This window comes from Nonomuraea roseola, assembly GCF_039535395.1.
GTDB classification, from domain to species: Bacteria; Actinomycetota; Actinomycetes; order Streptosporangiales; family Streptosporangiaceae; genus Nonomuraea; species Nonomuraea roseola.
In genome coordinates this window covers 1-113,001 of record NZ_BAAAXC010000006.1, presented here as the reverse complement: position 1 = coordinate 113,001, position 113,001 = coordinate 1, and the positions used below count along the sequence as shown (strand labels likewise).

The following is a 113,001-nucleotide window of genomic DNA, read 5'->3' as shown; positions in this document are numbered from 1 at the left end:
GCGACCGCGATGTCGCCGGCTACGCGGACGTTGCCGCGGACGGCGGCCAGGTTGGCCTCGAGGGAGGCGCCGTCGGTGCCGCGCACGAGGTACGACAGCAGGAACGGGGTGATGGCCTGCCCCGTGACGCCCTCGCGCTCTGCGGCGGCCAGCGCCTCGGCCAGCACGCGGTCGTGCAGGACGGGGTCGAGCTGCTCGGCGACGGGCACGGGATTGGCGATGATCAACGCGGTCTCCGGGCCGCCCAAGGCGTCCTGGCCGCGCATGATGGCGGCGGCCTGCTCGGGCGACTCGATCCGCCAGTCGATCGGCTCGCCGGAGCTGTGCAGGTAGAAGCCGGGGAAGGTGTCGGTGCGCAGGCCCGCGATGGTGACACCGCGGGTCTCCAGGCGCTGCAGCGTGGCGGGCACGTCGAGGATCGACTTCACACCCGCGCAGACGACGGTGATGCGGGTGCGGGCCAGCGTGTCGAGGTCGGCGGACTCGTCCTGCTCCTCGGTCCAGCCACGGTGCACGCCGCCGAGGCCGCCGGTGGCGAAGACGCGGATGCCCGCGCGAGCGGCGAGGAACGAGGTCGCCGAGACGGTGGTGGCGCCGCTGGCCTCGAGGGCGGCGGCGACGGGCAGGTCGCGCTGGCCCAGCTTGCGCAGGCCAGGCTCGGTGGCGATGCGCACCAGCTCGACCTCGTCCAGGCCGATCCTGGCCACGCCGTCCAGCACGGCGATGGTGGCGGGAACCGCGCCCGCCTTGCGGACGATCTCCTCCAGCTCCCTGGCGACCTCCAGGTTCCGCGGCTGCGGCAGCCCGTGAGAGATGATCGTGGACTCGAGGGCCACGACGGGAGCGCCCGAGGCGAGCGCCTCGGCGACCTCGGCGGACGGGCGGAGGGCGGGGTCAGTGGTGCTGGGCATGGGGTGGTTCGAGCTCCTTGGACGTGCCGGCGCTGGTCTCTTCTGGAACGGGGCAATGGCCGGGGATTGTTCCAAAAGGAGCAGGTTACCCAAGGTCAGACGAACAGTGTCACGAGGGCGAGGGAGGTCGCGCCGATCAGCGCCGTGGAGATCGCGCCGAGCAGCAGCGCCCTGCCGCCCTTGAGGAGTTTGCGGGCGTCGATGCCGGTGCCCAGGCCGAACAGGGCGGCCGCGAGCAGCAGGCCGCTGATCCTGGGCGCCACGTCGGTGACCACCTGCGGCACCAGGCCCGTGCTCCGTACGGCCACCATGAGCAGGAACCCGAGCACGAAGAGCGGGACCAGCGGGGTCGAGCGCCGGCGGGACAGGCCCGTGCGCAGCGTGGTCAGCGCGACGATCGGGGCCAGCAGCACCACCCTGGCCAGCTTCACCGTGACCGCGACCGCGAGGACGGCGCCGCCCGTGGCCGCCCCGATCGCCGCCACCTGGGCGACCTCGTGCACCGAGGCGCCCGTCCACACGCCGAGCTGCCGCGCCGACAGGCCCAGCCATGACGCGGTGAGGGGAAGCAGCACGATCAGCGCCGTGCCGTACAGCACCACCACGCTCAGCGCGCCGGCCGCGTCGTCGTCGTCGCTGACGCCGCCCTCGCCGCCCGTGGCCTCGTGCATCCCCGCCACGGCCGCCGCGCCGCAGATGGACACGCCCGTGGCGACCAGCAGCGAGGTGCCGGGGGACAGGCCGAGACGCCGGCCGATCAGCGGGGTGATCGTGAAGGTCAGCCCCGTGGCCAGCGCGATGACGGCGATGGGCTGCCAGCCGAGCGCCAGCACGTCGGGCAGCGCGATCTGCAGGCCCAGCAGGACGATCGCGGTCCGCAGCACCGTGCGGGAGACGAACCTGACGCCGGGCGCGACCGACGCGCCGATCCCCAGGGTGTTGGCGAGGGCGGCGCCCAGCGCCACGGCGACGACCGCGGGGCTGAGCACGGGCACCAGCCTGTTGACCACCAGCGCGACGGCCACCGCGGCGGCGGTGAGGGCGAGGCCCGGCAGGAGCCGTCCTGCGGCGGGGGGAGCGCTGGCGGTGAGGGTCATGGTTCCAGTGTTCGTCCCGGTGGAGACGGCCAGTAGACCGATCTTGCCTGGGAGGTCATAGCCTGAGGCTATGAGTGAACTGCCCGACCTGGAGTCCCTGCAGCTCCTGGTCGACGTGGGCGAGCTGGGCAGCCTCGGCCAGGCGGCCAGGGCCGCGGGCATCGCGCAGCCCTCGGCCAGCAAGCGCATCGCCCGCCTCGAACGCCGCCTCGGCGTGCCGCTGCTCGAGCGCACGCCGCGCGGCTCGGCGCTCACCGCCGAGGGCAGGATGGTCGCGGGCTGGGCGGCCCACGTGCTGGCCGCCGCCCGCGAGCTGATGCGCGGCGTCGAGGCCGTACGGCAGGGCGAGGCCGCGCAGCTGCACGTCGCGGCCAGCATGACGGTGGCGGAGTACCTGGTGCCGCGCTGGCTGGGCGAGCTGCAGGCACGCGAGCCCGACATCCAGGTCGGTCTCGACGTCATGAACTCCACCGACGTGGCGGCCAGGGTGCTGGGCGAGAAGGTCGAGCTGGGGTTCGTGGAGGGGCCGACGGTGCCCGACGGCCTGGCCAGCAGGGTGGTGGCCACCGACAGGCTGGTGGTCGTGGTCGCTCCCGCGCATCCGTGGGCGCGCCGCCGTACGGTGCTGAGAGTGGCGGAGCTGGCGGCCACCCCGCTGGTGGTGCGCGAGCCGGGGTCGGGCACCAGGGAGACGCTCGACCTGGCATTCGCGGGGCAGCACGTGGCCAGTCCCCGGCTGGAGCTGGGGTCGAACTCCGCGGTGAAGGGCGCGGCGCAGGCGGGCTCGGCGCCCGCGGTGCTGAGCGGGCACGCGGTGGAGGCGGAGCTGGCCACGGGACGGCTGGTCGAGGTGCCGCTGGCCGGCCTCAATCTGGTGCGCAGCCTGCGCGCGGTCTGGCGGCGCGGCAGGACGCTGACGGGGCCGGCAGCGACGCTGCTGGCGATCGCCTCCCGGCCTTGACGATTCGCCGGTCATCCAGGACAAATAGGACGTATGTCGTACGATGTCGTGATCGCAGGCGCGGGACACAACGGCCTGGTCGCAGCCGCCTACCTGGCGAGGGCGGGCCGCAGGGTGCTCGTGCTCGAACGGCAGGACCACGTCGGTGGACTGGCCATCTCCACCAGGGCCTTCCCCGGCGTGGACGCCCGCCTTTCGCGCTACTCCTACCTCGTCAGCCTGCTGCCCACGAAGGTCGTCAAGGATCTGAGGCTGCGCCTCCAGCTGCGCGGCCGCCGCTACGCCTCCTACACCCCCGTGGGGAACGGCGGCCTGCTGGTCGACAACGCCGACGAGGAGCGCACCAAGGCGTCGTTCGCCAAGGTCACCGGCGGCGAGTCCGACTACCTGGCCTGGCGGGAGTTCTACGGCATGACCGCGCGCCTGGCCGAGCGCGTCGCGCCGACGCTGCTCGAACCGCTGCGCCCCGCATGGGAGCTGCGCGAGCTGGTCGAGGACGAGGTGGCGTGGCGCGACCTGTTCGAGAGGCCGATCGGGCAGACGGTCGACGAGAGGTTCGCCGACGACACCGTGCGCGGGGTGGTGCTGACCGACGCGCTGATCGGCACCTTCGCCGACCCCTCAGAGGATCTGCTGGCCAACAGGTGCTTCCTCTACCACGTGATCGGCGACGGCACCGGCGACTGGAACGTGCCCGTCGGCGGGATGGGCGCGGTCACGCAGGCGCTGGAGTCGGCGGCCAGGGAGGCGGGGGCCGAGATCAGGACCGGCGCCGAGATCGTGGGCATCGACCCGTCGGGCGAGGTGACCTTCCGCGACGCCGGGGGTGAGCACGCGGTGAACGGCTTGCACGTCCTGGTCAACCTGCCGCCCGCCGTACTGGACCGGCTGATGGGACGGGAGCCGGCGACCCCCGAGGGGGCGCAGCTCAAGGTCAACATGGTGCTGAGCAGGCTGCCCAGGCTGAAGGACACGAGCGTGGACCCGCGCGAGGCCTTCAGCGGCACCTTCCACATCAACGAGGGACGCGACCAGCTGGCCCGCGCCTACGAGCAGGCGGCCGGCGGCGAGGTGCCCGACGTGCCGCCCGCCGAGGTCTACTGCCACTCGCTGACCGATCCGTCGATCCTGGGCCCTGGGCTGAAGGCCGAGACGATGACCCTCTTCGGCCTCCACATGCCCGCCCGACTTTTCCCCAAATATCGTGACGAAGCGGTGGCGGCGACGCTGCGGTCGATCAACTCCGTCCTGGCCGAGCCCCTGGAGGACTGCCTGCTCCTCGCGCCCGACGGCACCCCGTGCATCGAGGCCAAGACCCCCTTCGACCTGGAACGGGAGGCGGGCCTGCCCGGCGGGCACATCTTCCACCAGGACCTCAGCTGGCCGTACGGCGAGGCGGGACGGTGGGGCGTCGAGACCGAGCACCCGCGGATCCTGCTGTGCGGCGCGGGAGCGCGGCGCGGAGGAGGCGTCAGCGGTATCCCAGGACACAACGCCGCGATGGCACTTCTGACCGGACCTTCATGACGTTCTCATGAAGCCGGTCTACCGTTGGTGACCATGAGTGATGGCGCACGGTTGCTGGTGGTCGACGACGAGCCCGCGCTGAGGGAGGCGCTGCAGTCGAGCCTCGAGTTCGAGGGCTACCGGGTCGCCACCGTCTCCGACGGCCAGGCCGCGCTGGAGGAGCTGGCGCGCCAGGGCTACGACGCCGTGCTCCTCGACGTCATGATGCCCCGGCTGGACGGCCTGACCGCCTGCCGCAGGCTGCGCGCGGGCGGCAACCACGTGCCCGTCCTCATGCTCACCGCCCGCGACGCCGTCGGCGACCGGGTCTCGGGGCTCGACGCGGGCGCCGACGACTACCTCGTCAAGCCCTTCGAGCTGGACGAGCTGCTGGCCAGGGTCCGGGCCCTGCTGCGGCGCAGCTCGCTCGGCGGCGGCGGCCCCGACAGCGGCGCGCTGGCCTTCGGCGACCTGCGGATGGAGCCCGCCACCCGCGAGGTGACCAGGGGCGCGCGGCGGCTCGATCTGACCAGGACCGAGTACCTGCTGCTGGAACTGCTGCTCACCCATCCGCGCCAGGTGCTGACGAGGGAGCAGATCCTCGAGGAGGTGTGGGGGTTCGACTTCGAGCCCTCCTCCAACTCGCTGGACGTCTACGTGATGTATCTGCGGCGCAAGCTGGAGGCCGAGGGTGAGCCCCGGCTGATCCACACGGTGCGCGGGGTGGGGTACGTGCTGAGAGCCGCCGCGTGAGACGACGCACCCTGAGGTCGCGGCTGACGCTGCTGGTCACGGTGGCGGTGGCGGTGGCGATCGCGGCCTCGGCGGGATTGTGCTGGTTCATCGTCAAATGGGAGCTCTACGCCCAGCTGGACCACTCGCTGGCCGAGCCCGAGAGTCCTTCGAACAAGCGCTGGCTCGTCGACAACTGCGAGGAGAAGGGGACCTCCGACCCCTTCTCGGGCATTGCCACGGTCCTGTTCGAGGACGGCACGACCTGCTCGCTCGGCCCGCCGATCAAGGTCGACCCCCAGGACAGACGAGTGTTCGGCAACCACGGCAGGCCGGAGTTCCGCTTCGGCACCACGACCGACGGCAAGCCGGTGCGCGTGATGGCGACCTTCGAGCGGCCCCCTGACCGCGCGCCGGGCGCGCCGAGCGGCATAGTGATCCTGGAGGGCCGCTACACCTACCAGATGCAGAGCACGCTGCGGAACCTCGCCCTGATCCTGGCCGTGGTGGCGGCGATCGGGGTGCTCGGGGCGGCCTCGGCAGGGCTGCTCGTCTCGCGGACCGCTCTGCGGCCCGTCGGCAGGCTCACCAAGGCCGTCGAGCACATCGCCCAGACCGAGGATCTCAACACGACGATCCCCGTCGAGGGCACAGACGAGATCGCCCGCCTCAGCCGCTCCTTCAACGCCATGACCGCCGCCCTGGCCGGCTCCCGCGACCGCCAGCAGCAGCTGGTCGCCGACGCGGGACACGAGCTGCGCACCCCTCTGACCAGCCTGCGCACCAACATCGACCTGCTGCTGCGCAGCGAGCACACCGGCAGGGCCATCGAGCCCAAGGCCAAGGAGCGCCTGCTCGTCAACGTCAAGGCCCAGTTCGAGGAGCTGTCCACGCTCGTCGGCGACCTGCTCCAGCTCTCGCGCGGCGAGGGCGACCACGAGCCGCACGTCGAGCTGGCCCTCCACGACGTCGTCAGCGCCGCCGTCGCGCGCGCCAGGCTGCGCGGCGCGGACGTCACCACCGACCTCGCACCCTGGTACGTCGAGGGCAACCCCTCCTCGCTCGAACGCGCCGTCGTCAACCTGCTCGACAACGCCGCCAAGTTCAGCCCGGGCGGCAAGGTCGAGGTGGCGCTGCGCGAGGGCGAGCTGACGGTCCGCGACCACGGTCCAGGCATCCCCGCCGAGGAGCTGCCGCACGTCTTCGAGCGGTTCTGGCGCTCGCCGTCCGCCCGCAGCCTGCCGGGTTCGGGGCTCGGGCTGGCGATCGTGGCGCAGGCCGTCAAGGAGGCGGGGGGACAGGTGCGGCTGGACAACGCCGCAGGTGGCGGCGTTGTGGCCTGGATACGGCTGCCCGGTTCGCCGGTTCTCAGCCAGTCTTAATCGCCGGCTCAGTCAGGTCCAAGTCGCACCCGAGACCTTGGAACCATGAAGACAGCAGTCAAGACGCGCCTGGTCGAGGTGGTCGTTCCCGTCCACAACGAACAGCGGGCGCTGCGGGCGAGCATCGGGCGGCTGCACGGCTACCTCGCTGGGTCCTTTCCCTACGGCTTCCGCATCACGATCGCCGACAACGCCAGCTCCGACAACACCTGGCAGATCGCCCAGGAGCTGGCCGCGTGCTACCCGGAGGTGAACGCCGTCCACCTGGAGGAGAAGGGACGGGGACGGGCGCTGCGGCAGGTGTGGGCGGCCAGTGAGGCCGACGTGGTCAGCTACATGGACGTCGACCTGTCCACCGACCTCGACGCCTTCCTCCCGCTGGTGGCGCCGCTGCTGTCGGGCCACAGCGACCTGGCCATCGGCACCCGCCTGGTCAGGACGGCCAACGTGGTGCGGGGGCCGAAGAGGGAGTTCCTCTCGCGCACCTACAACCTGCTGCTGCGCGGCGTGATGGGGGCGGGGTTCTCCGACGCGCAGTGCGGATTCAAGGCCGCCCGCACCGAGATCGCCCAGGCGCTGCTGCCCGCTGTCGAGGACCAGGAGTGGTTCTTCGACACCGAGCTGCTGCTCCTGGCCGAGCGGCACGGCCTGCGCATCCACGAGGTGCCCGTCGACTGGGTGGACGACCCCGACAGCAGGGTCGACGTCGTCAGGACGGCCGCCGACGACCTGAGGGGCATGGCCAGGGTGGCCCGCAAGGCGCTGTCGGGCGCGGCCAACCTGCCCGTGCCCGCGCGCGTCCAGCAGGCGCGGCTGCCCAAGGGCATGGCGCGGCAGCTGCCCAGCTTCGTGGTCATCGGCATCGTCAGCACGCTGTCCTACCTGCTGCTCTACTCGCTGCTCAGGCTCGTGGCCCCCGCCTACGCCGCCAACGCGGTGGCGCTGTTCGTGACGGCCGTGGCCAACACCGCCGCCAACAGGCGCTTCACCTTCGGCGTGAAGGGGAGCGCGGGCGCGATCCGCCACCAGGTCGAGGGCCTGATCGCCTTCCTCGTGGGCCTCGCGCTGACCACCGGCGGCCTGGCCCTGCTCCCCTCGGGCGCGCCGCACTGGGTCGAGCTGGTGGCGGTGATCGTCGCCAACGGGCTGGCCACCCTGGTCCGCTTCCTGCTGCTGCGGGTGTGGGTCTTCAACCCCGACCGGAGGAGTTCCCGATGAGCGTCACCACACTGCCTCCCTCGCACGGGGCCACACCGGGAAGGGGCCGCCTGGCCCGCGCCGTCCTCGGGCCCGAGCAGGAGCCCCGCTTGGCGAGACCCGCGCTGTGGGGCGTGCTCGGCCTCGCCTTCGTGCTCTACGCGTGGGCGCTGAGCGGCATGGCCAACGAGTACTACTCGGCGGCGATCCTGTCGGGGACGAAGAGCTGGAAGGCCTTCTTCTTCGGCGCCCTGGACTCCGGCTCGTTCATCACCGTGGACAAGCCGCCTTTCGCACTGTGGGTCATGGGACTGTCCGCGCGGATCTTCGGCTTCGGCACGTGGAGCATGCTGCTGCCACAGGCGGTGGCGGGCGTGGTCACGGTCGCCCTGGTCCACTCGGCCGTACGGCGGAGCCTTCCTCTCGAAAGGCCGGGCGCCGCGCACGCGGCGGCCTTGCTCGCGGCGGTGGTGATGACGCTGACGCCGATCACGGTGGCGATCAACCGCGACAACAACCCCGACACGATCCTCGTCCTGCTCCTGGTGGCGGCGGCCTGGTTCGCCCTGGAGGCGATCAGGCGGGGCGGGCCGCGGGCGCTGCTGGTGTGCGCGCTGCTGGTCGGGCTGGGCTTCAACACCAAGATGCTGCAGGCCTACCTCGTGGTGCCCGCCCTCGCCCTGGCGTACCTCACGTGCGCGGCGGCGCCGTTCCTGCGCAGGCTGGGGCACCTCCTGGCTGCGGGGGCCGTGCTGGTGGCCTCCAGCGCCTGGTGGATGGTGATCGTCGACCTGTGGCCCGCCTCGTCGCGCCCCTACGTCGGCGGCTCCACCGACAACTCGGTGTGGGACCTGGTCATCGGCTACAACGGGCTGGGCCGGATCTTCGGCCGGGGCTTCGGGGGCAGCGGCAGGGGCGGCGGCGCCTCCTTCGGCGGGGAGTCGGGCGCGGGCAGGCTGTTCAACGACACGATGGCAGGACAGATCTCGTGGCTGCTGCCGTTCTGCGCCCTGGCGCTGCTGCTGGCGGCGGCGACCTGGCGGACCCTCGGCACGCGGGCGGTTCCTGGGGAAGAGCGCTCCTCCCTCAGCGCCATCGGAGAGCGCGGAGGGCCGCGGGTGAGCAGGGCCGCCTGGCTGGTGTGGGGCGGATGGCTGGCCGTGCACCACGTGGTGTTCAGCTTCTCCAGCGGCACCTTCCACCCGTACTACTCCACCGCCATGGCTCCCGCCGTGGCGGCCGTGACGGGGATGGGCGCGGTGCTGATGTGGCGGGCCTACCGGCGCTCCCCGTGGTGGTGGGTCCTGCCCCTCGCGGCCGCGGCGACGGGGGCGTGGTCGTTCGTGGTGCTGCGCCGTACGCCCGAGTTCGTCCCGTGGCTGGCATGGGCGGTGGCGGCCGCGGGCGTGGCCGCGGTGGCCGGGCTGGTGGTGGCGCGTCTCGGCCGCGGGAGGGCCGCGAGGGCGGCGGCCGGGGCAGGGGGAGCGGCCGGCGCGAGGGTGGCCGCGGTCGCGGTGGTGGCGGCGCTGCTCGCGGGGCTGGCGGGGCCCGCCGCGTACGCGGTGACCCCTTTGCGATCGCCGATCAACGGCACCAACCCGACGGCGGGCCCCTCGGCGGGCACGGGCTTCGGCGCCGGCTTCGGCGCGATGCGTGGCGGCCCCGGCGCCGCCGGCGGGACGCGCGAGATGGAGGCGCCACCCGGTCGGACGGGACAGGCGAGGAGCGGTCCAGGTGGCGGCGTCAGCAGCGCGCTGATCGCCTACCTGGAGCAGAACCGGGGGACGGCCACCTGGCTGGTCGCCGTCGGCAGCGCCAGGCAGGCCGCCCCGATCATCCTGCGGACCGGCGAGCCGGTCATCGCGATGGGCGGCTTCACCGGCAGCGACCCCGCGATGACCGTCCAGGGGCTCAAGGAGCTCGTCGCCTCCGGCCGCCTCAAGTACGTCATGGCGGACGACGCGCGCGGCGGTCCCGGCAGGGGCGACAGCGAGGTCACCGAGTGGGTTCGGGCCAGCTGCGCGGCGGTGGACGGCCAGGACGGCCTGTACCTGTGCGCCCCCTGACCTCCGCCGCCTCGGGCGCTGGACGTATGTCCGTATCGGCTACTCTTGGCCGGTGCGACGTGTGGACAGTGCCCGAGGCAGCAGGGCGGACCAGGCTGACCAGCGCAGGGCCGAGCTGCTGGAGGCCACGCGCAGGGTCGTGCTCGAACGCGGCCTGGCCAACACCCGGGTCGCCGACATCGCCAAGGCGGTCAACGTCAGCGGCGGGCTCATCCACTACCACTTCGCCACCAAGGACGAGCTGATCACGGCCATGCTGCGGGCCACGCTCGACATCGAGAGCGCCAGGCTCGACCAGCTCGTCACCGGCGAGGGCAGCGCCGCCGAACGGCTCGACAGGGTGCTGCGCTTCTACATCCCGCAGTCGCGCTCCGACCAGAGTTGGCTGCTCTGGATCGACGCATGGAACGCCGCGCTGCGCGAGAGCGCGGTCCGCCAGATCGTCCTGGAGCTGGAGACGACCTGGCTGCGCGCGCTCGAGCAGGTGATCTCGGCGGGGGTCGCGGAAGGCGACTTCACCTGCGAGGACCCGGCGGGCGCCGCCGAGCGCATCGACGCGATGCTCGACGGGCTGATCATCAGGTACACCCTGCACCCCTCGGTGCTGTCGAGGGGCCGGCTGCTCGAGCACGCCCACATGGCCGCCGCCCGCGAGGTCGGCATCTCACCGGACGCCTTCTCCGGTTAGCCGCCCCGCCCCTCGGCCCTGCGGGTCAGAGCGTCATGACGCCGTCGCGCATCTCGTGGACGGCGTCGCAGAGCCCGCCCAGCAGGTCGAGGTCGTGGCTGACGACCACCACGGCCGTTCCCCCCTCCGCCACCTCGCGCAGCAGGCCCGCGACCCTGCCCGCCGCCACCGTGTCCAGACCCGAGGTCGGCTCGTCGGCCACCACCAGCGCGGGACTGGCCGTCACCGCTCGCAGGATCGCCACCCGCTGGCACTGTCCCGCCGACAGCCGTCCAGGTCTGGTGCGCGGATCGAGGTCGCCGAGCCCGACCGTGGCGAGCGCCTCGACGGCCCTGGCGCGCCGCTGCGCCGCTCGCAGGCCGGTGAGCGGCTCGGTGATCGTGCGCCAGATCGGCCACAGCGGATCCAGGCTGGCTCTGGCGTCCTGGAAGACGGGCATCACCCAGCCGGGCCGCCGCTCCGGCAGGCGGAGCGTCCCCGCGTCGGGCGGCTCCAGCCCGGCCAGCAGCCGCAGCAGCGTGGACTTGCCCGACCCCGACCTGCCGTGCACACCCACCACCTGACCGGGGCCGATCGCCAGGGAGGCGTCCCTGACGGCGGCGCGGGCGCCGTAGCTCCGGGCGAGGTTACGCGCCTCCACCAGCGCGGGCCCCTGCGGGGCGGCGCGTCCGCCCGAGGTGGGGGGAAGCGCCGCCACCAGGGCCCGCGTGTGCGGATGCCGTGGATCGGCCAGCAGCCGATCGGCGGGCCCCGTCTCCACGACGCCGCCCTCGTACAGCACCGCCACCCGTGAGGCCCAGCGCGCGGCCAGCCGCAGGTCGTGAGTGATCACCAGCAGCGCTCCCGCCGACCTTCGCAGCGCCGCCATCACCTCGTCGGCCAGGTCGGCGTCGAGCGCGCTGGTCGGCTCGTCGGCGACGGTGAGAGCGGGCGACAGCGCGCCCGCCGCCGCGATCGAGGCGCGCTGCAGCATGCCGCCCGACCACTGGTGCGGATGCTCGGCCAGCGCGGCCGCATCCAGCGAGAGCGCCGCCACCGCGGACTCGGCGGCTCCCGGCGGCGGCCGCAGCCCCGCCGCCCGCCACGCCTCCCGCACGTGGTGCCCGACCGTCCGCAGCGGGTCGCACGTGGTGAAGGGGTCCTGCGCCACGTATCCAGGCCTGCCGTCGGTGCGGATCGACCCCTCGGCGCGGGCGCCGCGCGGCAGCAACCCGAGGACGGCGCGCACCAGCGTGGACTTCCCGCTCCCCGACGCTCCGACGACGGCCAGCCGCTCGCCGGCCTCCACGGTGAGAGAGACGCCGCGCAGCGCCCGCGTGCCGTCCCGATAGGTCACGGAGAGCCCTGACACCTCCAGCGCCGGGCTCACAGCCGCTCACCCAGCCAGTCGCTGAGCAGTCCCGCGGCGCTGACCGCGACCAGGATCGCCACGCCGGGCCCCGCCAGGAGCCACGGTGAGGAGGCCAGGTCGTAGCGGCTCTCGGCGAGCATCTGCCCCCACTCGGCGGTGGGCGGCTGCGCGCCGAGACCCAGGAAGGACAGGCCGGACAGGCCGATGATCGTCTCGCCGAGCCCCAGCGCGGCCACGGCGAGCACCCGCAGGAAGGCGCCGGGGAGCACGTGGCCGAGCACGACGCGACCGCGCCCGACGCCCGCCATCCTGGCGGCGACGACGTCCGGTCTGGTGGCGGCGGTGAGCACGTGCGAGCGGGTGAGCCTGGCCACGGGGGCCCACGCGGCCACCGACATGGCCAGCACCAGATGGGTCAGCCCGGGGCCGAGCGAGCCCACCACGGCGAGCGCGACCAGCGTGCTCGGCACGGCCATCAGGACGTCCACCACCCTGGAGATCGCCGCGTCGACGGACCCGCGCGCGTATCCGGCCACGCCTCCCGCGACGACGCCGATCGCCGCGCCGAGCGCGGTGACGGCCAGCGCCGCGCCCAGCGTCACCCTGGCCCCGCTCGCCAGGCGCGCGAGCACGTCCCTGCCGAGCTGGTCGGTGCCGAGGGGATGGGCGGCGCTGGGCGGCAGCAGCTTGGCCGCGTAGTCGGGCAGGTCAGGGTCGGGCAGCGCCAGGGGGCCTGCCAGCGCCAGGACGGCGAGCAGCGCGGCGGCGGCCGTACCGGCGAGCAGGGAGGCTCTCACAGGCGAGGGTCTCCTGCACGGGTGGCCAGGTCGGCGGCGACCGCGCCCGCCAGGAAGGCCAGCACGCCCGCGAGCACGCAGCCCTGGACCACCGGCAGATCCCTGGCGGTGATGGCCTCCACCAGCAGGCGCCCCACGCCCGGCCAGGTGAAGACGCTCTCGACCACGGCCGCCCCGGCCAGCAGCCCGCCGACGGTCATTCCCACGACGGCCAGCAGTGGGGGAGCGGCGTGCGGGAGGCCGTGGACCAGCAGCACGCGCAGCTCGCCCGAGCCCCGGGCGCGAGAGACGTCGGCGAAGGGCGCGCCCGCCGCGTCGATCAACGCCCCTCTGGCCACCCGCGCCCACTGCGCGACGATCCCTGCGGCGAGGGTGGCGGCAGGCAGCGGGGTGTCGGCCCACCCGCCGTCGGCCACGACCCTTCCGACGCCCCAGCGCACCACCACGATCTCCAGCAGCGCCACCCCCAGCAGGAAGGACGGCACGGCGGCGCCGGCGAACATCACGCCCCTCGACAGCGCGTCGGGCCAGCGGTGGCGGCCGAGGGCGCCGGCGAAGGCCAGGGCGAAGGCGGGCAGGATCGCCAGCGCGACCGCCGTCAGGCACAGGCGCAGCGTGGCGGGCAGCCGCTCGCCGAGCTCGGCGGTGACGGGCCTGCCCGTGCGCCAGGAGGAGCCCAGGTCGCCGGTGAGCGCGCCGCCGAGCCAGCGGGCGTACCTGACGGGCGCGGCGTCGCCGAGGCCCAGCTCGGCGCGCACCGCCTCGACCTGCGCCTCGACGGGGACGGCCACGCCCCTGGACAGCAGCACCTGTCGCGCGGGATCGCCGGGCGACAGCTCGGCCAGTCCCCAGACCAGCAGGCTGGCGGCCAGCAGCGTGCCCGCCGCCGACGCTAGGAGCCGCAGGAGTCGCCGCACGGAGCCGTGGAGGCGTCGAGGTGCAGCAGGACCGAGGAGGGCCGGTAGTCGCGGTAGCGAGGACCCGCCACGACCCTGGGCACCCTGTCCACGACGATCAGGTGGTATGCCTGCTCCTCCACCGCGATGCGCTGCGCCTCGCGCAGCAGCCTGTCGCGCTCGGCGGGCTCGAAGGCGCCCGCGAGCTCGTCGATGACCTGGTCGAGACCGGGGTCGGCGATCCCGCCGAGGTTGCGAGGGCCCTTCGTGCGCATCATCTGCGCCAGCGGCGCGACGGGGTCGAAGCCGTAGGACAGCGAGCCGTCGAAGCTCAGCCCGACGTCCCAGCCGTCGGCCGAGCGCATCGCGGCGTAGTTCTCGGGCACCTCGGCGACCTTCACCTGGAAGCCCGCCTTCGCCAGCTGCGCCTGCATGGCCACGGCCACCGGCTTGGTGTCGGGCTGCGGCGAGTAGGCGTTGATCGTGATCGCCAGGGGCCTGCCGTCCTTGGCCCTGGTGCCGTCGGCGGCCCTGCGCCATCCCGCCTCCTCCAGCAGGCGCTCGGCCGCGGGCAGGCCGGTGCGCAGGTTCTTGACGGAGTACGGCAGCGCCTCGGGGTAGACGCCGGAGGGTGTGCGGTAGAAGCCGTCCATCACCGTCTCGGCCAGCTCCTTCCTGTCCACGGCGAGCGACAGCGCCCGCCGGACCCTGGAGTCGTCGAGGGGAGCCTTGCGCACGTTGAGGAAGCCGCGTAACTGCCCCGTCGCCAGCGCCGCCTCCCTGATCGAGACCCGCGCGTCGCCCTTCAGCGTCCGCAGCGCGTCGGTCGGGGGGTAGAAGGCCAGGTCGGCCTCACCGCTGCGGACGGCGAGCGTGCGCGCCTGCCCGTCGGGCACGAAGCGCACCTCCACCCCGTCGAGGCGCGCCTTCCCTCCCCAGTAGTCAAGGTTCTTCGCCAGCACCAGCTTCTGCGAGTCGAGGCTCTTCACCTCGAAGGGCCCGGTGAAGGTTCTGCTGGCCACGTCGAAGACGGAGAACATGCTCTCGTCGGCCAGCAGGCTCGGCAGGTTGGCCACGGGCTCCCCGGTCTCCAGCCGTACGGCCAGCGGCCCCGTCACGGCGACCTTCGCGCCCTCCAGCGCCGACCTGGCAGCCGGGTTCTGCGCCAGATGCGCCTCCATCAGCTCCTTCAGCGCGACCGCGTCCAGCGCCCTGCCGCTCTGGAAGCGCACCCCCTGCCGCAACGTGAGCGTCCACGCCGACTCGCCCTGCCTGGTCAGCGAGGCCAGCAGCCACGGCTCCACCGTGCCGCGCTCCGTCGGGCGCATGAGCAGCTCGCCGTAGCCCCACTCCGAGGCCCAGAACCCCTGCTTGATCGGGTCGAGGCTCTTCACGCTGTACGGCGTGACCACCCGCAGCCGCGCCTGCGCCACGGGCTCCTGACCGCCGCACGCGGCCAGCGAGGCCAGCAGGGCGACGGCAAGGAGCGGCCGCTTCACATCAATCGACATGGACCATGACAATGCAGCCAATGAAAACCATTGTCAATGCGCCTCCGGCCGGATCGGCGGGCGCGATCGTCGAGGCGAGGTCAGGCGGGAAGGGCTGCCAGCAGGTAGGCCAAGCGGGCGGCCGCGCCGTTCACGTCGTCCACGGTGCCGAGCCGGTAGCCCCAGGAGGTGACGTAGGCGCCCTCGGGGGAGCAGGTCACGGTCTCGGTCAAGGTCAGGGAGAAGCGATTGACCACCGAGACGAACGCGGGCTCGCTGGCAAGGGCGAGATTCTGCACACGCAGGTCCGCGTGAGTTCCTGCAGCCCTGGCGAATTCCTCGAGGCACAGCATGGTGTCGAGCATCGTGCATCACCTCCGCATCAACTGATCGCTAGGGTTGCACGATCTTGCTGGGATAGGCAAGCAATTGTCGGTATTAAAGTTGCGATTGTTTCGCGTAGTCGTGATTCACGCGCATGATGACAGATCTAGCCTCTTCACCGCAGACCGCCACCTTGTGGTACTCATCGAACACGCGGGCGTAGAACTCCACGTCCTGGCGCTCGCTGGTGCGCACCTCCTTCGACCTCGTCGGCACCAGGACCTGGTCGTTGTCGAAGAGCCAGAAGCCGGTCAGCGGCACCGAAGGGTGCTGCTGCTCGAACGGGATGATCCCCAGCTCGATGGTGGGAAGCGTGGTGACCGCCAGCAGCCTGTCCATCTGGCCCTGCATCACCTGGCTCGGCGCGAGCTTCGTCCGCAGCGCGGCCTCGGGCATGATGAACCTGAACGTGCGAGAGGCGTCGTAGAGGATCTCCTGTCGCTGCATCCGCACCCGCACCGCCGCGTCGAGCTCGCCTGTCGCGCCGTACTCCCGCTTGAGGGTGAGGAAGACGTGCCGCGCGTACTCCGCGGTCTGCAGCAACCCGATGATCACGCCGGGCTCGAACACCCTGAACAGGGTCGCCCTGGCCTCCTGACCTCGTACGTCCTCCTGCGAGGCGGCCAGGCCGCTGTGCGCCCAGTGCCGCCAGTCGGAGCGCCGCAGCTCGATGGCGGCGGCCCGCTCCTTCAGCTCGGCCAGCTCCTCGGGCTCGGCCCGCACGGCGGCGGCCCAGGCGCTCACGTCGTCGTCGGTCGCGCTCTGCCTGGCGTTCTCGAGGCGGGAGACCTTGGAGGGCTGCCAGTCCAGCAACTCGGCGAGCTCCTTGCCGGACAGCCCGGCCGTCTCGCGCAACTGCCGCAACCTGATGCCCATCTCGACACGGGCCTGCTGGAATGACGTCACGCCGCCAGAGGCTAGACCCAGCGGGGACGATCATGCCAGGGGTAGTGCCGCAATTGTGACGTCAGAGCACCCTGCGTGCGATCTCCACGAGCAGTTCCCGAGGCACCTCCACGGCGCTCTCTCCGTCGAGCACGTCACGCAGATCGGCCAGGGCCTCCCTGTCGGTCACGGTCAGACCCTGGACGACGATGGTTCCGCGGTCGGTCTCGTAGAGCGTCGGGCAGGCGCCCGCCTCGGACGTGGAGCCGAGAAACCTCATGCGCATGATGCATCCTTCCCCGAAACCGCGATGGCAATTGCGCGCAATTGTACGGGGAAGATCACGCTTAAGACGAGAAAGCGTCATATTTGGTATGGGCGGCGGCGCGCTTGTCGGGCAGGAACTCGCTCGGCCACAATCCGGGGGACGGGGAGTAGCCGCGCAGCACGCGCCGCGCGATGGAGGCCTGGTGCACCTCGGTCGGCCCGTCCATGATCCCCATGAGCGGCGCCGACTGCCACAGCCTGGCCAGCGGGGTGTCGGTGGAGACGCCGAGCGCCCCGTGCAGGTGCATCGCCCGGTAGACGACGTCGTGGAAGACCCGCGCCGCCGCCACCTTGCACGCGGCGATCTGGGTGCGCGCCTCCTTGGTCGAGGACTGGTCGATGAGCCACGCGGTGTGCAGCACGAGCAGCCTGAACTGCTGGATCTGCAGGTAGGAGTCGGCGATGGCGGCCTGCACGAGCTGCTTGTCGGCCAGCACTCCGTCCACGGTCTGCCTGGACAGCGCCCGCTCGCACATCATGTCGAAGGCCCGCTTGACCGCGGCGACCGTGCGCATCGCGTGGTGGACCCTTCCGCCGCCCAGCCTGGCCTGGGCCACGGCGAACGCTCCGCCCTCCTCGCCCAGCAGCGCGTCGGCCCCCACCCTGACCTGGTCGTAGCGGATGTGCGCGTGGTGACCCCCTCGCTCGCCCATCGTGCCGATGTTGCGCAAGATCTCCACCCCCTCGGTGCCGGAGGGGACCAGGAACATCGACATCCGCTTGTACGGGTGCGCGTCGGGATCGGTGACGGCCATGACGATGAGGAAGTCGGCGTTGGCCGCGTTGGAGGTGAAGTACTTCTCCCCGTCCAGGACCCAGCCGTCCTCGGAGCGGACGGCCCGCATCGTGAACAGCCGGGGGTCGGACCCGCCCTGCGGCTCGGTCATGGAGTAGGCGGAGAAGACCTCGCCGTCGAGCAGGGGACGCAGGTAGCGCTCCTTCTGCTCGGCCGTGCCGTACATCGCGATGATCTCGGCGTTGCCCGTGTCGGGCGCCTGGCAGCCGAAGATCACCGGAGCCCAGGTGGAGCGGCCGATGAGCTCGTTCATGAGAGCGAGCTTCAGCTGGCCGTAGCCCTGGCCGCCGAGGTCGGGCCCGAGGTGGCAGGCCCACAGACCGCGCTCGCGCACCTGCTCCTTCAGCGGATCGACGATCTTGCGCAGGCGCTCGTCCAGCTTCTGGTACGCCTGGCCGGGGAAGACCAGGTCGAGCGGTTCGACCTCCTCCGTGATGAAGGCATCCATCCAGTCCAGCTTGGCCTGGAACTCCGGTTCTACCGAGAAATCCATGTCTGCGCCCTCGCGAACAGGTCGAGTGTTGTCTGGTGAAGAAGGTCACCGATGTCCTTGGGCGCCTTGCCCGCGCACGCGCGCGCGTGGGTGCCCTCCAGCACGATGCCGAGCTTGAAACAGGCCATCACGACGTACCAGTCGACCGAGGACAGGTCGCGCTCGGACAGCTCGGCGTAGCAGTCGACGAGCTCCTCGGCGGCGGGCAGGCCGGGCACCTGCAGCTGCGACGACGGCCAGGTGGCCACCAGCCAGCCCAGGTCGAGCAGCGGGTCGCCGATCGTGCACATCTCCCAGTCGACGATCGCCGCCACCCACGGGCCCGCGTGGGAGAACATCAGGTTGGCCATGTGGTAGTCGCCGTGCATGATGCCGGGCGTGAACGTCCTCGGCCTGTTGCGCTCCAGCCACTCGGCCGTCTCGCGCAGCATGGGGATCTCGGGGCCCGGATAGCCTTCGAGCCTGCCGTACGACTCGAGCTCGCTCGTCCAGCGCGGCACCTGCCGCTCGAGGAAGCCCTCAGGCCTGCCGAAGCCGGGCAGCACGTCGGGCGAGACCCTGCCGAGCGCGGCCAGCGCGACGGCGGCCTCGAGGCCCATGCGCTGCCTCATGGCGGGGTCGGAGGCGTGCGGCTCAGGCAGCCCCGTCGTCGCGTTGAAGCCGTCGACCGGCTCCATCAGGTAGAAGACCGGCTCGTCGGCGGTCTGCGCGGCCACCAGCCTGGGCGCGGGCACGCCGGTGCCGCGCAGCGCCGCCAGCACGCGCGCCTCGCGGCGCAGCACCTCGTTGCTCTTCGCGCGCACGTGCAGGGGCGGCCTTCTCAGCACGTACGGCACGCCGCCCCGCTCGAAGGCGACCATCACGTTCTGCGTGCCGCCGAGGACCGGCCGCGCGTTCTCGAACGGCCCCTCGGGCAGGCCCTCGGCGTCCATCCAGGCGCCGAGCACGTCGAAGTCGATCACGCTGACGTCGATGTGCGCGGGGGTCGTGGTCACGACAGAACCGAACCATGTTCTGGTTGCCGGGTCAACCCATGGTCGTGATCACCGGGGCGCCCGCCCGGCCCGTCGTCGTCAGCCCAGCGCCTGCATGGTGGGGGCGAACAGCTTCGACTGGTCGCCGGGCAGCGCGGCGCCTCGCACCATGGCGCTGGTGGTGAAGAAGTGGGGCACCCCGCGCTCGACCGCCCAGTCCACGAGGTCGGGACGGCTGTCGTCGAGGTCGAGACGAACCGGCAGCGTGGAGCCCGCCGCCAGGTCGGCGATGAGATCGCGCGCGGTGGTCTGGTCGTCGGCGACGACCGGCCCGATCATCAGCGTGCCGTCGTTGCGCCACGCGCCGCCGAAGCCCGTCATCCGCCCGTCGCGCTCGGCCACCCGCACCTGCTCGTGGAAGCCTGGCATCCGGCGCAGCACGGCCGACCTGTCGGCGCCGAACCGCGCGGCGTCGAAGGCCACGACGGCCTCGATGTCGTCGGCCTTGTGGGTGCGGCCCGAGGCCTGGCCGGTGAACATGCCCTTGTGTGTCACGACGGTGGCGACGGCGCGGAAGCCCGTGCGCTCGTAGAGGGGGCGGCCGTGCGCGGTGGCGTGCAGCGACACCGTCCTTTCGCCGGCCCGTGCCAGCACGTGCTCCATGAGCGCGCGGCCCATGCCCTGCCTGCCGTACCTCTCGGCGGTCAGGACCATGCTGATCACCGCGTGGTCGTCGCCGTAGAGGGTGACGATGTTGGTGGCGGCCAGGCCGTCGCCGTCGGGCGCGTCGATGCCGTACGCCTCGCCGACCTCCAGCAGGAAACGCCACTTGCGACTCTCGGCGCCCCAGTCGCGGCTGAGGGCCAGGCGGCCGCAGGCGGGCAGGTCGTCTTCGGTGAGGCGGCGGATCTGCATGCGGGCCATCCTGTCCCACCCCCCTGACCAGCTTCAAACCGTTTCCTCCGGATCTCGTCTCTCCGGGCCTCGTCCTCTCCCGGTGCGTTTCCTTGCGGAGGCCCTGGGGTCCGTCCCCCTCCTGACGTCTCCCTGGCGGGCTCCAACACAGGGCTGGGAGGATGGGGGGATGGAGTGCGTTGTCGCGGTCGATGTCGGCGGGACCTTCATGAAGGGCGGGCTCGTCCGCGACGGCGCGATCCTCTACGCCGAACGCCGCCCCACCCCGCGAACCGAGGGCCCGGCCGCGGTGATCGCCGCGATCTCCGCCTTCGTCACCGAGCTCGCGGCACCGCGGGAGGGACTGCGGCCCACATCGGTGGGGCTGGCCGTCCCCGGCCTGGTCACCCCCACGCACGCGGTCTTCTCTGCCGCGTTCGGCTGGCGGGACGTGCCCGCGGCCGCCTTCACCGACGTTTCGCTGCCCGTCGTGCTCGGTCACGACGTGCGCTCGGCGGGCGCGGCCGAGCTCGCCTACGGCGCCGCCCGCGCCGAGCCGGACGTCCTGTATCTGCCCATCGGGACCGGCATCGCGGGCGCGCTGGCGCTCGACGGCGCCCTGTACGGCGGAGCCGCCGGATGGGCGGGCCAGATCGGCCACGTGCCGGTCCACCCTGACGGCCTGCCGTGCGCCTGCGGCCAGCGCGGCTGCCTGGCCGCCTACGCCTCGGCGTCGTCGATAGCGGCGCGTTGCGGGGAGAGCTCGGCCGAGGCGGTCCTCTCGCGGACCGACGAGGTGGCCCGCCGGGTGTGGGACGAGGCGGTGGAGGCGCTCGCCCTCGCCCTGGCCACCGCCACGCTGCTGCTGGACCCCGCGCTCGTGGTGATCGGCGGCGGGCTCGCGCAGGCGGGCGAGGCCCTGGTGGGCCCGCTGAGGACGCGCCTGGCCGCCCGCCTGGCGTTCCGCCGACCGCCCAGGGTGGAGGTGTCGGCGCTCGGTCCCCAGGCGGGCCTCCTCGGCGCCGCCCTGCTCGCCACCACTGCCTGAAGCCGGACGCCGCGCCTTTGAGCGGAAGGGCGTGCCGATCTCATCGCAGGAAGGTCTCAGGCACCTCCAGCAACCGGGCCCGAAGCTCCTCGCCCAGGGCTTTCGCCTGCGGGTCCAGCCGGGGGCTGGCCGCGACCCCCCTGCCGAGCAGCCCGTGGACGACGAAGTTCAGCGCGTTGAGGTTGGGCAGCTCAAACCGCTCCACCATCAGCCCCTCCAGGGAGGGCAGCAGCTTCACCAGCCGCTCGACAGTCAGCGTCCGCGCCAGCCAGCCGTACTCCTCGGGGGTCCGCACCCACACGCCCAGGTTCGCGTTCCCTCCCTTGTCGCCCGACCTGGCCCCGGCGACCCGCCCCAGCGGCGCGGGCACCGTCGGCGCGCCGGTTCCGTCCCATCGCGGCGCCACGGGATCGACGAGCACCTCCACCGCAGGGTCCGGCTGTTCGGAAGAGGGGAGCGCGACCTCCTCGCCCCCCACGAAGACCCGAGGGCGGACGTCGGCGGCGGGGATCAGCGTCGGCCAGTAGACCCCGTACGGCGAGGCGTCCCCCGGCGGCGTCAGACCGTAGAAGCCCGGATAGCTGGCCAGGCCCGTCTCCACCACCGCCGAGGAGAAGGCGCGTCCCGCCCTGCGGGCGTCGCGGTCCATGACGGTGATCCGCAGCAGCGGCGGGTCGAAGGAGACGTCCACCGACTCGAACGACTCGCGGGGCACGCGCGCCCAGATCGCCTCCTGCGCGATCCCGGCCTTCTCCTCCAGGTCGAGGCCGGCCAGCATGAGCGTCATGGTGTTGCGGTACCCGGCGAGGTAGTTGACGGCGACCTTCAGCGTGCCGGGCGGGGGTTCGCCCTTCACCCCCGAGATCCTCACCCTGTCGGGGCCCTCCTGCGACAACTCGATGGTGTCGAAGCGGGCCACCACGTCGGGCCCGAGATAGCGAGGGGAGCCGATCTCGTACAGCAGCTGCGCGGTGACCGTGCCGACCGAGACCAGGCCGCCGGTGCCGGGGTGCTTGGTGACCACCGACGAGCCGTCCTCGTGCAGCTCGACGAGGGGGAATCCGCAGTGCGCCAGGTCGGGCACCTCGCGGAAGAAGGAGTAGTTGCCCCCGGTGGCCTGGCAGCCGCACTCGATGACGTGCCCGGCGACGACCGAGCCCGCGAGCGCGTCGAGGTCGCCTGGGCCCCAGCCGTAGCGCCAGATGCCGGGGCCCGTGACGAGGGCGGCGTCGGTGACCCTGCCGGTGACCACGACGTCGGCGCCCGCGGCCAGGGCGGCGGCGATGGGACGGGCGCCGAGGTAGGCGTTGGCCGTCAGGACGGGCTCGGCGAGCCGCTCGCCTGTGTCGAGGTTGACCAGGTCGAGGTCGTGCCCTGTGACGTCGTCCCCGGTGACGTGGGCGACCGTGGCCGACAGGCCCAGCTTCTCGATCGCCGCCGCGCACCCCTCAGGGTCGAGCCCTCCGGCGTTCGAGACGATCTTGATGCCCCGCTCCAGGCAGGTGCCGAGAACCTCCTCCATCTGCCTGACGAAGGTGACGGCGTAGCCGGGACGGCCCTTCAGCCTGTGGCCCGCCAGGATCAGCATGGTCAGCTCGGCCAGCCAGTCGCCGGTCAGCACGTCGATCGGGCCGCCCTCGACCATCTCGCGCGCGGCCGAGAGCCTGTCGCCGTAGAAGCCGCTGCAGTTGGCGATCCTCAGCACCACTTCGGCGGCCTCTTCTCCATGAAGGCGGCGATGCCCTCCTGGCCCTCCTCGGAGGTGAAGCGCTGCGCCGACAGCGCGGCCATCTGCCTGAGACCCTCCTCGAAGGAGACCGACGGCAGGTCGCGGACCAGGCGCTTGGTGATGGCCAGCGCCTCGGGGCCGCCCTTGACCAGCATGTCGGCGTAGCGGGCGACCGTGGCGTCGAGCTCCTCCATCGGCACCGCCCTGTTGATCAGGCCGATCTCCTCGGCCCTGGCCGCGTCGAACACCTCGCCGGTCATGAGGTACTCCGAGGCGGCCCTGGCCTGCAGCCGCCGCAGGACCGGCACGGAGATCATCGCGGGCACCACGCCGAGCCGTACCTCGGAGAAGGCGAACGAGGCCGTCAGCGGCGCGACCGCGAAGTCGCAGGAGGCGACCAGACCGAGGCCGCCAGCGCGGGCGGTGCCGTTCATGCGGCAGATGACCGGCTTCGGGCTCTCCCAGATCAGCGTCATGATCTCGGGGAACGAGGCGGTCACAGGGGCGTCGCTGACCCCGCGGGCGGGCTCGATGCGCTGCTCCTTCAGGTCGGCGCCCGAGCAGAAGACCGTTCCCGTGGCGGTCAGCACGATCACCCGCACCTCGGGCTCGGCCAGCGCCCAGTTCAGCCGGTCCTCCAGGTCGCCCAGCAGCCGCACCGACAGCGCGTTGCGGTTGGGCGGCGAGTCGAGGGTGATGGTGGCGATGCCACCCTCCAGCTCCTTGTGGACCAGGCGCGTCATACTTCCCCTTCCTCGATGATCGCCAGCACGGCTCCCGCCTCGACCTGGTAGCCCTTCTCGACCATGACGGCCGAGACGACTCCCGCGGCGGGCGCGGCGATCTGATGCTCCATCTTCATCGCCTCGAGCACCAGGACCACCTGTCCCTTGCTGACGGCTGCTCCCTGCTCGACCTCGACGCGCAGCACGCTACCCGGCATCGGCGCCAGCAGGGAGCCAGGCGCGTGCTCCTCGGCGGGTTCGGGCAGGCGGCAGCGGGGTCAGCCGGGTGTCCCCGACGTAGACGCAGCCGTCGTAGTGCGCGATCTCGAAGGTCTGGCGCAGGCCGTCCGTCTCCATGACCACCTGGTACGGCCCGGCGCTCACCACCCCCCGCGGCGCAGGGTCGTAGACCGCCTCCGCCTCCTCGAACCTGGCGACCTGCGGTTGCGATCTCACGTTGCGCCAGCCGCTGGGCAGGCTCGCCTGCACGGTGGCCTCGCTCCTGTGGCGGGCGGCGATGGCGAGGGCCGCCGCCAGCGTCTGCGCCTCGGTGGGCGGCTCGTGCGCCGCGGGCCGGTGCTCGTCGAGGAATCCGGTGTGGGTGTCGCCTTCGCGAAAGGCCCGGCTTCGCAGGATGTTGCGCAGCAGGACGCGGTTGGTGGTCAGCCCGTGGACGCGGGCGCCGTCGAGGGCGGTGGTCAGCTTCCTGATGGCCTCGCCCCTGCTGCGGCCGAACGAGATGATCTTCGCCAGCATCGGGTCGTAGTGGGTGGAGACGGTCGAACCCGACTCCACTCCTGAGTCCACCCGCACCGGGCCCTTCACCTCGAACAGGTCGACCGTGCCGGACTGGGGCAGGTAGCCGCCGTCCTCGGCGTAGAGCCTGACCTCGATCGCGTGCCCCGAGGGTGAGGGCCGGGCGCCGGGCAGCGGCTCGCCGTCGGCGACGCGCAGCTGCAGCTCGACCAGGTCCACACCGTAGACCAGCTCGGTGACGGGGTGCTCGACCTGAAGGCGGGTGTTCATCTCGAGGAAGGCGACCGTGTCGTCCTTGACCAGGAACTCCACCGTGCCCGCGCCGACGTACCCGATCGCCTGCGCGGCCCTGACGGCCGCCGCCTCCAGCCTGTCGCGCAGCGCGGGGGTGACGGCGGGGGAGGGGCACTCCTCCACCACCTTCTGGTGGCGGCGCTGGATGGAGCACTCCCGCTCGCCCAGCGCCCACACCGTGCCGTGGGCGTCGGCGAGGATCTGTACCTCGATGTGGCGCGCCCGCTCGAGGAGCGGTTCGACGAACACGGTCCCGTCGCCGAAGGCCGACTCGGCCTCACGTCTCGCCGAGGCGAGCGCCCCGTCGAGGTCGGCCGGGCCGTCGACGACGCGCATGCCGCGCCCGCCGCCGCCCGCCGACGCCTTGACGAGCAGCGGATAGTTCCACCCGGCTCCGGGGGCGCCTTCCGTCTCCGGGCCCACCGGCGGCCCGTCTCCTGGATCCTCGCCTTCCTGGAGGAGGCCGTCACGGGTGACGCTCTCGCTCAGGCAGGCGGGGACGGCCAGCGAGGGCAGCACGGGGACGCCCGCCTCGGCCATCAGCCGCTTCGCCTCGATCTTGGAGCCCATCGCCGCGATGGCGCCGGGCGGCGGGCCCACCCAGGTCAGCCCCGCCTCGACCACCGCGACGGCGAAGGCCGCGTTCTCCGACAGGAAGCCGTAGCCGGGATGGACCGCGTCGGCGCCCGACCGCTCGGCCGCCCTGACGATCCCCTCGATGTCCAGGTACGCCATGGGCTCGCCCAGCCGTACGGCGAGGTCGGCCTCCGACACGTGCGGGGCGTCAGCGTCGGCGTCGGAGTAGACGGCGACCGTCTCGACGCCCAGCTCACGGCAGGTGCGGAAGATCCTGCGCGCGATCTCGCCCCGGTTGGCAACCAGCAGTCTCGTGATCATGGCCTGAACACCCCGTATCCGGCCGTCTCGGGGACGGGCGCGCTGTTGATCGCCGACAGGCAGAGCCCGAGCACCGTGCGGGTATCGCGCGGGTCGATCACCCCGTCGTCGTAGAGCCGTCCCGACAGGAAGAACGGCAGCGACTCCTGTTCGATCTGCGCCTCCACCATCGCCCGCATCGCCGCGTCGGCCTCCTCGTCGTAGACCTGGCCGCGCGCCTGGGCGGCCTGCCGTCCGACGATCGACAGCACCCCCGCCAGCTGCGCGGGGCCCATCACCGCCGACTTCGCGCTCGGCCAGGCGAACAGGAAGCGCGGGTCGTAGGCGCGCCCGCACATCCCGTAGTTGCCGGCGCCGTAGGAGGCGCCCATGACCACGGTCAGGTGCGGCACCGTCGAGTTCGACACCGCGTTGATCATCATCGCGCCGTGCTTGATGATGCCGCCCTGCTCGTACTCCCTGCCGACCATGTAGCCGGTCGTGTTCTGCAGGAACAGCAGCGGCGTGCGCGACCGGTCGGCCAGCTGGATGAACTGTGTGGCCTTCTGCGATTCCTGGCTGAACAGCACGCCGCGCGCGTTGGCCAGGATCCCGATCCGATAGCCGTGCAGGTGCGCCCACCCTGTCACCAGCGACGCGCCGTAGAGGGGCTTGAACTCCTGGAACTCGCTGCCGTCGACGATCCTGGCGATCACCTCGCGCGGATCGAAGGGGATCTTGAGATCCTCGGGGACGATCCCGAGCAGCTCCTCCTGCGGGTAGCGCGGCTCGACGACAGGGCCAGGCGTCACGCCGAGCTTCCGCCACCCCAGCGACTTCACGATGGCGCGGCCGATGCGGAGGGCGTCGTGCTCGTCGGCGGCCAGGTGGTCGGCCAGCCCGCTGGTACGCGCGTGCATCTCCGCCCCGCCGAGCGACTCGTCGTCGGACTCCTCGCCGGTGGCCATCTTGACCAGCGGAGGGCCGCCGAGGAACACCTTGGCGCGCTCCTTGACCATGACGACGTGGTCGCTCATGCCGGGCACGTACGCCCCGCCGGCCGTGGAGTTGCCGAAGACCAGCGCGATCGTCGGGATCCCCGCGGCCGACAGCCGCGTCAGGTCCCTGAAGATCCGGCCTCCGGGGATGAAGATCTCCTTCTGCGTCGGCAGGTCCGCGCCACCCGACTCCACCAGGTTGATGTACGGCAGGCGGTTGCGCAGCGCGATGTCGGCCGAGCGCAGCGTCTTCCTGAGCGTCCACGGGTTGGACGCGCCACCGCGCACGGTCGGATCGCTGGCGGTGATCACGCATTCGACGCCCTCGACCACCCCGATGCCGGTCACGACGCTCGCCCCGACGGGGAAGTCGCTGCCCCATGCGGCCAGCGGCGAGAGTTCGAGGAAGGCGGAGCCCGGGTCGACGAGCAGCTCGACGCGCTCCCTTGCCAGGAGCTTGCCGCGCTCGCGGTGGCGCCGCACGTACTTCTCCCCACCGCCGGCGACCGCCTTGGCGTGCTCGGCGTCGAGGTCGGCCAGCTTGGCGAGCATGGCGTCCCTGCGGTCACGGTGGTCGGCGCTCGCCGGATCGAGTCGGCTGCTGATCACGCCTCACCCCTTTCCTCTCGGTTCTGCCCGCCGGGGCGCGCAGTTGACGCATGCGTCAGGCCGATGGCGCGGGCCCACAGGCGCGTGAGATGGTCGACGGCGGTGGCCTCGTCGGCCCGCTCGCCGAGATCCAGCCAGACATGGGCGAAGTGCTCCACCATGCCGCCGAGCATGATCGCGGTCAGCCGCGGGTCGAGGTCCCTGTCGGCCAGGCCCTGCTCCTGCAGCCTGCGCAGCCCCTCGGCGCCCCTCCTGACGAACACCTCGCGCAGTTCGAGCAGCAGCCGTCCGAAGCGGTCGTCGGTGGTCGCCGCGTGCTCCAGCATCCGCACCAGCCTGGAGTTCGCCGCCCATGCGCGCAGGTAGAGCCGGTTGGCGGCCTCGACCCGGGCGTAGGGGTCGTCGGGGACGGTGGGGCCCACCATGCTGGCGGCGAACATCTCGCCCACCACGGACCCCGCCACCTCGCCGAAGAGCGACTCCTTCGAGTCGAAGTAGGTGTAGAAGGTGCCGTGCGAGACCCCTGCCCTGGCGCAGACGTCGTCGACGCGCACGGCGTCGTACCCCTGCTCCTCGAAGGCCTCCCGCCCCGCCTCGAGCAGCGCGGCCCTGGTGCGCCGGCCTCTCGCGGTCAGCGTCTCAGACTTGACGATCACGTCAACAACGTAGGCGGGTCAGCACGTCTTCGCAAGACCCGCCGCCGACGCGATGACCTGCTGGACTCCGGCGACGGCATCTGGACTGGGCGGCCGCCACCGCTGGAGCGCTTGAGGAGCGGCTGGAGGGCCGGTGGCGAGAGGAGTACGACGCGGTCGCCGACGATCTTCGCGCAGCTCCCCTCGACGCCCGCCCGGTGGCGACGCCGTATCACGAGGATGACCGGCGCCGGCCATACGGGGTGGGCATGACATGCCGACGGCCCGCGTCTCAGGACGCGGGCCGTCGGGAGTCACAGCAGGGGGTGAGGACGGAGGGTCAGCCGCAGTGGCTCCAGCCGCTCTTCCACGTGAGCGTGCCCCAGCTGCCACCCCAGATGACGCACTTCTTGACCGCCGCCAGCCTGACAGGCCCCGAGTAGGTGGAGAACTTGCCGGGGTTGGAGCCGCTGGCGCCGCCCTTCACCTGGAGGATGGCGTTCATCGAGATCTTGGCCGGCACCACGTACTTCGACATGGTGATCACGCAGTTCTTCCCCGCGGCGGTGTTGTACAGCAGGTAGATCGTGGCCTTGGCGCCGAGCGCGTGGGAGTTGATCACCTTGTACCCCGAGCCGCAGACCGTCGTCGCCTGGTACGGGTTCGGCTTGGGCGGGGGGATGGGCTTGGGTGTCGGCTTCGGCGCGACCGTGGGCTTCACGGTCGGCTTCGGGCTCGGCTTGGACGAGTGGCCGTAGTAGTCGCCCGTCGTCGGCTCGGTCAGCCCGGTGGGCTCGGGCTCCGGGTCCACCATGTCGGTGTTCTTGGTCGGCTTGACCTTGGGCGTGGACGGCTTGGCCGTCGGCCGCACCTCGGGGGGAGCGATCGTGGTGTGCGGCACGGAGACCGCGGGCTCGTCCTCGGTCTTCTTGGACCTGCTCGCCTTGGGCGTCGGCGACTCGTCGATGAGCTCGGGCGTCAGCTCGAGGTCGCTCGGCGGGTCGACGGGCGCCTCGGTGGAGCCGGCGGCCGGATCAGTGGCCGGATCGGCCGCCGCCGAGGTGGCAGGGCCGTTGGCCGCGACCAGCGAGGCAGTGGCGCTCTTGCCCGCCTGGGCCCAGACCACGGTGCCCGCCAGCACGAGCGCGCCCGCCGCCGCGGCCGAGACCGCGATGGTCAGCGTACGGCGGCGCGTGGCCGAGCCTGGCGCCGTACCACCCGAGGGGGGACGCTGGCCGGGGACCTGAGCCCCGGGAAAGCCGTGCGGTCCCGGCACGGGCCCGCCGGGCTGGCCGGGCTGGCCGGGAACGTGCGGCCCAGGACCCCCGGGACCTCCGGGAGCACCGGGAACGGGACCGCCCTGCGGCCCGGGACCACCGGGAACGCCGGGAGCGCCCTGCGGACCGGACGCCGCACCGGGGTGCGGGAACGGCGGAGGGAGCTGGCTGCCCGTCTGGTGGACGGCGACAGGGCTCTCCCCGGTCTGCTGGCCCGTCAGGCGGGCGATGAGCTGCTCGGCGGTCGGGCGGTGCGCGGGATCCTTGGACAAGCAGGCCTCGACCAGCCCGCCCAGCACCCCTTCGAGCCCGCCGATCTCCGGCTCCTCGTGGAGGATCCTGTTCATCACCACAGGGATGGAGTCGGAGCCGAACGCGGGCTTGCCCGTGGCGGCGAACACCATCGTGACGCCCCAGGCGAACACGTCGGCCGCCTCCGAGACGGGGGCGCCGCTCAGCTGCTCGGGAGCGAGGTAGGCAGGCGTCCCCATCGCCATGCCGGTGGCCGTCGCGCCCGGCGAGTCGAGCGCCCGCGCGATGCCGAAGTCGATCACGACGGGGCCCTCGGGCCCCATCAGCACGTTCGCCGGCTTGAAGTCGCGGTGCAGGATGCCCGCGCGGTGGATGGCCGCCAGCGCGGTGGCCGTGCTGATCGCCAGGCGTTCGAGGGCCGCTCCCCTGCGCGGACCTTCCCTGTCGACCAGCTGCCGGAGCGAGGGCCCCGGCACGTAGTCCGTGACGATGTACGGCCGGCTGCCCTCGAGATCGGCGTGCAACACGGGCGCGGTGCAGAACCTGGCCACGCGTTGCGCCACCGCCACCTCGCGCAGGAACCGGGTTCTGGCGTCGGCGTCGGCCACCAGCGCGTTGTGCAGGAGCTTGACAGCCACCTGCTCGCCCGACTGCCCCTTGGCCAGGTAGACCACGCCCTGCCCGCCCTCGCCGAGCCTGGCGACGATCTCGAACGCACCCAGCCGTCGCGGGTCGTCCGCCGCCAACGGCTGGAACTGATTCACGTAGAACCCCCGGAATTCCTCATAGGTGGGGCAAAACGTTATCAGTGTGGTTCGTGTGTCGTCTCACCGGTTTGACGATTCATCCACTTTGCTATCAACTGCGCGCAGTCATCCGCCGACATGAACGACGTGTCTACCTCCATGTCGTAGACGACTCCCTCGTGCACCATGGTGGCCTGGGACCGCGCCATGCCGATCGGCCGGTCGCCGCGCTCGCCCTCCCTGCGCGCGGCCACCTCAGGGTCGCAGCGCACGCCCACCCAGAGCACGTCGAGCCCGGTGAGCGGGACGCGCCAGCGCTCCTGCGAGGCCGGGCCGCTGAGGAAGACGTCGTCGATGATCACCCGCGCGCCCGACCTGACCATCGTGGCGACGCCCGCCATCCAGGCCTCCTCCAGCTCCCCGAAGCGGGGACCGAGGTGGACCTCGCCGTCGGGGGTGAAGGCGATGCACGAGGACGGCATCGCGTCGACGAGCGTGTCCACGCTGAAGGCCAGCCACGGATCGGGCAGCAGCTCCTGGAGCGAGCGGGCCAGCGAGGACTTGCCCGAGCTGGACCCGCCGTTCAGCACGACGACTGCCGGATCGCCTCTCATATCGCCTTTCCCGGGTTGAGAATGCCGAGCGGGTCGAAGACCCTCTTGATGCCCTGCTGCACCTCGGTCGCGACCGGTCCTGACTCCAGCGCGAGCCAGCGCCGCTTGAGCAGCCCCACCCCGTGCTCGCCGGTCAGCGTGCCGCCCATCTCGAGCGCGGCCTTGAACACCTCGTCCGCCGCCGCCCACACGTTGGCGGGCGGCTCCACGGTGCCGTGGTCGAAGATGAACACCGGGTGCAGGTTGCCGTCGCCCGCGTGGGCGACCGTGCAGATCATCACGTCGTGCCTGGTGGCCGCCGCCTCGATCGCGGAGATCATGTCGGGCAGCGCGGAGCGCGGCACGCACACGTCCTCGACCAGGCAGGCGCCCAGCCGCTCCTTGGCCTGGTAGGCCATCCGCCTGATGCCGATGAGGTCCTCGGTCTCCTCGGGCGTCGATGACAGCGCCACGAAGGAGGCGCCGTTGGCCTCGCACAGCTCCTGCATCATGGCCGCCATAGCCTGGCCGTCCGAGGCGTCGGACTGGCCGATCAGCATGGCCTGGGTGGAGTCCTCCAGGCCGATGTTGCGCCAGTCGTCGATCGCCTTCAGCGTCGCCCTGTCCAGCAGCTCCATGAGGGACGGCTGGCAGCCCGCCGCGATGATCGCCGAGACGGCCGCGGCGGCGTCGCGCAGCGAGCCGAACTCCGCGGCGATCGTCGCAGGGGGCGCCAGCGGCGCGCGGCGCAGCCGTACCGTGGCCGAGGTGATGACGCCGAGCGTGCCCTCCGAGCCTACGAACAGGCCGGTCAGGTCGTAGCCCGTCACGCCCTTGACGGTGCGGCGGCCGGTGTTGAGGATCCGTCCGTCGGCCAGCACCACCTCGAGGCCGAGCGCGGAGTCGCGGGTCACGCCGTACTTCACGCAGCGCAGCCCGCCGGCGTTGGTGGCGAGGTTGCCGCCGATGGTGGAGATCTCGTAGGAGGACGGGTCGGGCGCGTACATCAGCCCGTGCTCCCTTGCCGCCCTGTCGAGGTCGGCGGTGATCACCCCGGGCTCGACCACCGCGATCTCGTCGGCGGGGTTCAGCTCGCGGATCGCGGTCATCTTCGCCAGCGACAGAACGATCGACCCCTCGCTGGCGGTCGCCGCGCCCGCGAGGCCGGTGCCCGCGCCGCGCGGCACGACCGGCACCCTGTGCTCGGTGGCCCAGCGCAGCGTCGTCACCACCTCGTCGCGGGTGGTGGCCAGGACCACGCCCAGAGCCTTGCCCGGCTCGAGGAACGTGCGGTCGCGCGCGTAGGAGTCGACCACGTCGGGATCGGTCAGCACCCTTCCCTCGGGAAGAGCCTTCACAAGTGCCTCAATCACGCTGTGGACTCTACGACCCGATTTGCGGGATCCGCACGCCAGGGCCAGACTGCCCGGATGGATCTGTCCTGTCCGGAGTGCGGCCTTGCTGACAGGGTGGCGTCGGTGCCGGGGGTCGTGGCCGACGGAACGAGCTTCCGCCTCGGGCGAGCGAGCATGCCGAAGGAGCGTGCCATCGTCGACCTGCCCGCGGCCTCGCTGGTCGGCACCAGGAAGCACGCGATGACCAGAACCCAGCTCGCGGTGTGGCTCTCCTTCCCCGCCAGGCACGAGGTGCCGCGCGCGCGACACCAGGGCTACGTCATGCTCGGCTTCGCCGCGCTCGCGCACGTCGTGCTGGCGCTGACCCTGGCGATGAGTGAGCACACCAACCTGCTGGTGGACCTGCTGGGGCCGTTCTGCGTGACGGGGGCCTTCTGGTGGTTCGGGCTGCTGTTCGTCATGGGCGCGCAGGGCGCCCGCCGCCGCGACCAGGCCGAGGCGTCCGCCAGGGAGCAGGCGCTGCTGGTGTGGCAGGAGCTCTACTACTGCCCGCGCGACAACGTCGCCTTCGAGCCGGGGGTGGGCCTCGCCTTCCATCCCAGCGAGACTCGGGAGTACATCTTCGGCTTCAGGTACGGCAGACGCCGCCCCCATTAGGACGTGGATTCCTGCCGCACGGGCTTCGGACGGGTTACTGCTTCTTCTCGCGGTCGACCCGGCCACCGCCGCCCGCCCCACTGTGGCGGGGGCGGCGGCGGTGGGGTGCTCAGGCCTGCGAGAGCAGCTTCTCCGTCGCCACGAGGCGCACGCAGACGGTCAGGCCCGTGATCGCCTCCTCCAGCTCCTCCAGGTCGGGGTAGGTGGGGGCGATGCGGATCGTGCGGTCGGCGGGGTCGTCGCCGTAGGGGTGGGTCGCGCCGGCGGGCGTGAGGGCGATGCCCGCGGCCTTCGCCTTGGCCACGACCTCCTTGGCGCAGCCCTCGGGCACGTCGAGGCTGACGAAGTAGCCGCCCGCGGGGGCCGTCCAGGAGGCCAGGCCGGTGCCGCCGAGCTCCTTGGTGAGGATCCTGTCGACGGCCTCGAACTTCGGCCAGATCAGCTCGGCGTGCCTGCGCATGTGCGCGGCCACGCCCTCGGCGTCGCGCAGGAACTCCACGTGACGCAGCTGGTTGATCTTGTCGGGGCCGATGCTCTGCTTGGACAGGTTGGCCAGGTACCAGGCGACGTTGGCGGGGGAGGAGCCGAAGAAGGCCACGCCGCTTCCCGCGAGGGTCACCTTGGAGGTGGAGCCGAAGACGAAGGCGCGGTCGGCGTTGCCGTGCTCCTCGCACAGGGCGAGCAGGTCGGCCAGCTCGGCGTGCTCGTCGGTGAGGTGGTGGATGGCGTAGGCGTTGTCCCAGAAGATCCGGAAGTCGGGCGCGGCGGTGGTCATGGCGGCCAGGCGGCGCACGGTCTCGTCGCCGTAGCTGACGCCCGAGGGGTTGCTGTACTTCGGCACGCACCAGATGCCCTTGACCCGCGGGTCCTCGGCGACCAGCCGCTCGACGACGTCCATGTCGGGGCCCTCGGCGGTCATCGGCACCTGCACCATCGTGATGCCGAACCGCTCGCACAGCGCGAAGTGCCTGTCGTAGCCGGGGACGGGGCACAGGAAGACGATCTCCTCCTCGTCCGCCCAGCGGCGCGCCGCCCCGGGCACCACGCTGAGCAGCGAGAAGACGATCGTGTCGTGCATCATCGCGAGGCTGGAGTTGCCTCCGGCCAGCAGCTGCGCCGCGGGGACCTGCAGCAGGCCCGCGAACAGCTCGCGGATCTCGGTCAGACCCTGCAGATTGCCGTAGTTGCGGCAGTCGGTGCCGTCGGCGGCCAGGTGCGTGGAGGGCAGGGAGTTCATCCCGTCGGACAGGTCGAGCTGGCGCGGGGACGGCTTGCCTCGCGTCAGATCGAGCTTCAGGCCTCGCCTGACGAGAGCGTCGTAGTCGCGGGCGGCCTGTTCGCGCTGGGCTGTCAGCTCGGTCACGGGGATGTTCCTTCCTGAGACTGGGACATGTCGAGGATAGTGGCCCCGGCAGGGGAAACCGTCGGCGGACAGAGCTTTCGGCGTTGGCGAGTCAGCACGTCAGCCTCCACAGGCTGGTCACCTCGGCGGCTCGCGCCCTGTGCAGGGGGTCGGCGCCGTCGCGGGCGCGCGGGTGCCTGGGCGCGACGTCCAGGCGGCCCGCGACCCGCAGCCCCGAGTCGGCGAACGAGGCGAGCAGCTCCTGCCTGCTGCGCAGGCCGAGGTGCTCGGCGAGGTCCGACAGGATGAGCCAGCCCTCCCCGCCCGGTTCGAGGTGGCGGGGCAGCTCGCCGAGGAAGCCGCGGAGCATCCGGCCCCCGGCATCGTGGACGGCGTGGTCGCGCCTGGTGCCCGGCCGAACGGGCAGCCACGGCGGGTTGCACACCACCAGAGGGGCGCGGCCGTCGGGGAACAGGTCACGCCGCGCCACCTCGACGCGGCCCGACAGCCCGAGCCGCGAGAGGTTGTCGCGGGCGCAGGCGACGGCGCGCTCGTCGAGGTCGGTGGCCACGACCTGCTCGACGCCCCTCCTGGCCAGCAGGGCGGCCAGCACGCCCGTGCCCGTGCCGATGTCGAAGGCGGCCGTGCGGGAGGGCAGCGGCGCGCGGGCGACCAGGTCGACGTACTCGCCGCGGACGGGAGAGAACACGCCGTAGTGCGGGTGGATGCGCTCGCCGAGCGCGGGCACCTCCACGCCCTTCCTGCGCCACTCGTGCGCGCCGATCACCCCGAGCAGCTCGGTGAGAGGGACGAGCGTGGGGCCTTCCGCGGGGCCGTAGGCCTCCATGCACGCCTGCCGTACGTCGGGGGCCCTGCGCAGCGGCACGGTGAGCTCCTGCGACAGCGGCACCAGCAGCCTGCCCAGCAGGACGGCCCTCGTGGCGCGCGCCTGCCGGTAGGCGTGGAAGTCTGCGGGAGGCGGCTGCCTGTCGGCGCGGCGAGCCAGCGCGCGCAGGAGCTGCCTGGCGTTGTGGAAGTCGCCCCGCCACACCAGTCCCGCGCCCTCACGGGCCAGGCGGTGCGCGGTGTCGGCTCTCGTCGTGTCGTCGGTGCGCACCAGCCTGGCCGGCGGCGGCTCGGCCGAGCGCCACCCCGCCGACAGGGCGCGACCTTCTTCGTTCCAATGGACGTCGGGCACCGCGTGCTCCTCTTGATCGAACGGGACTGTCGATGAAGAGCACTTCGACGTGGAGGGGTGGGCTAGCGGATCTCGGACCTCCACGAGGAAGCGCGAGCCGCGGCGTCGCCGAGAACGCTGCCCAGAACGGCGAACGACATGATCAACCTCCTTGGAGTCACCCCATGCTAGCCCCCGATACAATCGCCTCCTTTCCTTCGTGCTCGGCAAAGGGGTCAGGTGCCTGTCGCGAACTGGCAGCTCTACGAAGCGGCGGTGGTCCGCCTTGCGGTCGACGGCGCGTGGCTCCAGGTCGCTCCCGCCGAGCCCGGTGTCCACGCCGGCGGCTTCCCCGACCCCGAGGGCCGGACCATCCACGTGATCACCGCCCACAACCCCCGAGGCCGTACGGTTCCCGCCGCCGACAACGCGCGCGCCCACCGCCGCCTGACCGCCGAGCTCGACGCCCTCGCGCTGACCTGGTGGCCGGCGGCGGGCGGCGACGTCACCTGGACCCACGTCGAGGAGTCCGTGGCCGTCGTCGGCCTCGACGACGACACCGCCCGCCGCATCGGCGCCCGCTACGAGCAGGACGCCGTCTTCGCGTGGGACCCGAGGCGGTGGCGCCTGCTGGAGTGCGAGGGCGACCACCAGGCGACGTCCGGCTGGTCAGTGACCGTGCCCATGCCCGTGCCCATGACCGTGCCCGACGAGCGCGGCGGGCCTGCCTGACGGCACCAGTCCGAGCGCGATCACCCCCGCCACCGCCGCCGCCCCCGCGCACCAGGCCAGCGTCGTGGTGAAACCGCCGACCGCCAGGCTGGAGACCAGCGCCACCCCGATCGAGCCGCCCAGCTCGTGGAAGATGTTGACGACCCCCGAGGCCACCCCCGCCTCGCCCTGCGGCACGTTGGCCATCGTCGTCGCCGTCGCGGCGACGAAGGCGGGCCCGATGCCGAAGGCGGCCAGCACGAAGCCGGGCAGCAGGGTGGTGTGGACGCCCGCCTCGGGCGAGACCCGCGTCATGAGCAGGGCGCCCGCCGCGGTCAGCAGGAAGGCGGCGACCGCCACGGGTCGCCCGCCCACCCTGCCGATCAGGCGTCCGCCGAGGTGCGCGCCGAGTGTGATGGAGATCGCGACGGGCAGGAACAGCAGCCCCGTCTCCAGGGCGCTGAAGCGCAGCACCTGCTGCAGGTAGAGCGAGCTGACGAAGAACAGCCCGAGCATGAGCCCCGTCGCCATGAGCATGACGAACATGCCGGACAGCACGGGCCGCCTGGCCATCGTCTCGGCGCGCATGAGCGGCGCCTTCGCCACCCGCTCGGCCCACACGAAGGCCGCGTACAGCACCGCGGAGCCGGCCAGCCAGGCGCTCGCGGAGCCCCAGCCCGCCTCGCCCGCGGAGACCAGGCCGTAGATGAGCAGCCCGGTCGCCGCCGTGACCAGCAGCGCGCCCGGCACGTCGAGCGGCCGCCGTCCCGTGGTCACGGAGGCGGGCACGAGCGAGGGCAGCGCCACCATGACGACCAGCCCGACGGGCACGTTGACGAAGAACGCCCACTCCCAGCCGGGACCCGCGGTGAGCAGGCCGCCGACCAGCACGCCGACGGCCGCCCCGGTCCCGCCGATCGCCGCCCAGACCGCCAGCGCCCTGGTACGGCGCTCGCCGTGGAAGGCCGTGGTGATGGTGGCGAGCGCGGCGGGAGACAGCAGCGCCGCGCCGACGCCCTGCAGCGCGCGCCCCGCGATGAGCGTCGCGCCGTCGGGAGCGAGGCCGCACAGCAGCGAGGCCAGCGTGAACAGGGCGAGCCCGCCGAGCAGCACGCGGCGGGCGCCGAAGGCGTCGGTGAGCCGCCCTCCGAGCACCATCAACCCGCCGAAGCACAGCGTGTAGGCGGTGACGACCCAGGTCAGCGCCTCGCGATCGAGGCCGAGGCCTGCGCCGATGGACGGCAGCGCCACCTGCACGACGGTGATGTCGATGATCAGCATGAACTGGGCCAGGCAGAGCAGGACCAGCACCATGTTTCCCTCCCATTAACTCGTACAGTAGTGTTCGAGTTATGAGGCAAGCATACGCAGGCGGGGTATGTCTACGGTTATCCGGAAACGAGCACCGAGCGCAGGGTCCTGGTCAGCACCTCGGCCGCCTCCTCACGCGGCAGGCGGCCCGCCTCGATCTCGCCCGCCGCGTTGTGCAGCACCACGAGGAACGTGCTGACCAGCCACGACAGCGGCAGATCGGTCCTGAGGGAGCCCTCGTCGCGGCCTCGCACGATGAGCCGTTCGACCCTGGCGAGCGGTCCGCTGTGCCGTTCGCGGATGCGCTCGGCGGGCAGCGCCATGTCGGCGGCCACGAACAGGCGGCTGTGCCTGTCGAGGATCTCCCACGAGGAGGCGACCAGCCGCTCCAGCGCCTCCGGCGCGGGCAGTCCTTCGAGGTCGAGGCCCGACAGCGCGAGCTCGGCGTGGTCGACCGCGCGCTCGAGCACGGCGTCGACCAGCGACTCCCTGGAGGGGAAGTGGCCGTAGAGGGTGACCCTGCCGAGGCCCGCCGCCTTGGCGATCTCCGCGACGCTGGCGCCTGGGTCGGCGCACAGCAGGCGCGTGGCCGTGGCCAGGATCGTGGCGATGTTGCGCTCGGCGTCCGCCCTGCGCGGCTGCGTGGTCTTCCCCATGGCCGCACTCTAGGTCCCGCGCGTCCCTCTCCTCGACCGAGCGGGCGGTCGGCGTGGACATCGCCGCCGGGCAGCTCGAACGCCCGGACGCGTCGGCGGTGCCGCTGACGCGCCATCACGCCACCGTCACGTCACCGTCGCAGCCAGGTGACAGCCCTCACCTCACGCTGGAGTGAGTGAGGTCACGGTAGACGCCCGTGGGGGGACGACAGGCCGAGGTCGGTCGACGTCGCAGGGCGCCCGGGCCGGCGGACCGACGTTTCGTCCGCCCTGGACGCCAGGCCGCTTGCGGGACAGAACAAGGGGGGTTGCACTCATGGCGACCAAGAGCAGGCAGGAGAGCAGAGCCGCCGGCCCTGCGAGGACGAAGCGAGCGGCAGGGGCGCCGTGGGGGACGCGAGCGTTCGGGGCGCTTCTGCTGGCGCTGCCGGTGCTGGTTGCCGACCCCGCCGCCGCCCAGGACTTCGAAGCACCGAACGTCGTCCCCAGCGTCCCGGAAACGGGCAGTCTGCCAGGAAGCATCTTCGTCCGATGGGAACATGGCGTCCCTCCCTGTCCCGGGATCGGCTGCGTCTGGGACTACAGCGTCGAGCGGGAGAATCCGGAAAGGCCGGGAACCCCGGAGAAGCGCGTGGACAACGTGAAAGGGGACCAGCGGCTCTTCTTCGACAGCGGCCTCAAGCCCGACACCGAGCACCGCTACCGAGTCTGTGCCTTCTTCATCACCGAGGACGGCGATGTGGAGTGCTCGGAGTGGAAGGCCGGCAGGACCAGCCCGCCCGAGCAGCCCAGGCAGCCGAATCGGCCGCCCCAGCCCCGGATCGTCGAACACCACGCAGGCCAGACCTGGATCGGGATCAAGTGGGAGGCCGGTCACGACTACGATTCGTACTTCGTCAACGTCAGAGGCCCCTTCGGTACGGCCAGGGGACCGCACGGGCTGCGGACCATCAAGCACGACGACGACGGGACCTGGGGCTACCAGCGGGTGGACGGCCTGCTTCCCGGCCGCGTCTACGACTTCACGGTGCAGGGATGCAGACCGACCTATCTGGGTCTCGGCGAGGACCAGTGCTTCGACTGGAGCGCGAAGCTCAGTCTCCCCACCCAGGCATATCCGCTGCACTCCGGGCCGCACACCTGTGCGCCACCGTTCGTCTGGCGGGAGGCGTTCGACGGAGACACCGTCTGTGTCGAGGTGTCCCGACGTAAGCAGGTCGCCGCCGACAACGCCCAGGCCCAGGCGCGGCGCGCGTACACCTGCACCCCTCCCAACTGCACCTTCACCGGGCCCGACACCTGCAAGGTCCCCTACGTCTGGCGGGAGGCGCGCCCCAGTGACCACGTGTGCGTCCCTGTGAAGGAACGCTCGCAGGTGGCCTCGGAGAACAACCTGGCCAGGGAGCGCCGTGCGGCCCCGCCCTGATGCCAGAAGGTGACGCTCGCCGCGAGCGGGCCCCTCATGGCGCGGCGACGACCCGTTGCCGCTGGCCGCCGAGGCGCTCGATGCCCAGCTCCATCACGTCGCCAGGACGCAGGTAGAGCGGCGGGTTGTGGCCCATGCCGACGCCGGGAGGGGTGCCGGTGTTGATGAGGTCGCCGGGCTCCAGGACCATGAACTGGCTCAGGTAGTGCACCAGGAAGGCGGGGCCGAACAGCATCGTCGCCGTCGAGCCCTTCTGCCTGCGGGTGCCGTTCACGTCGAGCCACATGTCCAGCGCGGCCACGTCGGGGATCTCGTCGGGAGTGACCAGGTAGGGCCCGCACGGGTTGAACGTCTCGGCCGACTTGCCCTTCACCCACTGGCCGCCGCGCTCGATCTGGAACTCGCGCTCGCTGACGTCGTTGACGACCACGTACCCGGCGATGGCGTCCTGGGCGGCCCGCTCGTCCTCCAGGTACCTGCACCTGCGGCCGACGACGACGCCGAGCTCGACCTCCCAGTCGGTCTTGGCCGAGCGGCGCGGGATGTGGACGTCGTCGTACGGGCCGACCAGCGTGTTCGGCGCCTTGTTGAAGACGATCGGCTCCGAGGGGATGGCCTGCCCCGTCTCGGCGGCGTGGTCGCTGTAGTTGAGGCCGATGCAGATGATCTGGTGGGGGCGGGCGATCGGCGCCCCCACGCGCTGGTCGGCGAGCGGGATGACGGTCCCGGTGGCCGCCGCCTCGCGCAGGGCCTCGAGGCCGCCCCTCTCGAAGAAGGCGGCGTCGAAGTCGGGGGTCAGGTCCGACACGTCGACGTAGCCGTCGCCCGATCGGACGGCGGGCTTCTCGGCTCCTGCGGGGCCGACGCGCATGAGGTACATCGCTGAACTCCAGTGCTCGGATCCGGGACGGATCACGTTGTCTCGGGTAGTGCGGTTCGTGGACGGGAAATCTCGAGGCGCCGACGCTAGGACAGTGAACTCTCCCGGGGTGGGGAGAGAGGGACGGGGCCCCGCCAGGGGCTGGGGGGCAGGCCGGTGACGTCGGTCTCGGTGGCGAACAGGCCGCCGCCCGCCGTGGTGATGACCAGGGTGGAGCCGGCGAACGTGACGCTGGAGGCCTTCGGGGCGGGCACCTTCACCGTGGACAGCAGCCGCCCGCCGGGTGAGTGGCGGCGCACCTCGCCCCGGCCCCAGATCGCGATCCAGAGGTTGCCCTCCACGTCCACCGCCATCCCGTCGGGCAGCCCGTCGTCCACCCGCAGGATCTCGCTGGGCGCGCCGGTCTCGCCGCTCTCCACGTCGTAGGGGCGCGCCCACACCACCCCAGGGACGCTGTCGACGTTGTAGAACGTCCGTCCGTCGGGGGACCAGCCCAGGCCGTTGGAGATCGTCAGCCCCTCGGCGACCACGCTCACCGACCCGTCGAGCTCCAGCCGGTAGAGCCGCTCCTGCCCCCTGCGGTCGTCGCGCGCCATGCCGCCCGCCAGGAAGCGCCCCGCGGGATCGCACGCGCCGTCGTTCAACCGGCTCGGCGCCCCCTCGGCCAGCACCCGCGGGCCCATCGCGAGGTCGGGGCCGAGCGTCGCGAAGCCGTACTCCGCGGCCGTCAGGAGAGAGCCGTCGGCGGCGGGCACGACCGCGCCGACCATGCAGGGCAGCGTGTGGGTCGCGGTGACGGTGAGGTCCCCGTCGAAGGCGCCCTCCATGACGCGCCCCGTGGGGATGTCCACCCAGAGCAATCGCTCTGCCACCGGATCCCAGACGGGCCCCTCCGCCAGCGCGTAGGTCTCGGTCGACAGCGGGTGGACGGTCATCATGGCTCCCTGAGGATGGCGTGGATCTCGGGCACCGCCTCGACCAGCGAGGGCAGCGGTGTCCTGTAGGCGAGGGCGCTCACACTGACCGCTCCGCTCGGCCTGGTCGAGGAGGTCAGGAAGGCGGGCACGGCCAGGCAGGTGACGCCCTCCTCGTTCTCCTGGTCGTCGACCGCGTAGCCGCGCTCGCGCACGGCGGCCAGCTCCTCGGCCAGTTCCCCCGCGCTCACCTTGGTGCGCGGGGTGCGCCGCTCCAGCGGGGCCTGGTCCACCCACGCGGTCACCGCGGCGTCGTCGGGCAGCGCCCAGGCCAGCAGCAGCTTGCCGACGCCGGTGTTGTGGGCGGGGTTGCGCCCGCCGACCGTCGAGGTCAGCCGCACCGCGCCCGAGGGCGGGTCGACCTTCGCCCGGTAGACGACCTCGCGGCCGTCGAGCACGGCGTAGTGGGCGGTCTCGCCGAACCTGGCGGCCAGCCGCTCCAGCGCGGGCCTGATCCTGACGTGGTCGGGGCGCGCCTCGTGATGGGCGAAGGCGAGCCTGAGGAAGTCGTCGCCCAGCACGTAGCGGCCTCTGCCGTCCTGGCTGGCGAACCCGGCGCGGCGCAGCGCGGCCAGCGCCCTGTGCGCGGTGGGCTTGGGGCTGCCGACCGCCTTCGCCATCTCCTCCAAACCGATGCCCTCGGGGTGCTCGGCCAGCACCCGCAGCACCACGAGCACCCGGTCGGAGCCGACGAGCCGGTCTTCTCCTCGGGCCGTTTCGGGGCTAGAGTCGATCACGTTCCGAATGGTAGATCAGTGTTCCGATTAATGGAAGAAGCGCATGCGTAGTTCGCACTGGTATGCAGGAACCGATCGAAACGCCTACATTCACCGCGCGTGGATGCGTCGCGGTCTTCCGCAGGACGCCTTCGAGGGCGGCAGACCGCACATCGCGATCGCCAACACCGCCTCCGACCTCACCCCGTGCAACGCCCACCTCGACGAGGTCGCCACGAGCGTCAAGCAGGGCATCTGGGAGGCGGGCGGCGTCCCGCTGAACCTGCCGGTCATGTCCCTCGGCGAGACCAACGTCAGGCCGACCGCCATGCTGTGGCGCAACCTGGCCGCGATGGCGATCGAGGAGATGCTGCGCGCCAACCCCATCGACGGTGTGGTCCTGCTCGGCGGCTGCGACAAGACGATCCCTTCGTTGCTGATGGCCGCGGCCTCGGTGGACCTGCCCGCCGTCGTCGTGCCGGGAGGGCCGATGCTGACGGGGCACTTCCGCGGCGCGCCGCTCGGCTGCGGCACCGACGTGTGGCGCCTCAGCGAGGAGGTGCGGGCGGGAACCCTGTCGAGGGAGGCCTTCCTGCGCTCGGAGTCGGCGATGATCCGCAGCAAGGGCCACTGCAACACGATGGGCACCGCCTCCACGATGGCGTGCCTGGCCGAGGCCCTCGGCATGACCATCCCGGGCACGGCGGGCACTCCCGCCCCCGACGCCAGGCTGCTGGAGCGCGCCCAGGAGACGGGGCGCCTCGCGGTCTCGCTCGTCGCCGAGGACAGGACACCGAGCAGGGTGCTCACCCGCGCCTCCTTCCTCAACGCGATCGTCACCCTGGCCGCGATCGGCGGCTCCACGAACGCGGTCGTCCACCTGCTGGCCATCGCCGGACGGCTCGGCGTCGAGCTGACCCTCGACGACTTCGACAGGGTGGGGTCGGGCGTCCCGCTGCTGGTCGACCTGCAGCCCGCCGGCCGTCACCTCATGGACGACCTGTTCAGGGCCGGAGGGCTGCTGGCCGTGCTGAAGGAGGTCGGCGACCTGCTCGACCCCTCCGCGCCGACCGTCACGGGGGAGCCGCTGACGGCCTACCTGGACGCGGCGGAGATCTGGGACGAGACGGTCATCAGACGCAGGTCGTCGCCGCTGCTGGAGGACGCGGGCATCGCCGTCCTGCGCGGCAACCTCGCCCCGCGCGGCGCGGTCATCAAGCCCGCCGCCGCCTCGCCCGAGCTGCTGCGCCACCGTGGCAGGGCGGTGGTCTTCGACAGCGTCGAGGACCTCAACGCCAGGCTCGACTCGCCCGACCTCGACGTGGACGAGACCAGCGTGCTCATCCTGCGCGGCTGCGGCCCTCGCGGCTACCCCGGCATGCCCGAGGTCGGCAACCTGCCCCTGCCCCGCAGGCTGCTGGAGAAGGGCGTGCGCGACATGGTGCGCGTCAGCGACGCCAGGATGAGCGGCACCGCCTACGGCACCGTCGTGCTGCACACCGCGCCCGAGGCGGCCGTCGGCGGGCCGCTCGCGCTGGTGCGCACAGGGGACCCGATCGTGCTCGACGTGCCCGCGCGCAGGCTCGACATCGACCTCCCGCAGCGGGAGCTGTCGCTCAGGACCCCGGTGACCACCGGCTTCGCCGAGCCCGTCAGGGGCTGGCAGCGTCTCTACATCGACCACGTCCTGCAGGCCGACCAGGGCGCCGACCTCGACTTCCTGGTCGGCTCCAGCGGCCACGAGGTCAGCAGGGAGTCGCATTGAGAACGGCGCTCGTCAGCGGCGGCGCGAGCGGCGTCGGCCGCGCCTGCGCCGAACGGCTGTCCGCCGAGGGTGTGCGGGTCGTCACCGCGGATCTCGCGCCGGGCTGGGACGTGCGCCTCGACGTCACCGACCCCGAGGCCGTCACGGCGGCGGCGGGCCGCATCGGGCCCGTCGACATCCTGGTCAACAGCGCGGGGATCATCGGGCCGAACAAGCCGCTGTGGGAGGTGTCCGGCGAGGAGTGAGCCGCGACCTTATCAGCGGCGGCAGAGCCACCTATTGAGAAATCCGTGGTTACGGCTTTCTATCCGGTGGGCATGGGCGTGAAATGGGAGTGACCGGGCTCACACCCAGCGTGGAGGGAGCAGCCGTGACGACCGTTCGCGAGGCCTCAGTCCAGCAGGTCAGGCGCCGACGCACCGGCACCGTCATCGCCGCGTGGATGTCGACCACCGATCACAAGGTCATCGGGTATCTCTACCTGATCACGTCGTTCGCGTTCTTCCTCATCGCGGGCGTCATGGCGATGATCATCCGCGCCGAGCTCGCCCAGCCGGGCCTCGAGTTCGTGAGCCAGCAGCAGTACAACGCGTTGTTCACCATGCACGGCACGATCATGCTGCTGCTGTTCGCCACCCCGCTGTTCGCCGGGTTCGCCAACGTCATCATGCCGCTGCAGATCGGCGCGCCCGACGTCGCCTTCCCCAGGCTCAACGCCGTCGCGTACTGGCTGTTCCTGTTCGGCGGCCTCATCGTGCTGGCCGGGTTCGCCACTCCTGGCGGCGCCGCCGACTTCGGCTGGTTCGCCTACACGACACTGTCCACGGCGACCTTCTCGCCCGGCGTGGGCGGCGACCTGTGGATCATGGGGCTGGCGCTGTCGGGGCTGGGCACGATCCTGGGCAGCGTCAACTTCATCACCACGATCATCTGCATGCGCGCCCCCGGCATGACGATGTTCAGGATGCCGCTGTTCACCTGGAACACGCTGCTGACCAGCATGCTCGTGCTCATGGCCTTCCCCGTGCTCGCCGCCGCGCTGCTGGCGCTCGAGGCCGACCGCAAACTCGGCACCCACATCTACGACCCCGCGACGGGCGGCCCGCTGCTGTGGCAGCACCTGTTCTGGTTCTTCGGCCATCCCGAGGTCTACATCATCGCGCTGCCGTTCTTCGGGATCATCACCGAGGTGATCCCCGTCTTCAGCCGCAAGCCCCTCTTCGGCTACATCGGCCTGGTGGCCGCGACGATCGCCATCGCGGGGCTGTCGATGACGGTGTGGGCGCACCACATGTTCGCCACTGGCCAGGTGCTGCTGCCCTTCTTCTCGTTCATGACGTTCCTGATCGCCGTGCCGACGGGGGTGAAGTTCTTCAACTGGATCGGCACGATGTGGCGGGGCCATCTCAGTTTCGAGACGCCGATGCTGTTCGCGATCGGCTTCCTGATCACCTTCCTGCTCGGCGGGCTGACGGGCGTCATCCTCGCCTCGCCACCGCTCGACTTCCACATCAGCGACACCTACTTCGTCGTCGCGCACTTCCACTACGTGGTCTTCGGCACCGTGGTGTTCGCGATGTTCTCCGGGTTCTACTTCTGGTGGCCGAAGATGACGGGGCGGATGCTCGACGACCGCCTCGGCAAGGTGCACTTCTGGTCACTGTTCGTCGGCTTCCACACCACCTTCCTGGTGCAGCACTGGCTCGGGATGATCGGCTTCCCCCGCAGGTACGCCGACTACAGCGTCACCGACGGCTTCACCACCCTGAACCTGCTCTCCTCGGTCGGCGCGTTCCTGCTCGGACTGTCCACGCTGCCGTTCCTCTACAACGTGTGGAAGACCGCGCGCAGGGCGCCCAAGATCACCGTCGACGACCCGTGGGGCTACGCCAACAGCCTCGAATGGGCCACCTCCTGCCCGCCGCCCCGGCACAACTTCCGGTTCATGCCGCAGATCAGGTCGGAAAGGCCCGCCTTCGACCTGCACTACCCGCGGGCGGTGGAGCCCGACGACACCGTGACAGGCGCTCCGACGGAGCTCGACGCCGTCACCGGGTCGGGGGAGGTCACGGCCACGGACGACGCTCCTCCCAAGGGCTGAGCCAGGAAGGAGCGGTGTGCGTCGCCATGCCGTGGAGGAACAGGGGTTTCCGAATCCCGCGCCCGGTGCTTACGTGGAGGAGACGTTTCGCCAATCTAGGGAGATCGGCGATGACAGGCACGCGTACCCCCTTCACCCCCGAGACGGCGCCCTGCGGCAGGAAGTGCGGCGGTGAACGCTTCGTCGAGGACGACGGTTACGGCCTGCTGATCAGGGACCAGTACTTCGACTGCGGCTGCCGCAGGATCCGCCACGAGTACCACGACGGCAGCATCCATCTGAGCGCGGTGCGTCACGACGGCAAGCGCATCAGAGACCAGGACCAGCCCGACCACGGGAGCTGAGACATGATCGACGTGCTCATCGTCGGAGGAGGAGGGGCAGGTCTGCGCGCGGCCATCGCGGTCGCCGAGACCGACCCCTCGTCAACGGTCGCGGTGGTGTCGAAGGTCTACCCGATGCGCAGCCACACGGTCTCGGCCGAGGGGGGCGCCGCGGCCGTCATCGCCGACGGCGACACGCTCGACGAGCACGCCTACGACACGATCTCCGGCGGCGACTGGCTGTGCGACCAGGACGCGGTGGAGGCCTTCGTCGCCGAGGCGCCGCGCGAGCTGATCCGCCTGGAGCACTGGGGCTGCCCCTGGAGCAGAGAGCGCGACGGCCGCGTGGCGGTGCGGCCCTTCGGCGGGATGAAACGCCTGCGCACCTGGTACGCCGCCGACAAGACCGGCTTCCACCTGCTGCACACCCTCTTCCAGACCACGCTGAAGCACCAGGAGATCATCAGGTACGACGAGTGGTACGTCACCTCGCTCATCGTCGACGACGGACGCGTCCACGGCGTCGTGGCGGTCGAGATCAGGACGGGCAGGGTCGAGGCGATCGCGGCCAGGACCGTCATCCTGGCCACCGGCGGCTGCGGGCGCGTCTTCCCCTTCACCACCAACGCCGCCATCAAGACCGGCGACGGCATGTCCCTGGCCTACAGGGCGGGCGCGCCGCTCAAGGACATGGAGTTCGTCCAGTATCACCCGACGGGCCTGCCGTTCACCGGCATCCTCATCACCGAGGCCGCCCGCGCCGAGGGCGGCTGGCTGATCAACAAGGACGGCTACCGCTACCTGCAGGACTACGACCTCGGACAGCCCACGCCGACGCCGAAACTGCGCAGCATGGAGCTCGGCCCCCGCGACCGGCTCTCCCAGGCCTTCGTCGCCGAGCAGAACAGGGGCAGGACCGTCGAGACCCCCTACGGTCCCGTCGTCTACCTCGACCTGCGCCATCTCGGCGAGGCGAAGATCGAGGCCCGCATCCCGTTCGTGCGGGAGCTGTGCCGCAGCTACCAGAACCTCGACCCCGCCACCGACCTGATCCCGGTCAGGCCCGTCGTGCACTACATGATGGGCGGCGTCCACACCGACCTCCACGGCGCGACCCCGGTCGCGGGGCTGTTCGCGGCGGGGGAGACGGCGTGCGTCAGCATCAACGGGGCCAACCGCCTGGGCTCCAACTCGCTGCCGGAGATCCTGGTCTTCGGCGCCCGCGCGGGGGCGGCGGCGGCCGCGTTCGCGAGGGAGCACCGCGAGGGCGAGGCGGCCGCCGTCCGCAGCCAGGGCGCCGACGAGCGGCGCAGGCTGCGGCGCGCGCTGGAGAGCGACGGCACCGGGCCGAGGATCGCCGACCTGAGGGAGGAGATGCAGCACACGCTGGAGGGCGCGGCCGGCATCTACCGCACCCACGACACGCTGGCCAAGGCCGTGGAGACGCTGGAGTCGCTGCGGGAGCGGGCGGCCGACGCGCGGGTCGACGACCACAGCACGACCTTCAACACCGAGCTGATCTCGCTGGTGGAGCTGCACGCCATGCTGGACGTCGCCAAGACCATCATCGCCTGCGCGCTGAACAGGACCGAGTCGCGCGGCGCCCACCAGCGCCTCGACTTCCCCTCCCGCGACGACACGGGGTTCCTGGCGCACTCGCTGGTCCACCGCGCCCCCTCGGGCCTGCCCTCGGTCGGGCTGCTGCCCGTCGCCCTCACCCGCTGGCCGCCGGGCGAGCGGATCTACGGCCGTGACTGATCTCGAACGGATGGGAGGGCGATGAGCGCCAAGGCGACGAACGCGGCACGATCAGCCGGCGGCGAGCGCACGATCACACTGGAGATCAGCCGCTTCCGTCCCGAGCAGGACGCCGAGCCCGTCCTCGAGACCTTCGAGGTGCCGCTGCGCGACGACTGGGCCGTCCTCGACGGCCTCAACCACGTCAAGGACCAGCTGGACGGCACGCTGTCGTTCCGCTGGTCGTGCCGGATGGGCATCTGCGGCTCCTGCGGCATGACCGTCAACGGCAGACCCAGGCTGACATGCGGCACCTTCCTCACCGAGTTCGGCGCCGGCCCGGTCAGGATCGAGCCGCTCAAGGGCTTCCCCGTGATCCGCGACCTCGTCGTGGAGATCGACGACTTCCTGGCCAAGCTCTCCCACGTCAAGCCCTGGCTGATCAGGGAGGGCGAGGAGCTGCCGCTGACCACGGAGTACGCCCAGACGCCCGAGCAGCTCGAGGCCTACAAGCAGTACTCGATGTGCATCAACTGCATGCTCTGCTACTCGGCCTGCCCCGTGTACGTGCTCAATCCCGACTTCCTCGGCCCCGCGGCGATCGCGCTCGCCCAGCGCTACAACCTCGACTCCCGCGACCAGGGCGACAGGCTCGACCTGCTCAACACCGACGAGGGCGTCTGGGGATGCACGTTCGTGGGGGAGTGCACGAGCGCCTGCCCCAAGCACGTCGACCCGGCCGAGGCCATCCAGCGCTACAAGGTCACCGCGGCGATGCGCTCGGTCCTGCCCTGGGGGCGGCGATGAGCGAGACGACCAGGACCTACAGGCCTCGACGAGACCGGGTGTGGTTCCTGCGCTCCAGGGCCTACACGATCTTCGTGGTCAGGGAGCTGACGAGCGTCTTCGTGGCGTGGACGATCGCCTACCTGCTGCTGCTCGTCGCCGCCGTGCTCGACGGCGCCCTGCCCGCGTTCGCCGCCTTCGCCGCCCAGCCGTGGGTGATCGCGCTCAACCTGGTCGCGCTGGCCGCCACCGCCTTCCACTCCGTCACCTTCCTCAACCTCGCCCCCAAGGCCACGGTCGTCAGGCTGGACGGCTGGCGGGTGCCCGCCTTCATGATCCAGGGCGGCAACCACACCGCCTGGCTGCTGGTCTCGGCCGTGCTGTTCTGGGTGGTGACGCGATGAGGCGCACGCTGGAGCCGTACCTGTGGCTGCTGTTCAGCGGTGGCGGCGTGGTGGCCGCGCTGCTGCTGCCCGTCCTGGTGCTGCTGTTCGGGGTGCTCATGCCGCTGGGCCTGATCGACTGGCCCACGCAGGCCGAGCTGGCCGCCCTCCTCGACCCCCTCCTCGTACGGCTGGCGCTGCTCGTGGTGGTCGTGCTCTGCCTCTTCCACGCCGCGCACAGGATCCGTTTCACCAGCGAGGAGGTCCTGGGCGTCGCCAGGTTCGACCTGGCTGTCGCCGTCCTCTGCTACGGCGCGGCCGTCGCGGGCGGGGTGGTGGCCGCCCTACTGCTGTTCTGACATACCGCTTTCCGTAAAGGCCGGAACGATCTCCGCTTTCGCGCCTAACGTCCGCACTGCACGACCTCTGAGGCCATTCGCCCGGTAGATCCCGGGGAGAGAGGGAATGTGGTGCCAAGCACGAAGCGCCTGCTCGTGGCGCTCCCCCTGGTGGCGCTGGTCGCGGGCGGGTTATCGGGCGTCCGCGCCGACACCGCCGCCCGCTACGAACCGGCGCTCACCGACCACTACATCAACTACGTGCCGCCCGCCGAGGGCTTCACCCCCGCCGACCCGCCCAGGCCGGGCAAGGACGCCAGAGCCCGCATCCCCGCGCAGAAGCTCGACAGCCGGTTCAGCAGCGGCAACCCGGTGACCGCCAGGGTGCTGGCCGCGCGGGAGCGCCAGGCCGTCAGGACCGGGCTCAACCCGGCCGACTTCATCTTCAAGAAGTCCCGCAGGACGAAGACGGCCAAGCTGCTGACGATCCTGGTCGAGTTCAACGACCGGGCGAACGATGATTTTTCAGGATTCGAGCGGCTCAGGGGGCCGCGCAGCGCTCCCGACGACTGCGTCACCGAACCGCCTGGCACCAGGCTGAACGGCCCCCTGCACAACCGCATCCCCGACCCCGCCACCCTGCCGCGCAAGGACAACTTCTCCTTCTGGGTGCCCGACTTCAGCCCAGGCCACTACGACAGGCTGCTCTACTCCAAGCAGGGCCTCACCGCCAAGGTCAGGGGCGTCGACCTGTCCGGCCTCACCATGCGGAACATGTACGAGGAGATGTCCAAGGGCGCCTACTCCGTCTCGGGCTCGGCGGTGGGCTGGATCAGGCTCCCCCACTCCGAGGCATGGTACGGCGCGGCGGCGTGCGGCCAGCCGTACCAGGACATGTCGGGGCACCCCGACAACCCGCGCGGCAACGCCCAGCTGCCCGTCGACGCCGTGAACGCGCTGGCCGCCGCCCAGCCCCGCTTCAACTGGTCCGACTACGACCGCGAGGACCTCGGCGACGCCGACCGCGACGGGAATGTCGACGAGCCCGACGGCGTCGTCGACCACCTCGTGCTGGTGCACGCGGGCAAGGACAAGTCCTCCGACGGCGGCGCCCAGGGCGCCTACGCGCTGTGGGCGCACTCCAGCGCGGTCGCGGGAGGTCACACCGTCCCCGGCACGAGACTGAAGATCTCCAACTACATCGTGCAGCCGGAGGACGCCGGCGTCGGCGTCTTCGCCCACGAGTACGGCCACGACCTCGGCCTGCCCGACCTCTACGACACCAGCGGCGCGGCCAGTTCGGCCGTCGACTTCTGGGACCTGATGGCGAGCGGCTCGCACAGCGGCCCCCTCTACCAGTCGATGCCCGCGCACCTGGGCCTGTGGGCCAAGTGGGTGCTCGGCTGGGCCGACCCCGAGATCCTCGACCCGGGTGACAGGCCCAGGACGGTGGTCGTCGGGCAGTCCTCGCGCACGCCCCGCCTGACCGAGGACGGCGTGCGGGTCAACCTGGACAGCGCGCCGCTGAAGATGCTCGACCCCCACGGCGGCGCGAAGATGTGGTGGTCGGGCATGGACCAGGAGTGGGCCGACGTCAGGATCACCCGCGACCTGGCCGTGCCGGCGGGCTCCGATCTGCGGTTCTGGATGTGGAACAGCTACGACATCGAGCCCGACTACGACTTCGGCTTCGTCGAGGTCTCCACCGACGGCGGGGCCACCTGGACCCAGCGCGAGGTGTTCGCCGAGTCGGGGGCCGAGGTCAGCACGCCCGACGGCTACCCCGACCCCAACAAGGCCCTGCGCGGCTACGGCGGCAGGAAGTACGGCCTGACCGGCGCCACCGGCGGCTGGCGGCACGACTACGTCGACCTCACCCCGTTCGCGGGGACCGCGATCAAGCTGCGCCTGGTCTACAACACCGACGGCGGCACCACCCCGCGCGGCTGGTTCGCCGACGACTTCGCCCTCACCAGCGGCGGCGCCACGGTGTGGAGCGACGGCGTGGAGCAGGGCGCGGGCGGATGGACGCCCTCGGGCGCCACCTTCACCAACACCAGCGGGCAGGGCTGGACCGTCAGCACGGGCTCCCGCGAGATCTCCCGCTTCTACCTGGCCGAATGGCGCAACCTCGACGGCTTCGACAGGGGCCTGGCCCACGCCTACGACACCAGCTACCTGCGCGAGGGCTCGTGGAAGGTCGAGCGGGTGCGGTACAACGCGCCTGGGCTGCTGGTGTGGCTGCGCGACTCGACCTACACCAACAACGTGCTGGCCCCCACGCTGCTCGAAGGGCCGAGCCTCGGGGTGAAGGGCGGGCTGCTGCTCGTCGACTCGCACTACGAGCCGCTGCGCCGTACGGGGGAGTCGGCCGCCGTGGACCCGAGGGAGCGCAAGAACCTCGACGGACGGGTGCAGAGCTCGAACGCGGCCTTCTCCTTCGGCGCGACCCGGCCGTTCAGGGAGTGCCTGGAAGGCGAGCCCTTCGCCGAGCACTGCGCCTCCTACCCGGCGCTGAAGGGCGTGCCCGCCTTCACCGACGCGAAGGCCTGGTACCCGGGGCTGGACCTCGTCGAGGGCTCCCTCGACTACCGCGACTTCGACGCCTCGGTGGTGATCCCCGCCAAGGGGCCTTACACCACCAGGGTCGTCGACGCGGACGGCAGGCCCGCCACCGAGCTGTACGGCACCGAGCTCGCGGGCGGCCACATACTCGGCTCGGGCGAGCCCGGCGGGCAGGCGCTCGGCGTGCGGTTCAGCCTGCTCACCCCGCTGCCGGGCAACCTGGGAGCCGTCGTGCGGGTCACCCCGCCCAAGAAGTGATCATGCGCCGCCGGGGTGAGCGTCCCGGCGGCCCTACGATGTCATCCATGACCGAGCTCCGCAGCAAGGCCGAGCACACCGAGGCCATTCGCAGGGACCGGCGGATCGCCGTCGTGATCAACACGCGTTCCCGCCGTGGCCGCCGCCACTACTTCGAGGTGCTGGACCAGATCCACGCGCTGGGCTTCGAGCCCTTGGCGGAGTTCTCCGTCGTCAACCCCAAGAGGCTGCGCGCCCATCTGGACAAGGCCCTGGAGACCAAACCCGACCTGCTCGTCGTGGGCGGTGGCGACGGCACCCTGTCCTCGGCGGTCCGCCACGTCGCCCACCGCGACGTCGCGCTGGGCGTGCTGCCGCTCGGCACCACCAACAACTTCGCCCGCAGCCTCGGCCTGCCGCTCGACCTCGCCGGCGCGATCCGCGTCTTCGACACGGGCAAGGTCGCCGACATCGACCTCGGCATGGCGGAGGACAGGCCCTTCGCCAACCTCGCCAGCTTCGGCGTCTCCGTCGAGGTGGCCGGCACCGTCAAGCCGTGGCTCAAGCGCATACTCGGCCGTCCCGCCTATCCGCTGACGGCCCTGACGATCCTGCCAGGGCACAAGCCGTTCAGGGCGATCCTCACCGTCGACGGCAAGCGCCACGAGCTCCTGACCGACCAGCTCAACATCGCCAACGGCCGCTTCCACGGCGGCTGGCAGGTGGCCAGGGACATCAGCATCGACAACGGCATGCTCGTGGCCTACCAGCTCGGCTCGGGCAAGAAGCTGCGGCTGCTGGGCGAGACGCTCGTGCGCGCGACCACAGGAAGGTGGCGCAGCCTGGCGGGCGGCCCGTTCGTGATGGGCCGCGAGATGCTGCTGGAGACCGAGCCGCCGATGGCGGCCGACGTCGACGGCGAGGTACGGCTGCGCACCCCGATCAGGCTGCGCGTGGTGCCCAACGGGCTGCGGGTCATGGTGCCGTCGGAGTTCGAGGACAGCTGATCCCGGCCACTTGCATCCAAGCTGACAGCGAATTAACCTATAACCACATTTGCAGGTTCCAGTCAGCGAGGAGGTTCGGAGATGCTGTTGACCTCGATCGACCCGTTCATCCAGGAGTTCGAGCGCCAGTTCAACCGGCTGGCTCGCCAGAGCGTCGACGCCGGCTCGGCCATGCCCATGGACGGGCTGCGGCGTGACGACGACGTGGTGCTCAAGTTCGACCTTCCCGGCATCGACCCCGACTCCATCGAGGTGACCGTCGACCGCGGCGTGCTCAGCGTCACCGCCCGCCGCGAGGAGGAGATCGCCGAGAACGAGCGGATGTTCGTGAGGGAGCGCCCGATGGGCGCCTTCACCCGCCGGGTCTACCTTTCCGAGTATCTCGACAGCGACAGGATCGACGCGGGCTACGCCAACGGCGTGCTCGTCGTCCGCATCCCCGTGCTGGAGCGCGCCAAGCCGCGCAAGGTCGAGATCCAGCGCGGCGAGAGCAAGGCCATCAAGGCCTGACCTCGAGGCGGGGGCGGGCGAGGGAACCCAGATCCCCGTCGCCCGCCCCATGTCCCCAGGAGGTCGTGATGCCCGCGCTGCCCTTCGACGACGACCACGCGCCGCTCTACTCACTGGGCCAGGTGGCCGACATGCTGCAGGTGCAGCAGGCCTACCTGCGCCGCCTCGACCAGCACGAGGTCGTCAGCCCCGCCCGCTCCACCGGCGGGCAGCGGCGCTACTCCCGCCACGACATCATGACCGTGCAGCACGTCACCCAGATGGCCGACGAGGGCATGACGCTCATCGCCATCCGCCGCATCCTCGGCCTCGAACGCGAGGTCCGCCGCCTGCGCCAGGAGCTGAAGGCGGCCCAGGCCCGCCTGACCGAGCAGGGCTGACGACCGGCGCGCGGGAGCGCTCAGGCGTGCTCGCGGTACCAGGCGAAGGTCCTGCGGACGCCCTCCTCCAGTGAGACCTTCGGCTCGAAGCCCGTGAGCCCGCGCAGCAGCGAGATGTCGGGACAGCGGCGGGCGACCGAGCCCGCCGGCGCGGGGGCGGGGGAGACGACGGGGGCGGCGCCGGCCACCCTCAGGACGAGTTCCGCCAGGTCGGCGATCCTGGTCTCCTCGGTGTCGTCGCCGATGTGCACGATCCGCCCGAACGCCTCGGGCGTGGCCATCAGCCTGACCATCGCCTCGACCGCGTCGTCGACGTAGCAGAACGCCCTGCTCTGCTCGCCGCCGTAGAGGGTGAAGGGGTTCTCGCCGCGCGCCGCCCGCAGCGACAGCTCGGGGATGACGTGGTCCTGGCCCATCCTGGGCCCGTAGACGTTGTGGAAGCGCCCCACCACCGCGTGCGCGCCGTGCAGGACCGCCGCCTCGCCGTGCAGCTTGCTGATCGCGTAGGAGAAGCGCGGCGCGGCGACGTCCTCGATCACCAGGGGGACGGTCTCCGGCGTGGGAACGGGGACCAGCCCCGCGGTGACACCGCCCGCGTACGCCTCACTGGTGGAGGCGAAGAACAGCGGCTCGCCGGGCTCGATCCAGTCCAGCAGGTGCATTAGCGCCAGCGTGTTGACCCGCAGCACCCTGGCGGGGTCGCGCTCCACGTTCCGCACACCGACGACGGCGGCCAGCATGTAGATCTGGTCCCAGCCGTGCTCCAGCGCCCGGTAGGAGGCCGGGTCGGTGAGGTCGGCGTCGCGGACGTCCAGCGGCAGCTCCTCCAGCGCGGGGTCGCGCCTGCCCCTGGAGAAGTCGTCCACGACCGTGACGGCGTCGCCGTCGGCGAGCAGGCGCGCGGCCAGGTGCAGGCCGATGAAGCCGGCGCCGCCCAGCAGGAGGACTCTCATCGCGTGTATCCGATCCCCGCGTAGCGGATGCCCCTGCCGGCGAGCACGCCGGTGTGCCGGTCGGTGTCGAGGATGCGCCAGGAGTCGAACAGGACCCTGATCGAGGTCTCGCCGATCTCCATCCCCCTGTAGTCGGGGTGGTCGTTGACGATCAGCATGGCGTCGGCCTCGGTGAAGGCCTTGTCGAGGCTGACGGGCTGCCCTCCGTACTCGCGGATGACCTCGTCGGTGACCAGCGGGTCGTGACCGAGGACGGTCAGCCCGGCGGCGGTGAAGACCGGCATCATCTCGGCGATGGGGGTGCCGCGCATGTCGTCGGTGGCGGGCCAGCCCTTGTAGGCCCAGCCCAGCACAGACAGCCGCCTGCCGCGCGTCTCGCCGAAGGTCTCGCGGATCAGGCCCACGAGCCTGCCGGCGACGTGGGAGGGGAGGCGTTCGTTGAGCGCCCTGGCGTGGCCGACCAGGGAGGTGGTGGCGCTGGCCCGCATGAGATAGGGGTCCTTGGTGAGGCAGCCCCCTCCCACGTAGCCGGGTCTGGCCAGGTCGGGGCGGGGGTAGTCGAGGTTGGCCGCGCGGATGACCTCCAGGGGGTCCAGGCGGTGCTGCTCGGCGACCAGGGCCAGCTCGTTGCCGTAGGCGTAGATCAGGTCGGTGTGGCAGTTGTTGGCCAGCTTGACCATCTCGGCGGCCTCGAGGCTGGAGACGGGGACGATCCGGTCGGCCAGGCCCTCGAACAGCTCGACGCCCTCGCGCAGGCTGGGCTCGTCCAGGCCGCCGATCACCTGCGGCAGCTCGACCAGCTCGCGCAGCGCCTGGCCCTGGATCGTGCGTTCGGGCGCCATGACCAGCCGGGCGCCCTCGTCCAGCCTGGGCAGCACGACGGCGCGGCTGGTGCCGATCGGCACCGTCGAGCGGACCGCCACGAGGCGCTGCCCCCCGCAGGCGGCGGCGGCCTCGGCCAGGTTGCCGAGCCTCGGTGCGCCGGTGGCGAGGTCCACGGGCGTGGAGACGCAGAGGATCACCGCGTCCAGCGGCTCGCCGTCGGGCAGGCTGTGCCCGACCGTCACACCGGTGCCGAGGTGGTCGGCGAAGGCCTCCGCCACCCCCGGCTCGTACACGTGGACGCGGCCCCTCGACAGGGCCTGGACGACCGCGGGGTTCGCGTCGACCCCGTGGACCCTGTAGCCCTTGGCGGCCATCGCCGCGGTGAGCGTGAGGCCCACGTATCCCATGCCGACAACGCCGACAGTCTTCGGCATCGTCACTCCTTTCCGTCACAGGGGGGACTCACCACGTCGAGTTCGACCGTGGTGACGTTGCCCGCGAACCCCGCCCTGCCGTACGCCTCACAGGCGGTACGGCGGTGCGCGGCCGTGGTGGCGTAGTCGGTGGCCAGAACCGCCTTGCCCGCGGCGCGCAGGGCGGCGGCCTCCGAGAGGTTCTCCCCGCACCATTGCCGGTCGCAGGGCAGGTCCGTGGCCCTGAAGAACAGCTCCTCCATGCCGATGCCGTCGATCGCCTCGGTGTAGCCGGCGTGGTGGCGCAGCTCGGGGGAGTTCTGCGGGACCACGAGGAAGCCGGGCCTGCTCGCCTTGGCGTGGGCGCTGATCCTGACGATCAGGGCGGCCATCTTCCTGCCGAGGCTGCGCCGGCTCTCTCCTGGCACGCGCGCCAGGTCGATCTCCTCGTAGGCCAGCGGGGTGTCGAGGTAGACGCCGTCGAACCCGGCGCGCATCGCCTGCTCGAGCCTGGGCCTGACGACCAGCTCCCACCAGCGTGGGTCCCAGTAGCGCACGAAGTGCTCGTCGGGCCAGTCGGGCCAGACGTTCAGCCTGAGATCGGCGGGCAGCGTCGCGAACTCCGAGCGGAACTCCTCCACCGAACCGATCTCGAAGTAGGCCAGCACCCTCTTGCCCGACTTCCTGACCTCGGCGATCTCGGCGGCGCTGAAGTAGCCGGGAGCCGTGGCGTCGCGGGACAGGTCGACGATGGCCAGCTCGTGCGGGGCGGCGGCGACCGCGTCGAGCCGTCCGCCCGGATAGCCGGTCAGCACGTAGGTGAACGACCGCACCCCGGTCAGCGGCCCCGCCTCCCGCGAGGCCGACCCTTTCGACGGCGCGGCGCAGGCGGGCATGGACAGGGCGGTCAGGGCCGCCAGCGCCGCCGCGGGCCGCCTCATCCCTCCTCCGCCATCGCCTTGAGCGAGTCGGCCAGGCTGTGGACGGGTCGCCAGCCGAGCACCTTCTCCGCCCTCGAGATGTCGGCCTGGCTCCACGTCGCCGCCCCCGACCTGTCCCCACCCGTCACCGCGCAGGGGTCCTCCCTCTCGCGGATCTCGCCGGTGAAGCCGACCGTCCGCGCCAGCTGCTCCACCGCCTGCCTGACCGTCACCGCGCGCCCCGAGCCCACGTTGAACACCCGCTCGGGGAGGGCGCCGGCGAAGGCGGCGGCCACCACCGCCCGCGCCACGTCCCTGACGTCCACGAAGTCGCGCACCGCGCCGAGCGGGCCCAGCGTGACGCTCCCCTCCGCCTCGCCGAGCAGGGCGTGAGCCTTCCCCATCACGTTCACCCTCGTCAGCCCGGGGCCGACGGGGTTGAAGACCCGCAACGAGACCCCGTCCACAGGGGCCGAGGTGATCAGCCCGGTGCCTGCCAGGTGGCTGACCCCGTAGGCGGTCACCGGCCTGGCGGGGTCGTCCTCGCGGGTGGAGCTCCCGTACGGCACCGGCCCGTACTCGGCGGCCGAGCCGAGCCTCACCAGTCTCGCCGAGGGCGTCACGTCGGCCATCGCCTCCACGAGCATCGCCACCACGCCCGCGTTGCCGCGCAGCAGCTCGTCGGGCCCGCCGCTCATCCGCCCCGTGCAGTTGATCACGACGCCGGGCCGTACGGACGACAGCAGCCCGGTGACGGAGGCCACGTCGGCGCAGAGGAGGTCGAGCCTCGCCCGTCCCGCGCAGACCAGCTCGCCCACCCTGGGGTCGCCTTCGAGCAGGAGCCGCACCTGCCTGCCGAGGAAGCCGGAGGCGCCGAGGAGCAGCACCCTCACAGCGCCCGCTCCCTCTCGGGCAGCAGCAGTGGCCTGATCTCCTCGAAGCGGGCGTTGGCCTCGTCGTAGTCGTCGGGGCGGCCGATGTCGAGCCAGTAGCCCTCGAACTCGAACACGGCGGGCGGCCGCCGCCTGGCCAGCAGGTCGAGCACCAGCTCGTCGAAGCCGAAGGCCATCCCCTCGGGATAGCCCTCGATGCAGCCGCGCGACAGCGCGTAGACACCCATGCTGACCAGGTAGCTCAGCAACGGCTTCTCCCTGAACCCCGTGATGTGCCCGCCCGCGGCCTCCAGCACGCCGAAGTCGATCTTGACCACGCGCGGCGCCGTGGCGACGGTCAGCGAGGCGCTGGAGGCGGTGTGGTGGTGCAGCAGATCGGCGTAGTTCAGGGTGGTCAGGACGTCGCCGTTCATGACGAGGAAGTTGTCGGGCAGCCGGTCCCTGATCGAGAACAGCGGCCCGATCGTCGACAGCGGCGTCACCTCCTCGGTGTAGTCGACGGTGAGATCCCAGCGGGTGCCGTCGCCGACGAACGCCCTGATCAGCGGTGACAGGTGGCCGACGGCCAGCGTCACGCTGGTGAACCCCTGCGCGGCCAGCTGGCGCAGGATGATGTCGAGGATCGCGTACTCCTCGCCGATCGGCACCAGCGGCTTGGGCAGCGCCGAGGTGTACGGCCGCAGCCGCACCCCCTTGCCGCCCGCGAGTATGACGACATGCATAGGCTTCCCTTCCAGCGGTAGTGCCGAGTCCCACGAGTGTCGGGGCCGGGAGTTTCACTTCGGTTCCTCCTCGATTTCCCCCGGGATAGGCTCTCGATCATGGGATTCGAGGGTGCGGAGGGACGCTGGCGCGCCGGCCTCGGGACGCTGCGCAACGTGGTCAGGCAGGAGCTGGTGACCAGGCAGCTCGACCGCCATCTGCCCGCGGCCCCTGCCCGCGTGCTCGACGCGGGATGCGGCCAGGGCACCCAGGCCCTGCGGATGGCCGAGCGCGGCCACGACGTCACGGGCGTCGACGCCTCTCGCGAGCTGCTCGACCTCATCGACCCCGCCCTGGTCCGCACGATCCATTCCGACCTGTCAGGGTTGTCGTCGCTGTTCGAGCCCGAGTCGTTCGACGTGGTGCTGTGCCACGGCGTTCTGATGTACCTCGACGAGCCCGGCTCGCTCCTCACCGACCTCGCGGCGCTGGTCAGGCCCGGCGGGTTCCTGTCGCTGCTGGTGCGCAACGGCGACGCGCTCGCCATGCGGCCCGGCCTGATGGGCGACTGGCAGGCCGCTCTGCAGGCCTTCGAGGGCGGCCGCTACACCAACCGCCTGGGCCTGCGCGCCAGGGCCGACCGCCGCCTCGACCTGGCCGCGGCCCTGTCGGCCCGCGGCCTCGAGGTCGTCGCCTGGTACGGCGTGCGCGTCTTCACCGACCTCGATCCGGGCACCGAGGAGGCTCCCGCCGACCTCGACGCGCTGATCGCGTGCGAGGAGCTCGCAGGCCGTACCGATCCCTATCGGTCGGTGGCCGCGCTGACTCACCTGATCGGTGGTAGACAGGAGATATGAAACGTCCCGGCTCCTGGTGCGAAACGCCGCGTCCTCCCCAGCCGTGGTGCGAGCGCCCCGCCCCTCCCGCCCCCTGGTGCGAGAGCCCCGAGTCCTCCGTGCTCAGCGTCCTGGACAAGCTGCTGAAGGCCGTCAAGCGCTGAGGTTTCCGTTCCGTGGGGTGGGTAGGCGCCATACCCATGAACACCAAGCAGGGCCTGTCCACGGCTGAGCTGGTCAGCGACCTCTCCGCACAGCTGTCGCAGCTCGTGCGCAGCGAGATGCGCCTGGCGCGCCTGGAACTGGCCGAGAAGGGCAAGCGGGCAGGGTTCGGCGCGGGCCTGTTCGGCGGCGCGGGCCTCATGGCCTTCTACGGCGGAGCCGCCCTGGTGGCCGCCGTCATCTTGCTGCTGACTTCCGTGCTGCCGGCCTGGGCCGCCGCCGCGATCGTGGCCGCGGCCCTGTTCGTGCTTGCCGCCGTTCTCGGCCTGATCGGTAAGAACCAGGTCAAGCAGGCGACGCCACCCACACCTGAAGCGGCGATCGCGAGCGTCAGGACCGACATCGACGTGGTGAAAGAGAGGGCACGACGATGAGCGAGACCGATCCAGGCTTCAGTGAGTCACACGCGGGCGACGTCGGAGCGCGCAGGGCCACCGTGGGCACGCCGACAGATCATGAGTCCATCAACGTTCCGCCGACCCGCGCGGGTGCGGCGGAGAACGCCCACCAGGCCGAGGAGGCCCGCAGGCCGCACGAGGAGTTCGTGGCCGAGGGAACGGTGCCGGACGAGCGCGTCGGCTCGGGAGAGGTCGTCCAGCCGCCGGAGATCCCCGGCTCGGGCAAGACGGCCGACTGGATGCATGCGGGGGGCCAGGGAAGGACGGCCGCCTCCAAGGAGGCCGAGCTCCGGGCCGAGACGGCCGCCTCGGCCGAGTTCGAGACGGCCGAGGAGACGAGCCGCTTCGTGGAGAACGGCGGCCGCGGCGTCGCCCGCCCGGCGGCCAGGCGGCCGCGCGGCACCACAGGATCGACGACCGCCGGTGACACAGAGGTATTCAAGGAGGAGCACGTGCGCAAGGACATCACCGAGACCCGCAAGGAGCTCGGCGACACGGTCGAGGCCATCGTGAACAAGGCGGATGTGAAGGGCAGGGCGACCGAGGCCGCGGGAGCGGCGAAGGACAAGGTCGTCGCCGTCGCCGACAGGATGCCCGACCAGGTGAAGGAGGCCGCCGACAAGGTCGGCACCGAGGCGAGGCGCAGGCCGGCGCTGATGATCGCGGCGGCAGGGGCGGTCGCCCTGCTCGTGATCCGCAAGGTGATGAAGCGGAACCGGAAGTAGGCGCATGTGGTGGGGTGCGCTCAAGCGGGCGTTCGCCGAGTTCAGGCACGACGGGGTGCAGGACTGGGCGGCCGCCCTCACCTACTACGGCGTCCTGTCGGTCTTCCCCGCGCTGATCGTGCTGGTGTCCTTATTGGGGCTGGTCGGGCGTGACGACGCGGCGGCCGTCATCGGCAGCATCGCCGTCCTCGCTCCTGCGGAGGTGCGCGACCTGCTGGTCCAGGGGCTGGCGGGGGTCCGGAGCACCGGCGCGGGCGTGCTGGCGATCGTCGGTCTGCTGGTCGCGCTCTGGTCGGCCTCCGGCTACATCGCCGCCTTCGTCCGCGCCGCCAACGCGATCTACGACATCGAGGAGGGGCGCCCGTTCTGGAAGCTGACCCCGCTCAGGCTCGGCCTGACCCTGCTGGTCATGGTGCTGCTGGCCGCGGGGGCCATCGCGGTCACGCTGACGGGCAGGGTGGCGCAGGTGGCAGGCAGCAGGCTCAGCATCAGCGACACGCTCGTCACGCTCTGGGACATCGTCAAGTGGCCCGTCCTCGCGCTCATCGCCGCAGGGCTGATCATGGTGCTCTACTGGGCGGCGCCGAACGTGCGGCAGCCGGGCCTGCGCTGGATCACTCCGGGCGGGCTGCTCGCGGTGGTCCTGTGGGTGCTGGTCTCCGGCGGCTTCGCGCTGTACGTGGCCAACTTCGGCTCCTACAACAAGACCTACGGCACGCTCGCCGCCGTCGTGGTCTTCCTCATCTGGCTGTGGCTGTCCAACATGGCCCTGCTGTTCGGCGCCGAGTTCGACGCCGAGCTGATCAGGGGCAAACGCATCGCGGAGGGGCATCCCCCCGAGGTGGAGCCGTACGCGGTGCCGAGAGATCCACCCAAGCCGGATACGCTTCCTGAATGATTCGTCGCGCGATGGTGGCGCTGGTCCTCACGCTGGGCCTGGCCGGATGCGGTGCGGGCACGGCCGTCAGCGATCTCGGCAAGGTCGTCGAGGGGGCTCCGGGCGCCACCACCCCCGTCGAGGTGCGCAAGGGGCAGCGCTTCTCGCTGTCGCTCACCGAGGGACAGTGGGACCTCAAGGCGGTGCCCGACGCCAAGGTGGCCTCCTTCATCAGCGAGGAGCACCTCGACGGCCGCACCTACTTCGTCTTCAACGCCAAGCATCCCGGCTCCACCCGCGTCGAGATCACCGGCCAGGCGGAGGCGAGTTTCTCGATCACCGTCAGGAACTCGTAGGCGCTCGCGCGGTCGTCATGAGTAGGGTGCGCCCATGAGCGATCTCCGAGACTTCATGCGAGTGCGGGCCAGCGCCGACGGCGCCGAGACGGTGACCTGGTGGACGGGCGACGTCTACGCCTACGGCCTCGACGAGGGCCCGCACCACCTGTTCGGGTTCGAGGGCGTCAACGTGGCCAGGGCGGTGGAGAAAGACGGCGGCTGGGAACTGCTGACCAGGGAGGCGGCGGCCTATCTCGACCCCGCCTCGCGCGACCCCCTCGACACCTGGGACAACCCCTTCACCGGCAGGCTCGTGGACGTCCAGCACGTCTACAACGACCCCGTCAACCAGCGGCTGCGCGGCTTCCAGGTGCCTGCCACCCGCATGGGCGACACGGTGGTGCTCAACACCGACATCCTGCTCGCCTACCCGTCGCCGCTGAAGGTCGCCGACTACCCCGACAACTCCTTCAGCGACACCTACAGGGCGATGGAGCTGTTCCAGTTCTTCGCTCCCGCCGCCGCGCTCGAGGGCGACGCGCCGTCGGTGCCGAACACGCTTTCGTGGTGCAGGGTCTCGCCCTGGCTGCCGTGGATGACGATGGGCCAGCGGCCGGGCGCGCTGGTCTACCACTGCAGGGGAGCCAAGGTCGGCGAGGTGCCAGGCAACCTGGAGACCCTGTTCGGGCCGCTCAACGCGCCCACCGAGTGGAGCGCGCCCAACCAGACGAGCTGGACGACGTTCGTTGACCGAAGAAAGTTCTGATCGTTAGCCTTGTCAAGGTGACGCTTGGCAGGTACTACGAGGACTTCACCGTCGGCGACGTCTACCAGCATCCTCTGGGCAGGACGATCATCGAGGCCGACAACACCTGGTTCACGTTGCTGACGATGAACACCAACCAGAACCACTTCAACGCGCACTTCGCGGCCAAGGCCCCGGCCGGGAAGATCATCGTGAACTCCGGTCTGTCGGTGGCGATCGTGCTGGGCCTCTCGGTCATCGACGTCAGCCAGACGGCGATGATGAACCTCGGCTGGGAGGAGATCAGGCTCACCCACCCCGTCTTCATCGGCGACACCCTCTACGCCGAGTCGAAGGTGCTCGCCAAGCGCGAGTCCGGGTCGAGGCCGTACGCGGGGATCGTCACCTGCGCCACGCGCGGCCTCAACCAGGAGGGCGACGAGGTGATGTCGTGGCGCAGGACCGTCATGGTCTACAAGCGCGACGCCCCGCACGACAAGGGCTACTTTCCCACCGCGAAGAACGGACCCATGTGATGAACTTCGAGCTCGACGAGGACCAGCAGCTGTTCCGCGCCACGCTGAGGGAGTTCGTCGACAAGGAGATCGTGCCCGTCGCCTCCGAGTGGGAGCGCTCGGGACGCTATCCCGCTGAGATCGTCGAGCGGTTCAAGGAGCTCGGGCTCTTCGGCATGACGATCCCCTCCGAGTACGGCGGGCTCGACCTCGACCGCGTCTCCTACGCGCTGGTCTTCGAGGAGATCGCGCGCGGCTGGATGGGCGTGGCGGGGGTGCTCGGCTCCCACTCGCTGTCCGCGTGGATGATCAACCAGTACGGCACGCAGGACCAGAAGGAGCGCTACCTGCCGGACCTGGCCAGCGGCGCCCGCCGTACCGGCATCGCGCTGACCGAGCCGGGAGCGGGCACCGACCTGCAGGGCATCCAGACCCGCGCCGAGCGCGACGGCGAGCACTACGTGGTCAACGGCGCCAAGACGTGGATCACCAACGCCCGCCACGCCGACCCCATGCCGGTGCTGGTGAAGACCTCCGACGAGACGCCCGCCCACAGGGGGCTGTCGATGCTGCTCGTCGAGGCGGGCACGCCCGGCTACACCGTCAGCCGCGACCTGCCCAAGCTGGGCTACAAGGGCACGGAGACCTGCGAGATCACCCTGCAGGACGTCCGGGTGCACAGCGACCAGCTGCTCGGCGGCGTCGAGGGGCGCGGCATGCAGCAGGCGCTGTCGGCCCTCGAGCTGGGCAGGGTCAACATCGCCGCCAGGGCCGTGGGCGTCTCGCAGTGCGCCTTCGACGCCGCGCTCGCCTACGCGGGCCAGCGCGAGGCGTTCGGCAGGCCCATCGGCGACTTCCAGGCCATCCAGCTCAAGCTCGCCGACATGGCCACCGAGATCCAGGCGGCCAGGCTGATGACGTACTGGGCGGCCTCCAGGTCGGCGAGGGCGGAGGCCGCCATGGCCAAGTACTTCGCCTCCGAGGTCGCCCTGAGGGTGACGATGGAGGCCATGCGGGTGCACGGCGGCTACGGCTACTCGCAGGAGTTCGTGCTGGAACGGCTCTACCGCGACGCGCCGCTCATGGCGATCGGCGAGGGCACCAACGACGTGCAACGCATGGTGATAGCCAGGGACCTGCTGAGCGGAGCGGTTAAGGTCGGCTGGTGAGCTGTCTGTTCTGCGAGATCGTGGCAGGGGAGCGACCCGCCTTCGTGGTCACCTCCGACGAGGTGGCGCTCTCCTTCCTCGACACCAGGCCGGTGTTCAAGGGACACCTGCTCGTCGTGCCGCGCGCGCACGTGGAGACGCTGACGGACCTGGCCGAGGTCGGGCCGTTCTTCGAGCGCGTCCAGCACCTGGCGGGAGCGGTCGAGAAGGGGCTCGAGGCGGCGGGCACGTTCGTGGCGATGAACAACCGGGTCAGCCAGAGCGTTCCGCACCTGCACGTCCACATCGTGCCGCGCAACAGGAAGGACGGCCTGCGCGGCTTCTTCTGGCCACGCACCAGGTACGCCTCCGACGAGGAGGCCGAGTCGTACGCCGCGGCGATCAGGCGAACCAGCTGAGCGACTGGCCGTGCGGCCCCGCGAATGCCAGCGGCCTGCCGTCCAGGACCAGCGCCATCACCGCCCTGTCGGCCGGCGGCGGGGACGGCAGGCGCACCCACGGCTGCCTGGCCGGTCCCTCGTTGGCCAGCCAGTGGCACGGCAGCGCCCGCATGGTCGCGGCGAACCGCTCCCTCTCGGCCTCGCTCAGGTACGGCAGCACCGCGGTGTGGAAGACCACGACCGTCGCCTCCTCGGGCGCCTGCGCGACCAGCCCTGCCACGCACTCGTTGAGGTCGCCGCGCACCAGGCGGGGCGGGTCCTGCGCGACGACCGACACGGCCCGCTCCAGGTTGGCCAGCCGTTCGGGCTGCCACGGCCACACCAGCGCCCTCAGCCAGGCCACGGCGTCGGGGTCGCGCACGTCGAGCGGGTTGAGGTCCACGCCCACCCGCCACACCACCTCGGGCAGCCTGTCGGGCAGCGGGGCAGGCCCGGTGACCTCGCACGTGAACGCGCCCTCCTGGGGGCCAAGCTCGCGTCCCGGATAGCGGTAGCCGTACCTGTCGGGATAGAGGCACAGCCCCGCTGAGGCGCCCACCTCGATCAGCGCCAGCGGTCCGTCCAGCAGGCAGAGCGCGGGCAGCAGGGCGGCGCAGCGGGCCGCCTCGTTGGTCTGGGTGGAGCGGGCCAGCATGGTGGCGCGGACGGCGTCCCAGCTCTGCCGTACGAACGAGGAGAAAGCGGGATAGGCGGTGACAGGGCCGCCGAGAAAGCGGACGGCGGCGAACAGCAGGTTGGGCTGCTGCTTCGGGGCGGGCAGCGCGGCGATCAGGCCCAGGGTCGCCGGATCGGCCGCGATCCCCTCGGTCAGCTCCCGATAACCCGGCGCCTCCACCCTGCCGAACAGCTCGTAGCGCCGTGCGAGATCGTTCACGCCCGCAGCATAGAGGTAGGCTCCGCCCGTGGAACCCTTGGTCGTCGTTCTGCTGCTGGTCCTCCTCGTCGGGGGCCCCTCGCTCGTGCTGTGGCGCGTCCTGCGGGGCAGGCGCGAGCTGGGCGCGGGCCCCGCCGAGCGGGCGACGTTCGAGACCCTGCACACCGCCTCCCTGGCCGCGCCCCCGCTGCGGGCGGGGCTGAGCGAGGAGGGCGCGCAGCGGGCCTCGCGGCACCTGCGCGAGCTGCTCGGCTCGCCCGCCATCGCGATCACCGACGGCGAGCGGCTGCTGGTCTACGACGGCGCGGGCGAGCACCACGCGGCCGAGGCGTTCGCGCACGCGGCGGGCACCCTCAAGGACGGCCGCACCCAGGTGCTGAACCTCGACTGCGACCTGCTCGAATGCCCGATCAGGCACGCCGTGGTGGTGCCGCTCAGCACCGACGACAGGGTGGTCGGCTCGCTGGCCGCCTACGGCCAGGAGACCTCAGCGGGGCTCGTCAGGGCCGCCCAGGAGGTGGCCAGGTGGGTCGACTCCCAGCTGGAGCTGGCCGAGCTCGACCGCAGCCGCACCCTGCTGATGGAGGCCGAGGTGCGGGCGCTGCGCGCGCAGATCTCCCCGCACTTCATCTACAACTCGCTGACCACCATCGCCAGCTTCGTCCGCACCGACCCCGAGCGCGCACGTGAGCTGCTGCTGGAGTTCGCCGACTTCACCCGCTACAGCTTCCGCAGGCACGGCGACTTCACCACCCTGGCCGAGGAGCTGCGCTCCATCGACCGCTACCTGATCCTCGAGCGCGCCCGCTTCGGCGACCACCTGCGGGTCACGCTGCGCATCGCGCCCGAGGTGCTGCCCGTCGCGGTGCCGTTCCTGTGCCTGCAACCCCTGGTCGAGAACGCGGTGCGGCACGGCCTCGAATCCAAGAACGGCGTCGGCCGCATCGCGATCGTCGCCGAGGACGCGGGCGCGGAGTGCCACATCAGCGTCGAGGACGACGGCCTGGGCATGGACCCCGAGCGCCTGCGACGCATCCTGGCCGGAGACGTCTCGGCCGAGAGCGGCGTCGGCCTGGCCAACGTCGACGAGCGGCTGCGCCAGGTCTACGGTGACGAGTACGGCCTGGTCGTCGAGACGGCGGAGGGCGCGGGCACCAAGGTCAACATCAGGGTGCCCAAGTACCACCCCGGCGTGTCGGCCCGCTGATCAGCTCCTCCAGCCTCAGCCCCTTCAGCTCGGGCGACTCGCGCGAGACCATCCTGGCCGCCAGCCTCTCCACCGGAACGACGCCGAGCGGCCTGGCCGCGTCGATCTCGTCGCGGATGAGCAGCGCCACCCGCCGCTGGTCCTTCGGCACCAGGTCGGAGGAGGTCCACGCCCGCACGATCGCCTCGGTCCTGATCGCGTTCATCGACGCGGTGTTGCCGTGCAGGCCGTCCTCGACCGCCCGCCTGATGAGCTGCTCGAGCTCGGGCGTGATCGGGTCGTCGCGCTCCTCGCGGCACTCCACGCGCAGCACCAGGTAGTCGAGGAGCACCGGCCGGCCGTCGGCCCTGAGCCGTCCCTCGACGATCTCCAGCCTCCCCGGCGGCGCGGGCGCGTCGAGCACCACCAGATGCCCCGCCTGCACCGGCCTGCCGCCGCCGCCGGGCGCCACCATGCTCCAGTGCACGCCCAGCCTCGGCTGGTCTCCCGTCGCCTCCAGAACCACCTCCAGGCCCTCTGACATCTTCTCCGCGATGGTCGCCGCGGTCGCCAGCGGCGGGCCGACGAGGCCCGCCAGCTTGCCCAGCACCTGGACGGCGGCGCCCAGCGGTCCCTGCTGCGTGACCTGGTAGAGGCCGGCCTCGACGGTGACCACCCCGCCGTTGTACGGCACCAGCGGCGAGACCTGCAGGTCGAGGTGGACGCCCGGTGTGGACCACGCGGGGGTGCTGACCGCCTTGAACCCGACGGGCTGGGTGCCCAGGAAGTTGAGGGTGAGCCCGCCGTGCAGGGCGGGGAAGTGGTCGTTGCCCCACGACCTGCGCTGGCCGAGGAAACCCTCGGTCAGCCAGAGCCGCACGTAGCCCTCGCGGGGGACCAGCGGCCTGGACCCGGGGTCGGGGATGAACTCCAGGTGGACGTGGTCGGCCTTGGCACTGAACCACTGGGACAGACGGCTCATTCATCCTCCGGGTCGTCGGTGGGAAGGAACAAGATCAGGTCGCACAGCACCTCGGGGCCGGCAGGGGAGAGCGGGCCCGGCGGACGCGAGCCCACGGAGGGTGCTCGCCACCCTGACGACGACGTGCGGGAGCGTCAAAGCAGCCTCCTGGTGAGCTCGCCGGTCAGCTCGCGCAGGGAGGGGGCGGCAGGGGCGGCGCCCATGGTGCCGTCGGGGCCGCACAGGGGCAGCTTCTCCAGCAGCCTGGCGTGCACCCCTGCGGGGTCGGAGGGGAAGGCGGCGACCCCGGCGGCGACCAGTGTCCTGGCGGCTGCGCGGGAGCGCATTTTGGTGATGGCGCTGTCGTCCGTGGCCAGGGCGGAGGTCCACCGCCGCGCGAGATCCTCGTCGAAGCCCTGCCCGAGCTCGCGCAGCGGACGGCCGTCGACCTGGAGGCCGAGCAGGCCGGAGGAGGCGGGGTCGGCGAGCAGGGCCAAACGTTCGGCGGGCGGCGGGTAGTAGAGCGTGTCGACGCTCAGCCCGTGCTGGAGCTCCTCCACCATCCAGGCGGCCGCGTCGCCGACCATGAGCACCGAGTAGGCGTCGGCGAACATCTCGTCGGCCCAGTCGCCGGCCACCAGCCTGGCGTCGTGGGCCAGGTCGAGGTCGTGCATGACGAGATGGCCCGTCTCGTGCGCCGCGACCACCAGCCACCACGCCTGCCTGGCCGCCCACGCGGGCAGCGAGATCACCGGGATCGGCAGCTCGCGCACCAGCTCGTCGACGAGGTCCCTCGGCACGTCCTTGCGCGGGGTGGCGAAGGCGTCGAACATCGGGTCGAGGTAGGGCAGCGGCCCGGCGGGCGGTCTCCTGCCCAGCACGTCGAAAGGCTGCCACCAGCAACTGCGCACCACCTCGTCGGCCGCGGCGAGCACGGGGCCGCGCAGCGGGTCGAGTCGCTGGTCGTACTTCGGGGCGTACCACTCGAAGAGCCGTTTGATCGTCGACAGGCTCGCGTCCAGATGGAAGCAGCGCGCGTAGGCCGCCTCCGAGGTCGCGCCCGTCACCGCGAGCAGTTGCTCCCTGATGCCGGTGAGCATGCCGTCCAGGATCGCCCCGAGGACCTCGAAGTGGTGGCCGAACCTGCGGAAACGCCCGTCGGCCGCGCGGGCGGCCAGCCAGGCGGAGGTTTCCTCGCGCAGCAGGTCGGCGGCGGTGAGAGAACGATCCACTCGGTTCTGCACACGCACGGGGAAACCATACTCGGCTGTGATCGGGGCGTGACAGGCTTGACGCCTCATGTCTGTTTCATCACTCTCAACGATGGAAGGGGAGAGCCGTGAACAGGCTGCGGGTGCTGGCGGTGGACGACGAGCTTCCGGCGCTCGAAGACCTGTCGTACCTGCTGCGGGCCGATCCCAGGATCGGCGAGGTGGCCACCGCTCGTGACGGGGCCGCCGCGCTGCGGCTGCTCGACAGGGCCATCGCCGAGGGGCGGCCGATCGACGCGGTCTTCCTCGACATCAGGATGCGCGGGCTCGACGGCGTGGTGCTCGGCAGGCTGCTGTCGCAGTTCGCCAACCCGCCCCGCGTCGTCTTCGTGACCGCCTACGAGGAGCACGCGGTCGACGCCTTCGAGATCAAGGCCGAGGACTACCTGCTCAAGCCCGTGCGGCCGGAGAGGCTTGCCGAGGCGATCAGGCGGGTGTGCGTCTCGGCCGACGTTCCCGTCGAGGGAGCGGAGTCCGACACGATCCCCGTCGAGCTGGGCGGCGTGACGAGGTTCGTCTCCACGGCGGACGTGATCTACGTGGAGGCGCAGGGCGACTACGCCCGCCTGCACACCGCCGCGGGCAGCCACCTGGTCCGCATCCCGCTGGCCACGCTGGAGGAGCGCTGGGCCTCCTCCGGCTTCGTGCGCGTGCACCGCAGCCATCTGGTCGCGCTCCGGCACATCGAGGAGCTGCACATCGACTCCGGGCGCTGCTCGGTCAGGGTCGGCGACACCGAGATCCCGGTCAGCCGCCGCCACACCCGCGAGCTGCGCGACCTGCTGCTGCGCAGGGAGAGGCGGTGAAGGCCTGATGACCAGGCGCAGAGTCACGGTCATGAGCCCGCGCACGGCCGCCGCGCGCAGGCCCCGCTACCCGGTCAGCAGGGAGATCGACGAGCAGACCCACCTCGGTGAGGTCTACATGCGCTCGCTGCTGCGCACGCAGTTCAGGCTCGCGCTGTTCGTCTGCACCGTGCTGGCCTGCGTGGTGCTGGGGCTGCCGATGCTGTTCCTGCTCGTGCCCGAGCTGCGGGCGGTGCACCTGGCGGGGGTGCCGCTGCCGTGGGCGGTGCTGGCGGGGCTGATCTACCCGATGTTCGTCGCCGGGGCCTGGCTGTACGTCCGGCAGGCCGAGCGCAACGAGCGCCACTTCGAGGACCTGGTCGAGCGGCAATGAGCCTGGCCGCCGTCGTCATCGTGGTGGTCGCGGCGATCCTGATCGGCGCGTTCGGCCTGCGTCTCTCGCGCACGACCTCCGACTTCTACGTGGCCTCCCGCACGGTCACCCCGCTGTGGAACGCCTCGGCCATCGGAGGGGAGTACCTGTCGGCCGCCTCCTTCCTCGGCATCGCGGGCCTCATCCTCACCCATGGCGCGGACATGCTGTGGCTGCCCGTCGGCTGGACCGGCGGCTACCTGGTGCTGCTGGTGCTGGTCTCGGCGCCGCTGCGCCGCTCGGGCGCCTACACGCTGCCCGACTTCGCCGAGTCGCGCCTGGAGTCGATGGCCGTGCGCAGGACGGCCAGCGTGCTGGTGGTGCTGATCGGCTGGCTCTACCTCATGCCGCAGTTCCAGAGCGCGGGCATCGTGCTGCGCGCGATCACGGGGGCGCCCGGCTGGGTGGGCGGTCTGGTGGTCGCCGTGGTGGTGGCGGTCAACGTGCTGTCGGGAGGGATGCGCTCGATCACGTTCGTGCAGGCCTTCCAGTACTGGCTCAAGCTCACCGCGCTCGCGGTCCCCCTGGTCTTCCTGCTGATGGCCTGGCGCTCGGGCGGCGCGCCCGGGCTGTCGGAGCACGACATGGCGCACTGGCAGCTGCCGCTGTCCAGCGCGAAGGAGTACGGGCTCTACTCGACCTACTCGCTGATCCTGGCGACCTTCCTCGGCACGATGGGGCTGCCGCACGTGCTGGTGCGCTTCTACACCAACCCCGACGGGCGGGCGGCCCGCCGTACGACGTTGGTGGTGCTGTCGCTGCTGGGCGCCTTCTACCTGCTTCCCGCGCTCTACGGCTGGCTGGGCAGGATCTACGCTCCCGACGTGGCGGGCACCGACGCGGTCGTGCTGACGCTGCCAGGCAGGGTGATCGGCGGCACGCTCGGCGACGTGCTGACGGCGCTGGTCACCGCGGGCGCCTTCGCCGCGTTCCTGTCGACCTCCTCGGGGCTGACGGTGTCGGTGGCGGGCGTGATCGCGCAGGACCTGCTGGGCGGCGGCGCGGTGCGCGCCTTCCGGCTGGCGACGTTGATGGCCGTGGCCGTGCCCCTGGTGCTGGCCGTGTGGGCCAGGGCGCTGCCGGTCGCCGACGTGGTCGGGCTCGCCTTCGCCGTGGCGGCCTCGTCCTTCTGCCCGCTGCTGGTGCTGGGCATCTGGTGGCGCAGGCTGTCGTCGACGGGGGCGCTGGCGGGATTGTTCGTGGGCGGGGGGCTGGCGTGCGCGGCGGTGATGGCGCAGATCACCGGCGGGCCGTATGGCGGGCTCGTGGGCGCGCTGATGGCCCAGCCCGCGGCCTGGACGGTGCCGATCGCCTTCTTCGTCATGGTCGTGGTCTCGTTCCTGACCCCGCACCGCGTGCCGCTTGGGGTGGCCAGGACGATGGTCCGCCTGCACACCCCCGAGACGCTCAACCTCGACCGCGGCGACTGGCGCTCTCGCTCGTCGTGACGGGCAGCTCGCCCGAGCCGCGCACCACCAGCTCGACCGGCACCCTGACCATGCGCGCGGGCCCGCCGTCCAAGAGCAGGTCGACGGCGGTACGGCCGAGCAGCGCGGTGTCGTAGCGCACCACGCTCACCCCCGGGTCGAAGACGTCGGCCAGCGCGAAGTCGTCGAACCCCACGAACGCGGGCCTCTCACGGCGCGTCCTCAACGCCTGGAGGATCCCGATCGCCGCCCTGTTGTTGGTGGCGAAGAAGGCCGTGGGCGGGTCGGGCAGCTCCAGCAGCCTGTCGACCTCGCGCGCGGCCCGCCAGGGGTCGAACACCCCGCGGGTCACGAGAGACTCGTCCACCGTGCCGAGGGCCTCGCGGTAGCCGCGCGCCCTGTCGTGCACCGAGCTGAGGTTCTCGTCGTCGGAGATGAGCGCGATGCGCCGGTGCCCCCGCGCCATCAGGTGCTCGGTGGCCAGGCGCCCGCCCTTGAAGTCGTCGAGCAGCACCGCGCTGGACTCGGGCAGCCCCGCGGGCACCCTGTCCACGAACACCGCGTGAAGGCCGCCGCCCAGCAGCTCGGCCAGCCAGCGGTGGCCGCCCGCCGACGGCACCAGGATGAGGGAGTCGACGCCGCGCGCGAACATCGACTCCACGAGCATCCGCTCCCGCTCGGGCCGCTCCTCGTAGGAGCCGAAGACGACCAGCGCCTCGTGCTCGGCCGCCGCGCTCTCCACGGCGGCGGCCAGGTGGGCGTAGAACTGGTTGGAGATGTTCTCCATCACCAGCCCGATCGTGAGCATCGCCGCGCCCCTGGCCAGGCGGCTGGCCGCCTCGTTGCGGCGGAAGCCGAGCGCGTTGATCGCCTCCTGCACCCTGCGCTGCAGCGGCCCGCTGACGTGCGGCTCCTGGTTGACCACCCGCGAGACCGTCTTGAGGCTCACCCCCGCGTGCCTGGCCACGTCCGCCATGGTGGGTCTCTGTCGCGCTGTCATAGGGTCCCCCCATGAACGATGACTGGATCTGCGGCAGGCTGGGCGAGGACGAACCGTGGGCGCTGGGCGCGGTCAATCCGCCGGTGTTCGAGAACTCCCTGTTCACCTTCGAGACGGCAGGCGACCTCGCCGAGGCGATCAAGGATGAGGACGAGCGCTACGTCTACTGGCGCGGCACCAACCCGACCGTCGACCTGGCCCAGCGCAAGCTGGCGGCGCTGGAGCGCGCCGAGCGGGCCAAGTGCTTCGGCTCGGGCATGGGCGCGATCTCGGCGACCGTCTCGTCGCTGGTGTCGGGGGGCGACCACGTGCTGGTGCTGGGCGCCATCTACGGGCCCACCACGCAGTTCCTTCGCTACCTGGAGAAGTTCGGCGTCACGCACACACATGTCGGCGACCCCGCCGGTCTTGACAGCGCTATCAGAGCGAACACGCGAGTACTCTACTTCGAGTCGCCGTCCTACATGAGCTACCGCGTGGTGGACATCCCCGCCGTGACCGCGTGGGCCTCGGGCCACGGGCTGGTGTCCGTGATGGACAACACCTGGTCCACGCCGCTGTTCCAGAAGCCGCTGACCATGGGCGTCGACCTGGTGATCCATTCGCTGTCGAAGTACGTGGGGGGCCACAGCGACCTCGTCGGCGGGGTGGTGGCCGGCTCTGCCGAGCTGATCAGGCCGATCGCGCTGACGGAGTACCAGCTGTACGGCGCGGCGATGTCCCCGCACGACGCGGCCAAGGTGATCAAGGGGTTGCGCACGCTGCCCGTCAGGATGGCCGCCCACCAGGAGCGCGGCCTGGCCGTCGCGGCCTTCCTCGACCGGCACGAGGCGGTGCGCGCCGTCCACCATCCGGGGCTGGCCTCCCACCCCGACCACGAGCTGGCGAGGCGGCAGATGGCGGGCTTCTCCAGCGTCTTCGGCCTCGAGCTCGACACCGACGAGCGGCAGGTCGTGGCCGCCTTCCTCGACAGGCTGAAGGTCTTCAGGATCGGGGTGTCGTGGGGCGGGTTCGAGAGCCTGGTCGCCGCGCCCGCGCTGACCATCGAGGAGTCGGTGCGCGTCACCATGGGCATCCCCGTCGGGCTGGTGCGCCTGTCGGTGGGTCTCGAGCCTGCGGAAACGCTCGTCGAGGATCTGGCTCTAGCGCTGAAGGGGGTTGTGCGCCTAGCTTGAGTGACAGCGCTGTCACCCAGGAGGTACCCATGAGAACTCCCCTCCTCGCGGCCCTGGCCGCCGCCACTCTGACGATCGCCGCGTGCGGCTCGGGCTCCTCGTCCGACGGCGGCGGCACGGTCAGGCTCCGCATGATCGAGAGCCTGACCAGCCCCGACAGGACCAAACTGATGAAGAGCCTGCTCGCCGACTTCGAGAAGGCCAACCCCGGCGTGGAGGTGGAGCTCATCTCGCCGCCCCTCGACAGCGCCGATCAGAAGATCACCCAGATCCTGCAGACGAAGAAGGACCTGGACGTGCTGGAGGTGCGCGACCACACGGTCAAGTCCTTCTCCAACAACGGCTGGCTGGCCGAGCTGCCCACCACGCAGTGGGCCGGCTGGCAGGACCTCACCGAGCTGGCGAGGAAGAAGGCCGTGGAGGTGGGCGGCAAGCCGTACCTGATCCCCTACGGCTTCTACCAGCGGGCGCTGTTCTACAGGACCGACTGGGGGATGACCAAGCCGCCCGCCACCTGGGAGGAGCTCTACCAGGAGGGCAGGAAGATGACCACGGGGGAGCGGTTCGGCTACTCCTTCAGGGGCGGCAAGGGCGGCGCCGACTACGCGGTCCAGATGATCAGCGCCTACAACGGCGAGGCGCTGGACCCCGAGAAGTCCTTCTACCTGAAGGACAAGAAGACGATCTTCTCCACGCCCGAGGCGGCCCAGGCGCTCGACCTGTTCGTGAAGATCTTCAAGGAGGCGTCGCCGCCGGACTCGGTCTCGTGGGGCTACCCGGAGATGGTCCAGGGCTTCACCTCGGGGGTCACCGGCATGCTGATCCAGGACCCCGAGGTGATCAAGACGGTCGAGGAGAGCGGCGTCACCTCCTGGTCGACGGCGCCCATCCCCAAGGGCCCCACCGGCTACGCCTTCCAGCCCGTCGGCTACGCCGGATGGGGCGTCACCTCCTTCAGCGCCCACAAGGCCCAGGCCGTCAAGCTGGTGCAGTTCCTGTCGGAGGCGCAGCAGAGCCTGCGCTTCGCCAAGGGCAACTCGCTGATCCCGATCTCGTCCTCGGCGCAGAACGACCCGCAGTTCTCGCAGGGCGCGTGGAAGGCCTACCTGGAGGCGCAGAAGGACCCCAAGCAGGTCATCACGATCAGGCCGGTCGACTCGCCGGGATGGAGCCAGTTCCTCGTCGACTCCGACCGTGACGTCCAGGCACTGCTGACCGGCAAGAAGAGCACGGCCCAGGTGCTGAAGGCGTGGGACGAGTTCTGGACGGGTCAGGCTTCGTGAGCCGTCCCGCCTTCACCGCGAGGAAGGCAGGGCTCATCGCGCTGTGCCTGCTGCCCGGCGTGGCCTTCGTCGCGGTCTTCACCTACTACCCGATGGTGCGCGGCAGCGTCATCGCCTTCCAGCGCTACAACCTCTTCGACCTGACCTCGACCCCGTTCGTGGGCCTGGAGAACTTCAGGGCGGTGCTGGCCGAGGAGCGGTTCTGGACGGCGCTGCGCAACACGGGCACCTGGGTGGGCCTGTCGCTGTTCTTCCAGTTCCTCCTCGGTTTCGGTCTGGCCCTGCTGCTGCGCAGGCACTTTCGCGGCAGGGGGCTCTACCAGGCGTGGGTGTTCTTCCCCTGGGCGATGTCGGGCTTCCTGATCGGGCTGCTGTGGCGGTGGATGTTCAACGGCCAGTTCGGCGTGATCAACGACCTGCTGCTGCGCACCGGGATCATCGACACCCGCATCGGCTTCCTGTCGTCGCCCGGCTGGGCCATGACGTCGGTGATCGTGGCCAACATCTGGTACGGCGTGACCTTCTTCGCGATCATGATCATGGCGGCGCTGCAGTCGGTGCCGCGAGAGCTGTACGAGGCGGCCGCGGTGGACGGCGCCTCACGCCTGCGCCAGTTCTGGCACGTGACCCTGCCCCACATCCGCCCGACGCTGGCGCTGATCGTGCTGCTGCGGGTGATCTGGATCCTGAACTTCCCCGACCTCATCTACTCGATGACCGGCGGAGGGCCCGCGGGCTCCACGGACATCGTCACGACCTTCCTCATCCAGCAGGTGATGGGCGGCGACTACGGCAGGGCGGGCGCGGTCGGCTTCCTGGTGCTCGGCCTGCTGCTGGCCTTCAGCCTCTTCTACCTCAACGCCACACGCTTCGAGAGGTCGCGATGATCCTGAGGAGAGCGGCCAAGGCGATCGTGCTCGGCGTCTGGCTCCTGATCACGGTCTTCCCGCTGTACTGGATCGTCATCACCTCGCTCAAGCCCAAGAGCGAGATCTTCTCCATGCCGCTGCGCTACTGGCCGGGCGAGGTGACCTTCGAGCACTACGCCGAGCTGTTCTCCTTCGCCGACTTCGACCTCTACCTGCTCAACAGCCTCCTGGTGGCGCTGGTCTCCGCCGCGGTGGTCACCGTGATCGGGGTGCTCGGCGGCTACGTGCTGGCCCGCTTCGACTTCCCCGGCAGGGGCGCGCTGATGCTGGCCTTCCTCGTCACGCAGATGATCCCGCTGTTCATCGCGCTGGGCCCGCTCTACCTGCTGATGTCCGACCTCGGCCTGCTCAACAGGCTGGCGGGGCTGATGGTCGTCTACATCGCCATGCTGGTGCCGTTCTGCACGATCATCATGCGCGGCTTCCACGAGCGGGTCCCCGTCGCGCTGGAGGAGGCCGCGCAGGTGGACGGGGCCTCCAGGCTCCAGGCGATGGTCAGGGTGATCCTCCCGGTCATGCTGCCGGGGGTCGCGGCCACCTTCATCTTCGCCTTCGTCCAGGTGTGGAACGAGCTGTTCCTGGCAATCACCTTCATTGACAGCGAGGACGCCAAGACCGTGCCGGTGGCGATGAACTCCTTCATCACCCAGTACGACATCGACTGGGGGTCCATGGCGGCGGCCACCGTGGTGTCGGTGGTGCCGACGCTGGTGCTGTTCGCCGCGATCCGGCGCTACATCGTCGAGGGGCTGACGGCCGGGGCGGTGAAGGGCTGAGACCGCTCACCGCGCAAATCGGACCATTCATCGCATCCTGACTTCAGCTGGCCGCCACGCCATGGCGGCTCACCGAACAGGCGGACTCACCCCCTCCACGGAGGGTAGCTTGCCCTCTTACCTTGTGCGTGATCCGCATCACACTCCCCGGAGGGCTTGAGCTGTGACTACCAGAGAACATGACTCTTCTGTCTATGAACAGGTGCAGGCCAGCAGCGAGTTCCAGGAGCTGAGGCGGCGCTTCAGGGCGTGGACCTTCCCGATGACCGCGGCGTTCCTGGCCTGGTACCTGCTGTACGTGGTCCTGTCGGGCTGGGCGCGTGACTTCATGGCCATCAAGGTCCTTGGCAACATCAACATCGCGCTCATCTTCGGGCTGCTCCAGTTCGTCTCGACCTTCTGGATCGCGTGGGCCTACGCCAGGCACATGGAGAAGAAGCTCGACCCCATCTCCGACAAGCTCCGCCACGAGGTCGAGGAGAAGGCCAAGTGACTCTCTCCGCCGTCCTCTTCCTCGTCTTCGTCCTCGCGACGCTCGGTATCACCTTCTGGGCCAGCCGTCAGACCAAGACCGCCGCCGACTACTACGCGGGCGGCCGCTCCTTCACCGGCTTCCAGAACGGCCTGGCCATCGGCGGCGACTACATGTCGGCCGCCTCGTTCCTCGGCATCGCGGGCATCATCGCGCTGTCGGGCTACGACGGCTTCCTGTACTCCATCGGCTTCCTGGTGGCCTGGCTGGTCGCGCTGCTGCTGGTGGCCGAGCTGATGCGTAACTCGGGCAAGTTCACGATGGCCGACGTGCTGGCCTTCAGGATGAGCCCGCGTCCGGTCCGCACCGCGGCGGGCGTCTCCACGATCGTGGTGAGCATCTTCTACCTGCTGGCCCAGATGGTCGGCGCGGGCGCGCTGGTCGGCCTGCTGCTCGGCGTCACCGACCCGGCCCAGAAGAACCTGGTCATCATCGGCGTCGGCATCCTCATGATCATCTATGTGGTCGTGGGCGGCATGAAGGGCACCACCTGGGTGCAGATCGTCAAGGCGGTCCTGCTGATGGGCGGCGCGGCCCTGGTCACGCTGCTGGTGCTGGGCAAGTTCGGCTTCAACCTGTCGGCCCTGCTCGGCGACGCCGCCGCGCAGAGCGGCAAGGGCGACGCCTTCATCCAGCCGGGTCAGAAGTACGGCACCGAGGCGCAGGGCCTGGCCGGCAAGCTCGACCTGATCAGCCTCGGTCTCGCGCTGGTCCTCGGCACCGCGGGCCTGCCGCACATCCTCATCCGCTTCTACACCGTGCCCACCGCCAAGGACGCCCGCAAGTCGGTGCTGTGGGGCATCGGCATCATCGGCACCTTCTACCTGCTGACTCTCGTCCTCGGGTTCGGCGCCGCCGCCCTGGTCGGGACGAAGGCCATCATGGCGGGCGACAAGGCGGGCAACACGGCCGCCCCGATGCTCGCCCAGCAGATCGGCGAGGACATCTTCGGCCCCGTCGGCGGCACCATCCTGCTCGCCCTCATCGGCGCCGTCGCCTTCGCCACCATCCTCGCGGTGGTCGCGGGACTCACCCTCGCCTCCTCCTCCAGCTTCGCCCACGACCTGTACGCCCATGTCTTCAAGCGCGGCAACGTCACCGAGCGCGAGGAGGTCGTGGTCGCCAGGGTGTCGGCGTTCGTCATCGGCGCGGTCGCCATCGGCCTCGGCATCCTGGCCCAGGGACAGAACGTCGCCTTCCTGGTGGCGCTCGCCTTCGCGGTGGCCGCCTCCGGCAACCTGCCCGCGATCCTCTACAGCCTGTTCTGGAAGAGGTTCAACACCGCGGGCGCGGTGTCGGCCATCTACGGAGGACTGGTCGCGGCCCTCATCCTGGTGATCTTCTCGCCGGTGGTGTCGGGCTCGGCGACCGCGCTGTTCAAGGACGCCAACTTCGCCTGGTTCCCGCTGTCGAACCCCGGCCTGATCTCCATTCCCTTCGGCTTCTTCTGCGGCTGGCTCGGCACCGTGCTGAGCAAGGAGTACAACGCCGCGAAGTACGCCGAGATCGAGGTCCGCTCGCTGACCGGCGTCGGCGCCGAGCAGGCCGTCAAGCACTGACCGTCGCCGTCTCGAAGGGCCGGGCTCACCGCGAGCCCGGCCCTTTCGCGTGTGTCAGCGTGAGGCCCTGTCGAGCAGCGCCAGCTCGTCGGCGCCGAGCTTCAGGTGGACGGCGTCGAGCAGCGGCTTGAGCTGCTCGGCGTTTCTCGCGCTGGAGATCGGCGCGGCGACGGTCGGCTGGGCCAGCAGCCAGGACAGCGCGACCGTGGCCTGCTCGACGCCCCTGCCCGCGGCGATCGTGGCCAGCGCCTCCAGGACACGGGGCCCGCGCTCGGTCTCGAGGTACTCCGCCGCCTTGCCCGCGCGAGGACTGTCGACGGTGGCGCCGCCGGCGTACTTGCCGGTCAAAAAGCCGCGGGCCAGGCCGAAGTACGGCGTGCTCGACAGCCCCTCACGGGCCACCACCTCGCGAAGCTCGCCCTCGTAGCCGCGCTCGACGAGGTTGTAGGGCTGCTGGAGCGCCATGTAGCGGGCCATGCCCTCGTCGTCGGAGATGCGCAGCGCCTCGGCCAGCCGCGCCGCGCCGTAGTTGGAGGCGCCGAGGTAGCGCACCTTGCCCTCGCGCACCAGCGCGTCGAAGGCGGCCAGCGAGTCGGCCAGCGGCGTGTCCTGGTCGTCGACGTGCGCCCAGTACAGGTCGATGCGGTCGGTGCGCAGGCGGCGCAGGGAGTTCTCCACCGCGGTGCGGATCGTGGAGGGCGACAGGCCCTCGAGGCCGGCCAGCATGCCGACCTTGGTGGCCAGGACGATCGAGTCGCGGTTGCCGCGCTCGGCCATCCACGCGCCGATGACGATCTCCGAGGTGGACTCGCCCGTCGCCCAGCTCGGGTACACGTCGGCGGTGTCGATGAAGTTGCCGCCGGCCTCGACGTAGGCGTCGAGCACGGCGAAGGAGGCCTCACGGTCGGCGGTCCAGCCGAAGGTGTTGGTGCCCAGGCACAAAGGGAACACGGACAGCGCCGTGGTGCTGATCGATCTCATCCGGCTATTATGCGCGGGTCTCATAAGGAGGCCGGATGGCGGCCAGGGTCTTGGCGGCGGGCGGCCTGCTCGCGCTGGTCGTGGCGGTCGCGGCCGTCCTGCTCCTGAACGGAGGCCGGCAGGAGCGCGGCCCGCTGAACCGCGACGTCCCCGTCGAACGCGACGCGGAGCCCGTGGTCACCGAGCGGCGGCTCGACGACCGGCGGATGGAGCTGACGATCGAGTCGGCGGCGCTGGGCGCCACCACCAGGGTCAGGCTGCTGCTGCCCAAGGGGTGGTCGCGCGAGGCCGACCGCACCTGGCCCGTGCTGTGGCTGCTGCACGGAGGGTTCGACAGCTACACCTCGTGGACCTCGAGGACCGACGTCGACGATCTCACCGAGGACACCGGCGTCATCGTGGTCATGCCCGACGGCGGCAGGTGCGGCAGCTACTCCGACTGGTGGAACGGTGGCAGCGGCGGCCCGCCCCGCTGGGCGACCTACCACCTCAAGGAGCTGCTGCCGCTGCTGGAGGCGCGCTACAGGGCGGGCGAGCGGCGCGCCGTGGCCGGCTACTCGATGGGCGGGCAGGGCGCGATGCTCTACGCCGCCGAGGGCCACTTCCAGGCGGCGGCCTCCTTCAGCGGGGCCGTCCACATCCTGGCGCCAGGGGTGCCGCAGGCGGTCATGGCGGGCACCACGTTCGGCTGCCCCGGCACCGACTGGAAGCGCGTCTGGGGCGACCCCGACGAGCAGCGCGCGGTCTGGCGCGCGCACAACCCCTACGACCAGGCCGAACGGCTCAAGGGCGTCCGCCTGGTCGTCGCCTCGGGGACGGCCGAGCTGTGGGAGGACCCCGCCGAGCACCTGGCGGGAAAGGCGGGCAGGGCCTTCGCCGCCAGGCTCGGCGAGCTGGGCATCGAGGTGGAGACGCACTTCTACACGGGCAGGCACGACCATGCCCACTGGCAGAGGGAGCTGCGCCGCGCCTACCCCACGCTGATGCGCGCTATCGGTGCTCGGTAAGGTTCAGCGCGCGCGGCGTGAGCCACCACACGGCGACGCCGGCGACCAGCATCAGCGCCGCTCCCGCTGCCCCCGTGACCGCCAGCGACTCGGTGAAGGCGGTCTGCGCCTGCCGGGCCAGCTCGGCCCCCGCGGCTCCCGCCTCCCGCGCGGCCTCCAGCGCCGAGCCCAGGGACTCCTCGACGGCCTGCGCGGGCATGCCCTCGGGAACCGTCAGCCGCGACCGGTAGAAGGCGGTGGCGACGCTGCCGAGCACCGCGACGCCGAGCGTGCCGCCCAGCTCGTAGCTCGTCTCCTCGATGGCGGCCGCGCTGCCCGCCTTCTCGGGCGGTGACCCCGCCATGATCACCGCCGACGCGATGGCCAGCGAGCCCATGCCCGCTCCGACCAGCAGCAGCGCCAGCGCGACCGCGCCGTAGCCGAGCGGGCTCGGCGCCACGAACAGCACCAGGAAGCCCGCCCCCGCCACCAGCAGGCCGCCCGCCAGCACGGTGCGCGCGCCGATCCTGGCCGCCAGCGCGGGCGCCAGCGGCGACAGCACGAAGGCGCCGAGCGCCGTCGGCAGCATCCGCACGCCGGTCTCCAGCGGCGAGTAGCCCTGCACCAGCTGCATCCACTGCGCCAGCAGCAGCATCATCGCGGCCATGGCGATCGAGGTGGTCAGCGCGGCGACCGCGCCCGCGCTGAAGGACGGGCTGCCGAACAGGCGGATCTCCAGCAGCGGATCCTTCCTGGTCAGGCAGCGCCTGACGAACCAGCCCAGCAGGACGGCCGCCGAGGCCAGCGCGACCCAGCCGCCCGCGTCGCCGACGTGCTTGATGCCGTAGACGAGGGTGACCATGCCGGCGATCGACAGCAGGGTGCCGAGCGCGTCCCACCGGCCGGGGTTCGGGTTGCGCGACTCGGGCAGCAGCATCAGCCCCGCCACGATCGCGAGGGCCATCACGGGCACGTTCACCAGGAACGCGGCGTGCCAGCTGAACGCCTCCAGCAGCAGCCCGCCCAGGATGGGGCCGAGCGCGGCGCCGAGGGCGGCCATCGCCGACCAGATGCCGAGCGCGGTGGCCCGCTCCCTGGGGTCGGTGAACAGGGTGCGGATCATGGAGAGCGTGGACGGCATGATCATCGCGCCGCCCACGCCGAGCAGCGCCCTGAGCGCGATGAGGGCGGCCGGATCCCTCGCCCACACCACCGCCACCGACGCCGCGCCGAACAGCGCGAAGCCGCTGATCAGCATCTTCCTGCGACCCCACCGGTCGCCCAGCGCGCTCACCGTGACGAGCAGGCCTGAGACCGCCAGCGAGTAGGCGTCTACCATCCACAGCAGCTCGATCGCGTCAGGCCGCAGATCCTCGGAGATGGCGGGCAGCGCCACGTTGAGGATCGTCATGTCCATGACGACGAGCAGCAGGCTCGCCGACAGGACGGCCAGCGCCGCCCACCGCCGCCTGCGGCTCAACAGGCCGCTGTCCTGCAGCTGGGTCATCGGCCCATGCCCTTGAGAAAGGTGTCGACGAGCAGGCCCGCCGCGTCCCTTCTGGCCACGTCGCCCCTGCGCAGGCTCTCCCTCACCGCGACCAGCAGGCCGTACACCGCGTTGCTCACCCACCGCACCGGCAGCTCGGCGCGCAGCACGCCGGCCCGCTGGGCGGCGGCGAACAGCGCCATCTCGCGCCCCTCCAGTTCTTCGAGCTTGCGCAGCAGATCGGGGTCGACCTCCATGGCGGGGTCGGTGAGCGCGAAACCGTGCTCGTCGGCCATGTCCACCAGGTTGACGAGCAGGTCGCGCAGCGTGGCGGCCAGCCGTGCGGGGTCGCTCTCCCGGGCGGCGGAGGTGAGGTCGAGCGCGTCCTGCACCTGCTCCCAGCGCTCCAGCGCCCGCCTGCCGAGGGCGACGAGCAGGTCGTCGCGGCTGGAGAAGTGGCGGTGAAGGGTGGCCCTGCTGACCCCCGCCGCCTCGGCCAGTTCGGCCATGGAGGCGGTGGGGTGGGAGTTGAGATGGTGGATCGCCGCCGTGACGATCTGCTCGGCGGTCACTGCCATGAGACTTCCCCGTATCCTTTGCGACATTTATGTCTCAAACTATACACGGGTTTCTCATGTACGGTGATCTCCCCTTGACGGCAGGTCCTGCGCGGCGAGGCCCCGGATATCGTTCGGCTGTGGACCAGACCTCACCGCACCCCGACGAGGCGAGCCCAGGCCCACCCGCCAAGGAGTTCGCAGGAGGCGACTCTCGCACGCGGATCCTCGACGCGGCGGAGGAGCTGTTCGCGGGTGGCGGCTACGCCGCGACGCCCACCTCGCTGATCGCCAAGCTGGCGAAGGTCCCCAAGGGGCTGCTGTTCCACTACTTCCCCCGCAAGATCGACGTCCTGGTCGCCCTGGTCGACGAGCGGACGCTGGTGGAGGAGGGGCGCGAGGTCGAGGCGGTGCCGGGAGACGCGGCCCGCACGCTGTCCAGGCTCGCCAGGCGGCTGCCGCTGAGGGCCTCGCCCGCGATGCGGCGCATCCTGTTCAGGGAGGCCGACACGCACGGCTCGGTGCGCGAGCGGCTGGGGCGGCTGAACGGCGAGCTGATCGGACGCTCCAGGTTCGCGCTGGAGCTGGCGCTGCCCGGCGCCAGGGGCGACAGGGCGCGGCTCGAGGTGGCCGCGGCGACCTTCGCCGCGGTGCTGCTCTACCAGGAGAACCTCTGCCAGCTCACCGGGCACCAGATCGACCCCGACGCCGTGGCCGACCTCATCGCCCACTCGCTCGGCTGACCGCCTCGCCCCTCGCTAGCCGCCGATGTGCGGGGCGCGCGCGGCGGAGGAGCCGTCCCTGATCAGCTCGCCCGTCAGGTTGCCGTTGGCGCCCGAGCCCAGGAACACCGCGATCCTCGCCACGTCGTCGGCGTCGGAGAGCCTGCGGGTGGGCGTGGCGGCGGCCAGCGCCTCGATGACGAACTCGGGGATGGGCGGGCGGCTCTCGGTCAGGGTGAAGCCGGGGGCCACGACGTTGACCAGGATCCCGTCCCTGCCGCCGTTCCACGCGAGGCTGCGGGCGAGCCCGTGCAGGCCCGACTTCGCGGTGCCGTACGGGCCAGGTCCCGGCAGGCCCTCTTCCGCGACGCCCGAGGAGATCAGCACGATGCGGCCCCAGCCCTTGGCGCGCATGCCGGGAAGGACCGCGCTGACGGAGGCGGCGGCCCCGACCAGGTTGGCGTTGATCATCGCCTCCCACTCCTTCAGCGGCACGTCCTCGAACCGGACGCCCGGCTCCGGCGGTGCGTCACCGCCCCAGCGGACGGCGTTGGCCACCAGGACGTCGACGTCGCCCCAGTGCTCGGCGACGGCCTCGACGGCCCTGGCGACACTCGGCAGGTCCTCGAGGTCGAGTCGCGCGACGTACGCGTGCCCGCCCGCGGCCTCCACCTCCGCCGCCACCTTCTCGGCCTTGTCCCTGCTGCTCCTGTAGGTGATCGCCACCCGGGCACCCTCACGTCCGAAAGCACGGGCGGTCGCCGCCCCGATGCCGGTCGACGCGCCTGTGACCAGGACCACGCGATCCCTGAGTTCGGTGTCCATGCTGATTCCTCTCAACTTCAGATGATCTGAGATTGAAATCAATATAGAGCAAGATGGTTTCAAGTCAAGATGATTTGCTCTTGCTATCATGGCGTCATGACCGCCGCTCCCACCGCCGAAGACTCGCCAGGCAGCTGGCTGCACGAGGACCTGCACTGGTCGTTCGCCAGGCTGAAGCAGGGCCTGTCCACCGCTGAGAGCGCCGTGGTCAGGGAGCACGGGATGAGCCTGTGGGGCTACACGGTGCTGATGGCGATCGTCGAAGCCCCCGCCCGCACCCAGCTCGCCCTCGCCCAGGCGGTCTCGGTCGACAAGAGCAAGCTGGTGGTCATCCTCGACGAGCTCGAGGGCGCGGGGCTGGTCGTGCGCAGGCCTGATCCGGCGGACCGCAGGGCGCGCATCATCGAGGTCACACCCGAAGGCGGCCGGGCGCTCAAGGCCGCCAGAGGCGACATCGAGGCGATCGAGGGCCGGCTCCTGGGCGGCCTCGACACCCAGGAGCGGGCCGTGCTGAGGAAGGCGCTGCGCCATCTCGTCGGCGCGCCCATCCTGGCGATCGAGGACGGCCGGCAGGCCGAGAGCGCCTGCCCTCCCTCAGGCCCCTAGACCGGCGCGAGATCCCTCGTGAGGAAGGTGAGCTCGTCCATCGCCGTGCGCAGGTGGTGCATCAGCCGCCACACGTCGTCCACGCGATCGGGGCAGGCCACGACGCCGAAGTCGAGCACGCCGTCGTAGGAGAAGCAGGTGATGTTGACCCCGCCGCTCAGATCCGTCAGCACAGACAGCGGGTAGTACGACAGCACCCGCCCTCCGCACAGGTACAGGGGGAACTGCGGCCCTGGCACGTTGCTGATGATCAGATTGATCGGCGGGAACGCCACCGAGGCCAGCCTGAACACCGCGGGGGTCAGCGCGGAGACCGGCGAGGGCAGCATCGCGCACAGCTCGTGGAGCCAGGTCGCGGGAGACATCGCGAACCTGCGCTTGGCGGTGCTCATCGCCTCGGCCGTCGCCCTCAGCCGCTCGCCGATGTCGGCGACGTGCGTGGCCATCGGTATGATCATCGCCGAGATCTGGTTGCCCGCGCAGTCTCGCGCGCTGGCCGTGCGCACCGCCACCGGCACCGCGGCGATCAGCGGCTGGTCGGGCAGCGCGCCGCGCTCGTCGAGCCAGGAGCGCAGCGCCGACGCGCACAGCGCCATGACGATGTCGTTGACGCTCATCCCGTAGCTCTTGGCGACGTGCTTGACCTCCTTCAGCGGCACCGAGCCGTAGGCGAACCTGCGCTCGGCGCTGATCGGCCCGTTGAACGGGGTGTGCGGGACGGCCAGCGAGGGCAGGCCGGGCCTGGAACGCTCGTCGCCCGTGACGAAGCGGGCCGCCCTGGCGATCAGCCTGGAGCCCGGCAGTGTGGCCACCACGGGGATCGCGTCGAGGTCACCTGCCGCCCTGACCAGCGAGCGCACCGCCCGCGCCGGGTGCGTCACCGTGCGCACGGCGGCGCCCGCCAGCATGTCGAGCAGGTGCGGAGCCTCGGGCGGCGGGCACGAGGGCGGCTCCACCGAGCGCGGCTCGGGCGAGAGGTCGAGCAGCGCGGCCAGCGTCTCGGCGCCCGAGACCCCGTCGATGGCCGCGTGGTGGACCTTGGTGTAGACCGCGACCCTGCCGCCGGACAGCCCGGTGATCAGGTGCATCTCCCACAGCGGATGATCGCGGTTCAGGTGCCGCGCGTGCAGCCGGGCGACGGTCTCGGCCAGCTGGGTGTCCTCGCCCGGCGCCTCGAGCCCGGTCTCGAACAGGTGGTTGTCGATGGAGAAGCCGGGATCGGGCGCCCAGTAGGGATGGTCGAGCCCGAACGGAACCTCCGTCACCCGCAGGCTCAGCGCCGGCGACAGGTGCATCCGCTCCAGCAGCAGGGCCGCCAGACGCTCGCGCGTGATCGTGCCCGACGGTGCGCAGCTCGGGTCGAGGACGGCCACACCCGCGACGTGCGCGGCGGTCGTGGCGGACTCGGCGCTCAGGAACTGCGCGTCGAGCGCGGTCAGCTGCGTCATGGAACCTCCCTTTCCGCGGTGGTGTCATGGTGACCCGCCAGGATTGCGAGTACGTTTCTGCGAGAGTCTTTCAGATGAATTACAGAGCGCTTCCCAAGATTTCGGCTGACTTTTATGACGGTGCAGCTCAGCCATCCGAAGTGATAATTCCCTATCCCCGAGTAACCATGATCGGGTGTCTGACCACGGCGTCGAAGTGGTATCCGAAGGGGTGGCTCGCGGTACGCGAGGGCTGTCCCGCGCCGGTCTCGTCGAGGGCTCTGGCGAGCAGGACGTGCGGCCCCACCTGGCGCGGTGTCCAGGCGACGCTCCAGGTCAGCCAGGCGTCGCGCCTGGGACCCCGGCGCTCGGCCGGGTGCCAGGTCGCGCCGTTGTCGGCGCTCACCTCGACGTGCCCGACGCGCCCGTTGCCCGACCACGACCTGCCGCGCAGCACGTGCCGCCGCCCCGCTTCGAGCACGGCCGGCCACGGCAGTTCGAAGGCGCTTTTCACCGTCATGGTCGTCACGCCGGGGTAAAAGAGGGTGTTCCACGGCGTGAACAACTCCGTGGTGGAGACCTCGAGGCCGCCCAGCCATTTCACCGAGGCGATTCCCGCCCAGCCGGGAACGATGAGACGGGCGGGAAAGCCGTGGTCCACGGGAAGAGGCTCGCCGTTCATCTCGTAGGCGACCAGGACGTCGTCCAGGGCCTTGCGCACCGGGATCGGACGGCGCACATGGCCGAGGTTCGCGCCCTCGTGGACGTAGGGCGCGTCGAGCCCGGTGGCCAGCACGTCCACGGCGCCGTCCCTGAGCCCCGCCATGGTCAGCAGGTCCCTGAGCGGCACGCCTCGCCAGCGCGCCACCCCGACCGCGCCGAGCCCCCACTGGATGCCGGGGGCGGGCTCGTGCTGCTGGCTGTCGTAGAAGCGGCGGGCGTTGCCCGCGCACTCCAGCGTCACGTCCACGCTGCGGGCGGGCATCGCGCGCAGCTGCCGGTAGCCCACCTCGACGGCGCGGCGCAGCCCTGGGCCGTGCAGGAGCAGACGCCAGGTGGCCGCGTCGACGCGGGGGGGTCGCGGTGTGGTTGCGGACGAAGAAGCGGTCGTTGGGCGTGTGGTATCCCTGACCCGCCATCGCCTCCCAGCGCGTTTCGGCGTTGCCGTCGTGGAGGGTGAACAGGTGGGAGGGCAGGGGTTTGACGATGGACTCGGTGGCCAGCCTCATGTATTCCCTATTCCCTACCAATTAACTATCTAATCGTCGTTCAACGTACCGCCACCAGGATCACGTCGTCGCCCATCTGCCAGACCGGCCCAGCCTCGCTGAACCCCGCCTCCCGCAGCAGCTCGCGATGGGTCCGCAACGGCAGGTGGTGGTCGCCGCCGTGCGCGCCGAGCCTGCGCCCGCGCTCGGCGACCAGGTCGGCCAGCGCGGGTTCGGCCTCGACCGCGCGCCACCACGCCGACCAGTCCTCGCCCCCCGCCGTCATGGTGCGGCGCAGCGCCGTGGCCAGCGTCGCGACGGCGGGCTGCTCCTCCAGGACGTTGTCGGCGTTGACCAGCACCCCTCCTGGTCGCAGCAGCCCTCCCAGCTCGGCGTAGAGCGCGCCCAGCTGCTCCTTCGGCAGGTAGTGCAGGGCGGTCGTGGACACCACCGCGTCGACCTTGCGGTCGAGGCCGAGCGCGGCCGTCCAGCCGGGGGCGCGCAGGTCGGCGTCGACCAGGCGGGAGATCTCCGGGTAGCCCGCCCTGCAGAGGGCCAGCAGCAGCGGGTCGACGTCCACGCCCACGACCTCGGCCGACGGCAGGCGCCGCGCCAGCCGTACCGACAGGGAGCCGGGGCCGCAGCCGAGGTCGAGCACCAGGGGGGAGTCGGGCACGGCCTGGGCCACCACCTCCCCGATCGCGGCGAAGCGCGCCTCCCGATCGGCGACATAGCGCTCCTGCTGGGAGTCCCAGCGCTCCAGCCACACCTGGGCGAGCTCGGGTGTCATGACGATCCCCTCAAGTGGAAATGATTTTCACTTTCGGGGAGCAGTCTAACGGCCGAAGAAGGCCAGCAGGCGCTCGAGCGGCCAGGTGTTGATCACGTCGTCGCCGGTGAGCCAGGCGCGCTGGGCGATGCCGATGCCGAAGCGCTGGTTGTCCAGGTGGGGGATGGCGTGGGAGTCGCTGTCGATGGAGAACTTCACCCCGTGGTGCCTGGCCAGCCTGACCAGGTCGGAGGGCAGATCGGAGCGGTCGGGGTAGGAGTCGATCTCCATCGCGGTGCCGGTGCGGGCCGCGGCGCGGAAGACGGCCTCCCAGTCGGCGTCGACAGAGGGGCGCTTGCCGATCTTGCGGGTGGTGGGGTGGCCGATGATGTCGACGTGAGGGTTCTCACAGGCGGCGATGAAGCGTCTGGTCATCTCCTCGCGCGACTGGGTGAAGTGCGAGTGGACCGAGGCCACGCACACGTCGAACCCCTTCAGCACCTCGCCAGGCCAGTCGACCGATCCGTCGGGGGCGATGTTGAGCTCGGTGCCGTGCAGCAGCCGCATGTCAGGGTATTTCCGCTGCAGCTCCAGCAGGGCGCCGCGCTGGTCGAGGGCCTTGTCGAGGGTCATGCGCTGCATCGCCAGATCGGGCGCGTGGTCGGTGACCGCGTAGTAGGAGTAGCCGCGCGCGTGCGCCGCCGCCACCATGTCCTCCAGCGAGGCGATGCCGTCGGTCAGATTGGTGTGGGTGTGGAGGTCGCCGCGCAGGTCGCCGAGCGTGACCAGCGTGGGCAGCTCGCCGCGCAGCGCGGCCCGCACCTCGCCGCCGTCCTCGCGCATGGCGGGCGGCACCCACTGCATGCCGAGCGCGGCGTAGATCTCCTCCTCGGTCTGCGAGGCGATCACCCGCTCGCCCTCGAACAGGCCGTACTCCGACAGCTTCCAGCCCTTCTTCACCGCCATCTCGCGGATGGTGACGTTGTGCTCCTTGGAGCCGGTGAAGTAGATCTGCGCCGCGCCCCACGACTCGGCGGGAACCCTGCGCAGGTCGACCTGCATGCCGCTGGTCGTGCGGATCGAGGTCTTCTTCTCGCCCGCCGCGATCACCTCGGCGACGTACGGCTGCGCCCTGAACTCCTCCATGATCGACTCGGGGGCCACGGCGAGGATGTCGATGTCGCCGATCGTGTCCTTCATCCGCCTGAGTGATCCCGCGTAGGCCAGCCGCTCGGCGCTCAGCGAGGCCATGACGGTCTCGGCCAGCGACATCGCCACCCCGATGTGCACCCTGCGGCCCGACTGCTCCAGCTGCTCGACGCCCTTCACCAGGTTGGCGAGGGTCTTGGGGCCGAGGCCCTTGACGCCGTCGAGCCTGCCCGCGGCGATCGCCTCGGCCAGCCCGGCGGGGGAGTCGATGCCGAACTCCTCGAACAGCATGATGGCCGTCTTCGGGCCCAGCGACGGCACGCGGGTCAGCCTCCGCACACCGTCGGGCACCTTGCCGCGCAACGCGTCGAGCTGGCGGAAGCTGCCTCGCTGGAGGAACTCCTCCATCTTCAGCGCGATCGCCTCGCCCACCCCTGGCACGCTGCGCACGTCGACCTGCGAGATGTCCTCGGGGAAGCCGGCGATCGCCTTGGCCGCCTTCTGATAGCTGCGCACCCTGAAGGCGTCGCCGCCCGTGAGAGCGAACAACTCCGAATATTCCTGAAGGGCGGCAGCCGCCTCGTCGTTTGCCCGTGCCATGGGGCCAGCGTAGGGGAACGCTCTGACACTTCCAGATCACGGATCGGCGTGGATTGGATGTCACCCCTTGTGCCGCGTCGGGTGCGATCAGTACGAACAGAGCGTGCGCTTACGTGTCGTGATACCGCTGCTGTCCGTCCTTCTGCTGCCCGGCGGCACGGCCGCCGCCGACCCCACGCCCCCCGTGCGCGACTTCGGCAACGGCGCCGACCGCAACGAGGAGGCCGCAGGCGTCGGCGAGTCCGCCGCCAAGACGCTGCGCGAGAGCGCGCCCGAACTGTCGTGGCGCCCCGACCACACCCGCGGCTACCCGCGAAGGACCACGCTCCCGGTCCCGCAGGAGAACCCCGCCGACGCCTCCATCAAGCTCGGCCTCGTCCCGCACCACGCCATCGCGGCCAAGCTCAACCAGCTGCAGGCCGTGGGCGACAGGGTCAGCGCCGAGGTGGTCGGCCGCTCGGCCGGCGGCCGCGACATGTACCTGGTCACCGTCACCGCCCCCGAGAGCGCCTCGGAGACCCGCAGGCAGGAGCGGCTGCGCCAGCAGATCGAGAACGGCCACCGCATCCAGGCCAGGACCTACAAGGCGCCCGTCTTCGTCAACGGCAACATCCACGGCAACGAGTGGGAGGGGACCGACGCCAGCCTGCGCGTCATCGAGGAGCTGGCCACCAGCACCTCTCCCCAGATCAAGGACCTGCTCGCCACCACGCGGCTGTACTTCAACATCACCGCCAACCCCGACGGCAGGGTGCTGGGCCAGCGGCCCAACGGCAACGGCTTCGACCTCAACCGCGACTTCGTCACCGCCTCGCAGCCCGAGACGCGGGCGATGCGCCAGATCATGATCGACAACCAGCCGGTCGTCATGATCGACCTGCACGGCTACGTCAACGGCACCCTGGTCGAGCCGACCACCCCGCCGCACGGCGCCAACTACGAGTACGACCTGTTCATCCAGAACGCCTACGCCAACGCGCTCGGCATCGAGCAGGCCATCCTCGCGCTCGGCTACACCTTCGAGAAGGACGGCACCCACCCGCCGCAGATCCCCTTCCGCGACTCCGACGAAGGCTGGGACGACTGGCCGCCGATCTTCACCCCGCAGTACGCCCCCTTCCACGGCGCGGTCGCCTCGCACACCATCGAGTTCCCGATGCGCGTCAACGGCACGGACTACACCTCCCTGCCCCAGGCCGAGCTGCAGCGGCGCAGCCGCATCAACGTCGACATCGCCTCCGCCTCCATCAGGGCCACCTACACCTTCGTCCAGAACAACAGGGAGAGGCTGGTCGGCGACCAGATCGAGGTGTTCAGGCGGGGAGCGGCGGGTGAGCCCTCCAAGGAGGTGCCCCTCGGCATCGTCCCCGGCTTCGGACCCGAGGACGTCTACACCACCACCTTCCCCCGCGCCTACGCCATCCCCTCGGGCACCCCCTCGGCAGCCACCCTGGTGGACTTCCTCGTCGCCAACGACGTGAAGGTCGAGCGGGCGCTGCTGCCCTTCCGCGCCGGCGGCAGGACCTACCCGCAGGGCACCTACGTCGTGGACATGCGCCAGCCCAAGCGCGGCCTGGCCAACGTCATGCTGGAGCCCGGCGCCGACATCAGCCCGAGGGTCGACGCCATGTACGACATCTCCGGATGGAGCCACGCGCTGCTGTGGGGCGCGGCGGTCGAGCCGATCACCGAGCGGCGCCTCCACGTGGTGGCCCAGCCGGTCAAGCTCGCCTCGCCCACCGGCCACGTGCCGCGCGGCGAAGGCCCCCTCTCGCTGAGGGTCGACGACGCCAAGGCGGTGCGGGCCGTCAACGACCTGCTCGGCCAGGGCACGGCCGTCACCATGGCGGCCGACGGCAGCGCCGTCGTGCCCGCCTCGGCCCGGCAGGCGGCGAAGACGGTGGCCGACAGGTACGGCGTGCCGTTCACCAGGGCCGCCTCGACCGCGGGAACCCCGCTGTCCCGTGTCAGGATCGCCGCCGCGCTCTCCGCCGACGAACTGTTCACGCTCCGCGAGCTGGGCTTCGCCGTCACGCCGGTCTCGACCACCGTGCTCAACAACGGCTTCGACTGGAGCGGCGTCGACGTGCTGTACGTCTCCAGCGGGCTGTCCTACGGCGCGCTCAACCCCGCGGCCAGGACGGCGCTCGACGCCTTCATGACCAGGGGCGGTGTGGTCACCCGCGGCGGCACGGGCGCCGCCTTCAACGCCGCGGCGGGTCTGCTGACCGCCACCGCGGTGGCGGGCCGCTCCGACGCCAACGGCGTGGTCAAGGTCTCCTCGGCCACGGGCCCCGTCGGCTCGGGCTCGCCCGCGCACTCCTTCGTCTTCTCACCGCGCTGGTTCACGGCGCTGGGCCCCGAGGTGAGGGTCGAGCAGGCCTACGCCACCGAGGGACCGCTGGTGGCGGGCCACTGGCGGCCCAACCCCAGCGACGGCAGCGGCGGCCCCGAGGCCGCCAGAGGCCAGGCCGCGGTGGTCAGCGGCAGGGACGAGCGGGGCGCGGCCGTGGTGCTCTTCGGCACCGAGCCGATGTTCCGCAACCACCCGAAGGGCCTGTTCCCGCAGGTCGCCAGGGCGCTGTTCTGGACCTCCTCCACCGCGGACGTCCTCACCCCGTAGACGGGCTGCGTGGGCGTCCCCCCTCGCCCACGCCGCCAGCTCCGCGCGAGCCGGGCCGCTCCCCTCGAGCGGCCCGGCTCCCGCATTTCACCGGCTAGAACCGCACCTCACGGGCGCGGTACGGCTCGGCGAGGTAGTCGCGCTCCTTGTCGGTGAGGGCCAAGGACACCGCGGCCACCGCGTCGTCGATGTGCCTGTCCTTGGTCGCGCCCACGATCGGAGCCGTCACGCCCGGCTGTCCCAGCAGCCACGCCAGCGCCACCTGCGCGGCGGGCAGCCGGCGCTCACGTGCCACCTCGGCCACCCTGTCCAGGATGAGCGCGTCGTTGTCGGGGTCGTACAGGTAGTCGATCCTGCCGTCGGAGCCGCTGCGGGCGGTGCCCTCACCCGACTGCCCCGCGCGGGCCAGCGTGCCGCGCGCCAGCGGGCTCCACGGGATCACCCCGACGCCCTGGTCGGCGCAGAGCGGCAGCATCTCCCTCTCCTCCTCCCTGTAGAGAAGGTTGTAGTGCGGTTGCATGGAGACGAACCGCGTCCAGCCGTTGGCGGCGGCCACGTGCTGGGCCTTGGCGAACTGCCACGCCCACATCGAGGAGGCGCCGAGGTAGCGCGCCTTGCCCGCCTTCACTACCTCGTGCAGCGCCTCCATGGTCTCCTCGATGGGCGTCTCGTCGTCCCACCGGTGGATCTGGTACAGGTCCACGTAGTCGGTTCCGAGCCGCTCGAGCGAGGCGTCGATCGCGGCGTGGATGTGCTTGCGCGACAGGCCCCTGTCGTTCACGGCCTCACCGACGGGGAAGTACACCTTCGTGGCCAGGACATAGTCCTCACGCCTGGCGAAGATCTTGCGCAGCAGCCTTCCCGTCACGACCTCGCTGGCCCCGGAGGTGTAGACGTCGGCCGTGTCGAAGAAGGTGACGCCGGCCTCGGCCGCCCTGCGCACGATGGGCTCGGCCGCGTCCTCGGACAGCACCCAGTCCCACTCGCCCGGGTCGCCGTAGCTCATCATGCCCAGACAGATCCGGGAAACTTTCAATCCGGTGTTGCCAAGCCGTGTGTAGTCCATGAATGTCACTTTATGGGGGCCTGGTAGGCGTTCAAAGAGGATCAGAACCAAGCCCAAGTGAGGTGTCGATGGTCTCTGTCAAGCGCACAGCCGCCAGGATGCTGTTCGGATCCCGCTACAACAACGTGCCATGGGGGCAGCGGGTCTATGTCAGACCCGGCGAGCGCCTGATGCGCGAGGCGCAGTGGCGCCTCAGGCTCAGAAGCGCGCGCGTGATGTCCCTGGAGGAGTACAAGGCCACCGTCCCGCTCGGCGAGATCGAGGAGTTCCTCTCCTGCATGATGTGCGGGGACTCCCGCCAGCAACCCCTGTTCAAGCCGACAGGGGGCAGGAACTGGCGCTACCACGTCGTGCGCTGTCCCTCGTGCGGCTTCCTCTACCGCAACCCCAACATCAGGCCCGAACGGCTCGGCGACCTGTACGCCAACTCCTACAGCAGCTTCCTGACCGGCAAGTACGCCGCCAACAGGCAGCGCCGCTACCAGCTCACCATGGACGCCTTCGCGCCGGTCTTCGAGCACGGCGAGGGACGGCGGCTGCTCGACTTCGGCTGCGGAGCAGGCCTGTTCCTTGAGCTGGCGGAGCAGCGCGGCTTCGACGCCGTGGGAGTCGACCTCTCACCCGACTCCGTCGAGCAGGCCAACGCCAGGCTCACCAAGGCCAGGGCCTACTTCGGCGCCCCCGAGGACGTGCCCGAGATCGCCGCCGGCGGGTTCGACGTGGTCACGCTGTGGTCGGTGCTGGCCCACCTGCCGAGGCCGCTGGAGGACTTCGAGCGGTTCAGGCGCCTGCTGGCGCCCGGAGGGGTGCTGCTCATCCTCACGGTGAACGCCGGGTCGCTGCTGCTCAAGGCCTACGAGTCGGGGTGGAGCGGGTTCACCAAGAACCACCTGATGTTCTACTCCTCCGCCACGCTGCCCACACTGCTCGGCCGTACCGGCTTCAGCGGGGTGGCCTACGCGCCGCACTACGGCGACACGATCGAGGCGGGCACCTCGCAGCTGCCCGGACCGCTGCGCGCCAGGCTGCGGCGCGCGGTGGAGAACAGCGACGGCGGCAACATGATGCGCGCGCTGGCCTTCGCCGACGACGAGGCGATCAGCAGGTGGGGACAGCGGCTGCGGGTACGCAGGCTGTGACGTCGTGCCCCGCTCAGGGCACGATCATGGTCACGCCCGGCACCGAGCCGATCGAGGCGAGCGCCTTGCCGGCGTCGGCCAGTCCGATCGTGCGGGTGACGAGCTGGTCGGGGTGGAGCGTGCCGGCCCTGATCAGCTCCATCATCGGGGCGTAGGCGTGGGCGGCCATGCCGTGGCTGCCGAGCAGGCGCAACTCGTGGGCGATCACCCTGCCCATGGGCAGCGGCGTGTGCCCGCCGGGCAGCAGGCCCACCTGCACGTGGCGGCCCCTGCGGCGCAGGCTCTCGATCGAGGCGGCCGCGGTCTGTGGGCTGCCCAGCGCGTCGATCGAGACGTGCGCCCCGCCCCTGGTCAGCTCCCTGACCTGGTCGGCCGCGTCACCCGATGAGGCGTTGACGAAGTGGGTGGCGCCCGCCCGCTCGGCCAGGTGCAGCGCGTCGGTGCTGACGTCGACGGCCACGACGCGCGCCCCGGCGGCGGTGGCGATCATGATGGCGGACAGCCCGACGCCGCCGCACCCGTGCACCGCCACCCACTCGCCCGGCCTGGCCTCCCCGACGTGCGCGACGGCCCTGAAGGCGGTGGCGAAACGGCAGCCGAGGCCCGCGGCGGTGCTGAACTCCATGTCCTCGGGCACCGTGATGAGGTTGACGTCGGCGTGGTCGATCGCGACGTAGTCGGCGAAGGAGCCCCAGTGGGTGAAGCCGGGCTGCGTCTGCCGTTCGCACACCTGCTGCTCACCGGCCGCGCAGGCGGCGCACGAACCGCAGGCGCAGATGAAGGGGACGGTCACCCTGTCGCCCTCGCGCCAGCCGCGCACATCGGCCCCGACGGCCGCCACCACGCCCGCCAGCTCGTGACCTGGCACGTGCGGCAGCACCTTGATGTCGGGGTCGTGCCCCTGCCATCCGTGCCAGTCGCTCCTGCACAGGCCCGTGGCGGCCACCCTGATCACGACGCCGTGGGATGCGGGAGTGGGATCGGGCAGCTCCCGCAGGTCGAGCTCCCCGCCGAACAGGTCAAACGTCACCGCGCGCATCTCATGAGCTTAGAGTCACCTCCCGCAACCTGCGCAAGGCCTGGTGAGAGGGGGAGCCGGGTTCGGTGGTGTAGAGGACGAGCCGCAGGTCCTCCCTGTCGGGCACCGGCAGGACCTGGCAGATCGCCTCGATCACGCCGACGGCCGGGTGGGTGATCTGCTTGCGCTGCTCCCTGCGCACCTTCACCTCGTGCTCGGCCCACAGGGCGGCGAACTCGGGGCTGAGCGCGAGCATCTCCGCGACCAGCGCCTGGATGCCTGAGTCGCCGGGGTAACGGCCCGCCGCCCAGCGCAGGTCGGCGACAGAGGCGCGGGCGAAGCGGCCCTTCTCCTCGTCGCTCAGGTGCTCGGCCAGGTCGGGGGAGCGGAACACCCAGCGGATGACGTTCAGGTCGTCGCGCGGCCGGCTGTCGAGATCGCCCATGAGCGCGGCGGCCATCGGGTTCCACGCCAGGATGTCGTACTTCGCGTCGAGCACGTAGGCGGGCACCTCCTCCAGGAAGGCGATCAGGTGCAGGATCGACTGCGGCACGTCGCCGCGCAGCCGCTCGGGCTCCAGCGCCTGCCCCGCCAGATGGAACAGGTACGCGCGCTCGTCGGCGGACAGCATCAGCGCCCTGGACAGCGCGTTGAGCACCTGCCGCGAGGGGTGCGGGCCCCTGCCCTGCTCGAGGCGGATGTAGTAGTCGATCGACATGCCCGCCAGCTGGGCGACCTCCTGCCTGCGCAGCCCTGGAGTGCGGCGGCGCCCGCTCTCGGGCAGCCCCACCTCGCGGGGTGTCACCCGCGCGCGGCGGCTGCGCAGGAATTCGGCCAGCTCCTCACGGTTCATGCCGCCAGTCTCGTCCACCCGGCCGAAGCGTGGGTGGTACCGCCGATCCCAGCCTCGCGGGGTCTCTCCCGCCCGGCCACCGAGGCGACCAGCGTGGAGGCCATGACGACAGCTCTCATCACAGGCGCGAACAAGGGAATCGGCTTCGAGATCGCCAGGCGGCTCGGCGAACGCGGCATCACCGCGATCGTGGGAGCGCGGGACGAGGAGCGCGGCAGGGCCGCCGCGGAGCGGCTCGGGCAGCCGTACGTGCGGCTCGACGTCACCGACCCCGGCAGCGCGCAGGACGCGGCCAAGTGGATCGAGCAGGAGCACGGCGGCCTCGACATCCTGGTCAACAACGCGGGCGTCACCGTCTGGCAGGACGACGACAGGCCCAGCGCCACCTCCGCCGACGTGCTCAGGCAGGTCTACGAGGTCAACGTGTTCGGCGTCGTGACCGTCACCAACGCGATGCTGCCGCTGCTGCGGCGCTCACCGGCGGGCCGGATCGTGAACATGTCGAGCGAGCTCGGCTCCATCGCCATGGCGATCGACCCTGAGAGCCCCTTCTGGCCCTTCAACCTGATGGCCTACAACTCCTCCAAGGCCGCGCTCAACATGGTCACCGTCTCCTACGCCAAGGAGCTGTGGGACACCCCGATCAAGGTCAACGCCGCCAACCCCGGCTACTGCGCGACCGATCTCAACGGCCACACCGGCCACCGTACGGCCGAGCAGGGCGCGCAGATCGCCGTCCGCCTGGCCACCCTGGACGGCGAGGGCCCGAGCGGCGCCTATCTGCAGGACGAAGGGACACTTCCATGGTGAGGTGTGGACACCTTCTGACCGGACAGTAACCGGGGCATGGGACAAGATGTGGACAAGGAGCGCTTCTCCGAGGCGGATTACCTTCGCTTCGGGGAGCGCCTCACCGAGCAGCTGGCCGAGCTTCGCGGGCTGCTCGATAGACCGGGCTTCGGCGACGGCGTCACCACCGTGGGCGCCGAGCTCGAACTCTTCCTGATCGACGAGCGCGGCAGGCCGCTGCCGCGCAACGCCGAGGTGCTCGACAAGCTCGGTGACGACCGGCTGGTCGTGGAGCTCGGCCGCTACAACGTGGAGGCCAACCTCACCCCGCTGCCGCTGGCGGGCAGGCCGTTCACGGCGCTCGCGACCGAGATGCAGGAGCTGTTCAAGGCCGTCGACGGCGCGATCGACGGTGGGGGAGCGCTGCCCATCGGCATCCTGCCCACGCTCGGCACGGGCGACTTCACCCATGCCGCGATCAGCGACGAGGCGCGCTACCGCGCGATGGCCAGAGGCATGCGCAGGCTGCGGCTCGAGCCGTTCATCGTCCAGATCGACGAGCTCGAGCTGGAGGTGGAGGACATCATCCTGGAGGCGGCCAACACCTCGTGGCAGGTCCACCTGCGCACGCCCGCCTCCGAATTCGCCAGGCTCTACAACGCCGCCCAGCTGGCGATCGGTCCCGTGCTGGCCGCGAGCGGCAACTCGCCCCTGTTCCTGGGCAGGCAGCTGTGGGAGGAGACGAGGATCGCGCTGTTCGAGGAGGCTTCGGACGACCGTGACGTCGAACGCCGCTTCCGCAGGGACGGCCGCGTCACCTTCGGCTCCGACTGGGTGCGCTCGGGCGCCTTCGAGCTGTTCGAGCGGTACGTGCGCGACTACGAGCCGGTCATCCCCGCGCTGTCGGACGAGGGCGAGCTGCCCGAGCTGCGGCTGCACCTGGGCACGATCTGGCAGTGGAACAGGCCTGTCTTCGACCCGGCCGACGGCGGCCACCTCCGCATCGAGTTCCGCGCCCTTCCCGCCGGGCCCACCTGCGCCGACATGGCCGCCAACACCGCCTTCCTGCTCGGCCTCACGCTGGCGCTGGCCGAGAGGGACCTGACGGAGCTGCCCTTCGGCGACGCCTACCAGAACTTCTACCGCGCCGCCATGCGTGGACTGCAGACCAAGCTCACCTGGGAGGGGCAGGAGGTGCTCGCCTCCGACCTGGTGCTGTCGCTGCTGCCCGAGGCGAAGGCGGCGTTGCTGAGGGCGGGCGTCGACCCCGCCGACGCCGACCTCGACGTCATCGCCCAGCGCGTACGGCTGGGCCGTACGGGAGCGGTCTGGCAGCGGGAGACGCTGGCCGAGCTGGGAGGAGACAGTGAGGCGCTGGTGCGCAGGTATCACGAGAACGCGCTGACGGGATTGCCCGTGCACATGTGGCGATAACCGAACCAGAAGCCCCTTTCGCCCGTCAAACTATCCCAAAGACGGGGTAAAGCGAGGGCAAAGATGATGCTTCCTGCGGACAAGGCCGCTTTCACGCTGAGACGGGCGACGGGGACGCTGGCCGAGGGCGCCGACAAGCTCGCCGCCGACCTCGGCGCCGCGTCCGTGGAAGCGGTGCTGGCCCAGGCCAACAGGAAGGCGGTGCGCAAGGGGGCGCCCACCGCGTTCGGCACCATGCGGCCGAGGCCGCACGAGTGGTACGCCTTCGACGAGAAGGACAACGACACCCCCGACTGGTACCCGCAGGGCCTGACCTGCTCCGAGGACGCGGGCTCCGCGGGGGTGCCGGCCTTCGTCGCCAGCTGGTACTTCAAGCCCCTGCCCCCCGTGGCCGAGCGGGGCATCAGGGTGACGTTCCTGAGCCCGCAGACCCTGCGCTACCAGCACGCGCTGCTCGTGGAGGCCAGGCCGGACGGCTCCTACACCCCGATCAACATCCACGCGGGCGGGATCGCGTGGTACGGCGAGCACCTGTACGTCGCCGACACCAAGCGCGGCCTGCGCGTCTTCGACGTCGGCAAGATCCTCGACCTGCGGACGGTCCAGAGCGACCTGGGCGACGGGGCGCGGGTCGGCCGGTCGGAGGGCAGGTTCCACGCCTTCGGCTACCGGTACGTGATCCCGCAGACCGACTTCTGGCGGGTCGTCACGCCGGGGGCGCACTTCTCCTTCGTCGCGGTCGACCGCAGCACCAGCCCGCACACGCTGATCTCCGGCGAGTACGTGGGCGAGGCGCCGACCGGCAGGGTGGCCAGGTGGGCCCTCGACCTGACCGACGGGGTGCCGGTCGACGCGTACACGATGGGGCAGGCCAAGATCCAGGGGGCGGTGTCGCACGGCGGGAAGTGGTACCTCAGCCAGACCGTCGACGCCCGCTCGAACGGCAGGCTCGTCGTGGAGTCGGGCGGCAAGGTGTCGGTCAGGGCGTTCCCCGTCGGGCCCGAGGACCTGACGGTCTCGGGGAAGCGGCTGTGGAGCGTCACCGAGTTCAGGAACCGCAGAGTCATCTTCGGCGTCGACCTCTGACCTCCGGGCTATTCTTCCGATCGCTCCCGCGAGAAGCGGGTCAGCGCGGGGAGGGCAGGGGTCAGCCGTTGAGGTGGACCTGCAGCGCCCTGCGGTAGTCGCGGTCGAAGTCGTCGTAGCGGGCCCGTAGCCGCGCCCCCGGCCAGTCCTCCGGCAGCAGTTCGGCAGGCAGCAGCGGGTCGGCCAGCAGGTGCCGCAGCACCGCCGCCGACACCAGGAACCCCTCGGCCAGCCCTTCTGCCTGGCCGAGAGCCCGCTCCAGCCTGCCCGCCTCGGCCGCCCACCCGTCGAGGTCCCACAGCAGCGCCGTCGGATCCTCCCTCGGCCGCCCGTCGACGAGCGTGCACTGGGCGGTGACGATCTCCGGCCACCGTCTGATCAGGTTGGCGGGACGCAGCCAGGTGCCCTCCCGCAGCTCGGCCAGGCGCAGCGCCGTCATGGTGTGCCGCAGGGCCGCCCTGTCGGACGGCGCGCGCCGCTCGGCCGTCACGATCGCGATCTCCCACGTGCCGTCCCACGGCCTGGTGTGCGGGGAGCGGCTCTCGTCCTGCCTGGCCTGCCGCTCGCGCAGTCGCTCGGACAGCTCGTAGCGCCCGTCGTCCTGCACCAGGTCGCCGGCGGCGACCATGCGGGACAGCGCCACCCGCACGGTGCCCTCCGCGATGCCGAACACCTCCCCCACGCGCACGAGAGCCCTGCTCGGCAGGCGCGGAGGGTGGCTGCCGAGCAGCGCGCTCAGGACGGCGGAGCGGGCGGTGAGAGTATTACGGTCTTCCATCGTGTGTTGATTATATGTAACACTCCGAGAATGGCGAGCTATCTGATCGAACCCGTGGACGGCCCGAGCGGCCGCTACGACACCGCGCGCTACCAGGGAGCCGCGGGCCGCAACTGGTGGACGAGCGACCCCTCGCTGCAGTTGCTGATGCGCCGTCACCTCGGAGAGGGCTACAGCTGGGCCGAGCCCCACCTGTCCCGCCTCGGCGCGCTGATGGGCGGGCCGATCGCCGCCTACGCGGAGGAGACCGACCGCAACCCGCCCCGCCTGGAGAAGTACGACAGATGGGGCCGCGACGTCAGCCAGGTCGTCATGCCGCCGTCGTTCACGTCGGCTCGCGAGAAGCTCATGGCCGACAACTTCACCTCACCTGACTTCGCCGCCACCCGCGAAGGACAACGGCGCCGACCCCGCCGCGCTGGGCGCCGCCTGGACCTACCTGCTCGACCAGGCCGACATCGGGATGGGCTGCGCGCTGGGCACGGGCGGCGACATGGTGGTCTCCCTCGCCGAGAAGCACGCGCCCGCCGACGTCCTCGAACGAGTCCGCGCGATCTTCGCCCAACGGCTTCTACTCCGGCGAGGCCGCCCAGATGTTCACCGAGCGGACCGGCGGCTCCGACCTGGCCGCGCTGGAGGCCTCGGCCACGCCCGACGGGCAGGCGTGGAGCCTCACGGGCCTCAAGTGGTTCGCCTCCAACGCCAACGGGTCGGCGTTCGTGGTGCTGGCCAGGCTCCCCTCGGGCGACGTGGCGCCCTTCCTCGTGCTGTGGGAGCGCAGGGACGGCGCGCGCAACGCCGTACGGATCAGGAGACTGAAGGACAAGCTCGGCACCAGGTCGGTCGCCTCCGCCGAGGTCGAGTTCACCGGGGCGGAGGCCTTCCTCCTCGCGGGCTCGGGGTCGGGCTCGGGGCTCGGCACGATGATGAAGCTCACCAACGCCTCCAGGCTCGGCGTGGCCATGATGGGCCTCGGTGTCGCGCGCAGGGCGCTGGTGGAGTCCCTCTGCTACGCCTCGGCGCGCGAGGCTTTCGGCCGGCGCCTGATCGACCAGCCGCTCATGCGGCGCAAGCTGGCGAGCTCATCGTTGGAGGTCGAGGCCGTCCAGGCGCTGGTCTTCGACGGACATCTCGGCCCGCGGCTGCGCCTGGCCCCCGCGCTGGTCAAGCTGCGCGCCGCCAGGCTGGGGGTGCACGCCGCCAGCGACGCCATCGAGGTCCACGGCGGCAACGGCTACATCGAGCAGTGGCCGGTCGCCCGCCTGCTGCGCGACGCCCAGGTCAACCCCATCTGGGAGGGCGGCGACAACATCCTCTGCCTGGACGTACGGCGGGCGATGCTGAAGGAGGCGGCCCACGAGCCGTTCCTCGAGCGCCTGGCCGCGGCCGTCGAGCAGGCCCGCCCCGGCTCGGGAGACCTGGTCCGCGGGAGGATCGACGACCTCCGCAAGGCGATCACCGTCTGTCTCGCTCGACCCTGTCCACGGCGGAGGCGCGGCTGTATCCGCTGGCCCAGTTCATGGCGGACGTCTACGCGGCGGCTCTGCCTGCTCGAGCAGGCGGGCTGGGAGCAGCGCTCGGGGCACGGCGACCGCAAGGCCCTGTTCGCCCGCGCCTCTACGCCGACGCCCACCTGGCCGACCACGGCCCGCTGCGCGGCCCTCGACCGCCCGGCGGAGGACCTGGGACCGCTTCGACGACCTTGTCGCGGGAGCCGTCACGCTCTGATCTGGGCGGGGGCCGTTCTGAGCTAGGTTGCCAGTCATGAGTGAAATCGGCTTCGGTCTGGTGCTCGATGTCGCCGACCCGGACACGCTCGCGCCCTTCTGGGCCGAGGCGCTCCGTTACTCCGTGGTCGGCGGCGTGGGCGACTACGTCATGCTGCTCCCTGCGGGCCGCGGCGGCCCGCGTCTGCTCCTGCAGAAGGTGAAGGAGGGCAGGACCGGCAAGAACCGCAATGCACCTGGACATCGAGGCCGCCCGACATCGAGGCCGAGGCGGGCCGGTCTGGAGTCCCTCGGCGCCCGGCGGCTCACGAGCGGCCAGGTGGAGGAGCACGGTCACCGCTGGATCGTCATGGCCGACCCTGAGGGCAACGAGTTCTGCGTGGGCGAGTCCTGAGCCACCTGCATCCGCACGCGCCGCACAGGCGGAGGCTCAGGAGTCGGCGAAGGCGAGACCCCCTGGCCGCCAGCTCCTCCTCGAGGATCCTGATGGCCTTGGGCCCCACGCCCGTGGATGCGAAGCAGCTGCGCGGGCGTCACGCTCGTCAGCTGGTCGTAGCGGGTGTAGCCGTTGAGGGCCAGCTCGCGAGGGGCCAACCTGTGCCCATCCCGCGGCACGGGAACTCCGTCGGCTGCGCGGCATATCGTGAGTCGCCATCTCGCCCCTCCCTGGTCGCGAGCCGATGACCTGGATCACGGCGAGCCTAGATGACCCCACCCTCTCGGGCGCAGCCGCGCCGCCCCGCCACTGGCGCTGGCTACGATCGGCTGGCCCGGGGGAAGGCGCGGGCCGGACGAACGGAGATGCAGATTTACCGTGCGCGTCGAGAGGGAGGGCCGCCGTCACCACGGTGGTGCTCATCCCGCCCTGAGGCCCGTAACGCCGTCGACCGCGACGACCGCGACGCGCTGAGCGAGGCGTTCGCCGCGTTCGAGGAGTCTGACGCCTCGGTCGCCGTCCTGTGGGGCGAGGGCGGGACCTTCTGTGCCGGCGCCGATCTCAAGCGCGTCGACAACCACGTCGGCGAGGAGGGCGGCGGCCCGATGGGGCCGACCAGGATGCGGCTGTCCAAGACCGGTCATCGCGGCCGTCGCGGGCCCACGCGGGTGGCGGAGGCCTGGAGCTCGCGCTCTCTGGGTGCGACACTGCGGGTGGTCAAACTGCGGAGCAGCGCGGTCTCACGTGCCTGCTTCTGACACGCCGCTGGGTCCGTCCCGCCCTCGATTGGCGACGAGCGGCACCGTACAGGGCTGCGCCGCGCATCATCGGCTGTCCCACGACATGACCGCTGATGCCTCACCGTGCTAGCCGGTCCCCGCGGCGAGGCGCTGCGCATGGACTCGGCATACAGGCTCGTACCCCGAGGGGCGAGCCCCGCACGACGCGGCCGTCGGCTGCCGTCCGCGCAGCGACTGTAGCCAAGGTTGCGCTCGCAGGACGTGCCTGCGAGGCGACTAGGCTCGTAACACGCGCAGCGATGCAGTTCGCTGCGGATTAGCGGAGGCGATGCGGCATCAACGACGCTGACGGCACGCCTGTGGCTGCCCTCGTGCGAGGCGGCGCCCTACGGCGCCGCCGTCTAGTCGTGCGCGAGTGCGCCGGCCGTGCCTTAGCGGCGCGGTTTTCTCTGTGAGGGTGCCTCAGGGATCTTAGTCGGGGTCGACGCGCGCGCGTAAGGTGAGGACCTGATGCCTTGCGGGACATGTCGAACGGTGGTGACGATCACCAGTCCAGGATCGAGGTGGATATCTTTCCAGAGGTGCGGGCGGACGTCAAGCTCCGACCTGATCCGCTACTACCAGGCTGTCGCCGACGGTGCCCTGCGTGCGCGTACCTCTCGGACGACCATGATCTCAAGCGGTTCGTGCACGGCATCGAGCGCGGCCTTACTTCCAAGGAGCGCGCGCCGCCGACGCGTACCCGCCTGCCGAGGTCGCCGAGCTGGCAGCTACCGGTCGCCGGACGCCAGCGCGGCAGGAGGTCGTCGTCACCGACGGCCGTCAGCTGCTGTGGTGGTATCAACCTCGGCGTGCGTCGACCTCAACCCGCATCCGGTGCGCGCCGCCGATACTGTAGCCCACCGCCGGACAGAGCTGCGACATCGTACCGTCACGTACCCGGTGCCTAGGGTGCCATGTGCGCGACATGCGCTGAGACTACCGCGTCAGGTGGCATCGATGAGGTGGTCTCTGCGTGCCTGACCACGCCTCGACAGCTGGCCCAAGGACGACGGGCTCACGTGGCGTTCCACTGTCTGATGCCCGCATCACTGAACACGGCCCTCGCACCAGAGTGACGGAGCAGGCCGCCGAGGCCGTCGCCCGCGCGAGGTCGAGCGCCGCTGCGTCCCGACTAGGCCACACAGCAGATGGTGGAAGGAGGATAGAGGCATGGGCGTCTATCGTGCGACTACGTGACACGAGAACGCCTACGCGACCGCCACTCGTCGCCTCGGCCTGGACTCGGTCAGGCCGTCCGCGGTACGCGCCGCGTGTCCACTGCCGCTGACGTGGGGTAGCGAGGTGCCAGGTTGGCCGTCCGAGGAGTTACACGCATCGACACAGTGGCGCAACGAGGTTCGCCGCTCCTCGGCGACCCGCGTGTCGAGTCAGTGGGAGGACATGGATCTGCACGCCGGCTCGTGCTGGCACTCCTCGCAGCTGAGCTGAGTCGCAGTGGGCCGCGCCCGAGCGCCCGTAGCTGCGCCGCTGAGCTCGGAGATCGCTGAGGGGTCAGCAGCAGCAAGGAGCGAGTGTCGCTGGCGGCTCGAGGTCGCTGCGAAGCGCGCCCGCACCAGCCGGCGTGGAGATTCTCGAACGCCGACCAGACGCTGCTGGTGGACGGCCATGCGCGTCCGCAGACAGCGTATGGTACCATGCATACAGGCGCTCACCTGACAGCACGTGCCCGCCGACCTGCGTCCCGAGCAGGAGGCGCTGGAGAGTCGCATACAACCCGTGCCTGAGACTGCGCGCTCGCGCGCACGGCTAGACCACGCTGCGCACGGCGTTCCGTGCCCGTGGTCCATGTGACGTCGCTCACATGTTCGGAGTCCCGCGCGGTCGCAAATATCGGCGATGACTCGCCGTCACGGCGTGCACGCACGGCAGCTGGGCGAGACGCTGAAGTAGCCGGGGCATTGTGCACCGCCATCAGCAGCATGCGACTCGCCGTCGAGGTACTGCCCTAGTTGAAGCCGCGCCTGCCGGAGCAGGGATGGCGACAGCCTAGCCATCGCTCGTTCGGGATCGCGGCGCCAGCGCGCGCTGATCGGCCACCGTGTGATGAGCGGAGTCGCCGCGCAGGTAGCGCTGACGCGTCGCGGTAGCTGGGCCCTGGTCACAGATGCAGGTGTCGGCAGAAGTGCCTCCTCCACCCCGAAAAAGCGCGGCTCGTAAAGTCGTGTAATAGCCGAGCCTCTGTCGCGCAGTCGCGTCGAGATCAGCGCGACCGTGCCTCCTCCTGCGCTCAGAGTGGTCGGGAGAAGCCTCATCGTAGGTGAACGCGCCCATGCCGTGCGGCGACCTCGGCCCCGCTGCATCGACGATCGCAGGTCGAGCCGAAGTGCATCGCTGACAAATGCGCCGCTGCGGTCTGCCTGGATCTGCCAGGCGGACGGCCAGCAGGCTGGGTTGCGGAACCACCCTGGACGGTGTCCGCGCGCGCGCCTCGCCGCGGCCCGCACCAGTGCTGCCTGCGCGCGTCGGGGTAGTAGACGGCGGGAGTCGGCGCTGATCATGCCAGTCGTCGAAGAGTTAGGACGGGGCATCGAGCTGCCGACCTATGGACATGCGGGGTCGAGCGCCTGCTGAAGGCGTCCTCGCCCAGGTCGGAGTGGGGCGGTGTAGGTGAGATAGGCTCGAGTCGATCAGGTTGTGCAGGATGAGCGCGCCCGCGACGGTATGGCGGATGCACTCGAAGCATGCCCTCGACGGCGTCCTGTTCGTCAGCCGAGCACCATCTGCCAGCTCGGCCTCGTGCAGTTCGGGCCGCTCGCGAGGAAGCCTGTCGATCCGCAGGCTCCGGCCGCGCCACTGCAGACGGTAACTCCAGCGCTGAAGTGGTCTGAGACGCGAGCGCGGAGTCGCCTCGTGCCGGAGACCACAGCCCGTCGGGGAAGTAAATCGGCTGTACACCAGTCGCCGAGCTCCTGCGTCGAGACCTGCATGACACGCGCAACTCGCAGCTACGCTGGTGTTCAGCGCCGCGCACGCGCGAGTACGCACTCCATGGGCGACCTTAAGTCCCGTCGCGGCTCTGTACCACGGGCTTGACACGAGTGATTTTCGTACCCCGGACGGTCACGTCGTCGGCCAGCAGGCGGCATGGCCGATGTCCACGTTCCACACTCTCGGCCAGCGTTCGATGATACGGGCCGCCATGAGCGAGCAGGCGCACTCGCCGAGTCGGCCACCACGACCTTCCACGTACCGTGCGCGAGCAGAGGTCCTCAGACGCCGCATGAAGTGCGGTTCTCGCCGATCTACGCACCGGGGTCGCGGATATCGAGAGCAGGGAGCGCCGGCCCGTGCACATCGCGCAGGCGACAGCGTGGGCTGTACATGTCGACGCAGCGCCGTAGACCTGGGCGTGTCTGCGGGAGGGCCCCTGCTCCCTGCCCGCTCAGCGCGTCGGTCTCGTGGCCGCGGCGGCATGACGCGTGCCCATCCTGACAACCCTGCACGGTTGCGCCCGCGCCAGCACCCTCCACCGCGTCGTCGAGCCACCAGTCGCCGCGCACCGGCATCGTGGTCCGCCCTACGGACAGCCGAGCCTCGGCCGTGCCTCGCAGCGCGCGATCTCCAGGAGAATAGTCACACTCAGGCACCCCTAGCTGCAACCGGGCGTGCCTAAGCTTCCGTGAGCCTACGTTTGTGCGCGTGGTCCGACGCTGGTTTGACGCGAGAGTGGCCGCCGTGCACGGCGGCGGCCGCGCACTTCTTGACAGCTCCCCGCCGCGCGGCCCCCGCCGCGGCACCGAAGCCGCACTCGCAGCCCGGCCAAGAAGCGTGTCGACGCGTGGCTGCGCGCGGACAGAGAGGTCGCCGCGACGGCGAGCTCGCCCACGCCCCGCGCGCGGTGCATACGCTCGCGTGTTCGCCTACGACGTTCAGGGCGCCCGACAGTGGTCGCGAGGAAGCGTTAAGGGACCGCTGCGCCTGCCGGTACACGCCCACACAGCGTGCGCTGTAGCCGGGCGAGCGCATCAACGCGGCCTGCTGAGGATCGTGCTCAGGGCGCAAGGGGATCGAAGGTCTGACTACTCGTCGCCACCATGTCGAATGGCCGCCTGCGCCAATGCATCTGCTCGACGCCTGGCACAATGAGTGACCGCGGTACGCAGGGCATGCGCCGGTCGAGCTGATGCGCGAGCAGGCGGTCAAGACGATCGTTCACAGCGGGAAGTGGGACCCCAAGGCGTAGCCTAGTACAGCATCCAGGCCGGCCAGAGCGAGCGTCTGTGCCTGGTCACGATCGAGGGCGGCGCGATGCTGATGCACGCACTGTCAAGCGCGAAGGCGCGGACGGCTACGATGTGACGCTCGACCGCTACCGTCGCACAGCGCGACACCTGATCCGCAGCGCGGGCGACGCCACCGGTCGGCCCAGGCTATGCATCACGCTGAGGCGCATCGCCTGGCACGACCAGGCGCGCGCCGACGCTCTCGCAGTTGAGCGTGAGCGGATCCGACAGAGCGGGCTCTGAGCGTGTCACCTCGTAGACGTACGCGCCTTCGAGCCCTTGACGTGCACATCAGTCATCAGCGCCGCCCTCGTACGGACGGAGGCGACAGACGCTCGCCTGGCAGCCCTGGACCGGGTGTACCGGCACGCCGCTTGCTGGGTCCCAGCTTCACCCACATGAAGATCGTCTTGATCGCGGCGGCCGCCGCGCTGCGCGACCTGGCATCCTGCCACTGGGTCGCGGTCACAGCCTTGTGGCAGGCGTCGAGCATGTAGATGCTTGGCGACGCGACGGCACTCAGACAGGTGAGCGCGGAGTATAGACCTTCCGTCACCTTGTGCTGCCCGAGACGATCATAGCAGGCTCCGTGAGCTCAGCCCGGGTCACTGCGCTACGCTGGTGCGCGTGAACCGGCAGGCGCCTGGGATCGCCGTCACCACGAGCTCCTGCGAACCATGTCGGGCGCCGACTGAACGGGTAGGCGAGACACAGCTGCGTTCACCGCGGCACGGGCGTGGCGAGCTTCGCTCCGCTGGCTGCCTCCTGTCCGCGCGCTAGCACGCGTCGAACACAGGCTTCCTTGGCGGTGGTCGGCGGACTCACGGTGCCGCGGCGTGGCGCCGGCGGCGGGGAGCGTCAAGGTCGCGGCCCGGCCGCCTGCGGCGGCCACACCGTCAACCAGAGTCGCTGGACCCGCGCGCCAAAGGACTAGCGTACAAGAACGGGCTTGCACGCCGGTGCAGTGCCTGAGGGTGGCCTGATGGACTCTCACTGGAGAATCGCCGTCGAGCAGGCAGGCTCGAGCCTGTCCCCAGAGGCGGGTGCGCGGTGGTGCGCGGCGCTCGCTGATGGCGAGACGGCGAGGAGTGCTGGCGCGGGACCGCAACCGCTAGGGTCTGCAGTGAGGGCAGCGTCATCCGCTCACGTGCGAGAACCGAGCGCGCTGGAGTGCGCAGGGCGTCAGGCTCCCCGACGCCCAGGTCTACCGGCTGCGCAGACATGTACACCACGCATGTCGCCCTCAGCTGCGATGTGCACGGTGGGCGCATCCTGCTCTGACGAGATCACCCCGGGTGGTGATCGCGAGTAAGCCCAGCACCTTCATGGTGCGCGAGACGCATCGTGCTAGCGTCGCACAGGGATGGAGGTCGTGGTGGCGCACTCGGCGCGAGAGTGCCGCTCGCCTCATGTGCGGCCTTCATACGAACGCTGCCGGAGGTGTAGGAAAAACGAGGAGCATCGGCCAGCCGTCCTCGCCGTTGGCCGAGCGTGACACGTCCGGTACACTGAAAATCACCCTCATAGCCGTACGGCGCGCGCGGCCTAAGAGTCGCCCCATGGCATCTACTGGGACGCGTGCCGCGGAGCTAGAAACCCGAGCTGCTGGAGTGTTCGCGTCTGTCCAGGCAGAGGCTTACAGCGCAGGAGCTGCGGCGCCTGCGTGTACAGCCCGAATTCTTCCCCGACGAGGGGTGGTCACGGACGTCAGGCGAGCCGTCAGCCGCGCGTCAGTCGCTCGACCCCTTCGACGCGCTGGAGTACCGTGCTGCCGGCGTGGCGACCTGCTGATCGACAGGTTCCGTGGACCGATTGACGGCTCCGAACTGCACGACGTGGCTCTCGACGCGTGCGATGGTGACAATCGGCGGCAAGGACGTCGGACAGCACCCCTCGCTCGAGGCATCTTCGAGGTCCGTCACCGTCGCGGGCTCACGCGCTCATCCTAGCATCAACCTGATCGACGAGCTCCGACCTGACACCGCCACTATCGCGACCTGGGCAGATGGACGCGGGCTTCGAGGCGCCTACGACCCCGTGCATTGTTCATAGGTCGGCAGGCTCCATCACCCGAGTCTCACCTTCGACGACTGGATGCATCGCGCCACTGCTCCGCCGTCTACAGCCCTCGCTGGTGGAGGTAGACGACGCGCAGCATTTAGGCAGCATGGTGCAGGCGCGCGCGCAGAGGCCGCAGCTGCAGAGACACCCTGTGACAGGGAGTTCCGCGCAACCCCGCGCTCGTCCGGTCTGCGCGATGGTGCCAAAGTGATGCTGTCAGATGGTGCTGGCCGAGGCCTGGCGAATCCGCGCGCAGCGGCGGCAGTTCAGCGAGCACTATCGGCTCCGACCTGGTCGTGCTGCAGCGGGGCCGAGAGGCGCCGCCGCGATGGCGCGCGGTCACCTCGATGAGCTTCTCGCGACGCATCTGGACGCAGGATAGGAGACGGTCCGACGGATCTTCGACTGAGCGCAGACGGTGGCCTCGCTTCATCTACACGACTCGGCCTAGCAGGCTGGAGGAGGCCTTCGCCGACCCCGTCCGCTAGGTCGACTCAGGGCCTGCGCTAACCGCGATCGCGTGTTCAGCCGCACTACCTGCGCGCGACGTCCGCTCTCACCCGGTGCCTGCATCAGGACGCCTGGTCGCCCGCAGATCCACGACAGCGGGTGCAGGCAGGTTCTGTTCGCCACCCTCGCGGCACGGCGCGGCTTCACTGCAGCTGCAGACGGCGATGGCGCTGGCTGGAGGGCGGCACTAAGCCACGGCTACTTCAGACACTCGTCACAGTAGCTGCCGGCGCTGGCACGCCCGCTGACGGCGTGGTCCAGTTCGCCGAGTTCGGACCCGCAGACCGTCGATACAGGAGCCGTCCAGGACACCGGGCTGACGCCCCGCAAGCGGGTCTAGCCGCGTGCGCGCAGTCCTCAGGCCAGGGTGTAGTCGATCTCCAGCGCTCCTGCTCGGGACGCAGGTCGGCGGGCACGTGCTGCAGGTTGAGGACCCTGATGCTGGTCCATACGCTGCGTGCGCTGTCGCGCACTGCCGTCTAGCACATGGTCGGCGGTAGGTTCGGTAGGAACTCACCACTGGGACCGGCTACTGGTGGCGCGCGGCCTTACCAGCGCTCGCGAGCCCGTGCAGCAGTCTACGTCCTACTGGCTGCGCCCACTCGGCGATTACACGTATCAGCTGGCTAGCTCGAGTGCTGCTCGGCGCGGCCTGGCGACTGCGCGTTCGCCGATCGAGCGAGGGAGGGCCAGCGAGCCGTGCTGTGTGCAGATCCATGTCCTCCCACGGGTCGCGCGCGCGGCGAACCTTCTGGCACGGTGTCGATCGTGACTCCTACGGGCGGCACCCGATGGCACCGCTCGTCCACGTCAGCGGCCCAGTGGCCACGGCCGCGTGTGCGGTCATGTGGGTTGCGGGTGGTTGGTGGCGGCGTCACGGACTCTGGCTAGCGACTGACCGAGTAGGCCGAGCGACGGTGGCAGGTTCGTAGTGTCGTATCGCTGTTGGAGTCGCCGACGACGACGCCCTGGCTCGCACTCTCTCCTTCCACCATCTGCTTGGTGCCAGGTCAGCGCAGCCGGCGCTCGACCTCGCGGGCGTACGGCCTGCGGCGGCGGCCCTGCGTACTGGGCTGAAGGGCCAGTCGGGGGTGATGCCGGCTATAGACGTGGAAGCACGTGAGCAGACGTGCTTGGCCAGGTCGTGTCAGGCCGTGGATCGGACGAGCACACCTCTACTGAGCCATCCCGGCGACGGTCGCCACCGACCTGGGCCCCGACCTGGGCACCTGCGCACCGGGCGATGTCGAGCTCGTATGCGCAGACTCTGTCGAGGGTGGGCGACAGACTTCGGCGGCGCGCGACCGGATTGCGGGTTGACGGGCGACGCATGCCGTATGGTTGACCACTCCACAGCATGCTGACGACGTCGGTGACGACGACCTACATCCGCGTCTGCGTCCCGACCCCGGTAGCGCAGCGTCGCGCGAGCCCTCGACCCAGGCGCGGGACGCGCTTGGCCACGGGAGCGACGCTTCTGGAAGAGAGGGTACGCCATCCTGTACTCGAGGCGCCTGTGAACGCGAACCGCTTGTAGGAATCATGGGTAGTCGTACGAGAGCGTCCACGCAGCCGGCACCGTCGTGTCGACAGCCTGCCGGTAGTAGCGGTTATCAGGTCGCGAGACCATTAGGTGCTCCGCACGCGCCCTCTAGTAAAGACTCACCTATGTGCCTGTGGCTGGATTGGATCCGTCACAACTTGGGCACCGTCAGATGTCCGGCTGATGTCCTCACCATTACGCTGGCAGCCACCGACAAGATCCCTGGCGCCTCGAGGTAGAAGTGTCCGCCGTGGCGGCCACGGCGCCCTCTGACGACCAACAGCCGTGGCGGCGCACCGTGCGCCGCCGCGCGCGCGAGGGCGGCCACGCCGTGCGCGCAGCTCGTTGTCACATCGCCTTCCGCGCTCCGGCAGGCCGAGACTGAACTCGGTCTAGCGCGGAGCAGCCTGTCGCCCTCGCCTCATGCACGCCTGCGGGTGAACCTGGCCAGGACTGCTTGACGAGACGCGGCTCTCGGCCGCCCTGGCGTGGCCTGCTTTTTTGTTGGGGACGTCGGGTACGAGCGCGTGAATGTTCGGCCCAGCCTGTTGGCCAGTCCCATGCGTCAGCGCCTCGCCGGCGGGGACCGGCCTGCGTGTGACGGATCACAGGTCCATGCGTGGGACAGGCCGCACTGAGGCGCGGCAGCCGTACGGTGCATGGCCGTCGGAGTCCAGGGGTACGGCGCCCAGCGGCGCAGAAGAACGCCAGAAACCGCGGCTCACGTCGCTC

104 protein-coding genes and 1 pseudogene (1 of these 105 only partly in view) are annotated in these 113,001 nt (G+C 71.0%); 56 read left to right on the top strand and 49 right to left on the bottom strand.

Annotation, left to right across the window (positions count from 1 at the left end):
* Together ABFX55_RS06260 and ABFX55_RS06255 are read right to left on the bottom strand one after the other, a co-directional pair.
* Positions 1-911, bottom strand: partial view of a pseudouridine-5'-phosphate glycosidase gene (locus ABFX55_RS06260; RefSeq protein WP_346118502.1) — the 5' portion only. The gene continues 16 nt to the left of window position 1, outside the view; the window shows 911 of its 927 coding nt (coding positions 1-911); the start codon lies at positions 909-911; the stop codon falls past the left edge of the window.
* A gap of 95 nt (positions 912-1,006) precedes the next feature.
* Positions 1,007-2,008: a YeiH family protein gene (locus ABFX55_RS06255; RefSeq protein ID WP_346118500.1), complete on the bottom strand. Its 1,002-nt coding sequence runs from the start codon at positions 2,006-2,008 to the stop codon at positions 1,007-1,009.
* 70 nt (positions 2,009-2,078) lie between these two features.
* On the opposite strand from ABFX55_RS06255, the gene ABFX55_RS06250 reads away from it, so the two are divergent.
* From ABFX55_RS06250 to ABFX55_RS06220, 7 genes are read left to right on the top strand one after another with little or no spacing between them, the layout of a single operon-like run.
* On the top strand, positions 2,079-2,969 hold the full coding sequence (locus tag ABFX55_RS06250) for a LysR family transcriptional regulator (RefSeq protein WP_346118498.1): 891 nt from the start codon (positions 2,079-2,081) through the stop codon (positions 2,967-2,969).
* A gap of 33 nt (positions 2,970-3,002) precedes the next feature.
* Positions 3,003-4,496 carry a phytoene desaturase family protein gene (locus ABFX55_RS06245; protein ID WP_346118496.1) on the top strand — a complete coding sequence of 498 codons (1,494 nt, stop codon included), beginning with the start codon at positions 3,003-3,005 and terminating at the stop codon, positions 4,494-4,496.
* Between the two features lie 33 nt (positions 4,497-4,529).
* Complete coding sequence (locus tag ABFX55_RS06240; RefSeq protein WP_346118494.1) at positions 4,530-5,228, top strand: response regulator transcription factor; 699 nt, start codon at positions 4,530-4,532, stop codon at positions 5,226-5,228.
* A complete protein-coding gene (locus ABFX55_RS06235; RefSeq protein WP_346118492.1) occupies positions 5,225-6,589 on the top strand; it encodes a sensor histidine kinase in 1,365 nt (454 codons plus the stop codon). The genes ABFX55_RS06240 and ABFX55_RS06235 overlap by 4 nt, the downstream gene beginning before the upstream one ends.
* 45 nt (positions 6,590-6,634) lie before the next feature.
* Positions 6,635-7,807 (top strand): bifunctional glycosyltransferase family 2/GtrA family protein, encoded by a 1,173-nt coding sequence (locus ABFX55_RS06230; protein ID WP_346118490.1) that lies wholly within the window; start codon positions 6,635-6,637, stop codon positions 7,805-7,807.
* The gene (locus tag ABFX55_RS06225) at positions 7,804-9,852 is read left to right on the top strand and encodes a glycosyltransferase family 39 protein (protein WP_346118488.1); all 2,049 of its coding nucleotides are present in this window, start codon (positions 7,804-7,806) and stop codon (positions 9,850-9,852) included. The genes ABFX55_RS06230 and ABFX55_RS06225 overlap by 4 nt, the downstream gene beginning before the upstream one ends.
* A 52-nt stretch (positions 9,853-9,904) precedes the next feature.
* Complete coding sequence (locus ABFX55_RS06220) at positions 9,905-10,540, top strand: TetR/AcrR family transcriptional regulator (protein ID WP_346118487.1); 636 nt, start codon at positions 9,905-9,907, stop codon at positions 10,538-10,540.
* A gap of 25 nt (positions 10,541-10,565) precedes the next feature.
* Here the strand turns inward: ABFX55_RS06220 and ABFX55_RS06215 are convergent, their stop codons facing one another.
* From ABFX55_RS06215 to ABFX55_RS06170, 10 genes are all read right to left on the bottom strand, one after another.
* Positions 10,566-11,909, bottom strand: coding sequence for an ABC transporter ATP-binding protein (locus tag ABFX55_RS06215; protein WP_346118485.1), 1,344 nt, complete (start codon positions 11,907-11,909; stop codon positions 10,566-10,568).
* Entirely contained in the window at positions 11,906-12,688 is a 783-nt protein-coding gene (locus ABFX55_RS06210; protein WP_346118483.1) for an ABC transporter permease, read from the bottom strand. The genes ABFX55_RS06215 and ABFX55_RS06210 overlap by 4 nt, the downstream gene beginning before the upstream one ends.
* A complete protein-coding gene (locus ABFX55_RS06205; protein WP_346118481.1) occupies positions 12,685-13,605 on the bottom strand; it encodes an ABC transporter permease in 921 nt (306 codons plus the stop codon). Before ABFX55_RS06205 ends, ABFX55_RS06210 begins: the two co-directional genes overlap by 4 nt.
* A complete protein-coding gene (locus ABFX55_RS06200) occupies positions 13,581-15,095 on the bottom strand; it encodes an ABC transporter substrate-binding protein (RefSeq protein ID WP_346118479.1) in 1,515 nt (504 codons plus the stop codon). Before ABFX55_RS06200 ends, ABFX55_RS06205 begins: the two co-directional genes overlap by 25 nt.
* A gap of 80 nt (positions 15,096-15,175) precedes the next feature.
* Positions 15,176-15,439 (bottom strand): hypothetical protein, encoded by a 264-nt coding sequence (locus ABFX55_RS06195; protein WP_183645796.1) that lies wholly within the window; start codon positions 15,437-15,439, stop codon positions 15,176-15,178.
* 73 nt (positions 15,440-15,512) lie between these two features.
* Positions 15,513-16,364: a helix-turn-helix domain-containing protein gene (locus ABFX55_RS06190; protein ID WP_346118477.1), complete on the bottom strand. Its 852-nt coding sequence runs from the start codon at positions 16,362-16,364 to the stop codon at positions 15,513-15,515.
* 61 nt (positions 16,365-16,425) lie between these two features.
* Positions 16,426-16,629, bottom strand: a complete 204-nt coding sequence (locus ABFX55_RS06185) for a hypothetical protein (protein WP_183645794.1) — start codon at positions 16,627-16,629, stop codon at positions 16,426-16,428.
* A gap of 61 nt (positions 16,630-16,690) precedes the next feature.
* Positions 16,691-17,959 (bottom strand): acyl-CoA dehydrogenase family protein, encoded by a 1,269-nt coding sequence (locus ABFX55_RS06180; RefSeq protein WP_346118475.1) that lies wholly within the window; start codon positions 17,957-17,959, stop codon positions 16,691-16,693.
* Positions 17,944-18,954: a phosphotransferase family protein gene (locus ABFX55_RS06175; protein ID WP_346118473.1), complete on the bottom strand. Its 1,011-nt coding sequence runs from the start codon at positions 18,952-18,954 to the stop codon at positions 17,944-17,946. The genes ABFX55_RS06180 and ABFX55_RS06175 overlap by 16 nt, the downstream gene beginning before the upstream one ends.
* A gap of 78 nt (positions 18,955-19,032) precedes the next feature.
* Positions 19,033-19,848 carry a GNAT family N-acetyltransferase gene (locus tag ABFX55_RS06170; RefSeq protein ID WP_346118471.1) on the bottom strand — a complete coding sequence of 272 codons (816 nt, stop codon included), beginning with the start codon at positions 19,846-19,848 and terminating at the stop codon, positions 19,033-19,035.
* Positions 19,849-20,017: 169 nt separating this feature from the next.
* Between ABFX55_RS06170 and ABFX55_RS06165 the strand changes: the two genes are divergently transcribed.
* Positions 20,018-20,875 carry an ROK family protein gene (locus ABFX55_RS06165; RefSeq protein ID WP_346118469.1) on the top strand — a complete coding sequence of 286 codons (858 nt, stop codon included), beginning with the start codon at positions 20,018-20,020 and terminating at the stop codon, positions 20,873-20,875.
* Between the two features lie 40 nt (positions 20,876-20,915).
* Here the strand turns inward: ABFX55_RS06165 and ABFX55_RS06160 are convergent, their stop codons facing one another.
* The 9 genes from ABFX55_RS06160 to ABFX55_RS06120 all read right to left on the bottom strand — a co-directional run bounded on the left by ABFX55_RS06160 (position 20,916) and on the right by ABFX55_RS06120 (position 31,738).
* On the bottom strand, positions 20,916-22,583 hold the full coding sequence (locus tag ABFX55_RS06160) for an acyclic terpene utilization AtuA family protein (RefSeq protein WP_346118468.1): 1,668 nt from the start codon (positions 22,581-22,583) through the stop codon (positions 20,916-20,918).
* Positions 22,574-23,347, bottom strand: a complete 774-nt coding sequence (locus ABFX55_RS06155; protein ID WP_346118466.1) for an enoyl-CoA hydratase-related protein — start codon at positions 23,345-23,347, stop codon at positions 22,574-22,576. The genes ABFX55_RS06160 and ABFX55_RS06155 overlap by 10 nt, the downstream gene beginning before the upstream one ends.
* Positions 23,344-23,547, bottom strand: a complete 204-nt coding sequence (locus ABFX55_RS06150; protein WP_346118464.1) for a biotin/lipoyl-containing protein — start codon at positions 23,545-23,547, stop codon at positions 23,344-23,346. Before ABFX55_RS06150 ends, ABFX55_RS06155 begins: the two co-directional genes overlap by 4 nt.
* Positions 23,537-25,276 (bottom strand): acetyl-CoA carboxylase biotin carboxylase subunit, encoded by a 1,740-nt coding sequence (locus ABFX55_RS06145; protein ID WP_346118462.1) that lies wholly within the window; start codon positions 25,274-25,276, stop codon positions 23,537-23,539. The genes ABFX55_RS06150 and ABFX55_RS06145 overlap by 11 nt, the downstream gene beginning before the upstream one ends.
* Positions 25,273-26,805: an acyl-CoA carboxylase subunit beta gene (locus tag ABFX55_RS06140; protein WP_346119210.1), complete on the bottom strand. Its 1,533-nt coding sequence runs from the start codon at positions 26,803-26,805 to the stop codon at positions 25,273-25,275. Before ABFX55_RS06140 ends, ABFX55_RS06145 begins: the two co-directional genes overlap by 4 nt.
* A 53-nt stretch (positions 26,806-26,858) precedes the next feature.
* Positions 26,859-27,518 carry a TetR family transcriptional regulator gene (locus tag ABFX55_RS06135; protein WP_346118461.1) on the bottom strand — a complete coding sequence of 220 codons (660 nt, stop codon included), beginning with the start codon at positions 27,516-27,518 and terminating at the stop codon, positions 26,859-26,861.
* Between the two features lie 319 nt (positions 27,519-27,837).
* Complete coding sequence (locus ABFX55_RS06130) at positions 27,838-29,790, bottom strand: serine/threonine protein kinase (protein ID WP_346118459.1); 1,953 nt, start codon at positions 29,788-29,790, stop codon at positions 27,838-27,840.
* A gap of 41 nt (positions 29,791-29,831) precedes the next feature.
* Positions 29,832-30,386, bottom strand: coding sequence for a chloramphenicol phosphotransferase CPT family protein (locus ABFX55_RS06125; protein ID WP_346118457.1), 555 nt, complete (start codon positions 30,384-30,386; stop codon positions 29,832-29,834).
* A complete protein-coding gene (locus ABFX55_RS06120) occupies positions 30,383-31,738 on the bottom strand; it encodes an FAD-binding oxidoreductase (RefSeq protein ID WP_346118455.1) in 1,356 nt (451 codons plus the stop codon). Before ABFX55_RS06120 ends, ABFX55_RS06125 begins: the two co-directional genes overlap by 4 nt.
* Before the next feature lie 57 nt (positions 31,739-31,795).
* On the opposite strand from ABFX55_RS06120, the gene ABFX55_RS06115 reads away from it, so the two are divergent.
* Positions 31,796-32,377, top strand: a complete 582-nt coding sequence (locus tag ABFX55_RS06115; RefSeq protein ID WP_346118453.1) for a hypothetical protein — start codon at positions 31,796-31,798, stop codon at positions 32,375-32,377.
* 109 nt (positions 32,378-32,486) lie between these two features.
* Here ABFX55_RS06115 and ABFX55_RS06110 read toward each other — a convergent pair whose 3' ends face one another.
* Complete coding sequence (locus ABFX55_RS06110) at positions 32,487-33,740, bottom strand: aspartate aminotransferase type Ic (protein ID WP_346118451.1); 1,254 nt, start codon at positions 33,738-33,740, stop codon at positions 32,487-32,489.
* 91 nt (positions 33,741-33,831) lie between these two features.
* Positions 33,832-34,917, bottom strand: a complete 1,086-nt coding sequence (locus tag ABFX55_RS06105) for a methyltransferase (RefSeq protein ID WP_346118449.1) — start codon at positions 34,915-34,917, stop codon at positions 33,832-33,834.
* Between the two features lie 219 nt (positions 34,918-35,136).
* Between ABFX55_RS06105 and ABFX55_RS06100 the strand changes: the two genes are divergently transcribed.
* Positions 35,137-35,628 (top strand): DUF3293 domain-containing protein, encoded by a 492-nt coding sequence (locus ABFX55_RS06100; protein ID WP_346118447.1) that lies wholly within the window; start codon positions 35,137-35,139, stop codon positions 35,626-35,628.
* On the opposite strand, the gene ABFX55_RS06095 is transcribed toward ABFX55_RS06100, so the two are convergent.
* Both ABFX55_RS06095 and ABFX55_RS06090 read right to left on the bottom strand, forming a co-directional pair.
* Positions 35,566-36,921 carry an MFS transporter gene (locus ABFX55_RS06095; RefSeq protein ID WP_346118445.1) on the bottom strand — a complete coding sequence of 452 codons (1,356 nt, stop codon included), beginning with the start codon at positions 36,919-36,921 and terminating at the stop codon, positions 35,566-35,568. The two genes, ABFX55_RS06100 and ABFX55_RS06095, sit on opposite strands and share 63 nt — an antisense overlap.
* 74 nt (positions 36,922-36,995) lie before the next feature.
* Positions 36,996-37,574, bottom strand: coding sequence for a TetR/AcrR family transcriptional regulator (locus ABFX55_RS06090; protein ID WP_346118444.1), 579 nt, complete (start codon positions 37,572-37,574; stop codon positions 36,996-36,998).
* Positions 37,575-37,627: 53 nt separating this feature from the next.
* Between ABFX55_RS06090 and ABFX55_RS06085 the strand changes: the two genes are divergently transcribed.
* Together ABFX55_RS06085 and ABFX55_RS06080 are read left to right on the top strand one after the other, a co-directional pair.
* Positions 37,628-37,750, top strand: a complete 123-nt coding sequence (locus ABFX55_RS06085) for a hypothetical protein (protein WP_346118442.1) — start codon at positions 37,628-37,630, stop codon at positions 37,748-37,750.
* A 140-nt stretch (positions 37,751-37,890) separates the two neighbouring features.
* Complete coding sequence (locus ABFX55_RS06080) at positions 37,891-39,000, top strand: fibronectin type III domain-containing protein (RefSeq protein WP_346118440.1); 1,110 nt, start codon at positions 37,891-37,893, stop codon at positions 38,998-39,000.
* A 34-nt stretch (positions 39,001-39,034) separates the two neighbouring features.
* Here the strand turns inward: ABFX55_RS06080 and ABFX55_RS06075 are convergent, their stop codons facing one another.
* The 3 genes from ABFX55_RS06075 to ABFX55_RS06065 form a co-directional block, all read right to left on the bottom strand.
* The gene (locus ABFX55_RS06075; protein WP_346118438.1) at positions 39,035-39,880 is read right to left on the bottom strand and encodes a fumarylacetoacetate hydrolase family protein; all 846 of its coding nucleotides are present in this window, start codon (positions 39,878-39,880) and stop codon (positions 39,035-39,037) included.
* Between the two features lie 86 nt (positions 39,881-39,966).
* Complete coding sequence (locus tag ABFX55_RS06070; protein ID WP_346118436.1) at positions 39,967-40,818, bottom strand: SMP-30/gluconolactonase/LRE family protein; 852 nt, start codon at positions 40,816-40,818, stop codon at positions 39,967-39,969.
* Complete coding sequence (locus ABFX55_RS06065; protein WP_346118434.1) at positions 40,815-41,591, bottom strand: IclR family transcriptional regulator; 777 nt, start codon at positions 41,589-41,591, stop codon at positions 40,815-40,817. Before ABFX55_RS06065 ends, ABFX55_RS06070 begins: the two co-directional genes overlap by 4 nt.
* Positions 41,592-41,634: 43 nt before the next feature.
* Between ABFX55_RS06065 and ABFX55_RS06060 the strand changes: the two genes are divergently transcribed.
* The 12 genes from ABFX55_RS06060 (at position 41,635) to ABFX55_RS06005 (ending at position 53,702) form a co-directional block, all read left to right on the top strand.
* Positions 41,635-43,335, top strand: coding sequence for an IlvD/Edd family dehydratase (locus ABFX55_RS06060; RefSeq protein WP_346118432.1), 1,701 nt, complete (start codon positions 41,635-41,637; stop codon positions 43,333-43,335).
* A complete protein-coding gene (locus ABFX55_RS06055) occupies positions 43,332-43,580 on the top strand; it encodes an SDR family oxidoreductase (RefSeq protein WP_346118430.1) in 249 nt (82 codons plus the stop codon). The genes ABFX55_RS06060 and ABFX55_RS06055 overlap by 4 nt, the downstream gene beginning before the upstream one ends.
* A gap of 83 nt (positions 43,581-43,663) precedes the next feature.
* Complete coding sequence (gene ctaD, locus ABFX55_RS06050) at positions 43,664-45,436, top strand: aa3-type cytochrome oxidase subunit I (protein ID WP_428834756.1); 1,773 nt, start codon at positions 43,664-43,666, stop codon at positions 45,434-45,436.
* A 110-nt stretch (positions 45,437-45,546) separates the two neighbouring features.
* Positions 45,547-45,780 (top strand): hypothetical protein, encoded by a 234-nt coding sequence (locus ABFX55_RS06045; RefSeq protein ID WP_346118428.1) that lies wholly within the window; start codon positions 45,547-45,549, stop codon positions 45,778-45,780.
* Positions 45,781-45,783: 3 nt separating this feature from the next.
* Positions 45,784-47,517, top strand: coding sequence for a fumarate reductase (quinol) flavoprotein subunit (gene frdA, locus ABFX55_RS06040; protein WP_346118426.1), 1,734 nt, complete (start codon positions 45,784-45,786; stop codon positions 47,515-47,517).
* Positions 47,518-47,538: 21 nt separating this feature from the next.
* Entirely contained in the window at positions 47,539-48,303 is a 765-nt protein-coding gene (gene sdhB / locus ABFX55_RS06035) for a succinate dehydrogenase iron-sulfur subunit (RefSeq protein WP_346118424.1), read from the top strand.
* Entirely contained in the window at positions 48,300-48,686 is a 387-nt protein-coding gene (locus tag ABFX55_RS06030) for a hypothetical protein (protein ID WP_346118422.1), read from the top strand. Before sdhB ends, ABFX55_RS06030 begins: the two co-directional genes overlap by 4 nt.
* Complete coding sequence (frdD, locus tag ABFX55_RS06025) at positions 48,683-49,024, top strand: fumarate reductase subunit FrdD (RefSeq protein ID WP_346118420.1); 342 nt, start codon at positions 48,683-48,685, stop codon at positions 49,022-49,024. Before ABFX55_RS06030 ends, frdD begins: the two co-directional genes overlap by 4 nt.
* A 111-nt stretch (positions 49,025-49,135) precedes the next feature.
* Positions 49,136-51,826 (top strand): immune inhibitor A domain-containing protein, encoded by a 2,691-nt coding sequence (locus tag ABFX55_RS06020; protein ID WP_346118418.1) that lies wholly within the window; start codon positions 49,136-49,138, stop codon positions 51,824-51,826.
* 47 nt (positions 51,827-51,873) lie between these two features.
* The gene (locus tag ABFX55_RS06015) at positions 51,874-52,812 is read left to right on the top strand and encodes a diacylglycerol/lipid kinase family protein (RefSeq protein WP_346118416.1); all 939 of its coding nucleotides are present in this window, start codon (positions 51,874-51,876) and stop codon (positions 52,810-52,812) included.
* An 81-nt stretch (positions 52,813-52,893) separates the two neighbouring features.
* Positions 52,894-53,322, top strand: coding sequence for an Hsp20/alpha crystallin family protein (locus ABFX55_RS06010; protein ID WP_346118414.1), 429 nt, complete (start codon positions 52,894-52,896; stop codon positions 53,320-53,322).
* A gap of 68 nt (positions 53,323-53,390) precedes the next feature.
* On the top strand, positions 53,391-53,702 hold the full coding sequence (locus ABFX55_RS06005; RefSeq protein ID WP_346118412.1) for a MerR family transcriptional regulator: 312 nt from the start codon (positions 53,391-53,393) through the stop codon (positions 53,700-53,702).
* A gap of 20 nt (positions 53,703-53,722) precedes the next feature.
* Here ABFX55_RS06005 and ABFX55_RS06000 read toward each other — a convergent pair whose 3' ends face one another.
* From ABFX55_RS06000 to ABFX55_RS05980, 5 genes are read right to left on the bottom strand one after another with little or no spacing between them, the layout of a single operon-like run.
* The gene (locus ABFX55_RS06000; protein WP_346118410.1) at positions 53,723-54,655 is read right to left on the bottom strand and encodes an NAD-dependent epimerase/dehydratase family protein; all 933 of its coding nucleotides are present in this window, start codon (positions 54,653-54,655) and stop codon (positions 53,723-53,725) included.
* A complete protein-coding gene (locus tag ABFX55_RS05995) occupies positions 54,652-55,914 on the bottom strand; it encodes a nucleotide sugar dehydrogenase (RefSeq protein WP_346118408.1) in 1,263 nt (420 codons plus the stop codon). The genes ABFX55_RS06000 and ABFX55_RS05995 overlap by 4 nt, the downstream gene beginning before the upstream one ends.
* A gap of 2 nt (positions 55,915-55,916) precedes the next feature.
* A complete protein-coding gene (locus ABFX55_RS05990) occupies positions 55,917-56,834 on the bottom strand; it encodes a glycoside hydrolase family 191 protein (protein WP_346118406.1) in 918 nt (305 codons plus the stop codon).
* Positions 56,831-57,706, bottom strand: a complete 876-nt coding sequence (locus ABFX55_RS05985; RefSeq protein WP_346118404.1) for an NAD-dependent epimerase/dehydratase family protein — start codon at positions 57,704-57,706, stop codon at positions 56,831-56,833. Before ABFX55_RS05985 ends, ABFX55_RS05990 begins: the two co-directional genes overlap by 4 nt.
* Entirely contained in the window at positions 57,703-58,428 is a 726-nt protein-coding gene (locus ABFX55_RS05980; RefSeq protein ID WP_346118403.1) for a sugar phosphate nucleotidyltransferase, read from the bottom strand. Before ABFX55_RS05980 ends, ABFX55_RS05985 begins: the two co-directional genes overlap by 4 nt.
* Positions 58,429-58,527: 99 nt before the next feature.
* Here ABFX55_RS05980 and ABFX55_RS05975 point away from each other — a divergent pair, with 99 nt between their 5' ends.
* Genes ABFX55_RS05975 through ABFX55_RS05930 form a run of 10 tightly spaced genes read left to right on the top strand, consistent with a single transcriptional unit; the run spans position 58,528 to position 64,631 of the window.
* Complete coding sequence (locus ABFX55_RS05975; RefSeq protein ID WP_346118401.1) at positions 58,528-59,265, top strand: class I SAM-dependent methyltransferase; 738 nt, start codon at positions 58,528-58,530, stop codon at positions 59,263-59,265.
* Positions 59,262-59,408, top strand: coding sequence for a hypothetical protein (locus tag ABFX55_RS05970; RefSeq protein WP_346118399.1), 147 nt, complete (start codon positions 59,262-59,264; stop codon positions 59,406-59,408). Before ABFX55_RS05975 ends, ABFX55_RS05970 begins: the two co-directional genes overlap by 4 nt.
* A gap of 36 nt (positions 59,409-59,444) precedes the next feature.
* Positions 59,445-59,840 (top strand): phage holin family protein, encoded by a 396-nt coding sequence (locus tag ABFX55_RS05965; RefSeq protein WP_346118397.1) that lies wholly within the window; start codon positions 59,445-59,447, stop codon positions 59,838-59,840.
* On the top strand, positions 59,837-60,589 hold the full coding sequence (locus tag ABFX55_RS05960; protein ID WP_346118396.1) for a DUF3618 domain-containing protein: 753 nt from the start codon (positions 59,837-59,839) through the stop codon (positions 60,587-60,589). The genes ABFX55_RS05965 and ABFX55_RS05960 overlap by 4 nt, the downstream gene beginning before the upstream one ends.
* A gap of 4 nt (positions 60,590-60,593) precedes the next feature.
* The gene (locus ABFX55_RS05955; RefSeq protein ID WP_183645756.1) at positions 60,594-61,487 is read left to right on the top strand and encodes a YihY/virulence factor BrkB family protein; all 894 of its coding nucleotides are present in this window, start codon (positions 60,594-60,596) and stop codon (positions 61,485-61,487) included.
* A complete protein-coding gene (locus ABFX55_RS05950) occupies positions 61,484-61,822 on the top strand; it encodes a hypothetical protein (RefSeq protein ID WP_346118394.1) in 339 nt (112 codons plus the stop codon). Before ABFX55_RS05955 ends, ABFX55_RS05950 begins: the two co-directional genes overlap by 4 nt.
* Before the next feature lie 34 nt (positions 61,823-61,856).
* Positions 61,857-62,570, top strand: a complete 714-nt coding sequence (locus ABFX55_RS05945; protein ID WP_346118392.1) for a DUF1838 family protein — start codon at positions 61,857-61,859, stop codon at positions 62,568-62,570.
* 17 nt (positions 62,571-62,587) lie between these two features.
* Positions 62,588-63,085 (top strand): MaoC family dehydratase, encoded by a 498-nt coding sequence (locus ABFX55_RS05940; RefSeq protein WP_346118390.1) that lies wholly within the window; start codon positions 62,588-62,590, stop codon positions 63,083-63,085.
* Positions 63,085-64,233 carry an acyl-CoA dehydrogenase family protein gene (locus ABFX55_RS05935; RefSeq protein ID WP_346118388.1) on the top strand — a complete coding sequence of 383 codons (1,149 nt, stop codon included), beginning with the start codon at positions 63,085-63,087 and terminating at the stop codon, positions 64,231-64,233. Before ABFX55_RS05940 ends, ABFX55_RS05935 begins: the two co-directional genes overlap by 1 nt.
* The gene (locus ABFX55_RS05930; protein WP_312895455.1) at positions 64,230-64,631 is read left to right on the top strand and encodes an HIT family protein; all 402 of its coding nucleotides are present in this window, start codon (positions 64,230-64,232) and stop codon (positions 64,629-64,631) included. The genes ABFX55_RS05935 and ABFX55_RS05930 overlap by 4 nt, the downstream gene beginning before the upstream one ends.
* Here ABFX55_RS05930 and ABFX55_RS05925 read toward each other — a convergent pair.
* The gene (locus ABFX55_RS05925; protein ID WP_346118386.1) at positions 64,615-65,547 is read right to left on the bottom strand and encodes a DUF2332 domain-containing protein; all 933 of its coding nucleotides are present in this window, start codon (positions 65,545-65,547) and stop codon (positions 64,615-64,617) included. The genes ABFX55_RS05930 and ABFX55_RS05925 overlap by 17 nt on opposite strands.
* Positions 65,548-65,575: 28 nt before the next feature.
* Between ABFX55_RS05925 and ABFX55_RS05920 the strand changes: the two genes are divergently transcribed.
* Positions 65,576-66,754 (top strand): sensor histidine kinase, encoded by a 1,179-nt coding sequence (locus tag ABFX55_RS05920; RefSeq protein WP_346118384.1) that lies wholly within the window; start codon positions 65,576-65,578, stop codon positions 66,752-66,754.
* On the opposite strand, the gene ABFX55_RS05915 is transcribed toward ABFX55_RS05920, so the two are convergent.
* Together ABFX55_RS05915 and ABFX55_RS05910 are read right to left on the bottom strand one after the other, a co-directional pair.
* Positions 66,714-67,715: a hypothetical protein gene (locus ABFX55_RS05915; RefSeq protein WP_346118382.1), complete on the bottom strand. Its 1,002-nt coding sequence runs from the start codon at positions 67,713-67,715 to the stop codon at positions 66,714-66,716. The two genes, ABFX55_RS05920 and ABFX55_RS05915, sit on opposite strands and share 41 nt — an antisense overlap.
* A 134-nt stretch (positions 67,716-67,849) precedes the next feature.
* Positions 67,850-68,944, bottom strand: a complete 1,095-nt coding sequence (locus tag ABFX55_RS05910) for a hypothetical protein (protein WP_346118381.1) — start codon at positions 68,942-68,944, stop codon at positions 67,850-67,852.
* An 89-nt stretch (positions 68,945-69,033) separates the two neighbouring features.
* Here ABFX55_RS05910 and ABFX55_RS05905 point away from each other — a divergent pair, with 89 nt between their 5' ends.
* The 3 genes from ABFX55_RS05905 to ABFX55_RS05895 are packed head-to-tail and all read left to right on the top strand — an operon-like array spanning position 69,034 to position 71,631.
* On the top strand, positions 69,034-69,771 hold the full coding sequence (locus ABFX55_RS05905) for a LytR/AlgR family response regulator transcription factor (RefSeq protein ID WP_346118379.1): 738 nt from the start codon (positions 69,034-69,036) through the stop codon (positions 69,769-69,771).
* A gap of 7 nt (positions 69,772-69,778) precedes the next feature.
* Positions 69,779-70,144, top strand: coding sequence for a hypothetical protein (locus ABFX55_RS05900; RefSeq protein ID WP_346118377.1), 366 nt, complete (start codon positions 69,779-69,781; stop codon positions 70,142-70,144).
* Entirely contained in the window at positions 70,141-71,631 is a 1,491-nt protein-coding gene (locus ABFX55_RS05895) for a sodium/solute symporter (RefSeq protein ID WP_346118375.1), read from the top strand. Before ABFX55_RS05900 ends, ABFX55_RS05895 begins: the two co-directional genes overlap by 4 nt.
* Here the strand turns inward: ABFX55_RS05895 and ABFX55_RS05890 are convergent.
* Positions 71,591-72,610 carry a LacI family DNA-binding transcriptional regulator gene (locus tag ABFX55_RS05890; protein ID WP_346118373.1) on the bottom strand — a complete coding sequence of 340 codons (1,020 nt, stop codon included), beginning with the start codon at positions 72,608-72,610 and terminating at the stop codon, positions 71,591-71,593. The genes ABFX55_RS05895 and ABFX55_RS05890 overlap by 41 nt on opposite strands.
* A gap of 11 nt (positions 72,611-72,621) precedes the next feature.
* Between ABFX55_RS05890 and ABFX55_RS05885 the strand changes: the two genes are divergently transcribed.
* The 6 genes from ABFX55_RS05885 (at position 72,622) to ABFX55_RS05860 (ending at position 78,864) form a co-directional block, all read left to right on the top strand.
* Positions 72,622-73,785: a trans-sulfuration enzyme family protein gene (locus tag ABFX55_RS05885; protein ID WP_346118371.1), complete on the top strand. Its 1,164-nt coding sequence runs from the start codon at positions 72,622-72,624 to the stop codon at positions 73,783-73,785.
* Positions 73,786-73,814: 29 nt separating this feature from the next.
* On the top strand, positions 73,815-75,068 hold the full coding sequence (locus ABFX55_RS05880) for an ABC transporter substrate-binding protein (protein WP_346118369.1): 1,254 nt from the start codon (positions 73,815-73,817) through the stop codon (positions 75,066-75,068).
* Positions 75,035-75,955, top strand: a complete 921-nt coding sequence (locus ABFX55_RS05875) for a carbohydrate ABC transporter permease (RefSeq protein ID WP_346118367.1) — start codon at positions 75,035-75,037, stop codon at positions 75,953-75,955. Before ABFX55_RS05880 ends, ABFX55_RS05875 begins: the two co-directional genes overlap by 34 nt.
* Positions 75,952-76,773, top strand: a complete 822-nt coding sequence (locus ABFX55_RS05870) for a carbohydrate ABC transporter permease (RefSeq protein ID WP_346118365.1) — start codon at positions 75,952-75,954, stop codon at positions 76,771-76,773. The genes ABFX55_RS05875 and ABFX55_RS05870 overlap by 4 nt, the downstream gene beginning before the upstream one ends.
* Before the next feature lie 202 nt (positions 76,774-76,975).
* Entirely contained in the window at positions 76,976-77,266 is a 291-nt protein-coding gene (locus tag ABFX55_RS05865) for a DUF485 domain-containing protein (RefSeq protein WP_346118364.1), read from the top strand.
* A complete protein-coding gene (locus ABFX55_RS05860; RefSeq protein ID WP_346118362.1) occupies positions 77,263-78,864 on the top strand; it encodes a solute symporter family protein in 1,602 nt (533 codons plus the stop codon). The genes ABFX55_RS05865 and ABFX55_RS05860 overlap by 4 nt, the downstream gene beginning before the upstream one ends.
* A gap of 54 nt (positions 78,865-78,918) precedes the next feature.
* Here ABFX55_RS05860 and ABFX55_RS05855 read toward each other — a convergent pair whose 3' ends face one another.
* The gene (locus ABFX55_RS05855; RefSeq protein ID WP_346118360.1) at positions 78,919-79,845 is read right to left on the bottom strand and encodes an aldo/keto reductase; all 927 of its coding nucleotides are present in this window, start codon (positions 79,843-79,845) and stop codon (positions 78,919-78,921) included.
* A 35-nt stretch (positions 79,846-79,880) separates the two neighbouring features.
* Between ABFX55_RS05855 and ABFX55_RS05850 the strand changes: the two genes are divergently transcribed.
* The gene (locus ABFX55_RS05850) at positions 79,881-80,852 is read left to right on the top strand and encodes an alpha/beta hydrolase (protein WP_346118358.1); all 972 of its coding nucleotides are present in this window, start codon (positions 79,881-79,883) and stop codon (positions 80,850-80,852) included.
* Here ABFX55_RS05850 and ABFX55_RS05845 read toward each other — a convergent pair.
* Complete coding sequence (locus ABFX55_RS05845) at positions 80,836-82,338, bottom strand: MFS transporter (RefSeq protein ID WP_346118356.1); 1,503 nt, start codon at positions 82,336-82,338, stop codon at positions 80,836-80,838. The two genes, ABFX55_RS05850 and ABFX55_RS05845, sit on opposite strands and share 17 nt — an antisense overlap.
* Positions 82,335-82,895 (bottom strand): TetR/AcrR family transcriptional regulator, encoded by a 561-nt coding sequence (locus ABFX55_RS05840; RefSeq protein WP_346118354.1) that lies wholly within the window; start codon positions 82,893-82,895, stop codon positions 82,335-82,337. Before ABFX55_RS05840 ends, ABFX55_RS05845 begins: the two co-directional genes overlap by 4 nt.
* Before the next feature lie 119 nt (positions 82,896-83,014).
* On the opposite strand from ABFX55_RS05840, the gene ABFX55_RS05835 reads away from it, so the two are divergent.
* Positions 83,015-83,617, top strand: a complete 603-nt coding sequence (locus ABFX55_RS05835; protein WP_346118352.1) for a TetR/AcrR family transcriptional regulator — start codon at positions 83,015-83,017, stop codon at positions 83,615-83,617.
* 15 nt (positions 83,618-83,632) lie between these two features.
* Here the strand turns inward: ABFX55_RS05835 and ABFX55_RS05830 are convergent, their stop codons facing one another.
* Complete coding sequence (locus tag ABFX55_RS05830; protein ID WP_346118350.1) at positions 83,633-84,421, bottom strand: SDR family NAD(P)-dependent oxidoreductase; 789 nt, start codon at positions 84,419-84,421, stop codon at positions 83,633-83,635.
* Between the two features lie 96 nt (positions 84,422-84,517).
* Here ABFX55_RS05830 and ABFX55_RS05825 point away from each other — a divergent pair, with 96 nt between their 5' ends.
* On the top strand, positions 84,518-85,027 hold the full coding sequence (locus tag ABFX55_RS05825; RefSeq protein WP_346118348.1) for a MarR family winged helix-turn-helix transcriptional regulator: 510 nt from the start codon (positions 84,518-84,520) through the stop codon (positions 85,025-85,027).
* On the opposite strand, the gene ABFX55_RS05820 is transcribed toward ABFX55_RS05825, so the two are convergent.
* The 4 genes from ABFX55_RS05820 to polX form a co-directional block, all read right to left on the bottom strand.
* The gene (locus ABFX55_RS05820) at positions 85,024-86,475 is read right to left on the bottom strand and encodes a WS/DGAT/MGAT family O-acyltransferase (protein WP_346118346.1); all 1,452 of its coding nucleotides are present in this window, start codon (positions 86,473-86,475) and stop codon (positions 85,024-85,026) included. The two genes, ABFX55_RS05825 and ABFX55_RS05820, sit on opposite strands and share 4 nt — an antisense overlap.
* 151 nt (positions 86,476-86,626) lie before the next feature.
* The gene (locus ABFX55_RS05815; RefSeq protein ID WP_346119207.1) at positions 86,627-87,481 is read right to left on the bottom strand and encodes a molybdopterin-dependent oxidoreductase; all 855 of its coding nucleotides are present in this window, start codon (positions 87,479-87,481) and stop codon (positions 86,627-86,629) included.
* Between the two features lie 242 nt (positions 87,482-87,723).
* On the bottom strand, positions 87,724-88,452 hold the full coding sequence (locus ABFX55_RS05810; protein ID WP_346118344.1) for a class I SAM-dependent methyltransferase: 729 nt from the start codon (positions 88,450-88,452) through the stop codon (positions 87,724-87,726).
* 45 nt (positions 88,453-88,497) lie between these two features.
* Positions 88,498-90,180 (bottom strand): DNA polymerase/3'-5' exonuclease PolX, encoded by a 1,683-nt coding sequence (gene polX / locus ABFX55_RS05805; protein WP_346118342.1) that lies wholly within the window; start codon positions 90,178-90,180, stop codon positions 88,498-88,500.
* 103 nt (positions 90,181-90,283) lie between these two features.
* On the opposite strand from polX, the gene ABFX55_RS05800 reads away from it, so the two are divergent.
* Positions 90,284-92,803, top strand: coding sequence for a M14 family zinc carboxypeptidase (locus ABFX55_RS05800; RefSeq protein ID WP_346118340.1), 2,520 nt, complete (start codon positions 90,284-90,286; stop codon positions 92,801-92,803).
* A 94-nt stretch (positions 92,804-92,897) separates the two neighbouring features.
* Here the strand turns inward: ABFX55_RS05800 and ABFX55_RS05795 are convergent, their stop codons facing one another.
* Entirely contained in the window at positions 92,898-93,869 is a 972-nt protein-coding gene (locus tag ABFX55_RS05795; protein WP_346118338.1) for an aldo/keto reductase, read from the bottom strand.
* A gap of 68 nt (positions 93,870-93,937) precedes the next feature.
* Between ABFX55_RS05795 and ABFX55_RS05790 the strand changes: the two genes are divergently transcribed.
* Positions 93,938-95,008 (top strand): class I SAM-dependent methyltransferase, encoded by a 1,071-nt coding sequence (locus tag ABFX55_RS05790; protein ID WP_346118336.1) that lies wholly within the window; start codon positions 93,938-93,940, stop codon positions 95,006-95,008.
* 13 nt (positions 95,009-95,021) lie between these two features.
* Here ABFX55_RS05790 and ABFX55_RS05785 read toward each other — a convergent pair whose 3' ends face one another.
* Together ABFX55_RS05785 and ABFX55_RS05780 are read right to left on the bottom strand one after the other, a co-directional pair.
* The gene (locus ABFX55_RS05785) at positions 95,022-96,047 is read right to left on the bottom strand and encodes a zinc-dependent alcohol dehydrogenase family protein (RefSeq protein ID WP_346118334.1); all 1,026 of its coding nucleotides are present in this window, start codon (positions 96,045-96,047) and stop codon (positions 95,022-95,024) included.
* 1 nt (position 96,048) lies between these two features.
* Entirely contained in the window at positions 96,049-96,879 is an 831-nt protein-coding gene (locus ABFX55_RS05780; protein ID WP_346118332.1) for a helix-turn-helix transcriptional regulator, read from the bottom strand.
* A 102-nt stretch (positions 96,880-96,981) separates the two neighbouring features.
* Here ABFX55_RS05780 and ABFX55_RS05775 point away from each other — a divergent pair, with 102 nt between their 5' ends.
* The 3 genes from ABFX55_RS05775 to ABFX55_RS05765 all read left to right on the top strand — a co-directional run bounded on the left by ABFX55_RS05775 (position 96,982) and on the right by ABFX55_RS05765 (position 100,188).
* Entirely contained in the window at positions 96,982-97,689 is a 708-nt protein-coding gene (locus tag ABFX55_RS05775; protein ID WP_346118330.1) for an SDR family oxidoreductase, read from the top strand.
* A gap of 36 nt (positions 97,690-97,725) precedes the next feature.
* Positions 97,726-99,102, top strand: a complete 1,377-nt coding sequence (locus tag ABFX55_RS05770) for a glutamate-cysteine ligase family protein (protein ID WP_346118328.1) — start codon at positions 97,726-97,728, stop codon at positions 99,100-99,102.
* Positions 99,103-99,165: 63 nt separating this feature from the next.
* Complete coding sequence (locus ABFX55_RS05765; RefSeq protein WP_346118327.1) at positions 99,166-100,188, top strand: hypothetical protein; 1,023 nt, start codon at positions 99,166-99,168, stop codon at positions 100,186-100,188.
* Between the two features lie 61 nt (positions 100,189-100,249).
* Here the strand turns inward: ABFX55_RS05765 and ABFX55_RS05760 are convergent, their stop codons facing one another.
* A complete protein-coding gene (locus tag ABFX55_RS05760) occupies positions 100,250-100,966 on the bottom strand; it encodes a PaaX family transcriptional regulator C-terminal domain-containing protein (RefSeq protein ID WP_346118325.1) in 717 nt (238 codons plus the stop codon).
* Between the two features lie 30 nt (positions 100,967-100,996).
* Here ABFX55_RS05760 and ABFX55_RS05755 point away from each other — a divergent pair.
* The 4 genes and pseudogenes from ABFX55_RS05755 to ABFX55_RS05740 all read left to right on the top strand — a co-directional run.
* Positions 100,997-101,293, top strand: a pseudogene (locus ABFX55_RS05755) (DNA alkylation response protein); the annotation flags it as partial.
* A gap of 266 nt (positions 101,294-101,559) precedes the next feature.
* Entirely contained in the window at positions 101,560-102,720 is a 1,161-nt protein-coding gene (locus tag ABFX55_RS05750) for an acyl-CoA dehydrogenase family protein (RefSeq protein WP_346118323.1), read from the top strand.
* A 10-nt stretch (positions 102,721-102,730) separates the two neighbouring features.
* Positions 102,731-103,087 carry a VOC family protein gene (locus ABFX55_RS05745; RefSeq protein WP_346118321.1) on the top strand — a complete coding sequence of 119 codons (357 nt, stop codon included), beginning with the start codon at positions 102,731-102,733 and terminating at the stop codon, positions 103,085-103,087.
* Between the two features lie 407 nt (positions 103,088-103,494).
* Positions 103,495-103,887, top strand: a complete 393-nt coding sequence (locus ABFX55_RS05740) for an enoyl-CoA hydratase-related protein (RefSeq protein ID WP_346118319.1) — start codon at positions 103,495-103,497, stop codon at positions 103,885-103,887.
* Positions 103,888-113,001: the final 9,114 nt, after the last annotated feature.

Bases quoted from the DNA above. Each gene is read 5' to 3' on its own strand.
- ABFX55_RS06255 (WP_346118500.1), bottom strand. From the start codon at position 2,008: ATGACCCTCACCGCCAGCGCTCCCCCCGCCGCAGGACGGCTCCTGCCG.
- ABFX55_RS06250 (WP_346118498.1), top strand. From the start codon at position 2,079: ATGAGTGAACTGCCCGACCTGGAGTCCCTGCAGCTCCTGGTCGACGTG.
- ABFX55_RS06245 (WP_346118496.1), top strand. From the start codon at position 3,003: ATGTCGTACGATGTCGTGATCGCAGGCGCGGGACACAACGGCCTGGTC.
- ABFX55_RS06240 (WP_346118494.1), top strand. From the start codon at position 4,530: ATGAGTGATGGCGCACGGTTGCTGGTGGTCGACGACGAGCCCGCGCTG.
- ABFX55_RS06230 (WP_346118490.1), top strand. From the start codon at position 6,635: ATGAAGACAGCAGTCAAGACGCGCCTGGTCGAGGTGGTCGTTCCCGTC.
- ABFX55_RS06225 (WP_346118488.1), top strand. From the start codon at position 7,804: ATGAGCGTCACCACACTGCCTCCCTCGCACGGGGCCACACCGGGAAGG.
- ABFX55_RS06200 (WP_346118479.1), bottom strand. From the start codon at position 15,095: ATGTCGATTGATGTGAAGCGGCCGCTCCTTGCCGTCGCCCTGCTGGCC.
- ABFX55_RS06195 (WP_183645796.1), bottom strand. From the start codon at position 15,439: ATGCTCGACACCATGCTGTGCCTCGAGGAATTCGCCAGGGCTGCAGGA.
- ABFX55_RS06185 (WP_183645794.1), bottom strand. From the start codon at position 16,629: ATGCGCATGAGGTTTCTCGGCTCCACGTCCGAGGCGGGCGCCTGCCCG.
- ABFX55_RS06180 (WP_346118475.1), bottom strand. From the start codon at position 17,959: ATGGATTTCTCGGTAGAACCGGAGTTCCAGGCCAAGCTGGACTGGATG.
- ABFX55_RS06170 (WP_346118471.1), bottom strand. From the start codon at position 19,848: ATGCAGATCCGCCGCCTCACCGAAGACGACCTGCCCGCCTGCGGCCGC.
- ABFX55_RS06165 (WP_346118469.1), top strand. From the start codon at position 20,018: ATGGAGTGCGTTGTCGCGGTCGATGTCGGCGGGACCTTCATGAAGGGC.
- ABFX55_RS06155 (WP_346118466.1), bottom strand. From the start codon at position 23,347: ATGACGCGCCTGGTCCACAAGGAGCTGGAGGGTGGCATCGCCACCATC.
- ABFX55_RS06150 (WP_346118464.1), bottom strand. From the start codon at position 23,547: ATGCCGGGTAGCGTGCTGCGCGTCGAGGTCGAGCAGGGAGCAGCCGTC.
- ABFX55_RS06145 (WP_346118462.1), bottom strand. From the start codon at position 25,276: ATGATCACGAGACTGCTGGTTGCCAACCGGGGCGAGATCGCGCGCAGG.
- ABFX55_RS06140 (WP_346119210.1), bottom strand. From the start codon at position 26,805: ATGCTCGCCAAGCTGGCCGACCTCGACGCCGAGCACGCCAAGGCGGTC.
- ABFX55_RS06125 (WP_346118457.1), bottom strand. From the start codon at position 30,386: ATGAGAGGCGATCCGGCAGTCGTCGTGCTGAACGGCGGGTCCAGCTCG.
- ABFX55_RS06115 (WP_346118453.1), top strand. From the start codon at position 31,796: ATGGATCTGTCCTGTCCGGAGTGCGGCCTTGCTGACAGGGTGGCGTCG.
- ABFX55_RS06095 (WP_346118445.1), bottom strand. From the start codon at position 36,921: ATGGTGCTGGTCCTGCTCTGCCTGGCCCAGTTCATGCTGATCATCGAC.
- ABFX55_RS06090 (WP_346118444.1), bottom strand. From the start codon at position 37,574: ATGGGGAAGACCACGCAGCCGCGCAGGGCGGACGCCGAGCGCAACATC.
- ABFX55_RS06080 (WP_346118440.1), top strand. From the start codon at position 37,891: ATGGCGACCAAGAGCAGGCAGGAGAGCAGAGCCGCCGGCCCTGCGAGG.
- ABFX55_RS06075 (WP_346118438.1), bottom strand. From the start codon at position 39,880: ATGTACCTCATGCGCGTCGGCCCCGCAGGAGCCGAGAAGCCCGCCGTC.
- ABFX55_RS06070 (WP_346118436.1), bottom strand. From the start codon at position 40,818: ATGATGACCGTCCACCCGCTGTCGACCGAGACCTACGCGCTGGCGGAG.
- ABFX55_RS06060 (WP_346118432.1), top strand. From the start codon at position 41,635: ATGCGTAGTTCGCACTGGTATGCAGGAACCGATCGAAACGCCTACATT.
- ctaD (WP_428834756.1), top strand. From the start codon at position 43,664: ATGGGAGTGACCGGGCTCACACCCAGCGTGGAGGGAGCAGCCGTGACG.
- ABFX55_RS06045 (WP_346118428.1), top strand. From the start codon at position 45,547: ATGACAGGCACGCGTACCCCCTTCACCCCCGAGACGGCGCCCTGCGGC.
- frdA (WP_346118426.1), top strand. From the start codon at position 45,784: ATGATCGACGTGCTCATCGTCGGAGGAGGAGGGGCAGGTCTGCGCGCG.
- sdhB (WP_346118424.1), top strand. From the start codon at position 47,539: ATGAGCGCCAAGGCGACGAACGCGGCACGATCAGCCGGCGGCGAGCGC.
- ABFX55_RS06030 (WP_346118422.1), top strand. From the start codon at position 48,300: ATGAGCGAGACGACCAGGACCTACAGGCCTCGACGAGACCGGGTGTGG.
- frdD (WP_346118420.1), top strand. From the start codon at position 48,683: ATGAGGCGCACGCTGGAGCCGTACCTGTGGCTGCTGTTCAGCGGTGGC.
- ABFX55_RS06015 (WP_346118416.1), top strand. From the start codon at position 51,874: ATGACCGAGCTCCGCAGCAAGGCCGAGCACACCGAGGCCATTCGCAGG.
- ABFX55_RS06010 (WP_346118414.1), top strand. From the start codon at position 52,894: ATGCTGTTGACCTCGATCGACCCGTTCATCCAGGAGTTCGAGCGCCAG.
- ABFX55_RS06005 (WP_346118412.1), top strand. From the start codon at position 53,391: ATGCCCGCGCTGCCCTTCGACGACGACCACGCGCCGCTCTACTCACTG.
- ABFX55_RS06000 (WP_346118410.1), bottom strand. From the start codon at position 54,655: ATGAGAGTCCTCCTGCTGGGCGGCGCCGGCTTCATCGGCCTGCACCTG.
- ABFX55_RS05995 (WP_346118408.1), bottom strand. From the start codon at position 55,914: ATGCCGAAGACTGTCGGCGTTGTCGGCATGGGATACGTGGGCCTCACG.
- ABFX55_RS05990 (WP_346118406.1), bottom strand. From the start codon at position 56,834: ATGAGGCGGCCCGCGGCGGCGCTGGCGGCCCTGACCGCCCTGTCCATG.
- ABFX55_RS05980 (WP_346118403.1), bottom strand. From the start codon at position 58,428: ATGCATGTCGTCATACTCGCGGGCGGCAAGGGGGTGCGGCTGCGGCCG.
- ABFX55_RS05975 (WP_346118401.1), top strand. From the start codon at position 58,528: ATGGGATTCGAGGGTGCGGAGGGACGCTGGCGCGCCGGCCTCGGGACG.
- ABFX55_RS05970 (WP_346118399.1), top strand. From the start codon at position 59,262: ATGAAACGTCCCGGCTCCTGGTGCGAAACGCCGCGTCCTCCCCAGCCG.
- ABFX55_RS05965 (WP_346118397.1), top strand. From the start codon at position 59,445: ATGAACACCAAGCAGGGCCTGTCCACGGCTGAGCTGGTCAGCGACCTC.
- ABFX55_RS05960 (WP_346118396.1), top strand. From the start codon at position 59,837: ATGAGCGAGACCGATCCAGGCTTCAGTGAGTCACACGCGGGCGACGTC.
- ABFX55_RS05955 (WP_183645756.1), top strand. From the start codon at position 60,594: ATGTGGTGGGGTGCGCTCAAGCGGGCGTTCGCCGAGTTCAGGCACGAC.
- ABFX55_RS05950 (WP_346118394.1), top strand. From the start codon at position 61,484: ATGATTCGTCGCGCGATGGTGGCGCTGGTCCTCACGCTGGGCCTGGCC.
- ABFX55_RS05945 (WP_346118392.1), top strand. From the start codon at position 61,857: ATGAGCGATCTCCGAGACTTCATGCGAGTGCGGGCCAGCGCCGACGGC.
- ABFX55_RS05935 (WP_346118388.1), top strand. From the start codon at position 63,085: ATGAACTTCGAGCTCGACGAGGACCAGCAGCTGTTCCGCGCCACGCTG.
- ABFX55_RS05915 (WP_346118382.1), bottom strand. From the start codon at position 67,715: ATGAGCCGTCTGTCCCAGTGGTTCAGTGCCAAGGCCGACCACGTCCAC.
- ABFX55_RS05900 (WP_346118377.1), top strand. From the start codon at position 69,779: ATGACCAGGCGCAGAGTCACGGTCATGAGCCCGCGCACGGCCGCCGCG.
- ABFX55_RS05895 (WP_346118375.1), top strand. From the start codon at position 70,141: ATGAGCCTGGCCGCCGTCGTCATCGTGGTGGTCGCGGCGATCCTGATC.
- ABFX55_RS05890 (WP_346118373.1), bottom strand. From the start codon at position 72,610: ATGACAGCGCGACAGAGACCCACCATGGCGGACGTGGCCAGGCACGCG.
- ABFX55_RS05885 (WP_346118371.1), top strand. From the start codon at position 72,622: ATGAACGATGACTGGATCTGCGGCAGGCTGGGCGAGGACGAACCGTGG.
- ABFX55_RS05880 (WP_346118369.1), top strand. From the start codon at position 73,815: ATGAGAACTCCCCTCCTCGCGGCCCTGGCCGCCGCCACTCTGACGATC.
- ABFX55_RS05870 (WP_346118365.1), top strand. From the start codon at position 75,952: ATGATCCTGAGGAGAGCGGCCAAGGCGATCGTGCTCGGCGTCTGGCTC.
- ABFX55_RS05855 (WP_346118360.1), bottom strand. From the start codon at position 79,845: ATGAGATCGATCAGCACCACGGCGCTGTCCGTGTTCCCTTTGTGCCTG.
- ABFX55_RS05850 (WP_346118358.1), top strand. From the start codon at position 79,881: ATGGCGGCCAGGGTCTTGGCGGCGGGCGGCCTGCTCGCGCTGGTCGTG.
- ABFX55_RS05845 (WP_346118356.1), bottom strand. From the start codon at position 82,338: ATGACCCAGCTGCAGGACAGCGGCCTGTTGAGCCGCAGGCGGCGGTGG.
- ABFX55_RS05840 (WP_346118354.1), bottom strand. From the start codon at position 82,895: ATGGCAGTGACCGCCGAGCAGATCGTCACGGCGGCGATCCACCATCTC.
- ABFX55_RS05830 (WP_346118350.1), bottom strand. From the start codon at position 84,421: ATGGACACCGAACTCAGGGATCGCGTGGTCCTGGTCACAGGCGCGTCG.
- ABFX55_RS05825 (WP_346118348.1), top strand. From the start codon at position 84,518: ATGACCGCCGCTCCCACCGCCGAAGACTCGCCAGGCAGCTGGCTGCAC.
- ABFX55_RS05820 (WP_346118346.1), bottom strand. From the start codon at position 86,475: ATGACGCAGCTGACCGCGCTCGACGCGCAGTTCCTGAGCGCCGAGTCC.
- ABFX55_RS05810 (WP_346118344.1), bottom strand. From the start codon at position 88,452: ATGACACCCGAGCTCGCCCAGGTGTGGCTGGAGCGCTGGGACTCCCAG.
- polX (WP_346118342.1), bottom strand. From the start codon at position 90,180: ATGGCACGGGCAAACGACGAGGCGGCTGCCGCCCTTCAGGAATATTCG.
- ABFX55_RS05795 (WP_346118338.1), bottom strand. From the start codon at position 93,869: ATGGACTACACACGGCTTGGCAACACCGGATTGAAAGTTTCCCGGATC.
- ABFX55_RS05790 (WP_346118336.1), top strand. From the start codon at position 93,938: ATGGTCTCTGTCAAGCGCACAGCCGCCAGGATGCTGTTCGGATCCCGC.
- ABFX55_RS05785 (WP_346118334.1), bottom strand. From the start codon at position 96,047: ATGCGCGCGGTGACGTTTGACCTGTTCGGCGGGGAGCTCGACCTGCGG.
- ABFX55_RS05780 (WP_346118332.1), bottom strand. From the start codon at position 96,879: ATGAACCGTGAGGAGCTGGCCGAATTCCTGCGCAGCCGCCGCGCGCGG.
- ABFX55_RS05775 (WP_346118330.1), top strand. From the start codon at position 96,982: ATGACGACAGCTCTCATCACAGGCGCGAACAAGGGAATCGGCTTCGAG.
- ABFX55_RS05770 (WP_346118328.1), top strand. From the start codon at position 97,726: ATGGGACAAGATGTGGACAAGGAGCGCTTCTCCGAGGCGGATTACCTT.
- ABFX55_RS05765 (WP_346118327.1), top strand. From the start codon at position 99,166: ATGATGCTTCCTGCGGACAAGGCCGCTTTCACGCTGAGACGGGCGACG.
- ABFX55_RS05760 (WP_346118325.1), bottom strand. From the start codon at position 100,966: ATGGAAGACCGTAATACTCTCACCGCCCGCTCCGCCGTCCTGAGCGCG.
- ABFX55_RS05750 (WP_346118323.1), top strand. From the start codon at position 101,560: ATGTTCACCGAGCGGACCGGCGGCTCCGACCTGGCCGCGCTGGAGGCC.
- ABFX55_RS05745 (WP_346118321.1), top strand. From the start codon at position 102,731: ATGAGTGAAATCGGCTTCGGTCTGGTGCTCGATGTCGCCGACCCGGAC.
- ABFX55_RS05740 (WP_346118319.1), top strand. From the start codon at position 103,495: ATGCAGATTTACCGTGCGCGTCGAGAGGGAGGGCCGCCGTCACCACGG.